The sequence below is a fragment of the Bradyrhizobium sp. LB11.1 genome (assembly GCF_040549385.1).
Taxonomy (GTDB): Bacteria; Pseudomonadota; Alphaproteobacteria; order Rhizobiales; family Xanthobacteraceae; genus Bradyrhizobium.
The window spans coordinates 1-115,343 of the sequence record NZ_JBEPTH010000013.1 but is presented as its reverse complement, the minus strand read 5'-3'; the positions used below and the strand labels follow the sequence as shown (position 1 = coordinate 115,343).

Annotated in this window: 97 protein-coding genes, 2 pseudogenes and 2 riboswitches (1 of these 101 running past the window's edge); of the genes and pseudogenes, 59 read left to right on the top strand and 40 right to left on the bottom strand. The window is 64.5% G+C overall.

The features are described 5' to 3' along the window. The 9 genes from ABIA96_RS28415 to ABIA96_RS28375 all read left to right on the top strand — a co-directional run. Positions 1–1,517 carry the 3' portion of an FGGY-family carbohydrate kinase gene (locus ABIA96_RS28415; RefSeq protein WP_354140346.1) on the top strand. Its footprint begins 130 nt before the window's first position, so only the last 1,517 of its 1,647 coding nucleotides appear in the window; its start codon lies off the left edge, out of view; the stop codon is at positions 1,515–1,517. Between the two features lie 17 nt (positions 1,518–1,534). After that, entirely contained in the window at positions 1,535–2,470 is a 936-nt protein-coding gene (locus tag ABIA96_RS28410; protein WP_354140345.1) for a carbohydrate kinase family protein, read from the top strand. 101 nt (positions 2,471–2,571) lie between these two features. Then, the gene (locus ABIA96_RS28405; RefSeq protein WP_354140344.1) at positions 2,572–3,993 is read left to right on the top strand and encodes an amidase; all 1,422 of its coding nucleotides are present in this window, start codon (positions 2,572–2,574) and stop codon (positions 3,991–3,993) included. A gap of 85 nt (positions 3,994–4,078) precedes the next feature. Next, on the top strand, positions 4,079–5,029 hold the full coding sequence (locus tag ABIA96_RS28400; protein WP_354140343.1) for an ABC transporter permease: 951 nt from the start codon (positions 4,079–4,081) through the stop codon (positions 5,027–5,029). Next, positions 5,026–5,919: an ABC transporter permease gene (locus ABIA96_RS28395; protein ID WP_354140342.1), complete on the top strand. Its 894-nt coding sequence runs from the start codon at positions 5,026–5,028 to the stop codon at positions 5,917–5,919. Before ABIA96_RS28400 ends, ABIA96_RS28395 begins: the two co-directional genes overlap by 4 nt. A 2-nt stretch (positions 5,920–5,921) precedes the next feature. Next, on the top strand, positions 5,922–6,935 hold the full coding sequence (locus ABIA96_RS28390; protein WP_354140341.1) for an ABC transporter ATP-binding protein: 1,014 nt from the start codon (positions 5,922–5,924) through the stop codon (positions 6,933–6,935). Continuing rightward, entirely contained in the window at positions 6,932–7,936 is a 1,005-nt protein-coding gene (locus ABIA96_RS28385; protein ID WP_354140340.1) for an ABC transporter ATP-binding protein, read from the top strand. The genes ABIA96_RS28390 and ABIA96_RS28385 overlap by 4 nt, the downstream gene beginning before the upstream one ends. Positions 7,937–7,991: 55 nt before the next feature. Beyond that, positions 7,992–9,485: an ABC transporter substrate-binding protein gene (locus ABIA96_RS28380; protein WP_354140339.1), complete on the top strand. Its 1,494-nt coding sequence runs from the start codon at positions 7,992–7,994 to the stop codon at positions 9,483–9,485. Between the two features lie 342 nt (positions 9,486–9,827). Beyond that, positions 9,828–10,802, top strand: a complete 975-nt coding sequence (locus ABIA96_RS28375; RefSeq protein WP_354140338.1) for a magnesium transporter CorA family protein — start codon at positions 9,828–9,830, stop codon at positions 10,800–10,802. 45 nt (positions 10,803–10,847) lie between these two features. Here the strand turns inward: ABIA96_RS28375 and ABIA96_RS28370 are convergent, their stop codons facing one another. Then, positions 10,848–11,468, bottom strand: coding sequence for an alpha/beta hydrolase (locus ABIA96_RS28370; protein WP_354140337.1), 621 nt, complete (start codon positions 11,466–11,468; stop codon positions 10,848–10,850). Next, positions 11,465–12,403, bottom strand: a complete 939-nt coding sequence (locus tag ABIA96_RS28365) for a ring-cleaving dioxygenase (RefSeq protein WP_354140336.1) — start codon at positions 12,401–12,403, stop codon at positions 11,465–11,467. Before ABIA96_RS28365 ends, ABIA96_RS28370 begins: the two co-directional genes overlap by 4 nt. Positions 12,404–12,532: 129 nt before the next feature. Here ABIA96_RS28365 and ABIA96_RS28360 point away from each other — a divergent pair, with 129 nt between their 5' ends. Continuing rightward, the gene (locus ABIA96_RS28360; protein ID WP_354140335.1) at positions 12,533–13,444 is read left to right on the top strand and encodes a LysR family transcriptional regulator; all 912 of its coding nucleotides are present in this window, start codon (positions 12,533–12,535) and stop codon (positions 13,442–13,444) included. A 108-nt stretch (positions 13,445–13,552) separates the two neighbouring features. Here the strand turns inward: ABIA96_RS28360 and ABIA96_RS28355 are convergent, their stop codons facing one another. Both ABIA96_RS28355 and ABIA96_RS28350 read right to left on the bottom strand, forming a co-directional pair. Continuing rightward, complete coding sequence (locus tag ABIA96_RS28355) at positions 13,553–14,074, bottom strand: hypothetical protein (RefSeq protein WP_354140334.1); 522 nt, start codon at positions 14,072–14,074, stop codon at positions 13,553–13,555. Between the two features lie 823 nt (positions 14,075–14,897). Continuing rightward, positions 14,898–15,776, bottom strand: a complete 879-nt coding sequence (locus tag ABIA96_RS28350) for an alpha/beta fold hydrolase (protein ID WP_354140422.1) — start codon at positions 15,774–15,776, stop codon at positions 14,898–14,900. Positions 15,777–15,909: 133 nt separating this feature from the next. On the opposite strand from ABIA96_RS28350, the gene ABIA96_RS28345 reads away from it, so the two are divergent. After that, positions 15,910–16,530, top strand: a complete 621-nt coding sequence (locus ABIA96_RS28345) for a TetR/AcrR family transcriptional regulator (RefSeq protein ID WP_354140333.1) — start codon at positions 15,910–15,912, stop codon at positions 16,528–16,530. A 1-nt stretch (position 16,531) separates the two neighbouring features. Here ABIA96_RS28345 and ABIA96_RS28340 read toward each other — a convergent pair whose 3' ends face one another. Continuing rightward, a complete protein-coding gene (locus ABIA96_RS28340) occupies positions 16,532–19,216 on the bottom strand; it encodes a hybrid sensor histidine kinase/response regulator (RefSeq protein WP_354140332.1) in 2,685 nt (894 codons plus the stop codon). Next, positions 19,213–20,256, bottom strand: a complete 1,044-nt coding sequence (locus ABIA96_RS28335) for an ABC transporter substrate-binding protein (protein WP_354140331.1) — start codon at positions 20,254–20,256, stop codon at positions 19,213–19,215. Before ABIA96_RS28335 ends, ABIA96_RS28340 begins: the two co-directional genes overlap by 4 nt. Before the next feature lie 275 nt (positions 20,257–20,531). Between ABIA96_RS28335 and ABIA96_RS28330 the strand changes: the two genes are divergently transcribed. Further along, on the top strand, positions 20,532–21,965 hold the full coding sequence (locus ABIA96_RS28330; RefSeq protein ID WP_354140330.1) for a translocation/assembly module TamB domain-containing protein: 1,434 nt from the start codon (positions 20,532–20,534) through the stop codon (positions 21,963–21,965). 6 nt (positions 21,966–21,971) lie between these two features. Further along, positions 21,972–22,949: a POTRA domain-containing protein gene (locus ABIA96_RS28325; protein ID WP_354140329.1), complete on the top strand. Its 978-nt coding sequence runs from the start codon at positions 21,972–21,974 to the stop codon at positions 22,947–22,949. Here the strand turns inward: ABIA96_RS28325 and bluB are convergent. Genes bluB through cobU form a run of 3 tightly spaced genes read right to left on the bottom strand, consistent with a single transcriptional unit; the run spans position 22,933 to position 24,854 of the window. Then, positions 22,933–23,565, bottom strand: coding sequence for a 5,6-dimethylbenzimidazole synthase (bluB, locus tag ABIA96_RS28320; RefSeq protein ID WP_354140328.1), 633 nt, complete (start codon positions 23,563–23,565; stop codon positions 22,933–22,935). The two genes, ABIA96_RS28325 and bluB, sit on opposite strands and share 17 nt — an antisense overlap. A 3-nt stretch (positions 23,566–23,568) precedes the next feature. Next, the gene (gene cobS / locus ABIA96_RS28315) at positions 23,569–24,354 is read right to left on the bottom strand and encodes an adenosylcobinamide-GDP ribazoletransferase (RefSeq protein ID WP_354140327.1); all 786 of its coding nucleotides are present in this window, start codon (positions 24,352–24,354) and stop codon (positions 23,569–23,571) included. Then, entirely contained in the window at positions 24,351–24,854 is a 504-nt protein-coding gene (gene cobU, locus ABIA96_RS28310; protein ID WP_354140326.1) for a bifunctional adenosylcobinamide kinase/adenosylcobinamide-phosphate guanylyltransferase, read from the bottom strand. The genes cobS and cobU overlap by 4 nt, the downstream gene beginning before the upstream one ends. 121 nt (positions 24,855–24,975) lie before the next feature. On the opposite strand from cobU, the gene cbiB reads away from it, so the two are divergent. Beyond that, positions 24,976–25,917, top strand: coding sequence for an adenosylcobinamide-phosphate synthase CbiB (gene cbiB, locus ABIA96_RS28305; protein WP_354140325.1), 942 nt, complete (start codon positions 24,976–24,978; stop codon positions 25,915–25,917). Positions 25,918–25,928: 11 nt separating this feature from the next. Continuing rightward, positions 25,929–26,894 (top strand): threonine-phosphate decarboxylase CobD, encoded by a 966-nt coding sequence (cobD, locus tag ABIA96_RS28300; protein WP_354140324.1) that lies wholly within the window; start codon positions 25,929–25,931, stop codon positions 26,892–26,894. Here cobD and ABIA96_RS28295 read toward each other — a convergent pair. Both ABIA96_RS28295 and cobO read right to left on the bottom strand, forming a co-directional pair. Continuing rightward, complete coding sequence (locus tag ABIA96_RS28295) at positions 26,883–28,331, bottom strand: cobyric acid synthase (protein ID WP_354140323.1); 1,449 nt, start codon at positions 28,329–28,331, stop codon at positions 26,883–26,885. The genes cobD and ABIA96_RS28295 overlap by 12 nt on opposite strands. A 23-nt stretch (positions 28,332–28,354) precedes the next feature. After that, the gene (gene cobO, locus ABIA96_RS28290; protein WP_354140322.1) at positions 28,355–28,990 is read right to left on the bottom strand and encodes a cob(I)yrinic acid a,c-diamide adenosyltransferase; all 636 of its coding nucleotides are present in this window, start codon (positions 28,988–28,990) and stop codon (positions 28,355–28,357) included. 40 nt (positions 28,991–29,030) lie between these two features. Further along, positions 29,031–29,249, top strand: a riboswitch (cobalamin riboswitch). 96 nt (positions 29,250–29,345) lie between these two features. Here cobO and ABIA96_RS28285 point away from each other — a divergent pair. The 7 genes from ABIA96_RS28285 to cobJ are packed head-to-tail and all read left to right on the top strand — an operon-like array spanning position 29,346 to position 37,253. Then, entirely contained in the window at positions 29,346–29,720 is a 375-nt protein-coding gene (locus tag ABIA96_RS28285; RefSeq protein ID WP_354140321.1) for a DUF1636 family protein, read from the top strand. Beyond that, a complete protein-coding gene (gene cobW, locus ABIA96_RS28280; protein ID WP_354140320.1) occupies positions 29,717–30,751 on the top strand; it encodes a cobalamin biosynthesis protein CobW in 1,035 nt (344 codons plus the stop codon). The genes ABIA96_RS28285 and cobW overlap by 4 nt, the downstream gene beginning before the upstream one ends. Beyond that, a complete protein-coding gene (cobN, locus tag ABIA96_RS28275) occupies positions 30,751–33,999 on the top strand; it encodes a cobaltochelatase subunit CobN (RefSeq protein WP_354140319.1) in 3,249 nt (1,082 codons plus the stop codon). The genes cobW and cobN overlap by 1 nt, the downstream gene beginning before the upstream one ends. Then, positions 33,996–35,159, top strand: coding sequence for a precorrin-3B synthase (gene cobG / locus ABIA96_RS28270; protein ID WP_354140318.1), 1,164 nt, complete (start codon positions 33,996–33,998; stop codon positions 35,157–35,159). The genes cobN and cobG overlap by 4 nt, the downstream gene beginning before the upstream one ends. Continuing rightward, positions 35,159–35,788 carry a precorrin-8X methylmutase gene (locus ABIA96_RS28265; protein WP_354140317.1) on the top strand — a complete coding sequence of 210 codons (630 nt, stop codon included), beginning with the start codon at positions 35,159–35,161 and terminating at the stop codon, positions 35,786–35,788. Before cobG ends, ABIA96_RS28265 begins: the two co-directional genes overlap by 1 nt. Before the next feature lie 2 nt (positions 35,789–35,790). Next, positions 35,791–36,522 carry a precorrin-2 C(20)-methyltransferase gene (locus tag ABIA96_RS28260; RefSeq protein ID WP_354140316.1) on the top strand — a complete coding sequence of 244 codons (732 nt, stop codon included), beginning with the start codon at positions 35,791–35,793 and terminating at the stop codon, positions 36,520–36,522. Further along, entirely contained in the window at positions 36,519–37,253 is a 735-nt protein-coding gene (cobJ, locus tag ABIA96_RS28255; RefSeq protein ID WP_354140315.1) for a precorrin-3B C(17)-methyltransferase, read from the top strand. The genes ABIA96_RS28260 and cobJ overlap by 4 nt, the downstream gene beginning before the upstream one ends. Here cobJ and ABIA96_RS28250 read toward each other — a convergent pair. Then, entirely contained in the window at positions 37,229–37,975 is a 747-nt protein-coding gene (locus tag ABIA96_RS28250; protein WP_354140314.1) for a cobalt-precorrin-6A reductase, read from the bottom strand. The two genes, cobJ and ABIA96_RS28250, sit on opposite strands and share 25 nt — an antisense overlap. On the opposite strand from ABIA96_RS28250, the gene cbiE reads away from it, so the two are divergent. Genes cbiE through cobT form a run of 7 tightly spaced genes read left to right on the top strand, consistent with a single transcriptional unit; the run spans position 37,974 to position 44,146 of the window. Beyond that, positions 37,974–39,155, top strand: coding sequence for a precorrin-6y C5,15-methyltransferase (decarboxylating) subunit CbiE (cbiE, locus tag ABIA96_RS28245; protein WP_354140313.1), 1,182 nt, complete (start codon positions 37,974–37,976; stop codon positions 39,153–39,155). The two genes, ABIA96_RS28250 and cbiE, sit on opposite strands and share 2 nt — an antisense overlap. Next, positions 39,152–39,520, top strand: a complete 369-nt coding sequence (locus ABIA96_RS28240; protein ID WP_354140312.1) for a cobalamin biosynthesis protein — start codon at positions 39,152–39,154, stop codon at positions 39,518–39,520. The genes cbiE and ABIA96_RS28240 overlap by 4 nt, the downstream gene beginning before the upstream one ends. Next, on the top strand, positions 39,517–40,299 hold the full coding sequence (cobM, locus tag ABIA96_RS28235) for a precorrin-4 C(11)-methyltransferase (RefSeq protein ID WP_354140311.1): 783 nt from the start codon (positions 39,517–39,519) through the stop codon (positions 40,297–40,299). Before ABIA96_RS28240 ends, cobM begins: the two co-directional genes overlap by 4 nt. Then, positions 40,299–41,609, top strand: coding sequence for a cobyrinic acid a,c-diamide synthase CobB (locus ABIA96_RS28230; RefSeq protein ID WP_354140310.1), 1,311 nt, complete (start codon positions 40,299–40,301; stop codon positions 41,607–41,609). Before cobM ends, ABIA96_RS28230 begins: the two co-directional genes overlap by 1 nt. Next, on the top strand, positions 41,606–42,337 hold the full coding sequence (gene cobA, locus ABIA96_RS28225) for a uroporphyrinogen-III C-methyltransferase (protein WP_354140309.1): 732 nt from the start codon (positions 41,606–41,608) through the stop codon (positions 42,335–42,337). The genes ABIA96_RS28230 and cobA overlap by 4 nt, the downstream gene beginning before the upstream one ends. Continuing rightward, on the top strand, positions 42,334–43,083 hold the full coding sequence (gene cobF / locus ABIA96_RS28220) for a precorrin-6A synthase (deacetylating) (RefSeq protein WP_354140308.1): 750 nt from the start codon (positions 42,334–42,336) through the stop codon (positions 43,081–43,083). Before cobA ends, cobF begins: the two co-directional genes overlap by 4 nt. Before the next feature lie 10 nt (positions 43,084–43,093). Further along, positions 43,094–44,146: a nicotinate-nucleotide--dimethylbenzimidazole phosphoribosyltransferase gene (gene cobT, locus ABIA96_RS28215; protein WP_354140307.1), complete on the top strand. Its 1,053-nt coding sequence runs from the start codon at positions 43,094–43,096 to the stop codon at positions 44,144–44,146. Here cobT and ABIA96_RS28210 read toward each other — a convergent pair. Then, a complete protein-coding gene (locus tag ABIA96_RS28210; protein ID WP_354140306.1) occupies positions 44,143–44,715 on the bottom strand; it encodes a histidine phosphatase family protein in 573 nt (190 codons plus the stop codon). The two genes, cobT and ABIA96_RS28210, sit on opposite strands and share 4 nt — an antisense overlap. 73 nt (positions 44,716–44,788) lie before the next feature. Beyond that, positions 44,789–44,990, top strand: a riboswitch (cobalamin riboswitch). A 116-nt stretch (positions 44,991–45,106) separates the two neighbouring features. On the opposite strand from ABIA96_RS28210, the pseudogene ABIA96_RS28205 reads away from it, so the two are divergent. The 4 genes and pseudogenes from ABIA96_RS28205 (at position 45,107) to ABIA96_RS28190 (ending at position 51,417) form a co-directional block, all read left to right on the top strand. Beyond that, positions 45,107–47,455 (top strand): annotated as a pseudogene (locus ABIA96_RS28205) (TonB-dependent receptor). A 12-nt stretch (positions 47,456–47,467) separates the two neighbouring features. Beyond that, complete coding sequence (locus ABIA96_RS28200) at positions 47,468–48,901, top strand: PepSY domain-containing protein (RefSeq protein WP_354140305.1); 1,434 nt, start codon at positions 47,468–47,470, stop codon at positions 48,899–48,901. A 119-nt stretch (positions 48,902–49,020) separates the two neighbouring features. Further along, positions 49,021–49,818, top strand: a complete 798-nt coding sequence (locus ABIA96_RS28195) for a maleate cis-trans isomerase family protein (protein WP_354140304.1) — start codon at positions 49,021–49,023, stop codon at positions 49,816–49,818. Between the two features lie 165 nt (positions 49,819–49,983). Beyond that, a complete protein-coding gene (locus ABIA96_RS28190) occupies positions 49,984–51,417 on the top strand; it encodes an NAD-dependent succinate-semialdehyde dehydrogenase (protein ID WP_354140303.1) in 1,434 nt (477 codons plus the stop codon). A 54-nt stretch (positions 51,418–51,471) separates the two neighbouring features. Here ABIA96_RS28190 and ABIA96_RS28185 read toward each other — a convergent pair whose 3' ends face one another. After that, the gene (locus ABIA96_RS28185) at positions 51,472–52,605 is read right to left on the bottom strand and encodes an MFS transporter (protein ID WP_354140302.1); all 1,134 of its coding nucleotides are present in this window, start codon (positions 52,603–52,605) and stop codon (positions 51,472–51,474) included. Between the two features lie 182 nt (positions 52,606–52,787). Between ABIA96_RS28185 and ABIA96_RS28180 the strand changes: the two are divergent. Further along, a pseudogene (locus ABIA96_RS28180) lies at positions 52,788–52,979 on the top strand (oligopeptide/dipeptide ABC transporter ATP-binding protein); the annotation flags it as partial. A gap of 76 nt (positions 52,980–53,055) precedes the next feature. Here ABIA96_RS28180 and ABIA96_RS28175 read toward each other — a convergent pair. Continuing rightward, positions 53,056–54,402 carry a glycosyltransferase gene (locus ABIA96_RS28175; protein ID WP_354140301.1) on the bottom strand — a complete coding sequence of 449 codons (1,347 nt, stop codon included), beginning with the start codon at positions 54,400–54,402 and terminating at the stop codon, positions 53,056–53,058. A gap of 496 nt (positions 54,403–54,898) precedes the next feature. Between ABIA96_RS28175 and ABIA96_RS28170 the strand changes: the two genes are divergently transcribed. The 6 genes from ABIA96_RS28170 (at position 54,899) to ABIA96_RS28145 (ending at position 61,810) form a co-directional block, all read left to right on the top strand. Continuing rightward, positions 54,899–55,717, top strand: a complete 819-nt coding sequence (locus ABIA96_RS28170) for a c-type cytochrome (protein ID WP_354140300.1) — start codon at positions 54,899–54,901, stop codon at positions 55,715–55,717. Between the two features lie 399 nt (positions 55,718–56,116). Continuing rightward, positions 56,117–56,842 carry a response regulator gene (locus ABIA96_RS28165; RefSeq protein WP_354140299.1) on the top strand — a complete coding sequence of 242 codons (726 nt, stop codon included), beginning with the start codon at positions 56,117–56,119 and terminating at the stop codon, positions 56,840–56,842. Positions 56,843–57,042: 200 nt separating this feature from the next. Then, positions 57,043–57,675, top strand: a complete 633-nt coding sequence (locus tag ABIA96_RS28160) for a DUF1127 domain-containing protein (protein ID WP_354140298.1) — start codon at positions 57,043–57,045, stop codon at positions 57,673–57,675. A gap of 292 nt (positions 57,676–57,967) precedes the next feature. After that, positions 57,968–58,909, top strand: a complete 942-nt coding sequence (locus ABIA96_RS28155; protein WP_354140297.1) for a cytochrome-c peroxidase — start codon at positions 57,968–57,970, stop codon at positions 58,907–58,909. Then, positions 58,906–61,407: a two-component system VirA-like sensor kinase gene (locus ABIA96_RS28150; protein WP_354140296.1), complete on the top strand. Its 2,502-nt coding sequence runs from the start codon at positions 58,906–58,908 to the stop codon at positions 61,405–61,407. Before ABIA96_RS28155 ends, ABIA96_RS28150 begins: the two co-directional genes overlap by 4 nt. A 145-nt stretch (positions 61,408–61,552) precedes the next feature. Beyond that, the gene (locus ABIA96_RS28145; protein WP_354140295.1) at positions 61,553–61,810 is read left to right on the top strand and encodes a hypothetical protein; all 258 of its coding nucleotides are present in this window, start codon (positions 61,553–61,555) and stop codon (positions 61,808–61,810) included. A 5-nt stretch (positions 61,811–61,815) separates the two neighbouring features. Here the strand turns inward: ABIA96_RS28145 and ABIA96_RS28140 are convergent, their stop codons facing one another. The 3 genes from ABIA96_RS28140 to ABIA96_RS28130 all read right to left on the bottom strand — a co-directional run bounded on the left by ABIA96_RS28140 (position 61,816) and on the right by ABIA96_RS28130 (position 66,682). Continuing rightward, positions 61,816–62,820, bottom strand: a complete 1,005-nt coding sequence (locus ABIA96_RS28140) for a helix-turn-helix domain-containing protein (RefSeq protein ID WP_354140294.1) — start codon at positions 62,818–62,820, stop codon at positions 61,816–61,818. A gap of 198 nt (positions 62,821–63,018) precedes the next feature. Beyond that, positions 63,019–63,726, bottom strand: a complete 708-nt coding sequence (locus ABIA96_RS28135) for a hypothetical protein (RefSeq protein WP_354140293.1) — start codon at positions 63,724–63,726, stop codon at positions 63,019–63,021. 118 nt (positions 63,727–63,844) lie between these two features. Continuing rightward, positions 63,845–66,682 (bottom strand): ATP-binding protein, encoded by a 2,838-nt coding sequence (locus ABIA96_RS28130; RefSeq protein WP_354140292.1) that lies wholly within the window; start codon positions 66,680–66,682, stop codon positions 63,845–63,847. Positions 66,683–67,027: 345 nt separating this feature from the next. On the opposite strand from ABIA96_RS28130, the gene ABIA96_RS28125 reads away from it, so the two are divergent. From ABIA96_RS28125 to msrA, 7 genes are all read left to right on the top strand, one after another. Continuing rightward, the gene (locus ABIA96_RS28125) at positions 67,028–67,699 is read left to right on the top strand and encodes a sensor histidine kinase (protein ID WP_354140291.1); all 672 of its coding nucleotides are present in this window, start codon (positions 67,028–67,030) and stop codon (positions 67,697–67,699) included. A gap of 134 nt (positions 67,700–67,833) precedes the next feature. After that, positions 67,834–68,523, top strand: coding sequence for a VOC family protein (locus ABIA96_RS28120; RefSeq protein ID WP_354140290.1), 690 nt, complete (start codon positions 67,834–67,836; stop codon positions 68,521–68,523). A gap of 264 nt (positions 68,524–68,787) precedes the next feature. After that, positions 68,788–70,101, top strand: coding sequence for an epoxide hydrolase family protein (locus tag ABIA96_RS28115; protein ID WP_354140289.1), 1,314 nt, complete (start codon positions 68,788–68,790; stop codon positions 70,099–70,101). 60 nt (positions 70,102–70,161) lie between these two features. Further along, on the top strand, positions 70,162–71,010 hold the full coding sequence (locus ABIA96_RS28110; RefSeq protein ID WP_354140288.1) for an enoyl-CoA hydratase/isomerase family protein: 849 nt from the start codon (positions 70,162–70,164) through the stop codon (positions 71,008–71,010). A gap of 114 nt (positions 71,011–71,124) precedes the next feature. After that, positions 71,125–71,547 carry an OsmC family protein gene (locus ABIA96_RS28105; RefSeq protein WP_148755477.1) on the top strand — a complete coding sequence of 141 codons (423 nt, stop codon included), beginning with the start codon at positions 71,125–71,127 and terminating at the stop codon, positions 71,545–71,547. Between the two features lie 20 nt (positions 71,548–71,567). Beyond that, a complete protein-coding gene (locus tag ABIA96_RS28100) occupies positions 71,568–72,002 on the top strand; it encodes a cupin domain-containing protein (protein WP_354140287.1) in 435 nt (144 codons plus the stop codon). Between the two features lie 36 nt (positions 72,003–72,038). Next, positions 72,039–72,554 carry a peptide-methionine (S)-S-oxide reductase MsrA gene (msrA, locus tag ABIA96_RS28095; RefSeq protein ID WP_354140286.1) on the top strand — a complete coding sequence of 172 codons (516 nt, stop codon included), beginning with the start codon at positions 72,039–72,041 and terminating at the stop codon, positions 72,552–72,554. 76 nt (positions 72,555–72,630) lie between these two features. Here the strand turns inward: msrA and ABIA96_RS28090 are convergent, their stop codons facing one another. Beyond that, on the bottom strand, positions 72,631–75,471 hold the full coding sequence (locus ABIA96_RS28090; protein WP_354140285.1) for an ATP-binding protein: 2,841 nt from the start codon (positions 75,469–75,471) through the stop codon (positions 72,631–72,633). A 363-nt stretch (positions 75,472–75,834) separates the two neighbouring features. On the opposite strand from ABIA96_RS28090, the gene ABIA96_RS28085 reads away from it, so the two are divergent. Then, complete coding sequence (locus ABIA96_RS28085) at positions 75,835–76,824, top strand: Bug family tripartite tricarboxylate transporter substrate binding protein (protein ID WP_354140284.1); 990 nt, start codon at positions 75,835–75,837, stop codon at positions 76,822–76,824. An 865-nt stretch (positions 76,825–77,689) separates the two neighbouring features. On the opposite strand, the gene ABIA96_RS28080 is transcribed toward ABIA96_RS28085, so the two are convergent. The 20 genes from ABIA96_RS28080 to ABIA96_RS27985 form a co-directional block, all read right to left on the bottom strand. After that, positions 77,690–78,316: an FMN-dependent NADH-azoreductase gene (locus tag ABIA96_RS28080; RefSeq protein ID WP_354140283.1), complete on the bottom strand. Its 627-nt coding sequence runs from the start codon at positions 78,314–78,316 to the stop codon at positions 77,690–77,692. Positions 78,317–78,319: 3 nt separating this feature from the next. After that, positions 78,320–79,897: an isochorismatase family protein gene (locus ABIA96_RS28075; protein ID WP_354140282.1), complete on the bottom strand. Its 1,578-nt coding sequence runs from the start codon at positions 79,895–79,897 to the stop codon at positions 78,320–78,322. A 21-nt stretch (positions 79,898–79,918) separates the two neighbouring features. Then, entirely contained in the window at positions 79,919–80,767 is an 849-nt protein-coding gene (locus ABIA96_RS28070; protein WP_354140281.1) for an MBL fold metallo-hydrolase, read from the bottom strand. 31 nt (positions 80,768–80,798) lie between these two features. After that, positions 80,799–81,683, bottom strand: coding sequence for an amidohydrolase family protein (locus tag ABIA96_RS28065; RefSeq protein ID WP_354140280.1), 885 nt, complete (start codon positions 81,681–81,683; stop codon positions 80,799–80,801). Continuing rightward, the gene (locus ABIA96_RS28060) at positions 81,680–82,801 is read right to left on the bottom strand and encodes a vWA domain-containing protein (protein ID WP_354140279.1); all 1,122 of its coding nucleotides are present in this window, start codon (positions 82,799–82,801) and stop codon (positions 81,680–81,682) included. The genes ABIA96_RS28065 and ABIA96_RS28060 overlap by 4 nt, the downstream gene beginning before the upstream one ends. Further along, a complete protein-coding gene (locus tag ABIA96_RS28055) occupies positions 82,798–83,679 on the bottom strand; it encodes an AAA family ATPase (RefSeq protein WP_354140278.1) in 882 nt (293 codons plus the stop codon). The genes ABIA96_RS28060 and ABIA96_RS28055 overlap by 4 nt, the downstream gene beginning before the upstream one ends. A 13-nt stretch (positions 83,680–83,692) precedes the next feature. Next, on the bottom strand, positions 83,693–84,715 hold the full coding sequence (locus ABIA96_RS28050; protein WP_148773314.1) for a xanthine dehydrogenase family protein molybdopterin-binding subunit: 1,023 nt from the start codon (positions 84,713–84,715) through the stop codon (positions 83,693–83,695). Continuing rightward, entirely contained in the window at positions 84,716–86,311 is a 1,596-nt protein-coding gene (locus ABIA96_RS28045) for a xanthine dehydrogenase family protein molybdopterin-binding subunit (protein ID WP_354140277.1), read from the bottom strand. A 12-nt stretch (positions 86,312–86,323) separates the two neighbouring features. After that, positions 86,324–86,800, bottom strand: a complete 477-nt coding sequence (locus ABIA96_RS28040) for a (2Fe-2S)-binding protein (protein ID WP_234681052.1) — start codon at positions 86,798–86,800, stop codon at positions 86,324–86,326. Positions 86,801–86,806: 6 nt separating this feature from the next. Then, a complete protein-coding gene (locus tag ABIA96_RS28035; RefSeq protein WP_354140276.1) occupies positions 86,807–87,625 on the bottom strand; it encodes an FAD binding domain-containing protein in 819 nt (272 codons plus the stop codon). Beyond that, positions 87,626–88,069, bottom strand: coding sequence for an SRPBCC family protein (locus ABIA96_RS28030; RefSeq protein ID WP_354140275.1), 444 nt, complete (start codon positions 88,067–88,069; stop codon positions 87,626–87,628). A gap of 5 nt (positions 88,070–88,074) precedes the next feature. Next, positions 88,075–88,512, bottom strand: coding sequence for an SRPBCC family protein (locus ABIA96_RS28025; RefSeq protein ID WP_354140274.1), 438 nt, complete (start codon positions 88,510–88,512; stop codon positions 88,075–88,077). Between the two features lie 10 nt (positions 88,513–88,522). Beyond that, positions 88,523–91,426, bottom strand: a complete 2,904-nt coding sequence (locus ABIA96_RS28020; protein WP_354140273.1) for a flotillin family protein — start codon at positions 91,424–91,426, stop codon at positions 88,523–88,525. Between the two features lie 26 nt (positions 91,427–91,452). Further along, positions 91,453–92,286, bottom strand: coding sequence for a phosphoenolpyruvate hydrolase family protein (locus tag ABIA96_RS28015; RefSeq protein WP_354140272.1), 834 nt, complete (start codon positions 92,284–92,286; stop codon positions 91,453–91,455). 3 nt (positions 92,287–92,289) lie between these two features. Next, on the bottom strand, positions 92,290–94,506 hold the full coding sequence (locus ABIA96_RS28010; RefSeq protein ID WP_354140271.1) for an ABC transporter permease: 2,217 nt from the start codon (positions 94,504–94,506) through the stop codon (positions 92,290–92,292). Further along, positions 94,499–95,281 carry an ABC transporter ATP-binding protein gene (locus tag ABIA96_RS28005; RefSeq protein WP_354140270.1) on the bottom strand — a complete coding sequence of 261 codons (783 nt, stop codon included), beginning with the start codon at positions 95,279–95,281 and terminating at the stop codon, positions 94,499–94,501. Before ABIA96_RS28005 ends, ABIA96_RS28010 begins: the two co-directional genes overlap by 8 nt. After that, positions 95,274–96,362 (bottom strand): branched-chain amino acid ABC transporter permease, encoded by a 1,089-nt coding sequence (locus ABIA96_RS28000; protein ID WP_354140269.1) that lies wholly within the window; start codon positions 96,360–96,362, stop codon positions 95,274–95,276. Before ABIA96_RS28000 ends, ABIA96_RS28005 begins: the two co-directional genes overlap by 8 nt. 1 nt (position 96,363) lies before the next feature. Then, complete coding sequence (locus ABIA96_RS27995) at positions 96,364–97,374, bottom strand: branched-chain amino acid ABC transporter permease (RefSeq protein WP_354140268.1); 1,011 nt, start codon at positions 97,372–97,374, stop codon at positions 96,364–96,366. A 194-nt stretch (positions 97,375–97,568) separates the two neighbouring features. Continuing rightward, positions 97,569–98,396: an AraC family transcriptional regulator gene (locus ABIA96_RS27990; RefSeq protein ID WP_354140267.1), complete on the bottom strand. Its 828-nt coding sequence runs from the start codon at positions 98,394–98,396 to the stop codon at positions 97,569–97,571. Between the two features lie 129 nt (positions 98,397–98,525). Further along, positions 98,526–99,776 (bottom strand): ABC transporter substrate-binding protein, encoded by a 1,251-nt coding sequence (locus ABIA96_RS27985; RefSeq protein WP_354140266.1) that lies wholly within the window; start codon positions 99,774–99,776, stop codon positions 98,526–98,528. Between the two features lie 647 nt (positions 99,777–100,423). Here ABIA96_RS27985 and ABIA96_RS27980 point away from each other — a divergent pair. The 3 genes from ABIA96_RS27980 to ABIA96_RS27970 all read left to right on the top strand — a co-directional run bounded on the left by ABIA96_RS27980 (position 100,424) and on the right by ABIA96_RS27970 (position 104,248). Further along, entirely contained in the window at positions 100,424–102,004 is a 1,581-nt protein-coding gene (locus ABIA96_RS27980; RefSeq protein WP_354140265.1) for a sugar ABC transporter ATP-binding protein, read from the top strand. Next, entirely contained in the window at positions 102,001–102,993 is a 993-nt protein-coding gene (locus ABIA96_RS27975) for an ABC transporter permease (protein ID WP_354140264.1), read from the top strand. The genes ABIA96_RS27980 and ABIA96_RS27975 overlap by 4 nt, the downstream gene beginning before the upstream one ends. Before the next feature lie 103 nt (positions 102,994–103,096). Beyond that, complete coding sequence (locus tag ABIA96_RS27970; RefSeq protein ID WP_354140263.1) at positions 103,097–104,248, top strand: substrate-binding domain-containing protein; 1,152 nt, start codon at positions 103,097–103,099, stop codon at positions 104,246–104,248. A 134-nt stretch (positions 104,249–104,382) separates the two neighbouring features. Here ABIA96_RS27970 and ABIA96_RS27965 read toward each other — a convergent pair whose 3' ends face one another. Then, a complete protein-coding gene (locus ABIA96_RS27965; RefSeq protein ID WP_354140262.1) occupies positions 104,383–105,177 on the bottom strand; it encodes a DeoR/GlpR family DNA-binding transcription regulator in 795 nt (264 codons plus the stop codon). A gap of 229 nt (positions 105,178–105,406) precedes the next feature. Between ABIA96_RS27965 and deoC the strand changes: the two genes are divergently transcribed. From deoC to ABIA96_RS27925, 8 genes are all read left to right on the top strand, one after another. After that, positions 105,407–106,435 carry a deoxyribose-phosphate aldolase gene (deoC, locus tag ABIA96_RS27960; protein WP_502918855.1) on the top strand — a complete coding sequence of 343 codons (1,029 nt, stop codon included), beginning with the start codon at positions 105,407–105,409 and terminating at the stop codon, positions 106,433–106,435. A 2-nt stretch (positions 106,436–106,437) separates the two neighbouring features. Further along, positions 106,438–108,825, top strand: a complete 2,388-nt coding sequence (locus tag ABIA96_RS27955; protein ID WP_354140261.1) for an aldehyde dehydrogenase family protein — start codon at positions 106,438–106,440, stop codon at positions 108,823–108,825. Between the two features lie 82 nt (positions 108,826–108,907). After that, positions 108,908–109,363: an RbsD/FucU family protein gene (locus tag ABIA96_RS27950; protein ID WP_354140260.1), complete on the top strand. Its 456-nt coding sequence runs from the start codon at positions 108,908–108,910 to the stop codon at positions 109,361–109,363. 5 nt (positions 109,364–109,368) lie between these two features. Further along, complete coding sequence (locus ABIA96_RS27945; protein ID WP_354140259.1) at positions 109,369–110,292, top strand: ribokinase; 924 nt, start codon at positions 109,369–109,371, stop codon at positions 110,290–110,292. A gap of 7 nt (positions 110,293–110,299) precedes the next feature. Beyond that, a complete protein-coding gene (locus ABIA96_RS27940; protein WP_354140258.1) occupies positions 110,300–111,175 on the top strand; it encodes a carbohydrate ABC transporter permease in 876 nt (291 codons plus the stop codon). After that, positions 111,172–112,209 (top strand): carbohydrate ABC transporter permease, encoded by a 1,038-nt coding sequence (locus ABIA96_RS27935; protein ID WP_354140257.1) that lies wholly within the window; start codon positions 111,172–111,174, stop codon positions 112,207–112,209. The genes ABIA96_RS27940 and ABIA96_RS27935 overlap by 4 nt, the downstream gene beginning before the upstream one ends. Before the next feature lie 49 nt (positions 112,210–112,258). Beyond that, the gene (locus tag ABIA96_RS27930) at positions 112,259–113,698 is read left to right on the top strand and encodes an extracellular solute-binding protein (protein ID WP_354140420.1); all 1,440 of its coding nucleotides are present in this window, start codon (positions 112,259–112,261) and stop codon (positions 113,696–113,698) included. 87 nt (positions 113,699–113,785) lie between these two features. After that, positions 113,786–114,877, top strand: a complete 1,092-nt coding sequence (locus ABIA96_RS27925; RefSeq protein WP_354140256.1) for an ABC transporter ATP-binding protein — start codon at positions 113,786–113,788, stop codon at positions 114,875–114,877. Positions 114,878–115,343: the final 466 nt, after the last annotated feature.

The window sequence follows — 115,343 nt, the reverse complement described above, 5'->3', positions numbered from 1 at the left end:
TCGAGCAGTCGTCCCGGGACATCTGGGAGGCCTGCGTCAAATCGGTACGGGCGGCGATGGCGGAAGCGGCCATCGCACCCGACAGCGTCGGCGGCATCGGCTTCGACGCGACATGTTCCCTGGTGGTGCTCGACCGCCAGGGCGAGCCGGTCACGGTGAGCGGCTCCGGCGACAAGCAGCGCAACGTCATCGTCTGGATGGATCATCGCGCCATCGCGGAAGCGCGGCTGATCAACGAGACCGGCGACGCAGTGCTGCGCTATGTCGGCGGCTCGATCTCGCCCGAGATGGAGATGCCAAAGCTGTTGTGGCTGAAGCGACATCTGCGCGCGAGCTTTGACGCCGCCGGGCATTTTTTCGATCTGGCCGACTATCTGACCTGGCGTGCGACCGGTTCGCTGCAGCGCTCGACCTGCACCGTCACCTGCAAATGGAACTACCTCGCCCATGACGGCGGCGGCTGGAGCGCGCCGTTCTTTCAGCGCATAGGCCTGTCTGATTTCGTCAGCGAGAAATACGCCCGCATCGGCACCGAGATCGTCGCGCCAGGCACACGGCTCGGTGCCGGTCTCACCGGCGCGGCCGCCGTCGATCTCGGGCTGTCCGCGGGCACGCCGGTCGGCGCCTCCTTGATCGACGCCCATGCCGGCGGCATCGGCGCGATCGGCGGGCGTGACGGATCGGGCGGAACCATGGATGTCAGCGATCGTCTGGCCTACATCATGGGAACGTCAGCCTGCATCATGGCGACGACGAAGGAACCGTGCTTCGTGCCCGGCGTCTGGGGTCCCTATTATTCGGGCATGGTGCCGAACTTCTGGCTCAACGAAGGCGGCCAGTCGGCCGCGGGCGCCGCGATCGACCATCTCCTCAAGTCGCATCCGGGACACGCCGAGGCGAGCGCGGCGGCGAAGAGCGAGGGCGTCGATCTCATCGAGTTCCTCGAGCGCCGCATCATCGCGCGTGCCGGCGATGCCAGCCGTGCCGCGCTGCTCGCCCGCAACGTTCATGTGCTCCCTGAGTTCATCGGCAACCGTTCGCCTTATGCCGATCCGGATACGCGCGCGGTGATCGCGGGCCTCGATCTCGACACGGATGTCGGTTCGATGGAGCGGCTGTTCATCGCCGGACTGTGCGGATTGGCCTACGGGCTCGCCGAGGTGATCGAGGCCTTTGCCGCGCACGGCGTCCATGCCGGCATCATGATCATGGGCGGAGGCGCTAGCCGCAGTCCGCTGGTGCGACAGATCATGGCCGATACGACCGGTCTCGCCGTCGCGCTGCCGCAAACCAAGGAGCCGGTGCTTCTCGGCGCCGCGATGCTGGGTGCCGTCGCCGGCGGCGCCTACGCCTCGATCGGTGAGACCATGGCAAAGATGTCGGCGCTCGGACGCAAGAGCGAGCCGACCGCGCCCGACATGTCCGCGTTTCATACGAAGAAGCGCGAGGTCTACAAGCTGCTGCGCGAGGTCGATCGCGGCAGCCGGGCCGCGATGCGCGACATCGCCAAGGGTTAAGAGACAGGTTAAGAGGCATGCTGATTTCCTGTGGCGATGCGCTGATCGATTTCGTGCCGACGAAGAACGCCGATGGGCGCGAAACGGTGATGCCGGTGGTCGGCGGCTCCTGCCTCAACGTCGCGATCGGCATCGCGCGGCTCGGCGCGCCGACTGGTTTTGTCGGCGGCATTTCGAACGACATGTTCGGGCGCATGATAGCTGATCACGCCGCAGCGTCGAATGTCGAGCTGGGGTTCTCTACCCGCAGCGATCACCAGACCACGCTCGCCTTCGTCCGCATCGTCGCCGGCGAGTCGCATTACGCTTTCTATGACGCCGAGACCGCGACGCGTAATTGGATCTACCGGCGCGGGGCCATTCCCTTCGATACAATCGAGGCTGTCCACATCGGCTCGACCACGCTGGTCAACGACCAGGGCGCGGCCGAGACCAAGGACCTGATCGCGGACGCGCGGACGTCGTCGACAATCTCCTTCGATCCGAACTGCCGGCCCAATCTGGTCAAGGACAAGCCAGCCTATCTTGCACGCATGGCCGAGTTCGCCGCCGGTACCGATCTCATCAAGATGTCGGACGTCGACTTCGCCTATCTCTTTGGCGAGGAGCCATATCAGCGGCGGGCGAGTGCGCTGCTGGGGCAAGGGACAAGTCTCGTCGTCATCACCCGAGGCAACAATGGCGCCATCGCCTGGCATGCGAAGGCCGGGCAGATCGAGGTTGAGGCGCCGAAGGTCGAGGTCGCCGACACCATCGGCGCCGGCGATAGCTTTCAGGCCGCGTTGCTGTTCGCCCTGCACAAGCAGGGGGGGCTCGCCCGGCCGCAATTGATGGACATCGGCGCCGACGGGCTCCGTCACGCGCTGTCCTTTGCTGCCAATTGCGCTGGCCTCACCTGCACCCGCCCTGGCGCCGATCCGCCCTGGCGCCATGAGATCAGCTGGAGCTGGTAGGCGTCGCGATGCCCAGGCGGACTGCGGCCATGCGCCAGCCGAAATGGACAGGGCAAGTCCACGCTGGCAAGGTCCGCGCGTCCTGACGCGAGCCTGTCCTGATGACCAATGATCTCTGTTTCCTCTCCGCCACCGAGCTGCGCGCACGTATCGGCCGCAAGGAGGTCTCCCCCGTTGAGGTCACGCGCGCAGTGCTCGTGCGCGCCGAGGCGCTCCAGCCTAAGCTGAACTGCTTCATCACGCTCTGCGGCGAAGAGGCAATGGAAGCGGCGCGTGAGGCCGAGCGCAAAATGATGGCGGGTGAGCCGCTCGGTCTGCTGCATGGGCTTCCCGTCACCGTCAAGGACATCGTGAACACCAGGGGCGTGAAGACCACTTTCGGCGCCGTGCCGTATAAGGACAACGTCCCCACCGAGGATGCCGTCGCGGTTGCAAAGCTGCGCAGCGAAGGCGCGATCCTGATCGGCAAGACCACTACGCCGGAATTAGGTAGCAAATGCCTGACCGATTCACCGTTGTTCGGCCGTACCCGCAACGCATGGAGTGCGGAGCGCTCCTCCGGCGGGTCCAGCGGCGGCGCGGCGGTGGCGGTGGCGAGCGGCATTGCGCCGCTGGCGATCGCAACCGATGGTGGCGGCTCGACGCGGATTCCGGCCGCCTGCAACGGCGTCGTTGGCTTGAAGCAAAGCAACGGCTTGATCGCACACAGCCAGGCGCTCGATGCGTTCGGCAACCAGACCTATGTCACGCCGATCACACGCACCGTCGCCGATACCGCGCTGATGATGCAGGCGATGGCCGGCGAGGATGCCTGCGATCCCTGGTCGATCGGCGTGCCCGTGCCTGATTTCATCGGCACCGCCGCCCCGCGCGGTGATCTGCGCGGGCAGAAAGTCCTGTTCTGTGCCTCTCCGCCCGGACGTCCTGTGTCATCAGACGTTGCTGCGGCCTTCAAGGCCAGCCTCGATCACCTCGCGAGCCTCGGCGCCGAGCTCGAAGAATTTCCCGGCGAGGGCTACGACGTCGAGCCGATCTGGCGCGCTATCAACCACACCGTCTGGCGCTCGCGTTTTTCGAAGCTGGTGGCGGAGCATCGCGATGCCCTCAGCGAGGCTTTCGTCAAGCAGATCGCGCTGGCAACCAATGTCAGTGGTGTCGACTACCAGGAGGCGATGTTCGCGCGCACGGCGTTGTTCCGTCGTGTGCAATCCCTGCTTGCGCGCGGACACCTTCTGGCGATGCCGACCATCACCCGCACCGCGCTGCCGATCGACCAGGATCTGTTCGGCACGATCGAGATCGACGGCCAGCATTTCGACAGCGTCCGGCCGCACTGGTTCCCGTGGACCATGCCGTTCAACATGACCGGCCACCCCGCGATCAGTCTGCCCTGCGGCTTTGGTCGCGACGGCCTGCCGATCGGGCTCCAGCTCGTCGGCCGCTTTCGGGCCGACGCGGAATTGCTGCGCGTCAGCGCGCTGTTCGAGGCCTCGTCCGGGTTTCTGTCTCGCCGGCCCGGCTGAGATGGGGGCGCACGCCGCAAAGGGCTTGCGTCCGGCGTCCGGACATGTTGATCGTGCCGCGGGTAAGCCCTGAAGCTGAGCGCGCATGAGCGTATTTGTCCTTCGACGTGTCCTGACATTGCTGGCGACGCTGGTCGGCGCATCCGTGATCATTTTCCTGGTGCTGGACGCGCTGCCGGGCAATGCCGCGCAGATGCTGATGGGCGCCGACGCGTCGGCGGACGCGGTGCGCGCGCTCACCGTCAAGCTCGGACTCGATCAGCCGCTCGCGGTCCGCTATCTGCATTGGATCGAGGGGCTGCTCGTTGGCGATCTCGGCAACTCCTATGTCTACGGCACCTCGGTCGCCAGCCTGATCGCGGAGCGGCTGGTGCTGACCATTCCGCTCGCGATCATGTCGATGTTGATCACGGTGACGCTGGCGCTTTCGGCCGGCATCTACACCGCGGCCAACCACAACAAGCTCGGTGATGTCGGTGTGATGTCGTTGACGCAAATCGGCATCGCGCTGCCGAATTTCTGGTTCGCCATTCTCCTGGTGCTCTTGTTCGCCGTGCGGCTGCAATGGCTCTCCGCGGGCGGCTTTGCCGGTTGGGACGATGGCATCTGGCTCGGCATCAGATCGCTGCTGCTGCCGTCGATCTCGCTTGCGGTGGTGCAGGCGGCGATCCTCGCCCGCGTCACGCGGTCGGCCGTGCTCGAAGTGCTGCGCGAAGATTTTGTCCGCACCGCACGCGCGAAGGGGCTCGGCAAGCGCGAGGTGCTGTGGAGCCACGTGCTGCGCAACGCCATGATCCCTGTGATGACGGTGATGGGCCTGCAATTCGCCAATCTGCTCGCCGGCACCATCGTGATCGAGAACGTGTTCTATCTCCCGGGCCTCGGCCGGCTGATCTTCCAGTCGATTGCCAACCGCGACCTGATCGTGGTGCGCAATTGCGTGATGCTACTGGCGGCCATGGTCGTGATCGTCAATTTCGTGGTCGACGTGCTCTATGCCTTCATCGATCCCCGCATCAAGGTTCACGACCTGTGAGCGCGCAGCTTTCCACGCCGGTAGACGCACCGGTCGCAACGCGCCCCTTACCGGCCAGGACGTTCTGGGGCCGCGCGTTGCGCCATCGCAGCTTTGTGGTGGGCGGCGTGCTCAGCCTGCTGGTGATCGCCTCGGCGCTGCTCTCGTTGGTATGGACGCCGTGGTCGCCCTACGAGATCGACATCGCATCGAAACTCCATGCGCCGTCGGCGACGCACTGGCTCGGCACCGATTCTTTCGGCCGCGACATCGTATCGTTGCTGCTCGCCGGCGCCCGCTCCACCATCCTGGTCGGTGTCATCGCCGTCAGCATCGGTCTCACCTTCGGCGTCTGCCTCGGCCTGATCGCATCGGCCAAGCGCGGCTGGACCGAAGAGATCATCATGCGCTTCTCCGACTTCACCTTCGCCTTTCCGGCCGTGCTCTCGGCGATCATGCTGGCAGCGGTCGTCGGCCCGGGCATGGTAACCTCGATCACCGCGATCGGCATTTTCCAGATTCCGACATTGACGCGGCTGACGCGCGGCTCGGCCAACGCAATCTGGGCCCGCGAATTCGTGCTGGCGGCGCGCGCCTCGGGAAAGGGGGCCTTCCGCATTACCATCGAGCACGTCCTGCCGAACATCCTGTCGATCCTGATCGTGCAGGCGACCATCCAGTTTGCGCTGGCGATCCTCGCCGAGGCTGCGCTGTCCTATCTCGGCCTTGGCACGCAGCCGCCGCAACCGTCCTGGGGCCGCATGCTGAACGACGCACAGACGCTCCTTTTCCAGTCGCCGATGCTCGCGGTCTATCCGGGTGCGTCGATCGCGATCGCCGTGCTCGGCCTCAACCTGCTCGGCGACGGATTGCGCGACCTGTTTGATCCCAGACTGGCGCGGGAGCGGTGATGATGGCTGATCCCGCAACCCTACCGCTGATCGCGGTCGACAATCTCGGTGTCCGCCTTAACACCAGCCGCGGCCCGGCGCAGGCCGTGCGCGGCGTCAGCTTCGCGTTGAAACGCGGCGAGACGCTCGGGATCGTCGGCGAATCCGGTTGCGGCAAGTCGGTCACGGCGCTGTCGCTGATGGGGTTGCTGCCGGACAGCGCGGTCGTCACCGGTAGCATCAAGCTTGATGGCAGCGAGCTCGCGCGACTCCCGGATGCGGACTACTGCAAACTGCGCGGCAACCGCATCAGCATGATCTTCCAGGAGCCGATGACGGCGCTGAATCCGATGCACACGATCGGTGATCAGGTCGCCGAGCCGCTGCGGCGTCACAAGAAATATTCCGCGGCGCAAGCGCGGCGCGAAGCAATCGCCTTGCTCGACCGCGTCGGACTGCCCGATCCGGCAAAACGCATCGATGCCTATCCGCACCAGTTCTCCGGCGGTCAGCGCCAGCGCGTCACCATCGCGATGGCGCTCGCCTGCGAGCCGGACCTGCTGATCGCGGACGAGCCCACCACCGCGCTGGACGTCACCATCCAGGGCCAGATCCTCGATCTCATCGCCGACCTCGTCGAGGAGCGCGGCATGTCGATGATTTTGATCTCGCACGATCTCGGCGTCATCGCCGAGAACGTGCAGCGCATGATGGTGATGTATGGCGGCACGATCGTCGAGAGCGGGCCGACCGACGAAGTGTTCCGCCGCATGGGGCATCCCTACACGCAGGGCCTGTTCCGCGCCCGTCCGCGGCTCGGCGCGCGCAAGGGCACGCGGCTGACGACGATCTCGGGCACCGTGCCGGAGCTCGCCGATTTGCCGGTGGGCTGCGCCTTCGGCGAGCGCTGTCCGCTGGTCGGGGACAAATGTCGCGCGGCGTTGCCGCCGATGGTCGAGGTCGGTCCCGGCCACGTCGTACGTTGCGTGCGAACCGACGTTTCGATGGCCACCAATGTCGGGGCGCTGTCCGCATGACCGTAGTTCCTCTTCTCGACGTCAGGGATATCGAGCAGCGCTACACGCTGCCGCGCGAAAGCCTGTTCCGTCCGCCCGGCCAGGTGCGTGCGCTCAACGGCGTCAGCGTGCAGGTTGCCGCCGGCAAGAGCCTCGGCATCGTCGGCGAATCCGGCTCCGGCAAATCCACTTTTGCGCGCGTCGTGATGGCGCTGGAGCGGCCGACCGCGGGGCAGGTCGCGCTGCACGGACGCGATCTCAACCGCATCTCGCCGGATGAACTGCGCCGCGCACGGCGCGATTTCCAGATGGTGTTCCAGGATCCCTACGGTTCGCTCGACCCGCGCCAGACCATTGCGCGCATCGTCGCCGAGCCGCTCACCGTGCTTGACGATGTCGACCGCACTACGTTCCGCGCCCGCGTCGTCGCGGTGCTGAAGCAGGTCGGCTTGCGCGAAGCGGATATGGACAAATATCCGCACGAGTTCTCCGGAGGGCAGCGCCAGCGTATTGCGATTGCGCGTGCGCTGATCACGCAACCAAAACTGATCGTCGCAGACGAGCCCGTCTCCGCGCTCGACGTCTCCGTGCAGGCCCAGGTCCTCAACCTGATGCAGGATCTGCAGGAGCAGTTCGGCCTCAGCTACATCTTGATCAGCCATGACCTCGCTGTGGTCGATTATCTCTGCGACGAGGTTGCGGTGATGTATCTCGGCCGGGTCGTCGAGCAGGGCCGGCCGGAGGATCTGTTCGAGCGCTGCGCCCATCCCTATACGCGGGCGCTGCTGGACGCCGTGCCGCGCGCCCGTGCCGGCGGGGGTCGGCGCCGGCGCGGAGCCCAGGCGATCGCCTCGCAATCGGCGACCGCTGCCGGATGTCCCTACGTCGCGCGCTGCCCACTAGCCGACCAGCATTGCCGTGAGGTTCCGCCCTTGCTACGCAGGGTGGGCGAGGGACACCTTGCCGCCTGCCACAAGGCGGAGGCCGTGATGGCATTGCCGCAGGCGGCCATGGAAGGTTAGTGTCGGCTACAGAATTGGCGTAGCCTCAAAAGAGAAGAAGGCCGGGGAGTTAGGCATGTTGAAGAAGCTAACGATCGTCGCTTTTGCCGCAGCATTGGCCGCGGCACCGCTGCCGGTGCTGGCGCAGAGCAAGAAGGACAGCGTCGTCATGGGCATGACGCTGGAGCCGCCGGGGCTCGATCCCACCAACGCCGCCGCCGCCGCGATCGCCGAAGTCACGCTCTACAACATCTACGAGACCCTGACCAAGATCAACGAGGACGGCTCGGTCTCGCCGCTGCTCGCCGACAGCTGGACCGCGTCGCCCGACCTGAAGACCTATACGTTCAAGCTGCACAAGGGCGTCAAATTCCAGAACGGCGAGGCCTTCGATTCCGCGGCGGTAAAATTCTCGTTCGAGCGCAACGCGGCCGCAAACAGCACCAACAAGGACAAGAGCCTGTTCCAGGCTTTCGAGAAAGTCGACGCGCCCGACGCCGACACGATCGTGCTCACCCTGAAATATCCCGAGCCGAACCTGCCGTTCCTGCTCGGGCAGGCGAGCGGTTCGATCGTCGAGCCGAAGAGTGCTGCGACCAACGTGACGCAGCCAATCGGCACCGGGCCGTACCAGCTCGGCGCCTGGGTCAAGGGCTCCTCGCTCACGCTCAACAAATGGGCCGAGTATCGCAACGCCTCCGCGATCAAGCTGTCGAAGGTGACGATCCGTTTCATCGGCGATCCCGCGGCGCAGATTGCCTCGCTGCTGTCCGGTGACGTCGATGCGTTCCCGCGTGTCACGACCCGCGGCGTCGTGCAGTTCAAGAGCGATCCGCGCTTCACCGTGCTGGTCGGCGGCTCCAAGGCCAAGACCATCGTCGCCATCAACGAAAAGAAGAAGCCGCTCGACGACGTGCGGGTGCGCCGCGCGATCCTCGCCGCCATCGACCGCAAGTCGATGATCGACGGCGCGGTCGAAGGTTTCGGCACGCCGATCGGCAGCTTCTACACGCCGGGCTCGCTCGGCTATGTCGACACCACCGCCGTCAATCCCTACGACCCGGAGAAGGCGAAGAAGCTGCTCAGCGAGGCCGGCGTCACCACGCCGCTCGAACTCAGCCTGAAGCTGCCGCCGCCGCCCTACGCGCGGCAGGGCGGCGAGATCCTCGCGGCCCAGCTCGCCAAGGTCGGCATCCACGCCAAGATCGAGAACGTCGAGTGGGCGCAGTGGCTGTCGCAGGCCTTCGCTCCCAACGGGCCGCATAATTACGACCTCACCATCGTCTCCCATGTCGAGCCGTTCGATCTCGTCAAGCTGACCGAGCCCGATTTCTATCTCGGTTACAATAGCGAGGCCTTCAACGCGCTCTACAAGCAGATCGTGTCGACGCCGGACGAAGCCGGTCGCGCCAAACTGCTCGGCGATGCCCAGAAAATGTTGGCGACCGACGCGGTGGCCGGCTTCCTGTTCCAGCCGCAATGGCCCACGGTCATCAACAAGAAGCTGAAGGGGGTCTGGAAGGAAGTCCCGCAGTTCGAGAACGATTTCTCGGCCTGGTCCTGGGAATAAACCCGGTCACCCAAGTCAAATCCGGCATCTCGATTTTGACCTCTCCCCATCGGGGAGAGGTCAATTGTTTGGCCGCATCAAAACAAAAATCCGCAAAACAACCCCATGCACAGTAGAAGCGCTTACAGAATTTCTCGTTTCGGTGAATCAGAATAATATTTGACACGTCGGGCAAAACAGGGGCATGATGGGATCATCGAAGAAGGCCGCCGCCCACTCCCATTCGAGAGGGCCGCTTCTGTTGATCCCCGACGTTGAACGATCGGAACCCTCGCGCGTTAGCCCGGCGCAGGATGGCCGCATGGCGTGCGAGCCGGCGCGGGGGCAAACGGAGTTCGGTCATTGCTGAAACTGCACAGGTGGCCGTCCGATGATTGGCAAGGCATCGGCGCGGAAATGCCCTCGGAGATCATCTGGGCTGATCTCCTCGACGCGACCGCAGAGGAAAAGCAATTCCTCGAGCGATTGCTCAAGATACGAATTCCCTCCGAGGAATCGCTCAGCGAGATCGAGGCGTCGAGCCGCCTGATCCTGGAGCACGGCACGCTCTATCTCAGCTCGCCGGCGGTCCGGCTCAACGAGGATAACGAGGCCGAGATCACGCCGGTCGGGTTCGTCATCGGTCCGCATGTGCTGGTGACGGTGCGCTTTGCAGAGCTGCCGATCTTCGACCAGATCAGCAAGCGCGTCGGCTCCGACGATAGCCTCGAGAACGGCATGTGCGTGTTCACCAGCCTGCTCGAGGCCATGATCGACCGCGGCGCCGATGCGCTGGAACACCTCGGCGCGAAGGTCGACCAGCTCTCGCGCGGTGTCTTCAAGGGAGGTCTCATCCGCACCAAGCGGCCGGTTCGCTCCAGCCGCAGGATGCGCGAAGCGCTGGAGAATGTCGGCGAGCTGGCGGATCGTCTTGCCAAGTCGCGCGATGTCCTGCTCGGCGTCGGGCGTATCGCGTCCTATGCCGACAATGTCGGGAGCGATTGGATTACGGCGGCGTCGAAGAAGCGCCTCGAGGCTGTCTCGAAGGATGTCGCTTCGCTCAGCGATTACGAGACGCGACTGTCCGACAAGATCCAGCTTCTGCTCGATGCCGTGCTCGGATTCATCAACATCCAGCAGAACGAGATTTTCAAGGTCCTCACGATCGTGTCCGTGGTCGGCGTGCCGCCCACGATCCTGGTCGGTGTCTGGGGCATGAACTTCAAGAACATGCCGGAGCTGAGCTGGACGTTCGGTTATCCGTTGTCCCTGCTCGCAATCATCGCCAGCGGTGTGTTGCCTCTGATCTGGTTCAAGCGGCGCGGCTGGTTCGAGTGAATGCGACGCGGCGCACCGTTCGCGAACGATGCGCCGTTTGTTCGTTCATGCCGCTTTCGCGTCGACGTTACCGATCCAGTTGCGGGCGAGCGTCACGTCGGCTTGCGATAATTGATGGCCTGCCGGCAGGACCGTGTGGTCGACACGCGCTCCCGCTTCCGACAACAGCGCTGCAAGCTTTGCCGAATTGCTCGCCGGCACGATCGGATCGCTTTGCCCGGACAGTAATAGCACAGGCTTGCCTGCAAGCTCCGCCTTGGGCGGATCAGATAACGGCACCATGGCGCGCAGCAGGATCGCGCCTGCAAGCACGTCAGGCTTCAGCAGCAACAGCGCGGCCGCGATATTGGCGCCGTTCGAGAAGCCGACCGCAACCGGCGCGGCGATGCCGTATTGCTTCCGCGCGTCGGCGACGAACTCGCCGAGTTCGAGCGCGCGCCGGCGCAAATCCTCCTCGTCGAACACGCCCTCCGCAAGGCGGCGAAAAAAGCGCGGCATGCCGTGTTCGAGCACGCGGCCGCGCGGCGAGAGCATGGCGGAGCCGGGCGAGATCATTTTGCCAAGCCCAAGCAGATCGTTCTCGTCGCCGCCGGTGCCGTGCAGCAGCAGGAGCGGAGGGGAGCCCGCGCTGGTCGCGGGCTCGAAGCGATGAATGAAGTCGGTCATGACACGCTCTCTTCCAAATTCGGCAGCACGCCCTCGATCTGCTTGCGATGCTGTTCGAGGAAGCCCGGCAGCTTCAAATCGCGCCCGAGCGTCGCGACGGGTTCGTCGACGGCGAAGCCGGGGATATCGGTCGCGATCTCGAACAACACGCCGCCGGGCTCACGGAAATAGATCGAGCGGAAGTAGTTGCGGTCCCTCTGTTCGGTCGGATGCAGGCCGTGATCGCTCACGAGCTTTTGCGCCATCTTGCCCTGCTCGGCATCGTCAGCCGCGCGGAACGCGATGTGGTGCACCGAGCCGCCACCCTGATGTCCGCGCAAGAAGCCTTTGGCCTCGTAGATGTCGACGACGCTGCCTTCGGCATCGCCCGCCGCCTTGAAGCGGATCACCGAACCTTCGCGGCCCGCTTCCTTGAAGCCGAACACGTCGGTGAGGACGGCGGCCGTCTTGGCCGCGCTGTCGAGCAACAAGGTCACGCCGTGGAAGCCGCGGATCGCATGCTCGGCCGGCACGTCGCCATTGCTCCAGCCCGGTTCGTTCTCGGCGCCGGGAATGCCGACGAGCGCGAGCGCCATGCCATCAGGATCGGTGAATGGCAGCACGGACTCGCTGAACCGCTTCTCAAGCGCCTCAAAGGCGATGCCCTTCTCGATGAAGCGCTGGGTCCAGTAGCCGAGCGAGCGCTGCGGTACACGGAAGGCGGTCTGATGGGTCTCGCCGACGCCGCGGCGGCCGGGCGCCGCGCCGGCCCACGGGAAGAAGGTCAGGATGGTGCCGGGGCGGCCGGTCTCATCGCCATAATAGAAGTGATAGGTGCCGGGATCGTCGAAGTTGACCGTCTTCTTGACGAAGCGCAGGCCGAGATCCCGGGTGTAGAAGCCGAAATTGCGGATGGGGTCGCCGGCGATCGCGGTGACATGGTGCAGTCCAGACATTGTCGTTCTCCAGAAATTTGGGAGCCGTCTTGCTCTGGGACCAAATATCGTTCCGCTTTGGATTGGAGACAATCCATGCAAATATGACGTCTATGTCTACGATTTGGAAACAATCGATGGGGCCGGCCCTTGGATAAGGTCGCCAGCCTCCGGGCCTTCGTCAAAGTGGTCGAAAGCGGCAGCTTCGCCGAGGCCGGCCGGCAGCTACGGCTGTCGCGGTCGGCGATCAGCAAATACATCGCCGACCTCGAGGAAAGCCTTGGCGTCCAGCTTTTGAACCGGACCACCCGCCACGCCAGCCCGACCGAGAACGGCCAGCGCTATTTCGAGCGTGCGGTGGTGATCCTCTCGGAGATCGAGGCCGCCGATCAGGCGGTGGCGCAGGCTCAGTCTGCGCCGCGCGGACTGTTGCGCGTCAACGCGCCGATGTCGTTCGGCACGATGCGGTTAGGTCCCGTGCTCGCTGACTTCATGAAGCAATACCCTGAGCTTCAGCTCCAGATCGTGCTCAGCGACGATCTGCTCGATCCCGTCCAGGACGGCTTTGACGTGACGCTGCGGATCGCCGAGCTGGAGTCGTCGAGCTTGATCGCTCGAAAAATCGTGCCGGTGCCCCGCATGATCTGCGCCTCGCCGGATTATCTCGCGCGTCATGGCACGCCCAGACATCCGCAGGATCTGCGCGAACATACATCGCTCACCTACGGCTTCCTGCTCACCGGCAATCAGTGGAAGCTCACAGGCCGCGACGGCGATCACTGGATCCAGCCGGCCTGGTCGCTCTGCGTCAACAATGCCGAAGTGCTGCGCGACGTCGCGATCAAGGGCAGGGGGCTCGCGCTGCTGCCCGAGTTCATTGTCGCGGATGCTTTGCGGAAAGGCGAGCTGCGAACGGTGCTGGACGACTATTTTGCGCCGCCGCTCGCGCTCTATGCGGTCTATCCGCCGACGCGGCATTTGTCGGTGAAGGTGCGGCTGTTCATTGATTTTCTGGTGGAACGGTTTGGACGTGAGGAGGAGGCGGACGTGGGGACGCGTTGAGGCTAGGGGCGTGGACTCATCAAGCGGCCAGCCGGCCGATATCTGCTTGGCCGCGAGCAGCGGCCGAGGTGGGGCGTGCGGCGCCTGCGCCTTTGAGCCAAGTGCAGACTACCAATCGCCTGTCGGTGGTAGCAAAGTTTCTGCCTCCTCGACGAGTTCGACATCTGGTGCGGGGTGATGAGACCGAGCGAAAACGAAGCGAGTTGCCGCTGGAACTTCCGCGCCGGCTCTCCCGTCTTGGCCGATTAGGATCAGTCCGGCTCCGCCATTTGCCACATTGAGAATGATGAGCTCGCCACCCCACGTCTTGATTGGCTCCATTCCGATGGTGAGAAATTCGCCCATGGGCTGGTCCAAATACTGGATACGCAACTGCGGGCCGACCTCAGCCGCAGCAAGTTCAAAGCCGAGCTGTCGAGCGCGTGCGTAAATGTTAGCCAAGGTCACGGTATTGGACGTGAGTCCGAGCTGGGCTGGTGACACGTTGACAAGCTCTACATCCATCTTTTGAGAGCTGACGGTGAACGCCGGCCGAGCGATGATTTCGGCGGCCTGCCCACCGACATTGCAGCCCATACCATCCAGCGCACTGCGTAGCTTTATCGAGTCAGCGAAAGGTGCCGATTGCAATCGTCTTCCATGGGGCAATATCGCGAGCGGACTTGACAGGCTGTTGGGACGCTTGGGCCGAGCGAGGTCTGAACTTTAGCTGGTTCTTCAATACATCGCGGGCGGTGCATTGAGCCGACGCAATGCTCGCGAATTGAACAATGCAAATCGCACATATCAGGGAAGCCAGGACGTAATGGTATACTCGTCCGGTACTCGAACGATCGTTACCTGCTCTGCGATCATAACCTGCCCTGCAATGGGCTCCGCCTATCGGAACAGACATGGCGAGAACGCCTTTTCGCGGCGTTTGACAGAAAGAGCCCGCCTCCGAGTCAAGGGGAAGAACGGAGGGAAATAATGTCCATGAACATTTCCCGGCCGACTTTGAAAAGCGTCCGGAGGCGGAGCCGAAGGCTGCAAGTATTCCAATTTCGAAATGGTGGGCGGCAGTCCGTAAGCCTGGTCGCCCGCCCCATCAGTCCTCACAGGAATGATGTAGTTGGAAACGTAACACCCCAGCCATCTTAGCCCAACATCGAACGTCCGCTTTTGGCACGATACGAAGAGCTTAACCGGAGTATATCAACCGGAGTATATCTAGCCTGTAGGATGGGTTGAGCCCTTGCGAAATCCATCGCCAACCTGACGCCCCTCGCCATATCGAAGACCAGCCCCGGACTGATCGCCCGCCATTGGTCAACAACGATCGTCGTCGCTCCGCCAGATTGACGGTGGAGGAAAAGCATCCACCCGAAACGAGTTGCGACGGTACGCAGTCATGACGGAATGCATCACGAAACGAGAGCGATGGGTTTCGCAAGGGCTCAACCCATCCTACAGGCTATTTCTTGCCGTCGAGGAACTGGCGCACCGCCTTGATGGTTGCCACCGGATCCTCCTCCATCAGCCAGTGGCCGGCGCCGGGAATCACGATTTCGGTGACATCGGTCGCGGCATTTCGCATCACGACAGCCTCCATCTTGCCGAATGATTTCTCGCCGCCGATGGCGAGCACGGGAATGGTCAGCTTGTTTGCGATCGCCTTCTTGTTGTCCTCGGCGTCGGTGCGGATCGCCCTGAATTGGGCGAAGGCGGAATGCATGGCGCCCGGCCGCGCATAGAGTTCTGCGTAATGACGGCGCGTCGCCTCGTCGACCTTGGAAGGCGTGCCCGCGAATTCATTCCAGAAGCGGTCGAGATAGATGCGCTCGCGGCCCTTGACCAGCCGTTCCATGTCGGGGCCGCCGAAGTCGAAGTGCCAGAGCTGCGGGCTGCGGACGATTTCGTCCCACGGCGGCACGCCGGGCACCGGAGCATCCATGACGACCAGTTTTTCGGTGAGGTCGCGATACCGCGCCGCGTAGGCGTAGGCCACCATGGTGCCGATGTCGTGTCCGACGACGAAAGCCTTCTCGATGCCGAGCGACTGCAAAACGGCGCGCATATCCGCGGCCTGGGTCCATTTGTCGTAGCCATTATCGGGCTTGCCCGAGAGGCCCATGCCGCGCAGATCGGGCACGACCACGGTGTGATCGCGTGCGAGATCCGCCGCAAGCCTCGCCCACATATCGCCGGTGTCGCCGAAGCCGTGGATCAGGATCACGGCAGGCCCCTTGCCGCCGACGCGCAGGTGGATCTGCGTGCCGTTGGCCGGAATGGTCTTGGTCTGGAAGGTGGACGGGAACGGCTCCTCGGCGCGGGCGGCGGGCGCGAGCAGCATGAGAAGAATGGCGAAGTATCTTGCGCGCACCGGCGCCCCCTATCATCTTGTATGTCGGTCAGCAAAGCCTATTGTAGATCGATCGATCTACAATAGGCAAGCAGAACGTCATCGACGCGAACGAGGGTGGATCATGAGCGCAGGACGACCTCGCGAATTCGACCTGGATCAGGCGGTCGAGCGCGCGCTCGGCCTGTTCTGGCAGCGCGGCTATGAGGGGACTTCGATGTCCGATCTGACCGACGCCCTCGGCATCACGCGCGCGAGCCTCTATGCGGCGTTCGGCAGCAAAGAGGGTCTGTTCCAGCGGGTGATGGATCGTTATGAAGCAGAGGCCGGCGGCTACAGGATCGCGGCCGATCAGGCGCCGACATCTCTGGAAGCGGTGCGGCTCTGGCTGACCGGACCGGTCGAGCTTCACGGCAACAAGAAGAATCCGCCCGGCTGCCTCGGCGTTCAGGGCGCGTTGGCCTGCGGAGTCGAATCGGAAGCGATACAGAACGATCTGGCGTCGCGCCGTCATCAAGGTGAGGTCGCGATCCGCCGTCGCCTTCAGCGCGCAGCGAAAGAGCATGACCTGCCGGAGGATGATGACCCCGCCGACCTCGCGCGGTATGTCTCTGCGTTGATCTACGGCATGGCGGTGCTGGCGGCAGGCGGGGCTTCGCGCGGCGAGCTGAAGGGCGTCGCGGACGTCGCTTTTCGCCATTGGCCGAAGCCGAAGCGCGCGAGCCGGCGTTCCGGGGCTAGCTGACCTAACGCTGCTCGGCGGGCGCGAGCAGATCGTCGAGCGCGCTCATCGACGCTTCGCGAAGTGCGGCCAGCTCGCGCACTGCATCCTGGCACGCGGTTGATGACATTGACGGCGCCGCCTCCTCGATGTCACGGCAGCGCTCGAACAGGCGGACGAGGCCGAGCGCGCTCGCCGCGCTGCCGAGCTGGTGCGCGGATCGCGCAAGCTGCCTGTGGTCCCCGGCCGCGGCCGCCGCAGTGATATCGTCGATCAGCTTTTCGCTGGTCTCGTCCAGCAGATGATGAAGTTTCGTGATCTGCGAGGCGCCGAGCAGCTCCCTCTGGTCGTCGAGAAAGTGCCGGTCGATCAATGCGCCGGTTTCGAGCGGCGCGTCGGTCGCACCATGCTCGGGCTCATCCTCGATCGCTTCGCGAAGCGCGCTGATCAGGATCGGCTTGCTGACGACCTTGGTGATCCCGGCGCCTGCGAGCCGCTCTCGGGTGCTGCGCGACTCATCGGCAGTCACGACGATGATGCGGGGCATGGGCCGGAGGGGCAGCTGTCGAATGCGCGCGGCCGCCTCCACGCCATCCATGTCGGGCATATGCAGATCCATCAGGATGACGTCGAACGCCTGGTTCCCGGCGAGCGCGACCGCTTCTGCACCGTTCCTTGCGGTCACGGAACGGTGGCCGAGCCGGTTCAAAATCGCTTCGCCGACCTCGCAATTTACAGGGTCGTCGTCGACCAGCAGCACGCGGCGCTGCCGTGATGGCGGTGTAGGCCCGCCTTGCGCGATGCCGCTGGCAGCGTGGCCGAGTGGAACGAGAAGCGTGAACACGCTGCCGGCGCCCGGCGTGCTCTCTAGCGTCAGCTCGCCGCGCATCAGCCGGGTGAGGCGGCGTGCGATCGCAAGTCCGAGGCCGGTGCCGCCGAACCGCCGCGCGATGCTGTCGTCGGCCTGCACGAAATCCTCGAAAATCCGCTCGTGCATGTCGGGTGCGATGCCGATGCCGGTATCACGAACGACGACGCGAAGCAGCGCAACGTCATCACGCCGCTCGGCCGTCGCGTTCAGAGAGATGCCACCGCTCGGGGTAAATTTGATGGCGTTGCCGATCAAATTGAGCAGGATGCGATTGAGCCTGACGGGATCGCCGTGCACGGAGGTCCTGACCGACGCGTCGCAGGTCAGGTCGAAGGTCAGTCCCTTGCCGAAAGCCTGCGGCCGCATCAGATCGGAAGCGGTCTCGATCAGCTGGTCGAGACGGAAGTCCCGCGTCTCCAGCGCCTCAGTGCTGGCCTCGAGGCGGGCATATTCGAGAATGGCATCGACCAGCGCGATCAGCGTTTCGCCCGAGGCGGCGGCGGTTGCGAGGTGGCGTCGCTGGATCTCGCCGAGACGGCCATCGTCCAGCAGCTGCAGCACGCCCATGACGCCGTTGAGGGGCGTCCGCAACTCGTGGCTGACCACGGCAAGGAAGCGCGATTTGGTTTCGTTGGCCGTAACCGCAATGCTGCGCGCCCGCTCGGCCGCGTCATGCTCGGCAAGGGCGTGATCGCGCGCCTTCTCGAGCTCCGAGGTCCGCTCGATGACCTTGCGCTCCAGGGTTGCGTAGGATTCGCGCAAATGCGCGGCCATCCGGTTGAACTGGTCGCCGAGCGCCTCGAGTTCGTCACCGGTTTTGATGGCGAGCCGCAATCCGAGATCGCCGCTCTCGATCCGCCGCGCCCCCTGCGTCAGCATCTGGATGGGCACGGTCATGCGTCGACTGAGCCAGAGCGAGACCAGGGTGGCGAAGGCCAGCAGGACGATCAGCAGGAACGTCGACCGTCCGATCGAGGCGTAGATCGGCGCGTAGGCTTCGCTGAGCGGAAGCTCGACGAACACCAGCCAGCCAAGCGAGGGGACGGTGGCATAGGTCGACAGCACGCGTTGCCCCGAGAAGTCCTCCTTGATCAGGCCGCCGGAGGGCGGGCCGACGCCATCGAGCGCGGCGCGTACGTCCGGATGCCCGGAGAGATCGCTGCGGCGGAGCGCGGGCCACAGATCGGGATGCGCGATCAACACGCCCATGCGATCGACCACATAGGCCTTGCCGGTGTTGCCGACCCTGATCCCGGCGACGAGGTCCCAGATGAAGCGCAGATTGACCTCGGCGACGACCACGTTGGGCTCGTGGCCTGTGCCGCGGATGGCGATCGTCATGAAAGGCTCGGTGTCGCCGAAGAAGTAGACCGGCCCGTAATAGGCCCGGCTTTCATTGGCACCGCGGAAGGCCGGCGAAGTGGAAAGGTCGGCGTTGCTGCCGATCCTGTCCGCGACACGGCGCGACACGCGCACCTGCTCGCGGCCCTTTGCATCGAGCTCGGTCAATTCGGCGATCGCCGGCGAGAGGCGCAGCAAGCGGATGGCGTTCAGGCGCTCGTCTTCATTGGTCGAAAGCTCCGCGGGCAGGCGGGAGAGCCATCTGATTTGACTCTCGATCTGACCGATGAACTGGCCGATCTGAATGGCCGCGCTTGCTGCCTGCTCGCGCTGGCTCGCGGCGAGAAGCTGCTTCTGCTCGCGATAGGAGAACCAGACGTCGAAGCCGGTGTTGATGGCGAGCGCGGCAAAGGCGAGGGCGACGATCGAGTAAAGATACTTGCGAAACAGCCGACCGGGAGGCGTCCGCGAATGTCCCTGGTCGACCGCCTCGTTCACTCGCGAATCTCGTCGGCGCGCGCGAGCAGCGTGAACGGGATCGTCAGCCCGAGCGCCTTGGCAACGGTGCGGCTGATCAACAGCTCGTATTTCCGCGGCGATTGCACCGGGAGATCGCCGGCCTTGGTGCCGCGCAGGATGAGATCGACATAATCGGCCGAGCGCACCTCCAGGGTCGGCCCGTAGCTCATCAGCCCGCCAGCATCCGTGAAGTAGTGGAACGGATAGATCATCGGCACGCGATATTTCGCGGCCGTCGCGACGATCGCCTGCCGGTTCACCACCAGAAAGCTGTCGACGAGCGAGATCATCGCCGCCTTGGGCGGCTCGGCGAAGCGGCCGATCGCGCCGTCGATCTCGGCTGCCGTGCTGATCGGCGCGAGGACCACGGTCACTCCCGAGGCCGCGGCCTCCTGCTCGACGGAGTCGAGGTAGAAGCGCCCGGCGCGAGGCGTGGTCGCCGGATTGAACAGGACGCCGACGCGTCGGATGTCCGGCACGGCCTCCTTGATCAGCTGAAGCCATTTGCCACCCATCTCGGCGGTGCTGCTGGTGAAGCCCGTGACGTTGCCGCCGGGATGAGCGAGGCTTTCAACGAAGCCATTGCCGATGGGGTCGTTGGATGTCGCGAAAACGATCGGTATGGTCTTGGTGGCCGCCATGACGGCGGCGGTTTCGACGGTCGAGCCGGTGAGGATGACATCCGGTCTGAGGTGGATGAGCTCCGCGACCGCGGTCTTCATCTTGTCCGGTCCGCCGAAACTGGAGCGCACCTCGAAATGGTAGTTGACCCCTTCGACCCAGCCGCGCTGCCTCAGGCCCGCGATCAGCGCTCCGAGGCGAGTGGTCGAGCTTTCGCTGATGTTTCGTCTGGTCAGCTCGTCGTCCAATGACAGGCTGGTGATCGTGGCGACGATTCGCATGCGATCCGACGCTGCGCCAAATGCGAAGAATCCCGCGGCAGTTGCGCCCGCAAGGCGAATGAAATCGCGGCGGGCGACCGCCGGCACGACGCGGGCAGGAGCAGGCCGTTCAGTCATGAAATGTTTCGCAAAAGTTGTCCCGGAGCTTGTGCTTAACGCGAAATCCTGACGGCGACAATTGGTGAAAAAATGCGCTTATGAACGTTCATTCGCAGCCACGGGCAGCCCAATACCGTATTGCTGCATGAATCGCTGTTTCGGTTGATGTCTGCTCCGTGACGCTTGGTAACGCCTTCTGGCATTGCAGCATCGCAACATTTCCGTCCCGGTTGAGGCGGCGGTTCGGGGAAGCCGATCTCGTAACTGCCGATTTTTGAGCTGTCGTTTCAGGTTTGTTTCGAAGGTTTTACAATGCGCTGGGCGCGGCCGCGGGCCAGGGCAGCATCGCCTTCCAGACCGCGCTGAGCGGAGGCACGCAGACGATCCACGCCCAGGACAACGTAACCTTCAACGCGCTGACGGCGACGGGCATCAATGGCGACGCCGGAAGCATCAACGTCGATGCGGACAACGGTTTCATCCTGGCGCAGACGGTGATGTCGGGCGGCGTGCCGACGCTGGGCTCGGTCTCGGCCAACGGCTCGGCGAAGCTGATCGCCGCGGGCACCAATTTCGGCCATAACCTCACGGCCTCGACCGGCAACGCGCTTCTGCAGGGCACTGTCGTCAAGTGGGACAACCTCAATGTCGCCGGCACCCTCGGCATCACTGCGACGGCGGGAGGGATCATCCTCGGCACCGCCATCAGTGGCGGTACGCAGACCCTGCATGCCCGCGACGACATCGTCTTCAGCCAGCTCACCACGACCGGCATCCCGGGCGATGGCGGTGGCATCGATGTCAAGTCCGACACCGGCAAGCTCCGCGGCGGATCGATCTCCGCCAATGGCGACACGCGTTTCGATGTGGCCGGTGGGGTCTCGTTCGACCGGATCAGCGGCGAAGTGGTCAAGCTGACTTCGTCGGGTGACCTGACCATCGACTGGGTCAGCGTGGGCAAGGAGCTCGACCTCGCCGCCGACACCATCACCGTCAGGGGTGAGCAGGTCCGCTCGAACCCACCGGTCCCGCTGATCCTGAACATCACCGGCTACAATGGCGGCGTCGCGAAATATGCCGACATCTCGATCGATCCGGACACGATCGTCGTCAACAACTTCAGGGTGGTGGACGCGAACTTCATGACCGACGCGCACTCCGTGACGATCCTGAACGGCTACGTGCCGGGCCAGCTCCTGCTCACCACGGCGACCGAGCAGGTGCTGCTGAACAACCGGACGCCGGCGCCGAGCAATGGGCCCACGCTCCAGCTCTACCAGCCGGACGGCGTCTTCACGATGAGCCAGGTCGGCAATGCCAATGTCACCAACGCCTATGTGGTGTTCTACACCGGCGATATCTCGGCGAGCGTCTCCAATTATGGTTCGAGCCACGCCTGCTGCAGCGGCTACACCGGTGCCAGCATGGCCCGCAACATCTCCGTCGACGGCGAAGGCTATGAGAGCATCGACACCTGGCTGGCGCAGAAGAACGGGGGAGGAATGTTCTACCAGCTCGGTCTCTCCGGTCATGCACGGCTCGACGCTTTGCTCTCGCCGCGTCCGGTCGAGACCGTCGGGTCCGGTCCTGCCGTGAACGTCGAAGGGCTCAGCGACATGCGCAAGCTGCGCCGCCATGGGCAGCGCGCGGGTCGTCCGGGCTGGAAGGATGCAGCAATGGGTGCGCTTACGAAACCGGCGGTGAGTCGCCTCGCGGAGGCGTGGTAAGTCGAGATGCAGGTTCTGGGGGCAGCACTGGGGATCGGGCTTGCGGCGTCAAGCATCGTGGCCGCGCGCGCGCAGGTGCCCTCGATCAATCCTGGCGCGATCCAGAACGACATCGACCGGCAACGCCGCCAATTCGAACAGCAGAGCGAGCCACCCAAGCTGAACGGTCCTGCCGTGATCGGCGGCGCACGTGAGAAGTCGCCGCTGCTGAAGCCGGGCGGCCCGAAATTCCGCCTGCGCAAGCTCGAATTCGACGGGTCCAAATTCATCACGCCGGCCGAACTCGACGCGGTCGCGAAGAGGTATGTCGGCAAGAACGTCGACATCGCGGCGCTGCTGCAGATTGTCGCCGATATCAACGCGATCTACACCGAGCGCGGCATCGTGACCGGCATCGCGACGCTGCCGGATCAGGATCCCAAGGACGGGGTGGTCAAGATCAAGTTGACCGAAGGCCGGCTCCAGAACACGACCATCGCGGGCAACAAGCAGACCCGCACCGACTACATCCTCCAGCGTGTCAAGGAGCCGGAAGGCGAGGTCCTCGACGTTCCAAAACTCAATCGCGACGTGACCTGGTTCAACCGGACCAACGACGTGCAGATCAAGGCGCTGCTCCAGCCCGGCGCGAGCTTCGGACTGACCGATCTGCAGTTTGCGGTGATCGAGCCGCCGGTCGACACCTTGCAGCTCTTTACCGACAACCAGGGCGCCGAGAACACCGGGCGGTGGGAAGGCGGAGCCTTCTACAGGCGCCACGGCCTGTTCGGCGTCGACGACCGTCTGACCTTTGCAGCCGGCCACCACGCCTGTGGCGGCCGTTGCCGGCAAGAGCAAGTCGTAGCGGCGGACTGCGTTCTCTCCGTCGTCATTGCGAGCGCAGCGAAGCAATCCAGACTGCCTCCCCGGAAAGACTCTGGATTGCTTCGCTGCGCTCGCAATGACGGAGGATGGTGCGGCGACCTGACTACCGCCGCAACGTGAATTCGTCAGCGCCCCGCCGGTGTTCCCACTTCGCCCGCTCGAGCTCGGGCTGATCGCACTCCGCCTCGGGATGGCCGATGCAGAGATAGGCGATGAATTTCCAGGAGGCGGGCACGTCGAGCACGCCGTGGATGCGTTCCGGATTGAGGATCGAGACCCAGCCGAGCCCGATCCCCTCGGCGCGCGCGGCGAGCCACATCGCGGTGATCGCCGCGACCACGGAATATTCGGTGGTCTCCGGCATGGTCGCACGTCCGAGGCCGTAGCCGATGTCGCTGGCCTTGTCGGCGAAAACTGCGAGGTGGGCGGGCGCCTGTTCGAGGCCCGAAAGCTTGAGCGCGGCATAGCGGCCAGCGCGCTCGCCGGAATAGCAATTCAGCGCGTGGGCATTGCAAACTTTGAAATCGTCGATCACGGCGCGGCGCCTTGCCGCATCATCGACGGTGACGAAGCGCCACGGCTGGCTCAGGCCGACCGACGGCGATAGACAGGCCGTCTCGATCAGCCGCTCCACGGCCCCGTCGGGCAACGCATCGGTGCGAAAGCGGCGCACATCGCGGCGCCACACGAACAATTCGTGAAGCCGGCGGCGGAAGGTGTCATCGAACTCGACCAAGACTCATCCTCCCGTGTGAAGGACGGCTGCGGCGACCAGCAGGATCAGGATCTCACCGACTTGCTCGAAAGCGCCGAGGATGTCGCCGGTCTGCCCGCCGATCTGACGAATGGCAAGCCGCGCCAGCATCAACCCGGCGAGCGACAGCAGGACCAGGCCCACCAGCGCCTTGCCCGGTCCGAGTGCAAGCGCAAGACAGAGAGTGCCGAGGCCGAAGGCCGCGGCCACGCTGCGGCCCGGCGGCGATCCAGCGCGTGCGGAGAGCCCGTCCGGGCGTGCCGGTGGCACCAGCGACATGAAGGCCGGTACGCCGGCGCGGGCCGCGGCATGGGCTGAGACCAGCGCAAGCATCACCATCCATGGATTTGCGATCGCCGCGAGTGCACTCCAGCGCAGGCCGAACGACAGGATCAGCGCGCAGACGCCATAGCTGCCGATCCGGCTGTCGCGCATGATCTCGAGCTTGCGCTCGCGCGTCCGTCCGCCGCCGAGGCCGTCGGCGGTATCTGCGAGCCCATCCTCATGCAGCGCGCCGGTGATGAGGGTGGTTGTCGCGAGCGCGAGCAGGGCGGCCGTGCCTGGCGCGAGTCCCAGCTTGCTCGCGAGCGTATAGGTTGCTGCGCCTGCAAGGCCCACCGCCAAACCCGCGATCGGCAGCGCCCAGGTCGCGCGCGCGATGGCGCCGTCGCCGGCCGGCTTCGACGATGCCACCGGCACGATCGTGACGAAGGACGCCGCGATCCTGAGATCGGCGACGACGTCTTTCAGGATTTCAGCGCGCAGCATCATTTCAGTTTCATCGGCAGGCCGGCGACGACGAACTCGACCTCGTCAGCGGCCGCCGCAATGATCTGGTTCATGATCCCCGCGGCGTCGCGAAAGGTGCGCGCCAATGCATTGTCGGGCACGATGCCGAGACCGACTTCATTTGTGACGAAGACCACGGGGCTCTTCAGACCGGGCAGGGCGGTGGCGAGCTCGGTCATCTCGTGGTCCCAGTCGCGCTCCGCATGCATCAGATTGGAGAGCCACAGCGTGAGGCAATCGACGAGGCGTGCGCCGCCGCCGTCAGTTGCGACCAACGCGGGCACGAGATCGAGCGGCACCTCGCGCTCAATCCAGTCGGTTCCGCGGCGCGCGCGGTGTTTTGCGATGCGCGCTTCCATTTCCGTATCGAGCGCCTCGGCGGTCGCGACATAGACGGGCTGTCCGGGAAAGGCGCGCGTGCGCGTTTCCGCACGCTTGCTCTTGCCCGATCGCGCTCCGCCCGTGATCAAGATGACGGCCATCAAGGTCTCCTGTAGGCCTGACTAATCACCAATCGCGGCCAAAGACAAAGCCGAAATCAGGCACCCGGGGGCTTGCGCTCGCCCCTCGCTTTGCGCAACAGGGGCGGGACAGGAGGCTGGTGTGGGTTTTGCGGGCGCGATGGTGGTGGCGATGGCGGTGGATGCCCTGCTGGGCTGGCCGTCAAGAATGTTTGCGTGGATCGGCCACCCCGTGACCTGGCTCGGCAAGCTTATCGCCGCCATCGATACCGGCTGGAATCGCGCGTCCGACCCGCCGGCGCTCCGCCGCGCTGCCGGCGTCGCCGGCGCGCTTCTGGTGATTGCGCTCGCGGTTGCGCTCGGTTGGATGCTTCAATCCTTGCTTCCCTCAGGCTGGACCCAGATCGCGCTCGTCGGCATCTTCGCCTGGCCGCTGGTGGCGCTACGCTCGCTGCATGATCATGTCGCGGCTGTTGCAAATCCTATGCTGGGTGGCGACATCGCCGCCGCGCGTGAAGCGGTCTCGCGCATCGTTGGCCGCGATCCCGACGCGCTCGACGAGGCCGGCATCGCGCGCGCCGCCATCGAGAGCCTCGCGGAGAACGCGTCCGACGGCATTGTCGCACCGGTGTTCTGGGGCGCGCTGTTCGGCTTGCCCGGCATCCTTGGCTACAAGGCGATCAACACGCTAGACTCCATGATCGGCCATCGCAGCGAGCGGTACGAAGCCTTCGGCTGGGCCGCGGCGCGCATCGACGATGTCGCGAACTTCGTTCCCGCGCGCCTGACCGGATTTGTGTTCGTGCTGCTCGCACAGCGACGATCCGAGGCGCTGTCGTGCATGACGCGCGATGCGCGCCGCCATCGGTCGCCCAATGCCGGCTGGCCCGAGGCGGCGATGGCCGGCGCGCTTGGCGTGCGGCTCAGCGGCCCTCGCATCTATCACGGCAGCATCACGAACGAGCCCTGGCTCAATGAAGGCGCGCGCGATCCGCTTGCGGCCGACATCGGCGAGGGACTGACCGTCTACCGCCGCGCCATGCTGCTGCTCGCAGGCGTCCTTGCGATCCTGGCCTTCGCGTGAAAGAACAGGGCATGCGCGAGCACGGTGGAAATCTCGATCACGCCCAGCAGCGTTTTGGCGGACGCGCGGAAGCCTGGATCGATCTGTCGACCGGGATCAACCGGCTGCCTTATCCCGTAGGCGAGATCGACGCGCATCATTGGCAGGCGTTGCCGTCGCGATCCGAGATCGAGGCTCTGCATCAGGCGGCCCGGCATGCCTATCGCACCAGCGCGCCGATTGTTGCGATGGGTGGCGCACAGGCGGCCATTCAATTGCTGCCGCAACTCGCGCCGCGCGGCCGGGCGCGCATCCTCGCGCCGACCTACAACGAATATGCTCCTATTCTGTCGGCCGCAGGATGGGAGGTCGAGGAGGTGGGGGCGCTCGATGCGCTGGCAGGGGCGAACCTCGCCATCGTCGTCAATCCCAACAATCCCGATGGCCGCCGTCATGCGCCGAAGGATTTGCTCGCGCTGTTGCCGCACGTCGGTTACCTCGTCATCGACGAGAGCTTTGTTGATGCCGTTCCGGACGTCTCGCTCGCTTCGGAAGCAGGCGAGCGGGGGCTGCTGATCCTGCGCTCGTTCGGAAAGTTTTATGGTCTTGCCGGTCTGCGGCTCGGCTTCGCGATCGGCCATGCGGATGACATCGGCAAAATCGCGGCGGCATCAGGTCCATGGCCGGTGTCGGGCGCGGCGATCGCGATCGGTTGCCGCGCCTTGCGTGACGATGCCTGGGCCAAGGCGACGTCGGCGCGGCTTGCGCGGGACTGCGTCCGCCTCGACGACATGGTGCAGCCGCGAGGCTGGACATTGGTCGGAGGCGCGCCACTGTTTCGCCTGTACGAGACGGCGGACGCGCTTGCCGCGCAGGAGAAGTTTGCGCGCGGCCAGATCTGGTCGCGTGTCTTCGCGCAAAAGCCGACGTGGCTACGCCTGGGGCTTCCGGGCAGTGAACCCGAGTGGTTGCGCCTTGCCGAGGTCCTAGCGCGCTAGCGCGAGCAGGCCTTCGACGTCGAGATGCTTTTCGATGTGATCGGCGAGGGCATCGAGCGCGCTGTCGACCCTTGCGTGATACGGCTCTTCACCTGCCGGAATATCGAGCTTTGCCAGGTATGCCCTGCGGAACTCATCCGACGTGAACAGGCCGTGCAAATAGCTGCCTTGCACGCGCCCATCGCGCGAGCTCGCGCCTTCCGGCTCGCCATTCAGTTTCGCGAAGGGCCGTGCGCGATCCGACCCGTCGGTGCGACCGATGTGAATTTCGTAGGCCTGGATCGGCTGATCCGTCGCCGCATGCACCGCCGTAACACGCGTCAGCGTCTTCTGCGGGCTCATCACTGTCTCCACATCCAGAAGGCCAAGGCCCGGCGTGTCACCCGCGGGGCCTTCGATGCCATCAGGATCCGCGACGCTGTGCCCGAGCATCTGGTAGCCGCCGCAGAGGCCGAGCACATGGCCGCCCCTGCGGTGGTGCGCCAGCAGATCGATGTCCCAGCCCTGGGCGCGGAGGAAGGCGAGATCGCCGCGGGTTGATTTGGAGCCGGGGATGATGACAAGCCTTACATCGCCGGGAATCGCTTCGCCTTGCCGCACCATCACAAGATCGATGCCCGTCTCGAGTTTCAATGGATCGAGATCGTCGAAGTTGGCGATCCGCGACAGCGCAAGACAGGCGATCTTGCACTGGCCCGGCTTGCGTGCATCGCTCAGGCCCAGCGCATCCTCGGCCGGCAGCTCGCCGGCGCGGGCGAACCAGGGCAGCACGCCAAGGCCGCGCCATGCGGTCTTTTGCTCGATCAGCTTGTAGCCGTCGTCGAACAGCGTGGGATCGCCGCGGAACTTGTTGATGACGAAACCCTGGATCATTACGGCATCATCAGGATCGATCACCGTCTTGATGCCGACGAGCTGGGCGATGACACCACCACGATCGATGTCGCCGACCAGCACGACGGGGACATCGGCCTTGCGCGCAAAGCCCATATTGGCGATGTCGGCCTTGCGCAGATTGACCTCGGCGGGGCTGCCGGCACCTTCGACCAGTACCAGATCAGAGCGCGCCTTCAACCGCTCAAAACTCTCCAGCACTGCGCCCATCAGCGAAGGCTTCATCGCCGCATATTCACGCGCCCGCGCGGTCGCGATACGTTTTCCCTGCACGATCACCTGCGCGCCGACATCGGTTTCGGGCTTGAGCAGCACCGGGTTCATGTCGGTGTGCGGCTCGACGCCGGCCGCCAGCGCCTGAAGCGCCTGAGCGCGCCCGATCTCGCCGCCATCGACGGTGACGGCCGCATTGTTCGACATGTTCTGCGGCTTGAACGGGAGCACACGCAGTCCACGTCGCGTAAACGCGCGCGCGAGGCCGGCGACGATGAGCGATTTGCCCACGTCCGAGCCGGCTCCCTGGATCATCAATGCGCGCGCCATGTTTTTTCAGAGCTTGGCGTCGTTCAGAACTCGACGCCGGCTTGCGCCTTGATTCCGGAGCGGAACGGATGCTTCACCAGCGTCATCTCGGTGACGAGATCGGCGATCTCGATCAGCTCGTCCTTGGCGTTGCGCCCGGTGAGTACGACATGTGTCATCGGGGGCTTCGAGGTCTTCAGGAAGTCTACGACCTCCGAGATGTCCAGATAGTCGTAGCGCAGCGCGATGTTGATCTCGTCGAGCACGACCATGCGCAGGTTCTCATCGAGGATCAGCTCCTTCGCCTTTTCCCAGCCGGCGCGCGCCGCCGCGATGTCGCGGGCGCGATCCTGCGTCTCCCAGGTAAAGCCTTCGCCCATGGCGTGGAACTGGCAGAGCTCGGCGAAATGACCGGTGAGCAGGCGTCGCTCGCCGGTATCCCAGGCGCCCTTGATGAACTGCACGACGGCGCAGGGGAAGCCATGGGCCACGCACCGCACGATCATGCCGAAGGCGGAGGACGACTTGCCCTTGCCGGCGCCGGTGTGGACGATGATGAGGCCCTTTTCGCCGCTCTTGGTCGCCATGATCTTGTCGCGGGCGACCTTGATTTTCGCCATCTTCGCGGCGTGCCTGGCGTCGGTTTCCTCGACCGTTTTTGTATCCGGTTCAGGGGTCATCGTACCCGGTCCTTCGGCTTGACAAGAGGCGGCCGGGGGCAAATGGTGGCCCGGCGTTGGTTCCTGTCCTATGACAGGCGAAGAGGGAATGCGATAGGGTCCGAATCGGCAAGATTTGGGTCCAAAATGCAGCCGCCCCCGCGACCGTGACCGGAGAGATGCCCGAAGCCACTGGTCCCCCACGGGATCGGGAAGGCGGGGATCGAAGGGGAAACCCTGCTCCGCAAGCCGGGAGACCTGCCAGCGCGGACGATTTTTGGACCGGCGGACGGGGTGTTCCGCGACGGGGAAACGGGCCTTCGCAAGAACGGTTCGTGGGCCTCTTCGCCTCCCGCTGATACTTCTGGAAGAGGCGATGACCGTCACACTTCACGTCTGCATCACCTGCCGCGCCGGCGAGACGCCCGGCGAAGGCGAGGTCACGCCCGGCAAGCGCTTGCATGGCGCGATCCTCGAGGCCGGCGTGCCCGACGGCGTCAATGTGATTCCCGTCGAATGCCTGTCTGCATGCAGCCAGGGCTGCTCGGTTGCGCTCAGTGCGCCCGGCCGCTGGTCCTATGTCTACGGCCGTCTCTCGGACGCCAACGCGCAGGATGTGGTTGCGGGCGCTGCCGCCTATGCCGCCACGCCCGACGGCCTCGTGCCCTGGCGCAGCCGTCCCGAAATCTTCCGTAAGCAATCGCTTGCCCGCATTCCCCCCATTGCTGTGTTGCCAGAGGCCGCCGAATGAACTCGCTCGCAAAAGTCCCTGTCACGGTGGTCACCGGTTTTCTCGGCTCCGGCAAGACGACGCTGATCCAGCATCTCCTCGCCAATCCCAACGGCAAGAAGCTCGCCGTGCTCGTCAACGAGTTCGGCAGCGAGGGCGTCGACGGCGAGATCTTGAAGTCCTGCGCGGATGCGAACTGCCCGGAAGAGAACATCGTCGAGCTTGCCAATGGCTGCATCTGCTGCACCGTCGCCGACGATTTCATTCCGACCATGGAGAAGTTGTTGTCGCGTCCGGTGAGGCCCGATCACATCCTGATCGAGACCTCGGGGCTGGCGCTGCCGAAGCCGCTGCTCAAGGCATTTGACTGGCCGGAGATCCGTTCGCGCATCACCGTCGATGGTGTTATTGCGCTCGCCGATGCGGAGGCCGTCGCCGCGGGCCGCTTTGCGCCCGATCCGGATGCGGTCGAAGCGCAGCGCGCGGCCGACGAAAATCTCGATCACGAAACGCCGTTGTCGGAAGTGTTCGAGGACCAGATCGCCTGCGCCGACATCGTGCTGCTGACCAAGGCCGATCTCGCCGGCACTGCGGGCATCGAAGCCGCCAAGGCAGTGATCACTGCCGAGATGCCGCGCCGCGTGCCGATGCTGCCCATCACCGACGGTGCCATCGATGCGCGCGTCATCCTCGGCCTCGGCGCCGCCGCTGAGAACGATCTCGCCGCGCGCCCCTCGCATCACGACGGCGAGGAGGATCATGAGCACGACGACTTTGCCTCCGTCGTGATCGATCTTCCTGAGGTGACCGACATCGAAGCGCTGGTCGCATCCGTCCAGCGTCTGGCGCGCGAGCAGAACGTGCTGCGCGTCAAGGGCTATATCGCGGTGGCGGGCAAGCCGATGCGCCTGCTGTTGCAAGCGGTCGGCGAGCGCGTGCGCCACCAGTTCGACAAGCCCTGGGGCGCGGGCAACAGGCAGTCAAAACTCGTCGTGATCGGCGAGCATGGCGATATCGACGATGCCGCGATCAAGGCGGGATTGGGAGTCTGATGCACGTCGTCTTCCGCGAGAGCCGCGGTCTGGAGGAGACCGCGACGCCTAGGGACATCGGCCAGGACCCGGCCGATCTCGTGGTGCTCTCGTATTCGGACTCCGATCTCGCCGCATTCGCGGCGGGCTGGCGGCGCGGCCGCAACAGTCTGCCGTCGCTGCGGCTGGCGAACCTCGCGGAGCTCCGTCATCCGCTCTCGGTCGATACCTATATCGAACGCACGCTGACGCAGGCGCGCGGCATTCTGGTGCGTCTGATCGGCGGTGAGTCCTATTGGCCGTATGGCCTTGCGGCGCTCCAGCAACTCGCGAAGGATCGCAACATCGTGCTCGCCGTGCTGCCGGCCGATGGTCATGACGACACGCGGCTCGATGCGTATTCCACCTTGCCGGTCTCGACGTTGCGCCGGCTGAAAGTGCTCTGCGACACCGGTGGTCCCGTTGCGGCGCAAGCCGCGATCGCGCAGCTCGCACTGGCGTCGGGCCTCTATGCCGGACCGGTCGTCGGTGAGATGACCGTGCCTGAGATGGGTTTTTACGATCCCGCACGCGATGTGATTGCGGCGCCGGTACTGAGCGAGGGGAAGCCGCAAGCGCTGGTGGCGTTCTATCGTTCCTATCTCACTGCAGCTGACACCGGCCCGGTCGATGCGTTGATCGCGGCGCTGCGCGAGCAGGGCTTTGACGCGCATGGCGTGTTCGTGACCTCGCTGAAGGCTGCGGGCGTCGCGGGTTGGCTGAGGACGTATTTCGCGAAAAACCCTCCGGCGACGATCGTCAATGCGACGGCGTTCTCGGCGATGGGCGATGACGGCACGACGCCGTTCGATACTGCACCATGCCCCGTCTTTCAGGTAGCACTCTCATCGGCGCGGCGCGAGGATTGGACGGAGTCGCTGCGCGGCCTGTCGCCCGGCGACCTCGCAATGCATGTGGTTCTACCCGAGGTCGACGGTCGGCTGTTTGCCGGCGTGGTGAGCTTCAAATCGGCTGCGGAGCGCGACCCGGATCTACAGTTTTCGCATCTGGCTCACAGGCCGGATGAGGAGCGTGTGGAAGCCATCGCCGCCCGCGTTGCGGCGTGGCGGCAGCTTGCGGAGACACCGGCCGCCGACAAGCGGTTGGCCATCGTGCTCTCGAACTATCCGGGCCGTCCGCACCAGATCGCGCATGCGGTCGGTCTCGACGCGCTCGCCTCGGTCGAGGCGCTGGTATCCGATTTGGCGGAGGCTGGCTTCGATGTTTCGCCAGTTGAAGCGCTTGGCGAGACGCTGCTCAGGCAGCGCCTGACCTGGAGCGTCGCCGACTACCACGCCGCACTTTCACGTCTTCCGCAAATCCTGCAAGACGATCTCGCACAAGCCTGGGGCGCGCCGGAGAACGATCCAAACTGCCGCGACGGCGCGATCCACTTCGCGGCGATTGCCAGCGGCCGCTCGATCATCGCGGTCCAGCCCGAGCGCGGCGATGTGACCACGCGCGATTCCGACTACCACGATCTCGCCCGCACGCCACGCCATGCCTATGTCGCGTTCTATCTCTGGCTCCGCGGGCAGGGGATTGATGCCGTCGTGCACATGGGCGCGCATGGCACGCTGGAATGGCTGCCTGGAAAATCCGTGGCGCTGTCGTCGGCGTGTTGGCCCGAAGCCCTGATCGGCAATCTCCCGGTCATCTATCCCTTCATCGTCAACGACCCCGGCGAGGCCGCGCAGGCCAAGCGGCGCATCGGTGCCGTCACCATCGGCCATCTGCCGCCGCCGCTTGAACAATCCACGGTACCCGAAGGGCTGCGCCGGCTCGAACGTCTGCTCGATGAATATTCGACTGCCGACGGTCTTGATCCCGCCCGCCGCCAGCGCCTGATCGTCGCGATCCGCGATGAGGCGCGTGCGGCAGGTCTCGAAGACGATCTCGGTCTCGATGCTTCGGCCGCACCGGCCGAAGTGATCCCGCGGATCGATCGCTTCGTCTGCGACCTCAAGGAAAGTCAGTTCGGCGATGGCCTCCATGTGTTCGGCCGAGGCGCCTGTGGTGACGCGGAGCGGGACGCGCTGCGCGCCGCGCTTACGGGTCAGCGCGTGGCGCCGGGCCCGTCGGGCTCGCCCTATCGCGGACGCCAGGACGTGCTGCCCACGGGACGCAATCTCTTCGCCGTCGACCCGCGTGCGGTGCCGACGCCGTCGGCCCATGCACAGGGGATAAAACTCGCCGAAGAGCTGCTGCGCCGTCACTTGCAGGATCACGGCGATTGGCCGAGGGGCCTCGTTGTCGATCTCTGGGGCTCCGCGACCATGCGCACCGCGGGCGAGGAGTTTGCCATGGCGCTGCATCTCGCAGGTCTCGCGCCGCGCTGGGACCACGCCTCCGGCCGCGTCACCGGCTATGACATCATCGCGCCGGCCGAGCTCGGCCGTCCCCGCATCGATGTGACGCTGCGCGTGTCGGGCCTGTTCCGCGATGTCTTCTCAGGCCTTGCGCAATTGTTCGAGGCCGCAGTCGAGGCGCTCGCAACGCGCGAAGACGAGGGTGACGAAAATCCCTATCGCCACCGCGCCTCGCGCGTGTTCGCCCCGCGCCCCGGACACTACGGCGTCGGCCTCTCGGCAATCCCGGATGCATTCACGCCCGAAACGCGCGATGCCGCGGGCGAGGCCTGGCTATCGGCATCGTCCTGGGCGTTCTCCGCCGACGGAGAGATCAAGCCGAATCGCGCAGGCATCGAGCAGCGGCTCGCGTCCGCTGACGTCTTCGTCCACGTCCACGATCTGCCGGAAACCGATCTGCTGCTCGCCGCCGACTATGCTGCGCATGAAGCCGGTGTAGCGGCGGCTGCGGCCCATCTCGGTGCTGCCGGGCCATCGCTCTATCACCTCGACACGACCCGCCCCGACGAGCCGCACGTGCGCACGCTGACCGAGGAGATTTCGCGCGTCGTCCGGGCCCGCGCCGCCAATCCGGCCTGGATCGCCGGCATGATGCGCCACGGCTTTCGCGGCGCTGCCGAGATCACCGCGACGCTGGAGCACATGGCTGCCTTCGCGCATCTCGCCGGCGTCGTGCCGCCACATCTGTTCGATCTCTATTATGACGCGACGCTCGGCAATGACGATGTCCGCGGCTTCATGGCCAGTGAAAATCCGGCGGCGCTCGCCGGGATGGAAGTTTGCTTCGCCCGCCTGCACGAGGCCTCGCTCTGGCGGACGCGCCGCAATTCGATTGCGGCTGCGCTGAAGGAGGCGTCATGAGCGCGGCTTCGGTGAAGGGCTGGTGTCCCGGCGCGCTGCGGCCGATGCAGTCGGGCGACGGGCTGGTGGTCCGCGTCCGCCCGTTTGGCGGGCGGCTCGATGCGGCCCAGACCGCGGGGCTCGCGCATCTTGCGGAGCGCCACGGCAATGGTCTGATCGACGTGACCAGCCGCGCCAATCTCCAGATCAGGGGCGTCAGCGAGAGCAGCCACCGGCCGCTGCTTGACGGGCTTGCGCAACTTGCGTTGCTCGACCCGGATGCCGGCACCGAATCCCGCCGCAACATCCTGGTCACACCGTTCTGGCGCGATGACGACGAGACCCAGGCGCTTGCGGCCGAACTCGAAGAGGCGCTTGCGGACAGTGCGTTGGAACTCCCCACGAAATTCGGCTTCGCCATCGACGACGGCAAGTCGCGCGTGCTCGCCGGCAATTCCGCCGACGTGCGGATCGAGCGTGACGCTGTCGGCGGTTTGTTGGTGCGCGCGGACGGCACCAAGTTCGGCGTTGCCGCCGCGCGCGGCGAGGCCGTGACCACCGCACTCGCTTTTGCCGACTGGTTCGTCGCCTCCGGCGGCGTCAGGGATGGGCGAGGGCGCATGGCAACGCACCTTGCGGCTGGCGCAGAATTGCCTCTGCCGCTGCGCGGCGAGGCGGAGCCGGCACCTGTCATGGCCGCCGCGCGTCCCGGCCTTTATCCGCAAGGGGCCATGGTCGGCGTCGCCTTCGGCCAGATGCCGCACGCGACGCTCAGCCAGTTATCCGATTGCGGGCGTGCGCTGCGGATGACGCCGTGGCGGATGGTCTTGAGCGAGGGCAAGCGGACGATGCCGACCGCTTCCGGCCTGATCACCGAGGCCTACGACCCGGCGCTGCGTGTCATCGCCTGTAGCGGCGCGCCGCGCTGCCGTGAGGCCCATGCCGACACCCGCGCGCTGGCCGCGGCGCTTGCGCCGAACATCGGCGCGGCTTCGTGGCTTCACGTCTCGGGCTGCGCCAAGGGCTGCGCCCATTCCGGCGCGGCCGCGATCACGCTGGTTGCGACGGGCGCGGGATTCGATCTCGTGCGCGGCGGCTCGACCCGCGATGAGCCCATCCTGCGCGGGCTCGACCGCGACGATATCGTTCGCGATCCCTCCATCCTGATGGGAGGGCACTGATGCCGCACATCTACGAGACCGATGGTGCTGCGATCTACCGGCAGTCTTTCGCGACCATCAGGGCCGAGGCGGATCTTGCGCGCTTCACGCCGGACGAAGAGCAGGTCGTGGTGCGGATGATCCATGCGGCCGGCATGGTGGGCCTCGAGGCGCATATTCGCTTCACACCCGGCATGGCGACCACCGCGCGGGCGGCGTTGCAGAGGGGCGCACCGATCCTGTGCGATGCACGCATGGTGTCGGAAGGAATTACGCGCGCGCGATTGCCCGCGGCCAACGCCGTGATCTGCACGCTCGGCGACGAGACTGTTCCAGCGCTGGCGCAATCCATGCGCAACACGCGATCGGCTGCGGCGCTGGAGCTGTGGCGGCCGCATCTCGACGGTGCGATCGTTGCGATCGGCAACGCGCCAACGGCGCTGTTTCATCTGCTCAACATGCTGGAGGACCGCGATTGCCCGCGGCCCGCGGCGATCATCGGCTGCCCGGTCGGCTTCGTCGGTGCGGCCGAGTCCAAGGCCGCATTGATGGCCGATCCGAAGATCGCCGCGCTGACGGTCGAAGGCCGCCTCGGCGGCTCCGCGATCACGGTCGCCGCCGTGAATGCGCTCGCGAGCCGGAGAGAATAGCGATGGGACGCATCATCTGCTGCGGTCTCGGCCCCGGCGATCCAGATCTCATGAGCGTGCGTGCCGATCGTACCGTGCGCGGCGCAAAGCACGTCGCCTATTTCCGCAAGAAGGGCCGGCCCGGCCAGGCGCGCCGCATCGTCGGGGGCATGCTCGGAAGCGACGTCACCGAATATCCCATGGAATATCCGGTCACCACCGAGATCGCTTTCGACAGCTCGGACTATGTCCAGCTACTGGCGGGCTTCTACGACGAATGGGCCGAGCGCCTCGCGCGGCTGGCACGCGCCGTCGATGTCGTCGTGCTCTGCGAGGGCGATCCCTATTTCTACGGCTCCTTCATGCATCTGCACACGCGCCTGCAAGGCCGCGTCGAGATCGAGGTGATCGCGGGCATTCCCGGCATGGTCGGCTGCTGGAACGGCGTTGGTCAACCGATCGCGCTCGGCGACGACGTGACGACCGTGCTGATGGGCACGCTGCCTGAAGCCGAACTCGAACGCCGCATGCGCGATTCCGATGCACTCGTCATCATGAAAACCGGCCGCAATCTCGCAAAGGTGCACCGTGCGCTCGCGTCCGCCGGCCGGCTCGGCGACGCCTGGTTGGTCGAGCGCGGCACCATGCCGAGCGAGCGCGTCGTGCGGCTCGCCGAAATCGATGCCGCCGATTGTCCTTACTTTGCGATCGTGCTGGTACACGGCAAGGGCCGGCATCCGGACAGCGCCGAATGACGGGCATGCTCACCATCGCGGGCCTCGGACCGGGCAGTGATGCGCTGGTGACGCCGGAGGTTTCCGCCGCGCTTGCCGCCGCGACCGATATTCTGGGTTATGCCCCCTATGTCGCGCGCGTCCCGCCTCGCGCCGGTCTCACACTGCATCCGTCCGACAACCGCGAAGAGTTGCAGCGCGCGAATGAGGCTCTACGGCTCGCCGCCGAAGGTGGGCAAGTTGTCGTCGTCTCCTCCGGCGATCCCGGCGTCTTCGCGATGGCGTCGGCCGTGTTCGAAGTGCTCGAGCAGGCGCCGCACTATCAGGAGCTGCCGATCCGCGTGCTGCCGGGTATCACGGCGATGCTGGCCGCGGCCGCGCGCGCGGGCGCGCCGCTCGGCCATGATTTCTGTGCGATCAATCTCTCCGACAATCTCAAGCCCTGGGCGGTCATCGAAAAACGCCTGCGGCTGGCTGCGGAAGCGGATTTTTCGATTGCGCTGTACAATCCGCGCTCGGCGAGCCGGCCGGAAGGATTTGGCCGCGCGCTCGCGGTGCTGAAGCAAGCCGGTTGTGGTGACCGTCTCGTGATTTTTGCGCGCGCCGTCAGCGCAGCCGATGAGAAGATCGAAACCGTCGCGCTGAACGACGCGACACCCGAGATGGCCGACATGCGCACGCTCGTCATCATCGGAAACTCGCAGACGCGCCGCGTCGGCCGCTGGGTTTATGCGCCGAGGCAGGTCCGATGACCGAGCCACTGCATCACTTTAGCGATGCTCTCGACCCGCTTGCGCTCGGGCAATTGCGGTCGCGTGATCATGATCACGGGCAGGCCGAGCAGGCGAGCGGCGTCGATCTTGGCGCGCGCGCCATCGCCACCGGAATTGCGCGCCACGATCCACGCGATGCCTTGCTTGCGCAGCATCTCCAGCTCGCCATCAAGGGTGAACGGTCCGCGCGATACGATCAGATCGGCTGCGAAGGGCAAGGGCGTTTCGGGCGGATCGACGAAGCGCAGCGTGTAGTTGTGCTGCGGCCGTACCGCGAACGGCGCGATGTGCTGGCGGCCGATGGCAAGGAATACGCGCGCGGGCGCTTCGGGCAGCGCGGCCGCGGCGGCGTCGACATCACCGATTTCAACCCAGTTGTCGCCGAGCGCTTTGGTCCAGGGCGTACGTTCCAGGGCAATCAGTGGCGTGCCGGTTTCCGCGCACGCTTCAACGGCATTGCGGCTCATCTCGGCGGCAAAAGGATGCGTCGCGTCGATTACATGCGTGATGCCTTCGCGGCGGATGTAATCGGCAAGTCCGCCCACGCCGCCGAAACCACCGATGCGTGTCCGCAACGGCTGATCGGCAGGCGCGCGAGTGCGGCCGCCGTAGGAATACACGGCATCAATCCCCGCGCGCGCGATCTCCGTCGCGAGCAGGCCCGCATCGGCAATTCCGCCCAGAATGAGGGCGCGCATCATGGCTGATCCCTGGCTGACCATCATCGGTATCGGCGAAGATGGCCTTGCCGGGCTGTCCGATGCAAGTCGAAAGGCGCTTGCCAACGCGGAAACCGTGTTCGGCGGCGAGCGTCATCTTGCGCTGGCGGATGTCGGAAGCCGAGGCCGCGCGTGGCCGGTGCCGTTCGACGCTGACATTGTGCTGGGCTGCCGCGGCCGACCGACGGCGGTGCTGGCCTCCGGCGATCCGTTCTGGTATGGCGCCGGCGCAGGCCTTACCGAGAGGCTCGATGCGAGAGAATGGATCGCGCATTCGGCGCCATCGACCTTCTCGCTCGCGGCCGCGCGGCTAGGTTGGCGGCTCGAATCCGCCGTCTGCATCGGGCTTCATGCCGCGCCATTCGAGCGTCTCGTGCCGCATCTTACATCGGGCGCGCGGATCATTTGTCTCGTGCGCGACGGCAAGGCCGCCGTTGATCTTGCAAGATGGCTGAGCGAACGCGGATGGGGCGCGTCGGCATTCCGGACTCTCGCTGCGCTCGGCGGACCACATGAACGAATCGGTGAGTATCGCGCTGAGAGCTATATACGCGCTTCCACGGGAAACCTGGTCGCGGTGGCGCTCGAGGCGAAGGGGGCGCAGGGCCTGCCCCGCAGTTCGGGCCTGCCAGACGTTCTCTTCGCTCACGACGGCCAGATCACCAAGCGGCCGTTACGCGCGCTGGCGCTCTCGGCGCTGCTGCCGTGCCCTGGCAGAACACTATGGGACATCGGCGCCGGGTCGGGTTCGATCTCGGTAGAATGGGCGCTGTGCGGCGGGACGGCGATCGCCGTCGAGGCGCGCGGGAACCGCGCAGCGAACATCCGTAGCAATGCAGCCGCGTTCGGATTGGCGCATCAGATCACTGTGGTGACGGGAAAGGCGCCTGAGGCTCTTGTCGGACTTGTAGCACCGGATGCCGTCTTCATCGGCGGCGGTCTCGAACGCGCGATGTTCGATGCCGTCTGGTCGCAACTTGGGCCTGGTACGCGGCTGGTCGCGCATGCCGTGACGCTGGAGACGGGGGCGCTGCTCGGCGAACTGCACCAGCAGCATGACGGTGAGCTGATGCGGGTCGAGATTGCGCATGCCGCTCCGCTCGGCCGCTACCGGTCCTGGAAGGCGGCGCGCCCGGTGGTGCAGTGGAGTACGGTGCGATGAAGGTCGCCGGGCTCGGATTCAAAAAAGATGTCACGCTGGACTCGTTGCGCGAAGCGCTCGCGGCTGCTGGCGGTTCCGATGGCCTCGCGGCCGTGGCAACGGTCAGCGACAAGGCTGACGCGGAGGCGTTGAAACTGCTCGCGCGCGAGTGTGGCGTCCCGATCAAGGCCGTCCCCGCCGAAACTCTGGCCGGTATCGCGACGCCGACGCAATCAAAACTCATCACAGAAAAATTCGGCACGGGATCCGTCGCCGAAGCGGCCGCGCTGGCAGCCGCCGGTCCTCGCGCGCGGCTCATCGCAATGCGGGCTGTCTCGCGGGATCGCACTGCGACCGCGGCGATCGCTGAAGGAGACGGCGCATGACGGTGCACTTCATCGGTGCCGGACCGGGCGCCGCCGATCTACTTACCCTGCGCGGGCGCGATTTGATCGCGGCCTGCCCAGTCTGCCTCTATGCGGGCTCGCTGGTGCCCGAGGGCGTGCTGGCGCATTGCCCGCCCGGCGCGCGCATCGTCAACACCGCGCCGCTGTCGCTCGACGAGATCGTCGCGGAGATCACAACCGCGCATGCGGATGGCAAGGACGTTGCACGGTTGCATTCCGGCGATCTCTCGATCTGGTCGGCGATGGGCGAGCAGCTGCGCCGCCTGCGCGCGCTTGGCATTCCCTTCACGGTCACGCCCGGCGTGCCGTCGTTCGCGGCGGCCGCGGCTGCCCTCGAGGCCGAGCTGACACTGCCAGGTCTTGCCCAGACGGTCGTGCTGACGCGTACGCTCGGCCGCGCCAGCGCGATGCCCGAGGGCGAGAAGCTCGCTGCGTTCGCCGCGACCGGCGCGGTGCTCGCGATCCATCTGTCGATCCATCTGCTCGACAAGGTCATCGCCGAGCTGACGCCGCATTGCGGCGCGGACTGCCCGGTCGCCATCGTCTGGCGCGCGAGCTGGCCGGATCAGCGCATCGTCCGTGCCACCCTGGCAACGCTGGATACGGCTATTGGCGGCCAGATGGAGCGCACCGCGCTGATCCTGGTCGGCAAGACGCTCGGTGCGGCGGATTTCGACGAGAGCCGGCTCTATGCTGCCGACTATGACCGCCGCTATCGGCCCGTCGGCGTCGAGCCGCGTTTTCCGGAGGCGCCGTGATGCCGGCGGGGCTCGTCATCTCCGCGCCGGCCTCCGGCGTCGGCAAGACCACGCTGACGCTGGCGCTCGCGCGCGCCTGGCGCAATCGCGGATTGAACGTGCAGTGCTTCAAGAGCGGGCCCGACTATATCGATCCCGCTTTCCATGCCGTCGCCACGGGCCGCGCCTCCGTCAATGTCGATAGCTGGGCGATGGACCGCGCCACCATCGCGCATCTCGTCGGCCGGGGCACTGATGCCGATATCGTGCTCGCCGAGGGCTCGATGGGCCTGTTCGACGGCGTTGCCGCGCGCGGTGTCTCCGGCACCGGCGCCACCGCCGACATCGCGGAGATGCTGGGCTGGCCGGTGGTGCTGGTGATCGACCCCTCCGGACAGGCGCAGACCGCAGCGGCGATCGCCGCTGGCCTGCGCGACTACCGCCCCGGCGTGCGCCTCTCCGGCGTCGTGCTCAACCGCGTCGCGAGCCCCCGTCACGAGGACCTCGTGCGTCGCGCGCTGAACGACATTGGTATTGCCGTGTTCGGCGCGCTGCCGCGCCATGCCGAGATCAGCCTGCCGAAGCGGCATCTCGGCCTGGTGCAGGCCGAGGAGCAGGCCGAGATCGGAAAACTGATCGACGAGGCGGCGCGCTTCGTCGCCGAGCATGTCGATCTCGATGCCGTGCTGCGATCCGCAGCCGCGTGGTCAGTACAACCAGCGGCGAACGGCCTGAACGTGACGCCGCCGGGCCAGCGCATTGCACTCGCCCGCGATGCCGCGTTCTCCTTCGTCTATCCGCATATGCTGGAAGCCTGGCGCGCGGCCGGCGCGGAGATCACGACGTTCTCGCCGCTCGCGGACGAAGCGCCCGACGCGAACGCCGACGTGTGCTGGCTGCCCGGCGGCTATCCCGAGCTCCATGCCGGCAAGATCGCCGCCAATGCGCGCTTCCGCAGCGGCCTGCGCGCCTTCGCCGAGACGCGGCCCGTGCACGGCGAATGCGGGGGGTATATGGTGCTGGGAACTGCTCTGACCGATGCCGACGGTATCAGTCACGAGATGACGGGCCTGCTCGGACTGGAGACGAGCTTTGCCAAGCGCCGCATGCATCTGGGCTATCGCCTTGCCGCGCTCGGTGCTCCCATGCCGGGGCATCAGGCCGGTGCGCGCCTGCGCGGGCATGAGTTTCACTATTCGACCATCGTCGCCCAGCCTGACACGCCGCTGGCGGTCGTGCACGACGCAACCGGCGCCGTCATCGCCGAAACCGGCTCGCGGCGCGGCCACGCCACCGGCACGTTCTTCCATCTGATCGCGGAGGACCGGTGAGCGGTTTTGTCACTTTCATCTCCGCCGGCCCCGGCGATTCTGAGCTTCTCACGCTCAAGGGCGCCGCGCGGCTGCGCGAGGCGGATGTGGTGCTCTATGACGATCTCGCCTCCGGCGCGATCCTCGATCTGGCGCGCCCAGGCGCCAATCTCGTCGCGGTGGGGAAGCGGGCGGGGCGGCCGTCAACAAAGCAGCACCACGTCAATCGCCTTCTGGTCGACTATGCCGCCACGGGCGTCCGCGTCGTGCGGCTGAAGTCCGGCGATGCCGGCATCTTCGGCCGGCTCGAAGAGGAGCTCGAGACGCTGCGCGAAGCCGGCATCCGTTATGAAATCATTCCTGGGGTCACCTCCGCCTGCGTCGCTGCTGCACAAGCCGGCATTCCCCTGACCCGGCGCCACACCTCGCGCCGGGTGCAGTTCGTCACCGGGGCCGACGTCACCGGTGAGCTGCCGCAGAATTTGAACTGGGCGGCGCTGGCCGATCCTGATGCGACGACCGTGGTCTATATGGGCCGGCGCACGTTTCCGGCCATGGTCGCGAAATTGATCGAGCACGGCCTCTCACCGAGCACTCCGGCGCTGTTCGCCGAATCTCTTGGTCGTACCGATGAGCGGCTGGTGCGCACCACCATTGCCGAGCTCGCCGAGCAGCTCGCGCGCGGCGGTGCTGCGTCCACGGCGGCCGTGATCATGTTCGGCGCGCTGGCGGAGGGCAATTCGTCATGATGACGCTCGCCCTGATCGGCATCGGTTGCGGCGATCCCGGGCAGCTCACGCGCGCTGCGATCAGCGCGATCAATGCCGCCGATCTCGTTCTGATCCCACGGAAGGGGACGGCAAAATCCGATCTTGCTGATCTCAGGCGGACGATCTGCGCGGACGTGCTTACCAACGGCACGACGCGCATCGCCGAGTTCGATCTTCCCGTGCGTGACGCCGATGAAGCCGACTACCGCAAGGGCGTGGACGATTGGCACGACGCGGTTGCCGCCACCTGGTCGCAGACGATCGAAAGTCAACTCGGCGGCGAGGGCAAGGTCGCGCTGCTGATCTGGGGCGATCCTTCGCTCTATGATTCCTCGCTGCGCATCGCGCGGCGGCTCAATCCGTTGCCCGACATCGAGGTCGTGCCCGGCATCACCTCGATCCAGGTGCTGTGTGCCGTGCATGCGCTGCCGCTCAACGACATCGGCGAGCCGTTTCTGGTCACGACGGGACGCCGCCTGCGCGAAGGCGGCTGGCCGGGGGGCGTTGATACAGTCGTTGTGATGCTCGACGGAGGTACGGCGTTTCAGTCGCTCGATCCGGCGGGGCTTTACATCTGGTGGGGCGCCTATCTCGGCATGGCCGATCAGATCATCATGTCCGGTCGGCTTGCCGAGGTGGGCGCGCGCATCGTCGGTGCGCGGCAGGCCGCGCGTGAACGGCACGGCTGGATCATGGACAGTTACATTCTCAAGCGCAGGCCGTAAGCGAGGCAGCATGCTCCCTGATTGGGTTACTCAGAAATGCCCCGAGATCTCCGCGGCTCATCGCGAGGCCGCGATCGCGCGGCAGGCGCAATTGACAAAACCGACCGGCGCGCTCGGCCGGCTCGAGCAGCTCGCGATCGAGCTGGCCGGCCTGCAGGCGACTGAACGCCCTCGAGCCGCACGCGTGCCGATCATCATCTTCGCCGGCGATCACGGCATCGTCGCGCAAGGTGTGTCAGCCTATCCGCAGGCGGTGACGATCGCGATGATGGCGAATTTTGCCTCCGGCGGCGCCGCGATCTCGGTGCTGGCACGTGAGCTCGGCTCGACCCTCGAGGTCGTCGATGTCGGCACGCTGGCCGAGGCGGCGATGCCGGGCATCGTCACGGACAAGCCGCGCCTTGGCACCGGCGATTTCAGCGTCGACGCTGCAATCACGCCGGCGGAGCTGGCATTCGCCTTTGAAGCCGGCCAGCGCGCAGTGGCGCGGGCGAAGGCCCATCAGCCCGATCTCCTGATCTTCGGCGAGATGGGCATCGGCAACACCACGACCTCGGCGGCGATCGCCGCGAGCCTTCTCGGCATCAGCGCCGAGGACATCGCGGGCACGGGGACCGGTGTCGATGCGGCGGGCCGTGCGCACAAGGCGCGCGTGATCGATGCGGCGATCGCGCGTCATGGCGTTGCGGGTGCAGCGCCCGAAAAGATCTTGTGCGCCGTGGGTGGGCTCGAGATCGCGGCGATCTCCGGCGCGATCATCGCGGCGGCGCAGGCGCGCATCCCCGTGCTGATCGACGGTTTTATCGTATCGGTTGCGGCGCTCGCGGCGGTGCGGCTGAATCCATCGTGCCAGCCGTTCCAGCTCGCCTCGCATCAATCGGCAGAGCAGGGGCACCGGCTGGTGCTGCGCGCGCTGAACGTGCAGCCGCTGATCAGCCTCGATCTCAGGCTTGGCGAAGGATCAGGCGCCGCCATCGCGCTGCCGCTGGTGCGATCGGCCTGCAGCCTCCACAACGATATGGCGACGTTCGCGCAGGCCAATGTGCCGGATCGGCCGTCCTAGGCCATGCGCTGATTGACCGACACAACCCGCCAGCCGGTCGCGAGCCGGTCGATCCGGGTCAGCGACAGCGGATCGATCACGAAGCGCAAGGCGGCTTGCGGTGTCAGGTCGAGCGCGATGCACAGCACGGCGCGGATGGTGCCGGAATGGACGACCAGCGTTGCGGACCCGATGCTGATCCGCGCGAGACCCTGCCTCACGCGTGCGACCTGTTCTTCAAAGCTTTCCCCGCCTGGCGGCCGGCCACGCGCCGGATCGCTCCAGAATCGTGCATAGGCCTCGCCTCCATCAGCCCCGAGTTCGTCATGCCGCCGGCCGGTCCAGTCGCCAAAATCCTGCTCGCCGAATTCGGGTAGCAATTCAGGTTCAAGCCCCAGCGCGCGTGCCGTCTCGACCGTGCGCCGCGCCGGGCTGGCATAGCTCGCCGCTCCCCGCGGCAGACACCGGCGCAGCGCCTCGAGCCGCCCGCGATCGCCAAGGTCCGCCGGCGCATCATTCGCATGGATAGCCCCTTTGACGCCGTCGACGGGCGCATGCCGTATCAGCCAGAGGAAGGTTTCGCCTTCCATGCAGATCTCCCAGGGAAGTTGGCCGCTGTGGCACCATCGCCGCAACAGGCACATTGACTCCGTCTACGCCGTAATCCTAGATGGTGGTGACGGTTTCCCCGAGAGGGGATGAAAAGGGAATGCGGTGCGGGGACATTGTCCCCAATGCCGTAGCTGCCCCCGCAACTGTAAGCGGTGAATCCTTCGTCACAAGCCACTGGGTCCTCGGTCCCGGGAAGGCGACGAAGCGGTCACGACCCGCGAGCCAGGAGACCTGCCGTCAGCCGTGGTCACACGCGAAGATGTCGGTCGGGGAGTACAGACATTCGGCTTCATCGGAAGGCTAAAAGCCGGAAGATGGGACCTTGGTTCGCAGTGACGTGCCACTGACGTCACACCGAGGTCCAAGACCGTGTCTTCCATCCGTATTGTACGACCACGCCGTTTGCTGCTCGCCTCCGCCGCGCTTGCGCCGCTTGTTGCCGCCGACATGCATGCCGCTCACGCGCAGCAGGCTCGCGAGTCCTTGCCTCCGATCGAGGTGTCGCCCCCCCAATCCCGCAAGCAGGCCAAGCCGGCTGGCCGGGATACAGCAAGCGCACGCCGAGCGGCGGCGCGCAGGCCTGCTGCGGTAACGGCGGCGCCAAAGCCCGTCGTGCCGAACGCTGCGGCGCCGACGCCGCTCAACAGCAATGCGGTCGCCGAGAGCGCCTCGCGCCTCGGCCTGACCGTGCGCGAGACGCCCGCGACCGTCGAGGTGATCTCCGCCGAGACCATGCGCGAGCAGGGCTATCGCACCGTCTCCGACGTGGCCCAGGGCGCGGTCGGCGTCACCGCCGGCGACAATCCGGCCGAGCCCTCGGCCTTCTCGATGCGCGGCTTCACCAACAGCCAGATCAACACGCTCTACAACGGCATCAAAATCGGCCCGCAGAACATGACCTCGCGGATCATGGACACCGCCAATCTCGAAGCGGTTGAATTTCTGAAGGGGCCGGCCTCACTGATCTCGGGCGAAGGCGCCGCCGGTGGTGCGATCAATTTCGTCACCAAGCAGCCGCACACCGGGGCGATCCGGAACGAAGCCGACTTTTCATATGACTCCCTGAATTCCTTCCGTGCGCATTATGGCTCCGGTGGCAGCACCAACGTCCAGGGACTGGACTACCGTTTCGATATCAGCCGCTCCACGCTCAACGGCTTTGCCGACGACACCAACACCAAGACGCTGGACATCTCCGGCCAGCTCAACTACCGCATCTCCGACAGCCTCAAGGTCTGGGGCGCGATCGAGTATCGCGAAGACCGCTCAAAAGCCTATTGGGGGGCGCCGCTGGTGTCGGCGGCCTTCAGCGGCTCGCATGCGACGAGCGGCATTGTCTCCGGTAGCTACTTCAACAGGACTGATCTCGGGGCCATCACGATCGACGACCGCACTTTCAACACCAACTACAACGTTCTCGACAACCGAAATGTCGCGCAAGAAGTGTGGTTGCGCGGCGGCTTTGAGCTGAAGCTGGCGCCTGACCTGACGCTGAAGAGCCAGGCCTACGGTTATGGCGCGGAGCGCACCTGGTTCAACAACGAGATCGAGGCGTTCGATTCGATCAAGAACGAGGTGTATCGCGAGCGCTTCTATGTCGCGCACAGCCAGCGCCTCGTCGGCAACATCACCGATCTGGTCTGGGATGCCAATATCGCGGGCTTCGACAACCGCATGGTCACGACGCTGTCGTCGAGCTACCTCGACTTCGTCAGGCCGAGTGCCGCAAATTTTCCGAATGATTATGTCCCGCTGGTCGATTTCGACCGCGGCTTTTACGGCTCGCTCACCACAAAGCAGCAGACCGCGCGTATCGACAACGAGGCGCTGTCGTTCGAGGATCGGCTGAAGCTCACGCGGACCTTTGCGCTGATCGGCGGCCTGCGCGTCGAACATATCGGGCTCGACCGCAACTCCACCGACGTCAACGGTCTGGAGAACGCGAATTTCCCGTTCTCGAAATCCTGGGCACCGGTCACCGGCCGCATCGGTTACACGTGGGAGGCCGTTCCGGGCCTGACCTTCTTCAGCCAGTACGCCACCGGCGCCGACATCTCGGCCAACAACATCTTCCTGCTCGCGCCGACCCAGCCGCTCGACCTGACCACCGCGCGCACGTACGAGACCGGCGTTAAGCACGTGTTTTGGGACAACAGGGCGGAGTGGTCGTTTTCGGCCTATGACATCCTGCGCAAGAACGTCTACGCGGCGGCGGGCGGCATGCAGCTCAACATCGCGGGACGTCAGGAGTCCAAGGGCGTCGAACTCGCCGGATCGATCCGCCCGATCGAGCCTTTGCGTCTCTGGGGCAACATCGCCTATGTCGACGCGCGCTATGCCGATTATGATTTCGTCGGCGGCTCGTTCTCGGGCAATACGCCGCCGAACGTGCCGCGCATCGTTGCCAATGCCGGCGCGTCCTAGCGCTTCTTTACGCCATGGCCGGTGGAGGTCGGCATCACCGGCCGTCATGTCGGCGACCGCTACAACACCGACGCCAACACTGTGACCATGAATGCCTACACCGTCGGCGATCTCTACGCCTTCGTCGACATCCCCAAAACGGTGTTCAATGCGGTCGACCATGCCCGCCTGACCTTCCGGGTGCGGAACTTCGCCGACAAGCGCTACGCGATCTGGGGCGACCCGTTCTATCCCGACCAGATCCTGCTGGGCGTGCCGCGGACCTATGAGATCTCCGCGGCGTTCAAATGGTAGGGCGTTGATCACATGATGGGCGCGATCGTCCTCTCGCACCGCTGGCTCGGGATCGCGTTCTGCCTCCTGTTCGCGATGTGGTTCGCGAGCGGAATCGTGATGCACTTCGTTCCGTTTCCGTCGCTGACGGAAGCGGAACGCTTTGCCGGGCTCGCGCCGATAGCGCGCGGAGATGCGATTACGGCGGCTATCGACGCAGTCGCCGTCAGTGGGATCAAGGACGCCACGCGCGTTCGCCTGATCCAGCGCGGCGACGGGCCGGTCTATGTGGTGTCGGGACCATCAGGCGTGCGAGCGGTCCATGCTTCGGATGGGGCCGATGCGTCGGTGGAATTTCCCGATGTCGCGCTCGCCATCGCGCGAGCATATGCCGATCGCCGCGGGCTCGATGCCGCGCACGCAATGATCGCTGCACACGCGGACTACGATCAATGGAGCGTCCCAAACGGTTTTGATCGCCATCGGCCTCTGTTTCGCATAGCTCTCGGCAATGCGCCGGGGACAGAGATCTACGTCTCGTCGCGTACCGGCGAAATTGTCCTGGATACCGCCCGCAGCGAGCGGGGATGGAATTGGGTCGGTAGCGTCGTGCACTGGATCTATCCGACCGTTCTCAGGAGCAGCTGGTCGCTGTGGGACCAGATCGTCTCGACACTGTCGCTGGTGGCCTTGATCGCGGCGGTGCTGGGGGCGGTGCTCGGTGTCGTCAGGATCAGGATCCGGGGGGGCCTTATCTCGACGCCTTATCGCGGCTGGCACGCCCTGCATCACATCATCGGGCTCGCTTCGACCGTTTTCGTGCTGACCTGGATTTTCAGCGGCTGGCTCTCCATGGATCACGGCCGGCTGTTCTCGCGCGGGCAATTGACTTCGACGGAGTCTGGCGTGACGAACGCTGTGCCGGACTGGAGTACGGCTCCATCCGTTGATCAGCGGCCCTTGTCGTCGTCGGTCCGAGAAGTCGAATGGTTCGCCTTCAATGGCAGTGTCTACCGGCGAGATCGGACTGGCCTTGGCAGTCAGACTTTGATCAAAGCGGGTGAGACGGCCCGCAATCAGGAAGCGGCGTTCCTGGATGGGCAGGACGTCCTTGGCTTGACGACACGTCTTGCGGCGGGCTGCGGCGCGGCGTCCATCGTTTCCGACAACGACGACTATGCTGCTCAGACCACCGTCCCCGGCGCGCCGGTCTACCGCTCCCGTTGCGGCGATCTCTGGTTCGACATCGACGGCGCCGACGGCAGCGTGCTGCAACGGCTGGATGCCTCGCGGCGGGCCTATCGCTGGTTCTACAGCGCGCTGCACACGCTGGATTTCCCTGTCCTGATGGCGCGTCCATTTCTGCGCGATGTCCTGATCGTCGGGCTTTGCGCGCTGGGCCTGGTATTCTCCGTCACCGGCATCGTCATCGGCTGGCGGCGGTTGCGGGCGACCTTTGCAGCCTGAATTGCCCGTCGAACAAATGATATGCAGTCTGCAAATTGCCGGTTGCGCAGGCGCCGGCGGGCGAGGATGATCCTTTGAAGGGCGCGTAGCGCGCCTTCGCAATGGAGCATCCGTGATCGATGTCAATCTTGCGCAAACGCCTCGGCATGATCACGCCGTCCTCCAATTCGGTGCTGGAGCCCGTCACCAGCGCCATGCTGCATGGCGTAGATGGCGTTACCGCCCATTTCTCGCGCTTCCGCGTCACCGAGATTGCGCTCGATGCCGCCGCGCTGAGCCAGTTCGATGCCTCGGTGATGTTGCCGGCGGCGGATCTGCTGGCCGATGCCAAGGTCGACGCCATCGCCTGGAACGGCACGTCGGGGAGTTGGCTCGGGATCGCTCGCGACAGGAGCCTTTGCGAGGCCATCACGAAACGCACAAGCGTGCCGGCGACCACCTCGACACTCGCCTGCATCGAGGCTGCCCGTGCGCTCGACGCCAGACGCGTCGCTCTCGTCTCGCCCTATACCGATGACGTGCAGCGGCGGATCGGCAAGGTCTGGGCCGGGGAGGGGATCGTCCCGCATGCGGAACGGCATTTGGGCTTGCGCGACAATTTCTCCTTTGGCGAGGTCGCGCCCGCGACGATTGCCGACATGATCCGCGCGGTGGCAGCGGAGGGGGCCGATGGCGTTGTCATCCTCTGCACCAATCTTGATGGTGCCGGGCTCGCGGCCTCGCTCGAACGGGAGCTCGATATCGCCGTGCTCGACTCCGTCGCGGTCACGCTGTGGCGAACCCTCAGTCTCGCCGGCGGCGACGTAGCCGCCCTTGCGTCGTGGGGCCGGATATTCCAGACATCGGCAGTTCGGCGACAAAGGTGCGGGCGAGGTGCTGAGCCGGGGCAAATCGAGCCTGGTGTGAGGGGAAGATGATGCATCACGACGACGTTGTGTCGCCCCTTGCGCATACCTTCCGCGCGCGGCTGCGACCTCATTGATCCCTTTCCGCGGCCCGCCTTTCGGTGTAGCTCTGCGCCCACTTATTGGGCGGCGGGCGCTAAACCTGTCGCCGCGGAAATCATGCAGGAGACGCCAAGGATGTACCCCAAAGTTCAGATGTTCATTGCCGGTGAGTGGACCGACGGCACCTCCGGCAAGTCGGAGGACATCCTCAATCCCGCAACCGGCCAGCCGATCGGCAAGACACCGCACGCCTCGCGCGCGGACCTTGACCGTGCGCTGGAGGCCGCCAAGGCCGGTTTTGAGGTTTGGCGCAAGACCTCGCCGTTCGACCGCTACAAGCTGATGCGTAAGGCCGCCGACATCATCCGCTCGCGCGCCGCCGAGATCGCCCCGGTCATGACCATGGAGCAAGGCAAGCCGGTGGTGGAAGCGCAGGGCGAGACCATGCTGGCCGGCGACCTCATCGACTGGTTCTCGGAAGAGGCTCGCCGCGCCTATGGCCGCATCGTGCCGCCGCGGATGGGCAACGTCTCCCAGCTCGTGACCAAGGAGCCGGTCGGTCCGGTCGCGGCGTTCACGCCCTGGAATTTCCCGATCAACCAGGCCGTGCGCAAGATCTCGGCCGCGCTCGCCGCGGGCTGCTCGATCATCGTCAAGGGTCCGGAAGAAACCCCGGCGAGCTGCATGGAGCTGGTGCGCGCTTATGCGGATGCCGGCATTCCGGCCGGCGTCGTCCAACTGGTGTTCGGCGTGCCGTCGGACGTGTCGGAATATCTCATTCCGCATCCGATCATCCGCAAGATCAGCTTCACCGGTTCGACCGCGGTCGGCAAGCATCTCGCCGCGCTCGCCGGCCTGCACATGAAGCGTGTCACCATGGAGCTCGGCGGCCATGCGCCGGCGATCGTGTTCGCGGATGCCGATCTCGACAACGCCGCGAAGATTCTCTCGGCGAACAAGTTCCGCAACGCCGGACAGGTCTGCGTCTCGCCGACGCGCTTCCTGGTGCACGAGAGCGTCTATCAGCCCTTCGTCGAGAAGTTCGTCGCGGCAGCGAAGAGCCTCAAGGTCGGTAACGGCCTCGACAAGGACACCCGCATGGGTCCGCTGGCCAACCCGCGCCGTGTCGATGCCATGGAAGGTCTGGTCTCCGATGCGGTTCAGCGCGGCGCAAAGATCCAGGCCGGCGGCAAGCGCATCGGCAATGAAGGCTTCTTCTTCGAGCCGACGGTCATCACCGACGTGCCGCGTGATGCCCGCATCATGAACGAGGAGCCGTTCGGCCCGCTGGCACCGATCACGTCCTTCCGCAGTTATGATGAAGTCGTTGCCGAGGCGAACCGTCTGCCTTATGGCTTGGCGGCCTATGCCTACACCACTTCGACCAAGACGATGCAGGCGATCGGCGCCGACATCGAGAGCGGCATGGTCTCGATCAACCATCACGGCCTCGCGCTGCCGGAAGTGCCGTTCGGCGGCGTCAAGGATTCCGGTTACGGCTCCGAAGGCGGCCTCGAGGCGATCGAGGGCTATCTCAACACGAAGTTCGTCACCCAGGCCAGCGCGTAAAGTTCGCGCGACATCCATTGCAAGGCGCGTCACGGCATGCCGTGATGCGCCTTTCTATTTTGCGGTCACGGCGCGCGCGGACAGCGTGACGAGGCACATCAGCGCGGCGAGCATCCAGAATGCCGTCGGCAGCCCGACGGCGTGGGCGATAAAGCCGATGCCGGCGGGACCAACCAGAACGCCTGCATAGCCGGCAGTGGTGATCGACGCCACCGCGAGCCCCGTAGGCATTGCGGTCTGCATGGCGGCGCGGCGGAACAGCACCGGCACGAGGTTCGAAGCACCGAGGCCGATGAGCAGGAAGCCGGCGATGGCAGTGGCCGCGCTGGGCGCGAGCAACAGCACCGCAAGGCCTGCGACAGCAAGCAGGCTTCCCCCGACCAGCGTTGCGCGATCACCGACGCGCGCCACGACGGCATCGCCGCCGAGCCGGCCGGCGGTCATCGCGATCGAGAACACGATGTAACCGATCCCGCCTTGGGCCTCGCTGACGAGGCCCGTGCCGATGACGAGCAGCGCGCCCCAATCGAGCATCGCACCTTCGATCAGAAATGTGACAGCCGCCAGCAGCGCCAGCAACAGCACGATGCCATGCGGCAGCACGAACAGCGGTCCGTCCTGCGCTTGCGCCGAACGCAGCAGCCGCGGCCAGGCGAGCGCCATCGTGATCAGCATGAGTACGGAGCAGATCAATGCGCATGCGAGCGGTGCGAGATGAAATGACAGCAGCGCCGTCATCACTGCGGATCCGGCGAAACCGCCAATGCTGAAGAGCGCATGAAAGCCCGACATCAGCGGCTTTCTCGCCGCGCGCTCCACCTCGACGGCATGGATGTTCATGGCGACATCGATGGAGCCGAGCGCGGCCCCGAAAGCGAGCAAGGCAATCGCCAATGTCACGGGCGTACCCGCGATGACCAGCAGGGGCAGAACCAATGCGAGGCCGATCCCGCCTGCAATGATGATCGGCTTGCTGCCGTGCCTTGCGATCAAGATACCGGTTGCGAGCATCGCGACGACCGAGCCGATCCCGAGGCTGAGCAGCAGCAGGCCGAGGACGGCGTCATCGACCGAGAGCCGCTCCTTCGCGAACGGGACCAGCGGTGCCCAGCAGGCCATGCCGAAGCCGGCGACCAGGAACGAGAGACGCGTGGCGAGCCGCGTCGCCGGCCGGTCGGCTGAAATCATTCGTGAAGCTCCGGAGGGGGATTGGGACAGAGGAGGGGGCGCGGTTATAAACCGAAGCGAGGAGAGAGGTTCCGCATGCTTGTAGCCCGGATGGAGCGACTTGTCCGCCGAACGGGCCGGACGGCATGAAGGCTTGGCTGGAAAAACGGCGCGACGCTGCGTTATGCCGCGCGCGGCCCTGAAGCCGGGTTCCACTGCCGGAGCCCGGGGCCAAGCGCGATCCCATCATCCTCTGCGGCGACGTGCCGAGCCCGATCCATCCTCCGGAGCGGTTGCCGCTTCCACACCCGCTGCCCTTTCGTGTTCGATCGCTGCCGGACCGAAGAGCCGCAGCGTCGTTCGACCGAAGGCGAGCATGGGCGGCCTGCCACCTCACGGCGAGGTCGTTCGAATGTGCTCGGTTGCTTCAGAGGGGAGCAGCGCTCCCCTCCAGAGTCGGGCCATGCAACTTTACCGGGCGACGCGGCGGCTGCGGCCGGTTTCGAGCTTGCCGGCACCCTGCAACGCCTTGCGATCGTCGGCGAGGCGGCCGATGATCCGGAGAACCTCAGACCGCGTATCGATGTCGGCGAATTCGTCGGCCATTCGCGAGGCGCGCATGCGGTAGGCAGGGCGATCGAGCACGGTGCGCACCGCCTCGCGGATCGCGTCGGGCGTCGGCTCGTTGGTCGCGAGATTGATGCCGACGCCGGACCACGCCACGCGTGCATTGACGTCGGCCTTGTCCTCGGTCGTGCCCGCGGTGACCAGCGGAATTCCAAAGCTCATGGCCTGGTTGACGCTGCCATAGCCGCCGTTGGTGACCAGCACGTCGGCGCGAGGCAGCAGCCATTCGAACGGCAGGTAGGTGGCAAGCCGTGCGTTTGACGGGACGGCAGCTGGGATCGCCTCGACCGGGCGGCCGCCGGTCGTCGCCACGACCAGCACGTCCGGCTCGTCGGCAAGCGCTGTGAGCGTCGGGGCGATCACGAGCCCTAGATTGTGATTGGCCACGGTGCCCTGTGTCACCAGCACGACCTTCCTGGACCCATCGAGCTCTTGCGCCCACGGCGGCAGGGGCGCCTGGCGCGGAATGATCGGCGGCGTTCCGACGAAGTGCACATTGGGCGGAAATGCCCGCGGAAATTCGAAGCTCGGCACCGACAATTGCATGTAGGCATCGGCGAGTTCGATGACTGAATGGAACATCGGCTTCGATACAGGCCCGACGCCGAAGCCCTTCAGCACCCTGTTCAGGTTGCGCAGGACCGGCTGATCGACGTTCGCGTCATATTCTCCGGCGAGCACAGCATATTGCTGGCGCTGCTCCTCTGTGGTCGCAGGCTGCAGCCCGAGAAAGTTCGGCGCGCCGTCATCGCGTTCCCAGTGCAGAAACGACGTCCCGCACAACACGACCGGCGGCCGCATCTCGCTTGGCCCGAGCAGCGTCGGCAGGATGCCGAACAGCATGTCGTCGCCGACGATGACGTCAGCCTGAAAGTGCTCCAACGCCTCGTACAGGCCCTGGTTCTGTGCCGGGATGGAGTCGACGAAGATGCGCTCGCAAGCAGTGCGGAGCCAATCCGGCCCCGGAGGAAGGCTCTTCAATTCGGGGACCACCGAGAGAATGTCCCGCAGGTCGAAATCCGCGCCTGGCGGAAGCGGGAAGAACCGCGCGCCGCTGGCTTCGATACGGGCCCGAAATGCGGTCCCGGTCAGGAAGGCAATCTCGTGGTTCTCCGCGACGAGAATGCGCGCAATGGCGAGCAGTGGATTGAGATGGCCCGTCGCAGGCGTCGAAGCAATGAGAATTTTCATGGAGTAGGTCCTCTGATTGTCGAGCGTCGACCGTGGGCGGTCGATGAGCAGAGGGAGAGTGCTGGGATGGCCGTTACGACAGAACTTCTGCACTGCGCCAAATTGGTTACGGCGGCAACGCATTATGGCGTTGTGGCGGCGGTGGATATCGGTGCGACGATCAGTGCGGGCCCGCGTCGTGTTACAATGGTAACTCACACTGCCGACGCTGAAACAGCGCGGTAGTCTCGCCCTCATAGTTACGAAAAGCGCCCCTTTCGAGTGCAGGCGGCAAGGTCTCGACTGGCCGCCGGCCTACGAGATGACTGCGAGCGAATCCTGTCTATGTGCAGGGCCGGTCGCGCTCACGCTCAATGCGTTGAGGACGAACATGGCGAATATTGTCAGTCTCATTCTATTGGTGGCTCTTGCGGCATTCATGAGCTGGATCGGCTGGCGTGCCTCGCAGGTCCGGTCTCGCGTCTTGAGGTGGAGCGGTGTCGGGCTCGCAGCCGTATTGACGATCCTGGTGTCGTCAGTCAGCGCGCTGACTGCGACGGGTCTCGTCAAGCAGCACGCGCGCTCCGCGCCTCTCCCTAGCGTCAGGGTCGAACTCACGCCTGAACGAGTCGCACGCGGCAAGGCCGTGACCGACAGCTTTTGCAGCGGATGCCATAAGGCGGCGTTGACCGGCGGAGGCGATCTCGCCGAGGATCTTCCGATCAATATTGGCTCGTTCGTGCCCGCCAATCTCACGCCCGCCGGGCCACTGAAACGGTGGTCGGACGGCGAGATTTTTCGCGCCATTCGCAACGGCGTCGATGCGGGCGGAGGGTGGCTCACGATCATGTCCTTCACCAACGCGAGCCGACTGAGCGACGACGACACCATTGCGGTGGTCGCCTATCTTCGCAGTCTCCCGGCCGCGGGCGCACCAACGTCGGGGCAGCTCGATCGATTTAATCTCCTTGGCCTGGCGATGCTGGGGGCCGGGATGTTGCGGGACGCGAAGCCAGTGATTGTTGCAAGCATTTCTGCGCCGCCAAGGGGGCCGACGGCCAAATACGGCGAATACCTCCTGTCCTATCAGGACTGCCGCGAATGCCACGGCAAGGATCTCAGTGGCGGTGTACCCGGTCAGTTGCCGCCGCTCGGTCCAGATCTCGGTATTGTCGCGCAGTGGACCCGCGAGGAATTTATCGCCACCATGCGCTCCGGCGTCGATCCGAATGGGCATCAGATCGGGGAGAAAATGCCGTGGCGTCCGATCGGGCGGATGGACAACGACGAGCTCGCCGCCATGTATCAATATCTGACTCTGTCGCGACACCCGTGACGGACACACGGCATCCACAAGCCCGCGAATAACTTCGACCCACGATCAAGCAATGTCACGTTGGTAGCTACGCCGATGCGCCGCCAGTTTAGAATCCTTCTGAGCTGACTGAACAACGCCCGCTCGGCCGGCCCGTCGAAACGACGTTCGCTTGGGTAGCAAACTATCCCGATCACAATTCATCACGTATCGGAGATTCTGCCGAATATGACGGCAGAATGACCTATTCGGCAGGCACCACAGCGAACATCTATATTGGTCGTTCGTACATAAGAAGGCGCGTCGTCGGCACACGACAGCGGATTTCAACCGAGTGCCGTCGGCTTCAGAGGAACTCATTTTCGCATCAGCCGAAGCCGGCACATCCAAGTCGGCGACGGCAAGTTTGAGAGATCAAATATGTTGGCAGACGCCGGCCATGTCATCGTTGTCGATGACGATCCTACCTTGCGGCAAATGGTGATCAAATATCTGGAAGAGCATAATGTACCGGGGAGGGCTGCATCCAACCGCGCCGAATTGCATCGTCATCTCGAGGGAGCACAGCCCTGCCTGATCATTCTCGACCTTCGCCTTGGTCAGGAAGATGGGCTGGATCTGCTGCGGGAGATTCGTTCTCACTCCGACGTGCCCGTGATCATCACGACCGGGCACCGGCCCGACGAAATCGACCGCATCGTCGGCCTGGAGCTCGGTGCCGACGATTACATCATCAAACCATTCAGCCTGCGGGAGCTGCTGGCGCGCGTCCGCGCGGTGCTACGGCGTCAGGAGATAGGACGGGCCGCGCGCGCCAGGGATCCCGAGCGCGGCGGTTATCGGTTCAACGGCTGGAAGCTCGAACGCCGTGGCCGCAAGCTGGTCGATGCCGGCAACGCGCCAGTTCCCCTGAGCAAGGGCGAATATGCCCTGCTGCTGGCCTTCCTCGAGGCGCCCGAGCGTCCGCTGAGTCGCGAGCACCTGCTCCAGGCAACCCGCATCCACGAAGACATCTTCGACCGCAGCATTGACGTCCAGGTCTTGCGCCTGCGACGCAAGCTGGAGAACGATCCGAGCGCGCCGCGCATCATACAAACCGAGCGTGGCGTCGGCTACGTGTTCACCGTGGCGGTCGAACCGTTCTAGGCCGGCACAATGCAATTCAATGCCACGTTGCGGGCGGATCGCACCGGGCTTGGGCGGGGCGCGGCAACGTCTCTTCGTGATGTTGAAAGCATGGCGGCGGCTGGCTGCAATCGTAACCGTTTTCCCTCCGGCGGTGACGTCGGCGTAACAGCCGAAGCTCAGGGTGTCTCCTGTGAACATCGCGCTGGAGAACGTCTCGCATGTTGGAACGGCACTTCTCTTCAAACGTCAATCGGGTGGTCTGGCCCATCAGATCGACACTCGGCCGCATCCCGGACTTCGATCTCTCGGACAACCATCGCGGCGGTCGTCAGGCTCGCGCGATGCGGCCCGACGCGCCGGCGGACGTCTCTGGGCCGGTGGACCCGTCGGTGGAGGCAGATAGCTCGACCGGTTGGTGGTCGGCGGTCATACGGTTCGTGATGGAAGGCTTTGCCCTTTATGGTGCGGCGCTCCATCCAAATGCGGCGTTCCTTGCTGAGACGATGCAGCGTGGCTCGGCTTCGCCGCCGTCATGCCCGGCTGACGGTTGGCCGCACGATGGAACGTCGGCGCAGCGTGGCTTTCAATCGCCGACAAGCGGCAGCGTTGTCGCGCCAGAAATCGCTGCGTGGACTCATCTGCGGCCTCGGTCTCGGCTTCGGCGTCGCTGGAGCTGGTGGGCCGCACTCGGCGAAACGGTTGCAGTGCTGGTGGCGCATTGGCGGCAGGAGCGGGAGATCAATCGCGCCGTCGCGGCCCTGTCGAGCTACGACGATCGCACCCTGCGCGATCTTGGCATCGACGGCCGGGCGGACATCGAGCGGGTGGTGAGGTATTGCCGTGATTGCTGACGCTGTCTTCCTCGCATTTGCAGGACTTGGCTTCTATCGCGCAACCGTCCGCTCCATCGTCTCGCGTAGCCTCAGGAGCGGTCTGATCGGCCAGATTCGGCATAGCTGGTTCTGAGGGGATGATCAGTCCGGCAGCGAAAGGCTGCCGTATCGATCAATAAGACTTGAAGGGTGACGGCCCAATCCGTCGTGGCCCCGCATTGCCGATACGTAATGCGAAACCTATGTGCAAGGCTTGTCCGGAATCGCCCATACCAGGATCTTCCGTGCGTTGAAGCGTTGTCGCTCTGTCGTGGCGATCGGCGCACTGCTCCTGATCTGTCTGCACCCGTCTCAAGCACCGTCTCTCGCCCCGTTCCAGTTGCCGCCGCAGGCGCCGGCGGCGCGCAGTGCGGAAGAGCCCATCACGCCTATGCCGCCGGCTCCCGAGATCGATCCTCTCAAGGTCGCACTCGGTGAGCGCCTGTTCAACGACGTGCGGTTGTCGGCGGACAATTCACGGACGTGTTCGTCGTGTCATGACCTCCGTACCAACGGCGCAAGCACGAGGCGGCACGACCTCGGCCGCAATGGCGCTGAGCTGCCGCTGAACACGACCACCGTCTTCAACTCGACGCTCAATTTTCGCTTCGGTTGGGAAGGAAAATATCGCTCGGTGGAATCTGATGTCTCCGCGTCGCTGGTCAGTCCCCAGATTATGGGAAGCAGTCTCGCAGGTACCGCCGAAAAGCTCAATCTTGATCCCGCTATGCGGACTGCCTTCATCGCTGCCTATGGTCATCGACCTGATCCCGGCAATATTGTCGACGCTATCGCAAGCTTTCAGCGGACCCTGGTCACGCCCGGCAGCCGGTTCGATCGCTGGCTCGCCGGAGAGAGGTCTGCGCTGTCGGACAAGGAGCTGGACGGATACAGGCTGTTCAAATCCCTGGGATGCGCGTCATGCCATCAGGGCGTGAACGTCGGCGGTAATCTGTTTCAGCGTCACGGTATCTTTCACCCGCTGGCTTCGCGAGATCCGGAGATCCTGCGGGTGCCGAGCCTGCGCAACGTCGCGACGACTGCTCCGTATTTTCATGATGGCAGCGCGCCCACGCTCGACGATGCAGTCCGCAAAATGGGATTCGCGCAATTGAACGCGACATTGACCGATCAGCAGGTGGAGGCGCTGGTCGCCTATCTCAACAGCCTGACCGGACAATATCGCGGCGTGCCTGTCGGAGGTGGACCATGAAAGTCGCTCCTGGTGTGGTCGGCGTATCCTTTTTGCTGGTGCTGTTGACCTGGCTGCTCTTCAGCGGTCTCAACCTGAATTCGGACCGTTATGATCGCCAGACGCAGGCTCTCGCAGATTTCACCCGGTTCGAGCGCGGTATTAGCCGCGAGGTCCTGACGTCGCGGGCGGGTCTCTCGCGGAACTATGACGCCCTCGTGCGGATGGTCGAGGCCTATGACGCCGCGGTGGTCCGGTTGCGCGAAGCCGCGGGCTCGGACAGAGAAGAGAACGCAGCGATCGACATACTGGCCGAGCGCGCCCGTCGCCAGGAGGAGCTGATCGAGCAGTTCAAGAGCCAAAATGCGCTGCTGCAAAACTCCTTTGCCTATTTTGGCATGTTCAGCGCCCGTCTTTCCGCCTCGGATGACAAGCTGCTGGTCGCCGGCGTCTCCGCGCTTGCGGCCGCCATGCTGCAGTTGACGATCGATACGTCGAGCGCTGGCGCGGGCGAGGTGCAGGTCGAGCTTGATAAACTAGCGCATCTGCAGGCGCCACCGGGCGAGGCGGCGTCGATACACGCGGTCATTGCTCACGGCCAGCTGCTGCATGATCTGCTTCCGGCCGTGGATGGCATTCTGAAGGCTGTGGTCGCCGAAGCCAGCAACCGCGAACAGGACGCTGTTCATGCCCTGATCATCAAGCGCCAGCTCGGCGCGCGGGCGGCCGCGCGCAAGAATCGTCTTTTGCAATACCTCACATCGCTGCTGTTGCTCGGTGGTCTGGTGTATTTCGGCCTGTTGTTACGCGCGCGTGCCAGGGCGCTGCGACGCCGCGCGGCCTTCGAGCATGTGATCGCAAATATCTCGATGCGCTTCATCTATTCCCACGGCGACGAACTCAGGGATCATGTCGAGCACGCGCTGGAGGAACTGGCGGGGTGCATCGGTGCAGACAGGGCTTATTTCGCCTGGCGGGCGGCGACGAACGGGGATGTCTACCGGTGGTCCCGCGACGGCGTCCGCCTTGACGAGAGTTGGCCGGAGCGGGCGCTGGGCCTGGCTCAGCGGTTTGACGGCGGTGAGGACGTGATCATTTATATTCCCAGGGTGAGACCATCACACCCCCACGATCTGATGAACCTTCTCGAAGAAGCCGGTATCCGCGGTTGGCTTTGCATCAAGACCCTGTCCGGACAACAGCATGGAGCCATTCTCGGCTTCGAAGCGGTGCAGGCCTCCGCGCTGAGCCAATGGGCCGAGTTTGCGCTGTTTCGCATGGCTTTCGACGCCATCCGCAATGCGGTGCGGCGCGTGAAGCTGGAGCAGGAGCAGGAGCGGCTCGAGGCGAGCCTGCAACACGCGCGGCGGATGGAAACGATCGGTACGTTCGCAAGCGGCATCGCGCACAATTTCAACAACATCGTCGGCGCCATCCTCGGCTATGTCGAAATGGCCGACAGCGGGATCAAGCCGGGAAGCCGGCCTGCGGCGAGCCTGGCGGAAATCCGCAGAGCCGGCGAGCGGGCACGCGAACTGGTCGGGCAGATCTTGACCTTCGGACGGCGTAGCAGGGGCAGGCAGGAACGCATACGCGTCGAGGGTCTGGTTGCGGAGACTGCGGCTCTTCTCGCCGCATCCTTGCCATCGCACGTCAAGCTCACAGTCAGCCGGGGCGTGGAGACCGCGACCGTATCGGGTGAGCCCGAACAGTTGCAGCAGGTCATTCTCAATCTCTGCAACAATGCGGCGCAGGCATTGGAGGAGCCGGGCTTCGTTGACCTGCGCATCGCCGAGCGCGAAGTCATCCATCCGCTGCGGATCGGACGGACCGATCTGGGATCAGGCCGTTTCGTCGTTATTTCAGTCTCCGACCCCGGGCCCGGGATGGACGATGCTACGCTGGAGCGAATCTTCGAGCCGTTTTTCACAACGCGTATCGATGGCACCGGTCTTGGGTTGGCAACGGTTCGCGAGATCGTCGAACTGCACGGCGGCGCAGTCGCCGTGCAGAGCGCGCCGGGTGCCGGGACCCGCTTCGACGTATGGCTGCCGTCCGACGGTTCGCGTGAACCGGTATCGCTGCAGCAGGCACCGCCTCTCGCGTTTCGCGGTGCGGGCGAAACGATCCTGGTGCTTGAGACCGATCGCAGGCGCTTGCTGCGCCACGAGGAGATCCTGGCGGCACTCGGCTACGAGCCGGTCGGTTTCACAGGGCTTACCGATGCTGAAGCGGCCTGCCGGTCGGGCCACGGGCGTTTCGATGCGGCACTGGTGTGTCACTTGCCGGGTGGTTCTTCGCTCGATCTTGCGGCATCGCTACACAGGGCGGCGCCGGGCTTGCCGATCATCCTCGCAAGCCCGTCGACGCACGATCTTGCGGCGCATCTTCTGGCTGCGTCCGGAATCACCGGCATGGTTCATCACCCGCTAATGTCGTCCGAGCTCGCCATGACACTTGCACGATGTCTGGCCACGACGCCGGCCGGCGGATTGCGGCAGATCGCGTCTGCCCGCTAGCGCGATTTCCGGCTCGCGATCGCGCCGTTTCACCGGTAACGCGATCTCGCATACACGAAGTCACCATGTAGCGCGCAGCTTCTATCGATTGCACTCGGTTGTTCGTCTGAGAACGACCGATCGTGACAGCGATAGGAGAAGGATGATGTCGAAACGACTTGGCTTGGCCATGTTGGCTACTTCGCTTCTGTTGGGCTCGGCGCCAGTCTTCGCTGGCAGCGCCGACGTGACGAACGAGACCCATCGCTTCGCGTTCAGCTTGCCAGGGCAGGCTCCGATCGGCCACCGCCAGCCGCGCCTGAGCGACACGTCCGGAGCGACTCAATCATCGCCGTCGGATCTGGAACTGCAACGGCTCGACGCGGAGATTGATCGCAAGCTGATCATCTGCCGCGGCTGTTGAACGCCTCATAGCGCATTGGTGTAGGGTCCATTGACGGCCCAATCCGTGTTTGGCGAAGGCCGGCGTCGCGGAGGACTTTCGAACTCGGGCCGGTCGTTCTTGGCGGTCGCGCGCCATCGCGCCGGCGTCTCGCTGCTGATGCGCTTGAAAACGGTAGAGAAATGCGCCTGGGTGCTGAACCCGACGGCAAGTGCGATCTCGGCCAGCGGCCGCTGGGTCGTCGTCAGCAGCGATTTTGCGTGCTCGATCCGATGATTGAGCAGGTATTCGCGAGGACGGTATCCGGTCGCTGCGCGGAACTGTGCGGCGAAATGCATCCTCGAAAGACCTGCAACATTCGCGATCTCGGACAGGCTGATACTGCGTTCGAAATGAGCGGCGATATGTTGCTCGACACGCCGCAGGCGCCATTTCGGCAAGGCATTGACCTTGGCACGCGGCAATTCGGGCCGGCCCAGATGCATCGCAAGAATCTGGCCGATGCAACGGGCAAATTGGTGGCCGGCGGCATCGCCTTGCTCGGCGAGTGCCTTGGCCAGTCCCGCGGTGAGCGGATCGCGCAACAGAACAAGGTCGTCGAGGCCTTCCGCAGCGCCCTGCGCCCATCGCGTCGGGAAACGCTCCGTAGAGATGTGGAAGTGCAGGAAGGAACAGGGCGCCTGGAATTGGGCGCTGAGCTGCCTCGTCGGCGCGCTGACATACAGGGTCCCTGACGGCATTGCGCCGTCGAAGATGATCCGGCGCTCCCTGGTCAGGATGGCGCGCGTTGTCTTCAACGCAATGCCAACGAAATATCGGTCGGGCGGCGTCGTGGCTGCGTGCCATGAAGCCTCCCGCGAGTCGTCCCACCGCGAGATCGTGATGTCGTCCAGCGCGGCCTCCGGGCTGCAAACGATCTGACGCCATCTGGCTTCCCGGGCGATCGCGCGCGCGGCGTGCGGAGCTTCGTGATCTCTCGGGCCGGCCGGAAGATCGATCCGGGCGTGGGTCCCCTGCAATTCGGTCAGCATCGCTTATTCCTTCTAAGCTCCGCGGTCGTTCGCTATGACCGGTGAACTCGCATCCTCGGCATGCTGACAGGATAGGCGTGAGCAGGCTTGGAAGCCCGTTAGGGGTGATTAGGATCTGTTAGATTATGTGGGCGCGGACGGGGTGCGGCGGCTGGTCGCGGGAGTTCGAACTTTAGCCAAATTCTTGCTGGCATCGCGTCACTCGAACACGGCGTCGAAAATCTCGACGTCGATCAGCACGGGCTTGGCGACCACGGTGCCGTCGGACTGCAACGTCAGCGTACGCCGAAGAGTTGGAACCACGATATCGCCGAACTTCTCGTGGGCCCACGAATAATGAGCGACACGTGCGCCCAGGAGATCATGATCGGTCCGTCGCTGCAAAGCGTTCCCGTCGAAGTAGAACACTTGCTCGGACGCGAGGCTGATCAGGCCCGGCGGGAATTGCGCCCGAAGGCGTCGCCAAGTCTCACTGTTCTCCTGCCACGGCGACAGTTCTTCCACCACGACGTCGGGATGGGCGAGGAGGAACGGGGTGGTGAGATAGTTCCAGATCTGGACGCCGCAGAAGAAGATCAGATGCAGTTCGTCCGCCAGCGCGTGCGCGCCATTGGTTGGAAAGGCGAGGCTCGGGTTGCGCCACGTCCGCAGCACCTGGCCATCCAGGCTTTCGATCGTGATCGCGTCCGGCGCAAATGCACCGGACCGCTCGCCGCCGGTGATGCCGGTGAAGCGGACCGATTGTGTCCGGGTCGACCCCTCCGCGGTGACGTCCTTGAATTCGCGGGCATGTCCGGCATCGGAGAACAGGGCCCCGCCAACGGAAAGATGCAGCGTGAACCGGCTCAAGCTGTTCCAGCGGGCCAAGCCCCCGCAGGCGTCGATCGCATCGTCAAGAAGTGCCATGTCTCACTGCATCCACCATGAATTGCGATCACCATGGCGGGACGGATGCGGCTTGGCGTGTTAGAAGTTGTTAGGAGTTGCAAGAGCGCAATGGGGCGGTATCCCGTTGAAGATGCTCTTAATTCAGCGCGCTCAGGATTCCCTTGGCGGCGACCAAGTCGCGGCTCGACAGGCCTTCCTGATATTGCCCAACCAGCGGCGCCAGCAGGGCCTGCGCATCGCCCTTCCGTCCGGCCCGCTGCCAGACGCGGGCGAGGCTCATCGCCCCCCGCAGCTCCCAGCCACGCGCACATTGCCGGCGCGACAAGGCAAGCGATTGCTGGAGACAGGTTTCGGCCTCCGTCGGCCTGGCGGATTGGATCAAAATGTCCGCCTTGACCCGGAGCATTTCCGGCATGTCGAAGGATTCGCCGTGATCGCCGATCTGGGCGATGGCTTCGTCGATCGTGCGCAAGGCCTCATCGGCCTCGTTTTGGGCCGCCAACCCTTCCGCGAGCGCCGTTGCAAACACTGTCGTCATGATCCGGTGCCGGCTGGCGTACAAGGTCGCCTGGCTGCGGCGAAGATGCTCGATGCCGCCGGCGATGTCGCCGCGGCGGAGCAGAAGCTCGCCCTTCTGGCCAATGCCGACCGCATGATAGGGGCCGAGGAAATGCCGCGCGGAGTGGTCGATCAGCCGCTCGATCAGGCTTTCGGCGCTGGCCCAGTCGCCGACCCACAGAAACACGTAGATGGTCCAGATCAGGGCAATGCCGAGCGTCAGGGGCTGCTCGAGCTGCTCGGCCTCATGCACCGTGTATCTGGCCGCCTCGATTGCACGATCGGGCCGGCCGCTGAGCCAGAGCCCGCGTGCCAAGGCGACCAGCGCGACGATGCGGTCGTCATAGCCGAGATGGCCGATATTCAGCCGCTGCGAGCCCGGATTATGCACCATCGCACTCCCGCAGAACTCGACGGCCTTGTCCTGGTTGCCGATCAGATGATGCGCCACGCCCAGCATCCACTCCACGTTCAGCGTGCTGGTGGGATCGTTCAGCTTCCTGGCGACGCTTTCGCCCTGTACGCCGGTGCCGAGCGCGCCGTGAAAGTCTCCGACCCGGGTCAGGTAGATGTGCAGCCCGCGCAACAGCCAGAGCTGCCAGTGCAGGTCGTCGAGCTCCCGGGCCAGTTGCAGACTTCGCGTGAACGCCGACCGGACCCCGTCCGTGTTGCCTTGCGTGAACATCACGGAGACGCCGAGAGCCGCCTGCAATGTCATTTCCTTGCGGCTGTCGACCTTATCGGCAAAGGCGAGCGCCTGCTGGGTCCAGCTATGGCACTCCGTCAGCAATGTCAGCTCAAGGAAGAACTGTGCAGCCGCTGCCGCCAAGTCCACGCCGACCGCGCGGTCACCGGCCTCCGAGAAGGTCCAAGTCAGGGCGGCCCGCACATTCGACAGATGGTCGGCATAGGGCAGGAAGCCGCCCGCGCTCTGCATGCCCGTGGATTTGATGGAAATGTCGTGCAGGAAATCGCGGAAATATTCGGCGTGGGCGCGCGCAACGCGAACCGCTTCACCGCACTCGACGAGCTTGTCGCCCGCGAAGGCACGGGTCGTATCGAGCAGACGGTATCTCAGCCGACGTTCTGCAGGCGATGTCGCGATCAGCGATTTCGACAGGAGATTCGAGATCGCTTCGACCGCCTCCGCCTCGTCGATGCCCAGACATGTGGCGACCGCGAGCGCAGCTTCCAACGTGAACGGTCCGACGAAGACCGACAGGCCGCGCAAGGTCGCGCTCTCGGCCTGCGGCAGGAGGTCGTAGCTCCAGCTCAGCGCCGCACTCAGCGTCTGGTGCCGGGGTATAGCGGTGCGGCGTCCGCGCCACAGAAGCGAGAAACGGCTGTCGAGCAGCGAGGCCGTTCCGGCGATCCCGTAGGCGTTGACCCGTCCGGCGGCAAGCTCGATTGCGAGCGCAATGCCGTCCAGACGCCGGCAGATATCGGCGACGAGAGGCGCATCCTCTTCACTGAGTTCGAATTCGCTCAGGCTTTCTGCAATCCGCTCGACGAAAAGCTGGCTCGCCGGATAGGCGAGGATGTCGGCCATGCTGAGCCCGTCGCGTTGCGGCGGGCAATCCAGCGGAAATAACCGGTACACGCGCTCGCCCTCGGTGCGAAAGGATTCGCGGCTGGTGGCGAGAACATGCAACGTGGGGGCTTCCCGCACGATGCGCTCTGCCAAGGGAGCAAGGGCGTCGATGATATGCTCGCAGCTGTCCAGCACCAGCAGCGTCCGGCGATTGCGCAGTGACTGCAGCAGCCCCGGAAGCGGGTCGTCGGAATTGACGGTCAGGCCAAGTGCCGCGGCAATCGTGCCGGGAACGAGTCGCGGCTCCGTTAGTGCGCCAAAATCGACGAAGCAGACCTGACCCTCGAATTCCGCATGCTGACCATGCGCTACGGCAAGTGCGACCGAGGTCTTGCCAATGCCGCCGGGGCCGACGATGGTGACGAACCGATGCAGCGAAAGTTCAGTCGCGATCTTCTCGACGGCGTCGTCTCGGCCAATCATCTTCGCAAGCGGGGCGGGAAGGGCCCGGAGCGAGGACACGGTCGTGCCTGGCCGGCTCTCCGCAGCCGCGGCGCGGAGCAGCGGTGCGGCGAAACAATAGCCGCGGCCAGGTACGTTGACGACATACCGAGAGCCTTCGCCGGCCTCGCCCAAGGCCTTGCGCAGGGACGTGATGTGAAAGCGCAGGCTGCCCTCGTCGACATTCACGTCGGCCCAGATCCGCTTGACCAATTCCCGCTTATCGACCACCTCGCCGGCACGTTCGGCGAGAAAGACGAGGATGTCGAGCGCACGGCCGCCGAGATGAAGCGGGACGCCGTCCTTCTCAAGCAGCCGCGACCTGGGGAATAGCCGGAAGGCCCCGAAAGAGATGACTGAGTTCTGGTCGTTAGTGTCTGGCACGCGCCATGATTCCAGCGAAAGGAAAAGTGCTGCTGTCTGTTTTGATCTACCAGAACGAGACTGTGAGTAAATCGGCTGAAAGCGGCAAAATCGAGCAACGGGTACGGGATCGGGTCGAAAGAGCAAGGGGCGAAACGCAGCGAATTTTGTTTAAACGCGAACGGCTTACGCGGAAAGCGTGAAAGTTCAGCAGCACGCTTCAGAACTGATGCATCGGTGTCGTCATGCACGTATCACGCGCCTTCCGATCATAACAAAATCTTGCAACGTCTAACGAGCGTGAGCCGCGGGTCTGCATCAGTATAGCGATCGAGTTAGACCTATTTTCCAACGGGGGAGGCTATTATGCCCGAAATCAGCTCTCGGCCGAACGACAGGGGTGTTCGATCTCACTTTGTCGCCAATCTTGACGATGTCTCGCGTGACTGGGAACTCGTGCTGCGCGAGTCGCACCATCGCATGAAGAACACCCTGACGCTCTTGGGTGCGTCAGTCCGCCGCGACTTCACGCGGGCCGGGACCAAGGACATGTCGGTTGCGGTGGACCGGCTGGAGCGGCGCATCGTCGCTTTTGGCAGGCTCTATCAACTTTTGTCTGACAATGACGACCTTGCAATGATTTCTGTCGAGGCCTTCTTTGAAGGCCTTTGTGGCGCATTGTCCGAGGCGGTGCTGGAACCAGCCGGCATCCGCTGCGAGGCATCGATCGAAAGCGGCACGCTGCCGGCATGGCAGTGCCACCGGCTTGCTCTCATGCTGACGGAGCTGGTCACGAATGCGGCAAAGCATGCCTTTCCGAACAGGAAAGGCGCGCTGATCCGCATCGAGGTCGCGAACCACGAGGGCAGCTGGCTCTGCACGGTGACTGACAATGGTGTCGGCGCGACCGGACCGCTTCAGGGCGCCGGCAGCCGGATCCTGGAAGGCTTGGCACGCAGCATCAGCGCCCGGATGCAGGGCGAGGCCGGGAAAGACGGTACACGCGTGACAATAGCAATGCCGCTCGCGGTCGCCTGAGGAGATGGCCGCGCTCGCAATCGCTAACGAGCCATAACATCCGATAACGAGCAATATTCCCCAGTCTGCGCGAAAGTCGTGGTGTCAGAAGCGGGCTCAGTGGCGATCCCGTACCTCAAACCAGGGAGTTCGACATGACCACCACCGCGATGAATCATCCGGCCGACACCAAGCCAGCGACGTCGCGTGCAGTCGATCACAAGCTCGAGGTCGTTGTGATCCCCGTTTCGGATGTGGATCGCGCCAAGGCATTTTATGCGAGCCTCGGCTGGAGACTGGACGCTGATTTCGCCTCCAGTGACGGTTGGCGCGTCATCCAGTTCACGCCGCCGGGTTCGGCCTGTTCCGTGATTTTTGGCAAGAACGTCACGCCAGCGTCCGCTGGCTCGGCGCAGGGCCTTTATCTTGTTGTCTCCGACCTCGAAGCAGCACGGAAGGATTTGCTCGCGCGTGGCGTCAAGGTGAGCGAAGCCTTCCACGGTGGCGGCGACGTTCACGCCGGGGCGGACGAGCCGTATCTCTTCGGAAATGTCCGGCTCAACGGCGCTGATCCAAAACGCGGTAGCTACAGCACATTTGCCTCCTTCAGGGATCCCGACGGCAACGGTTGGCTATTCCAGGAAATCACCGCGCGGCTGCCCGGCCGTATCGATGCGACGGATACGATTTTCACCTCGTCAGGTGAACTCGCACGTGCGTTGCGCCGTGCAGCGGCGGCGCATGGCGAGCACGAGAAGCGCATCGGCGCGCACGACGAAAGCTGGCAGGACTGGTACGCCGATTACATCGTGCGCGAGCAGGCCGGTCAGCCGCTGCCGACCTGAACAGCGGGCGTAGATCGTCGGATCAATGTTCACGGCGCGCGATAGCTGATCGCGCGCCGTGATGCGTTTGCATGACGTCTCTTGCGAAGATCATCTCTCGTCAGGCTCCGAGCCTGCGTTACGACGGCTCGCAACGGCTAACGCAGCCTAACAATCCATAACGAGCTGATGACCGGTGTCTGAGCCATTCTACTTTCAGGACGCACCGATCTGTCGATTTCGACTTTCGGTCAACGTCACAGACCAAAGCCAGGGAGATTCAAAATGACGACGCAGACACGAGCCGACATGATGAACCCAGATCGCCGCCAACTACTGGGCCAGGCCGCAATGATGGCTGTTGCCGCAGGCACGGCGAGCCTGTTTCCGGCAGGTCGAGCAAAGGCTGCCGCACGTGGCGCAATCCGTCCGTTCCACGTCAACGTGCCCGAGGAAGATCTGCTCGATCTGCGCCGCCGTCTCGCAACGACGCGCTGGCCGGATCGCGAGATCGTCACCGATCAATCGCAGGGCGTGCAACTCACGACGGTCCAGCAGCTCGTTCGCTACTGGCAGACCGACTATGACTGGCGCAAGATGGAAGCGCGGCTGAACGCGCTGCCGCAATTCGTCACCGAGATCGACGGCGTCGACATTCACTTCATTCACGTGCGTTCCAGGCACGAGAATGCCTTGCCGATGATCGTCACCCATGGTTGGCCGGGCTCGATCATCGAGCAGATGAAGATCGTCGGCCCGCTGACAGATCCGACCGCACACGGCGCAAAGGCAGCTGATGCATTCGACCTCGTGATCCCTTCACTCCCGGGCCACGGCTTCTCCGGCAAACCGACGGACCTCGGCTGGGATCCGCAGCGCGTTGCGCGCGCCTGGATTCTGCTCATGAAGCGTCTTGGCTACAATCGTTACGTCGCCCAGGGCGGCGATTGGGGTAACGCGATCACGGAGCAGATGGCGCTGCTGGCGCCGCCGGAACTGCTCGGCATCCATACCAACATGCCCGCGACCGTTCCCGACGATATCGCCAAGGCGCTGCAGCCCGGTGGGTCGAAGCCATCCGGTCTTTCAGCCGACGAGACGTATGCTTACGACCAGCTCGACGATTTCTACAAGCATGGCCTCGGTTATGCGATCGAAATGTCGAACCGGCCGCAGACGCTTTATGGCCTCGTGGATTCGCCGGCGGGCCTGGCATCCTGGATGCTCGATCACGACGCGCGCAGCACCGCGATGATCGCACGGGTCTTCGACGGCAAGACTGAAGGGTTGTCGCGGGACGATATCATCGACAACATCTCGCTCTACTGGCTCACCAACACGGCGGTGTCTTCGGCGCGTCTGTATTGGGAGAACAAGCTGGAATTCTTCGCGCCCAAGCATGTGAAGATTCCGGTCGCCGTCAGCGTGTTCCCGGACGAGATTTACGCGGCGCCGCACAGTTGGACCGAGAAGGCCTATCCGAGGCTGATCCACTACAACCGGCTCGACAAGGGCGGCCACTTCGCGGCCTGGGAGCAGCCCGCGTTGTTCAGCGCCGAAATGCGCGCCGCGTTCCGCCCACTGCGTCAGTCGATCTGAGTCAAGACGCGCGGGACCACGCGTGTCCTCCCTTCAAGGCCAACATCAGGAGTGCAAACAATGAACCGTCCCGAACGCAATTTCACGACAGAGCAAATCCGGCTGGAGCAGCGCCTGCCGACATACTGGCGTGTCACCTTCGACATGCCGCCAGTGAACATCTTTGGCCCAAAGCAGCTTCCGCTGCTCAACGACATCATCACCGCGATCGAAACCGATCCGCATGTGAAGGTCGTGGTGTTCGACAGCGCCGTCGAAGGCTTCTTCATCACGCACTACGACTTCCTCGCGCCACTCGAGGAGTCCCTGAATATCCCGCCCGGGCCGACTGGCCTCGAGGCGCTGCCCGACATGCTGGTGCGCCTGAGCCGGGCACCGGTGGTGTCGATCGCCTCGATCAGGGGCCGTGCGACCGGTGTCGGCAGTGAGCTCGCGCTCGCAAGCGACATGCGTTTTGCCAGCCGCGAGAAAGCGATCCTGTCGCAATGGGAGGTCGGTGCGGGTCTGGTGCCTGGCGGCGGGCCAATGGCGCGGCTGCCGCGCCTGATGGGCCGGGGCCGCGCGCTCGAAGTGCTGCTCGGTGCGGATGATATTCGCGGCGATCTCGCTGAGCGGTACGGCTATGTGAACCGGTCGCTGCCGGATATCGAGCTGGACGGCTTCGTCGAGGCGCTCGCCATGCGTATCGCCACCTTCGACAAGGACGCGATTGCCGAGACCAAGCGTCTCGTCGATGTCGCAAGCCTGCCGCCGGATGAGGAGATCAAGCCGGAGTGGGACGCATTCCTCGCGTCCCTTGGTCGTCCCGCGAGCCAGACCAGGATCAAGGCGCTCATGGCACGTGGTTTCCACCGCGCGGGCGACGTTGAAAACCGGCTGGGCTTCCACGTCGGACAGATCGGCATCTGATGGAACCGCTGCGGCGCTCGACCGGTTGGAGGGCGACACGGCGGTGACGCCGGGATAGCCTTCCACCGGTGCGGAGCGCCGCCAAATGACCACAAGCAAACAAGGAGAAAAGAGATGATCCGCAAGGCAAAAGCAGTATGGCAGGGCACCGGCCGCGATGGTACCGGCCATCTGTCGAGCGAATCCGGCGTGCTCGCCGAGACGCCCTACTCGTTCAAGACACGCTTCGAGAACGAGAAGGGCACCAATCCCGAGGAATTGATCGCAGCGGCCCACGCCGGCTGCTTCACGATGGCGCTGGCCTTCGGTCTCCAGCTCGCCGGCTTCACGCCGACTGAGTTGTCCACCGAGGCAGCAGTGACCCTCGATCCCGAAGGGAAGGGTTTCAAGATCAGCAAGTCGGCGCTGACCTTGCGCGCCAAGGTGCCCAATCTCGATGACGCCGGCTTTGCCCGTATCGCCGGCGAGGCCGAGAAGAACTGTCCGGTGTCGAAAGTGCTCAACGCGACGATCACGCTCGACGCCAAATTGACTTAAGCTGGATCGAGGAGGCGACTATGCCGCGCCAACATCAACCAGACGAAGACAGGTTCCGGGCGATCTTGCCTGAGGATATCGACTGGAAACCGTTTCCGGCATTTCCGCCTGGGGCGCGGCTTGCCGTGATGGTCGGTCATCCCACCGAACCCGGACCCTATGTGGTCCGGGTGAAGGTGCCTGGCGGCACGAAGTTGATGCCGCACAAGCACCCGGAGGACCGGATCTATACGGTCATGTCGGGCGTCTTTTACATTGGTCTCGGTGAGACCTTCGATGGCGATCGTGTGAAGGCCTATCCTCCGGGCAGCGTGATTGTTCTACCGGGCGAGACCTGGCATTTTCATTGGGCGAAGTCCGGCGAATACGTTACGCAGGTGTCGGCTATCGGACCGCTCGGCCTCGAGTATCACGACGATCATGATGACCCGCGTCTGTACACGGTCACGCAGTAAGGCGAGGTCATCCGAATTGACCAGATGGAGCACCAAATGACGACAGAGCGCGCAGTTTTGGCTGGAGGCTGCTTCTGGGGCATGCAGGATCTCATCCGCAAGCAGCTTGGGGTGATCTCGACGCGGGTCGGCTACACCGGCGGTCGGGTGAAGAACGCCACCTATCGCAATCACGAAGGTCATGCCGAAGCGATCGAGATCATTTTCGATCCTGCAAAGACCAGTTTTCGGACCATGCTGGAGTTCTTCTTTCAGATCCACGATCCTTCGACGCTGAATCGCCAGGGCAATGATCTGGGCACGAGCTATCGTTCGGCAATTTTCTACACGTCAGACGAGCAGAAGCGCATTGCCGAAGACACCATTGCCGATGTCGAAGCATCGCGGCTGTGGCCCGGCAAGGTGGTGACGGAAGTCGCTCCCGCCGGGGAGTTCTGGGAAGCCGAGCCCGAGCATCAGGATTATCTCGAACGCTATCCCGACGGCTACACCTGTCATTTCATCCGGCCCGACTGGAAGCTGCCGCGACGCGCGACCGTTGCGGGAGGGTAGAGCTGACTAAGGGCACGGCGGCGCCCGAGGCGCGGCCGTGACCGATCTGGTCTGTACTCCCGGGGTAAAACTCGGGTCACGCGTGAAGTTGCGCGATCAGGTCTCGCGCGATCCGCAGATCGGCGATGTCGGATGCTTCGGTCCGCGCGCCGCAAGCCTTCTCGAGAATGGCGAGTGCCTCTGCGGGCTGGCCCTGTCCGATCCTGAACTGTGCGATGCTGATGGTGCATCGCAACTGCCAGAACTCCGCACCCTGCTGTATGGCAAGGTCCATGGCTTCGCGGAAGCAGGCGTCAGCAGCTTCCGATTGGGATGACTCTCTCAGCATCAGCTCACCCTTGATGCGGAGCAGCTCCGGCAGATACCAGCGTTCCTGCCTGTCGTTGCAACGCGCCAACGCGTTCTCGATCGTGTCGAAGCCGTGGTGGATCTGGTTGGCCTGTCCGAAACAGGCCGCAAGTTCGCCGAGCAGGGGAAGAAACCGCGGCAGGAAGCGCGCATCGCCGGCGCGATTGAGCTCGTCACGCAGCAACGGCAAGCCTGTCTCGAGGTCCGTGCGCTTGGCGATGACGAGCGCGTTGAACGCGCGTGCCCATAGACCCCAAAGTCGTATGGCGTGGCGATCGGTATGCTCGAGCAATTCGATCCCGTAGCGCTCGGCGGCATCGTAATCCCCGGCCAGAAAGGCAATCGGGCAGGCGGCTTGTCCGAGCACGCTGCAGAAGGTCAGCGCGTGGCCGTTGGCCCGGCCCTCATGGATGTTTTTCTCGGCGAGTGCCAGGGCCTGATCCGCATGGCCCTGGAGCCACAAGATGCGCGCGCGGAAATACTGCGTCGACAGCCTGACATCGAGCGGAAAGATCTTTGGTTTCTCGGCCAGCACGTGCAGGGAGGCATTCACCCGGTCGATGCGAATCCGGGCCTCGTGCTGGTCGCCGAGATAATGCAGCGCCACGGCGGTGAGCCGGTCGGCCAGCATGAGATCGGTCTTGTCGGGTGAACTCGAAGCGGCCTCGGCGAAGCGATCGGCGAGCGCGCGCGCCTTGCCGAACGCGCCGTTGTTGAACTGGTCGATGCACAAGCCCCAGAGCGCCCGCAGCCGAAAATCCTTGTCGTCGAGCCTGTCGGCCAGCTCGAGCGTGGCCTCGAGGATCGGGCGAGCCTCGCGCGCCCGTCCTTCGCCATACATCAGCGACCAGCCGAGCGCCGCCAGGAGCTGCATGCGCACCCGCTCGTCGCCGTGGTCTCCGAGCGCGGCGAGTGCGGTTCTGGCGCGCTCGCGACACTCGGAGAACAATGAAAGACGGACCCAGAGCGTGACCGCCACCGCCGTCAGCGCGATGCCGAGCTGTGCATCGCCGTCGGGCGAAAAGGCCCAATCCAGCGCGGCGCGCAAATTGTCCAGCTCCGCGCCATAGACGCCAAGCCAGTCCGACAGCGGAGCGGAGGTCTCGGCTTCAGCGCGCTCGAACAGGTCGCGAAAATATTCGGCGTGCCGCTGCGCAATCCGCTTCGCTTCGCCGGCCTCGTTCAGCTTGCCGAGCGCGTAAGTGCGCGTGGTGTCGAGCAGGCGATAACGCAGCGTTCGCGCACCGGACGGTGCGATCAGAGATTTCGTGACGAGATTGTCGATCGCCTCCATGGTCGCCGCTGCACTGAGCCCGTCGCCCGACGCGACGGCGGCAGCCGCTTCCGGCGTGAACGGGCCGACGAACACCGACAATCTCCGCAAGATCGCGCTCTCGGATGCAGGTAGGAGGTCGTAGCTCCAATCGAGAGCGGCGCTGAGCGTCTGGTGTCGCGGGATGGCCGTGCGTCGCCCGCGCCATTGCAGCGAGAAACGGCTGTCGAGCAGGGATGCCGTGCCGGCGATGCCATAGGCATTGACGCGCCCCGCCGCGAGCTCGATCGCGAGCGCGATGCCGTCAAGGCGGCGGCAGATGTCTGCCACCAGCGGTGCTTCTTCCGCGCTGAGCTGAAATGGCCCGGAGCTCTGCGCGATACGTTCGATAAAGAGCTGGGCTGCGGGATAGGCGAGGATTTCGGCCACGGCGAGGTCGTCGCGCCGGGGCGGACAATCCAGCGGGAAGAGTCGAAAGATCCGTTCGCCTTCGCTGCGAAAGGATTCGCGGCTGGTCGCGAGCACATGCAATCGCGGTGCCTCGCGAACCAGGCGTTCGACGAGTGGCGCGAGGGTTTCCAGCACGTGCTCGCAACTGTCGAAGATCAGCAGCGTCGGTTTCGCCTGGAGATGGGTCAACAGCGCCGGGACCGGATCCTCCGCATTGATGGACAGCCCGAGCGTCGATGCGATGGTGATGGCGGCGAGTTCGGGCTTCCGCACTGGTCCGAAGTCGACGAAGAAGACGTTGCCGTCGAAATGGGCCAGCCGGCGATGACCCACGGTCACGGCCACTGCGGTCTTGCCGATGCCACCGGGACCGACCACGGTGACGAAACGATGCAGCGCGAGCCCGGTCGAAATCTTCTCGATGACGTCGTCTCGCCCGATCACCCGGGCGAGCGGAGCGGGAAGCGACCGGGTAAGGGGGACATCAATCGCGGGAGCAGGAAGCGTGGGAGCAACCTGGGCGAGTGATGCGACGAAGCAATAGCCGCGTCCGGGCACGTTAACGACGTAGCGGGCCGACTTGCCCGTGTCGCCGAGCGCCTTGCGTAGCGCGGCGATATGGAAGCGAAGGCTGCCGTCGTCCACATTCACGTCGGCCCAGACGCGTTTGACCAGCTCGCGCTTGTCGACAACGTCGCCGGGCCGTTCGGCCAGGAAGATCAGGATATCGAGCGCGCGGCCTCCGACGTGAAGATGCGCGCCGTCCTTCTCCAGGAGGCGAGACTTCGGAAACAGTCGAAATGGCCCAAAAGAAATGGCCGAGTCATGGTTGTTGTTGTCTGGCACGCGCCATCGCCCCCTCGGCGGGGAGTCAAAAGTGTTTGATCCGGTCTAGCAGATCAAAGCGGTGAGTAAACTAAACGAAAGCAGCGGGGCCGGTTTGCAGTCGCTGCGCTCGATCGCCGGGAGCGAAAATATCGCTTTTAGATGAATGGCTTAATCCGGGGATCAGGCTGAGCCGTTCAGGCCGTTGCCAGTCCTGCGGAGCGGCCATGCGGGAAAACGTGGTGGAAATCGCTGTCTTGCTCGTCAGCGGCTGGTCATTGTGCCAGTCGTGCTGGCATTGACGATGGCGGCATCGTGCTGCGAATGGAGCTTTGGGAGCCGGTCCCGCCTTCTGATCAAAGCTCACAACGTTCGGAATAGGACATGCCTTCCCTCTCGCGGCGAGAATTCGTCAATGCGGCCACGTTTGCAGCTGCGCTCGCCGGAACGTCACGCAGCGGAAGCGCTGCCGATTATCCATCGCGTCCCATTCGGCTCGTGATTCCCTACTCTGCCGGCGGCTCAGGCGATCAAATCGGGCGTCCCTGGGGCGAGAAGATGTCATCGCAGCTCGGTCCGACGTTTGTCGACAACATCGGCGGTGCTGGCGGAGCAATCGGGACGACCGCGGTTGCGCGCGAGAAGCCCGATGGCTATTCGCTGCTGTTGGGAAACGGCAGCACGCAGGTGATCATTCCGCTGACGACGCCAAATCCCGCTTATGCGATTGGTGACTTCCGGGCGATCTATCGTCTGATCAGCAGTGCCCTGGTTTTCGCTATCCATCCGTCACTGCCTGCCACGGATATGCAAGGCCTGATTGCGTACGCCAGAGCCAATCCCGGCAAATTGTCCTATGGGACACCGGGCATCGGTACTGGAAATCACTTGGTTGGTGAACAATTCAAGCAGCAGGCCGGCGCGTTGGATATCGTCCACGTTCCCTATCGGGGGATCGCGCAAGCCACCAACGACCTCGTCAGCGGCCAGATTTCTCTCATCGTTGCGGTCATGTCAGTTCATTTGCAGCAACTGAGCCGGGCCGGCAAGATAAGGCTGCTCGCGGTCACGACCGACGCGCGCTTGAGCGGCGCACCGGACATTCCGACCGCCATTGAATCGGGCATGCCGGATCTCAGCTATGAGGGATGGTTCGGACTGTTCGCACCGAGACGGACGGATGATGCGATCATCGACCGCATCGCGCAGGCAACCCGTTTGGCAATGGCCGATCCTGCACTCCAGGCGAACTATCGCGCACAGGGCATGGAGCCCGACAGCGACTCGAGCCCGGACAAATTCCAGCGAACCGTCGACGCCACGACGGCAAGTCTTGCTCCAGTCATCAAGTCGATCGGGCTTAAGTCGCTGTAAGTGCGATGCGGTGCCGTCGGGCAAAACACCTGCGAAGGGTGTCAATCGGCGCTCGCAAAAATATTTCACTTTACCGAAATTCGGAAATAGCGTATGTGTTGCCCATCCCGGCTCATCCTTGAGGGGCGATCTCGAGTCGTCTTGTTCGCGAGCCGGGGATGCGGTGGACGCGGCAGCGTTGGGCGCGAGAGGTGCGGGCAGGGCGGGTAGTCCCTGTGAGCCCGAAACCGCGTGTCGATGAGCGGCGCTGCTAGGCTTCGCCTCGCCAGCATTCTCTAGGCAATGTCGACAACGCCTGGAGATAATGCGGCGAACAAGCGGGCCGTGCGTACGGCAAAACCGTGTGGTCCAGGCCGTCGTTGCTACGGTCAAGCTTTCGCGGAGGTGTGGAGCGTCCAACCGGATCAACCACATCGTCAATTCGTGAGGCGAGGGAGGCCAGAAGGAACTCGGCTCCCGGGAGAGCACGGCATAAGCCGTCAAACCACTGCGCAGGGAAGGCCGAGTGATTGGCATCACCTGTATGCTGCTGTGCGGTTTTCCTGCGCTACCTTTCGCGCAGCGGACCGCGGGTGCGAGGTCAGCACCCGGCCTTCCCTGCGCCCTCTTGGATAAGAGGGCGGAGTGACCAAGCAAAGCTCGGGCGAATTACGCCGCGAGGACGCGAAGGCGTGTCTGACCGTCATCCTGAGGTGCCGGAGCGAAGCGGAGGCCTCGAAGGATGGACGGCCCGGCTGTAGCTCGGCCGTCCATCCTTCGAGGCTCTCCATGGGCCGCGTTGCGTCCCATGGCTCGCACCTCAGGATGACGGAACTATCGGCGTCGTCATTGCTGTGCACTTATATCTTCGTTCCCCGCGCGCAGCTCAGAACCGCTTCGCCATCTCGGCAAGGCGGCGGTGGGCGGTGTCGCGGGCGTCGCGAATCGGTTCGGCCGGGCCTGTCGTCGGGCCGATCGGCACGAAGCGCACGTCGCTGATACCGATGAAGCGAAGCGCCTCGCGCAAATAGGGTGTCGCCATGTCGATGCGGCCGCGGTTCATGCCGGTGGCAAAGTCGCTGCCGGAGGCCAGGATCACGATGGTCGGGCGGTCCTTCAACAGCGGAAGATAACCCCGCGCCGGGTCGAAGCGGAAGGTGAGCCCGGGCTGGATGATGATGTCGAACCACTGCTTCAGCTTGTAGGGGATGCCGAAATTCCACATCGGCGTCGAGATCAGAACACGATCGGCCAGCGAGAAGCGCAGCGCCATCCGCTCGGCCTCGGCAAAACTGTCGCGCTGCGCGTCGTTGAAGGCCTGCGCCTTCATCCGCGCATATTTGGCCTCAACGATGGAGGCGGCAAATTCCGGCATCCGCTCGCGCCAGAGATCGACGACGTCGATGTCCCAGTCCGGCCGCGCCTGACGAAAGCCGTCGAGGAGGACGTGCGCACCGGCGCTCGACTCGGAATCGGGGCGCGGCGAGCAGGAGAGGTGCAAAAGCTTTGCCACCGCTCATCCCAGCGCTTTGATGACAGCATCCGCGCGGGTGACCACGGCCACGTTCTGCATCGCAAAATTGATCGAGGCAGAGTGCCAGTCGGCATTCATGGTCGAGCAGCAATCCTCCGGCACGATCATGAAATAGCCCTTGTCGGCGCCGGTGCGCGCGGTGTGCTCGACCGACATGTTGGTCCATGCGCCGGTGTTGATGATCATGTCGCGTCCGGTGGCTTTGAGGATCGTCTCGAGCCGCGTGCCTTCCCAGGCGCTCATCCGCATCTTCTCGACCACGAAATCGCCGGGCCGCGGCTCGAGGCCGGAGACGGGCGCTGCGCCCCAACTGCCGCGCACCATCGCCTTGCTGTCGACGAGGCCCTCGAACAGCGGCGCGTTCAGCGTCACGCCGGGCGCGCCGGGCTCGACCACGAACCAGACATGGATGATGGTGACGCCGCGGGCCCGCGCTGTCTCCGCCAAGCGCCGAACATTCTCGACGACATGCTGCTGCCTCGCGTGACCGGGCGCGCCGGAGTCAGCAAACGCGCCGCCATCCATGATGACGTCGTTCTGGAGATCCTGGATGATCATGGCGCAGCGGTTGGGATCAAGCTTCAGCTCGCCATCGGCCAGGATCGGCGCCGCGGCCGCGGGGCCTGCGCTCGTGGCGCCGCCGCTGCTGCGCCTGCCACTCATATAGGGCTCATGGCGCGGCCCGGCCTTGGTCGGAATGGCGTAGACCGAATGCGTCGAGGTCAGGTACAGCGTGCGGAAGTCCGGGCCGCCCCAGGCGAGGTTGGCGACGAGTTCGGGCACGTGAACTTTTCCGAGCAGATCGCCGTGCGGCGAATAGACCCAGACGCCGCCGGGCGCGGTGACCCAGACATTGCCGTGCTGGTCGCACTTCATGCCGTCTGGCAGGCCGGGCTCCAGCTCGGACCGAATGCCGTTCGCGAACACACGCGCGTTCGACAGCGTGCCGTCGGCGTTGACGTCGAACACGCGGATCAGCGCTTGCACGGTGTCGTTGACATAGAGCAGCTTTTCGTCGGGCGAGAAGCACAGCCCGTTCGGCTGGTCGAACAGATTGCGCTCGACCACGAGCTTCGGCTCGCTGCCGGGCACGACGCGATAGACGCCCTGGAAGCCGAGCTGGCGCGGTCGTTCGACGCCATAGACCGGCATGCGGCCATACCAGGGATCCGAAAAATAGATCGCGCCGGAGGAGTGCACGCAGACGTCGTTCGGGCTGTTGAGCTCCTGTCCGCCAAAGTGCGAGGCCAGCACCTCGCGCCGCCCGTCCGGTCGTTCACGGATCAGCGACGAGGTCGCGTGCTCGCAGACAATCAGGTTGAGCTCGGCGTCGTAGGTCATGCCGTTGCATTTGTTCGAGGGACGCTTGACCTCGGCGAGGCCGCGCCGCGCATCCCAGCGCCGGCGCACGTCGCCCGGCATGTCCGAGAACAGCAGATAATGATCGACCGGATGCCAGATCGGCCCTTCGGTGAAGTCAAAGCCTGTTCCGACCTGTGCAACGGGTGCGTAAGGATCGATCAGGGTTTCGAATTCGGAGCGCAAGGTAACGTGTGTCATCGGTCGTTCCCCAAGATCATCTCAGGCCGGAAACCAGTTGCGAGCGGGCAGGGACTGCACGATCGGCCCTGGGACCTGGTCGTGGAGCCGGCCCACGACATTGCCGCCTTCGATCTTGGCAGGGCGGTCGTGCACCGGCAGCAGATAGCGGGAATTGCTGAGCAGCTTTTTGATCGAGGCTTTCTCGGCGCGTTTGCTGGTACCGTGATTGCCGGTGGTGCGCGGCTCCGCGTCGTGGATCTCGTTGAAGGGTGTGACAATCTGGTCGTTGAAGTCGTAGATCACGTCGCCACAGATCGTGGCGATGCCGTCGGCAGTCTCGACGATGATGTTCATCGAACCCTCGGTGTGGGCGTTGGCCGCGTCGCAATAGACGCCGGGCATCAGCTCGACGGGGCCGGTGATTTCGAGATCGAGGAAGCGTAGCGCGCTCTTGGTATGCAGCCTGTCGATCAAATGTTTGATGTCAGGCGCCGGATATTGTGGATGCATCAGGCCGGAGACGGAATATTCCAGCTCCTTGCGGTTGAGGACGACAGTCGTGTTCATCGGGAACAGATCGTCCTTGCCGGCGTGGTCGATGTGCAGATGGGTATGGCAGACGAAGCGGACATCGCCCATGCGCACGCCGTGACGCGCGAGCTGGTTCTCGATCATGTTCTCGTGGTACTGCAAGCCGCGCATGCCCAGCGTCTCCATGATCTGGTTGGAGCGATAGCCGGTGTCGACCACGACCGGATATTTGCCGCCGAGGATCAAAAAGCCGAGCGTGAGGACGCGGCGGGTGCGGCCGCAATCGTGCCCGAGCACGAGGAAGCTCGATTCCAGTTCGATATCGCCGTAGTCCAGGATCTTGATCTCCAGCGCCATTCGTTTCCCTCCCTGTCTTGTTTCTTGTCTATCAAAGCCTGTAGACGCGCGTCGCGGTTCCCCTGAAGACCGCGTCCCGCTGCTCGGCACCTAGAGGTTCGGCCGCGGCGCGAAACGCGTCGACGAGATCGCGATAGCTGGTCCATAATTTCTCGATCGGGAAATTGGAGCCGAACAGGCAGCGCTCGGCGCCGAAGATCGCGACGGTGTCGGCGACCACTGCAGCGATATGCGCGGGGTCGTTGCGATGGATGAACGTGCCGAGGCCTGAAAGCTTTGAGACCACGTTCGGGCAGGTCGCGAGCCGGGCCATGCCGGCGCGCCAAGCAGCGCGACCCGCGGGCGAGAGATCTTCAAGCATGCCTGCATGCTGAAGGATGAAGGTCACTTTGGGACAGGACTCGGCGAGCTGCGCTGCATCCGGCATCTGCGGCGTGAACACTTGCAGATCAAAGCTCCAGTCGTAGTCGGCGAGGTGCGCGACGTTGCGTCGAACAATGGGATCGACGCAGAGATCAGGCTTTGCCGCGAAGCGATAAAGAGGATTCTCATGCCAGTGCAACTGCATACGAACGCCGCGCACCAGCTGATAGCGCTTGAGGCGGTCGAGCTGCGGACGTACGTCGTCGACCGCGAAATTGGCATAGGCGACGATGGCGTGCGGCCAGCCGTGCTCGTCGGCGGTCTTCTGCACCCAGGAGGCCTCGTCCTCGAAACGGTCGTTGTCCCAATTGGTTTGGACATAGACGGAGCGGGTGACGCTGGTACCCTTGAGGTCGTCGAGATATTCGGTGAGCGGATAGTCGCGGCGGATCGGCTCGTAGGGTCCGAAGATGCGGGGCTGCATCGGGCCGACCAGCCAGGGCAGGTCGGCCTGCCGCCAGATATGATGATGGCCGTCGACAATCTCGGTCACGCAACTCTCCTTCGTCCCAGTGCCAATACGTGTGAAACGATCGACGCGCTCGACCCGCCGTCGACGAGATCGTCGACGAAACGCTCGATGGCAACGAGCGCTTCGGTCTGCGGACGGAAGTTCGGGTCCGTCGCAAGTGGCGTCAGCCAGCTCACGCGCCAGGCCCGCCGCGACAGTTTTGCCACCGCGTCGCGCAGCGCATCGGGCTCGCCACGCTCCAGCCCGTCCGAGACGACAACGACCGCAGCCCCACGCGCGTAGCCACCGAAGCGGGGGACCGCGAGGAAGGCCTGCAACGCATCGCCAATGCGGGTGCCGCCATCCCAATCGCTGACGAGATGGGCAGCGGCGCTCAAGGCTTGCTCGCGGCGCTTCAGCCGCAGCGCACGGGTGACGCGGGTCAGCCGCGTGCCGAAAGTAAAGACCTCGACGTTGGGCGCGGCCTGCACCAGCGCGTGCGCCAGCTTCATGTTGTCCTCGGTGCGGCTCTTCATCGAGCCGGAGACATCGATCAGCAGCAGGAACTTTCGTGGGCGTTGGCGTCGCTTCATGTGGCCGAGGCGGATAATCTCGCCGTCGCTGCGAACGCTGTCGCGCAAGGTGCGGCGAAGATCGGCAAACGGCCCACGCCGGGCGCGCATGCGCCGGTGGCCGCGCCGCCGCGGCAGGCGCTGGGGAGCCTCGCGCGCCAGGCGGCGGAGTGCATCTGTGGCGGAAAGCTGGGCGAAGCGGCGCTCGACCAATGCCTCGGTGCGGGTCGCGGTCAGGCCGGAGTCGTTGGCCTCGTCGGAGAGCAGCGGCTCCTCGTCGCCGCGGCCCTCTTCCTGAAGCCGGACGGTCTCGTCGTCCTCGCCGTCATCGTCGCGCTCCAGCGCTTCGCCGCCGCGGAAGTGGAGATCGAATAGCCGGTTGAAGGTCGCGCGGCGTTCCGGCGGCGGAGCGAGGGTGGCCAGCGCGGCCTGTCTGATGTCCCCCAGGTCGTGCGGGCCGAGCAGCTCGATCGCTGTGAGGAATGCGGTGGTCTGTTCCGGGGCTATGGCAAAGCTGTTCGCGCGCAGTAGCCCGACGAAGGAGACGAACACGCGCGCCGCTTGTGGCAATTGGGGCTCGGTGCTCATGCGGTGGCCTCCGCGAGCATGGCGTCGAGCCGGGGTGAGATGAAGTGCAGATCCTCCTCATCCTTGAGCGCCACGCCGATCGAGCGCTTGAACGCGTCGGGCCAGCGCGCGCCGCCCTTGTGCAGGAGCGTTGCGGCCTCGGCCCAGTCGACGGCCTCGGCAATGCCGGGCACCTTGCTGAGCGGCTCGCGCCGGAGCTTCCCGACGGCCGCGACGACGGCCCGCGCGGTCGCTTCGGCGACACTGGAGGCGCGCAGCATGACGATGCGCGCCTCACGCTCTTCTGTGGGATAGTCGATCCAGTGGTAGACGCAGCGGCGGCGTAAGGCCTCGTGCAGGTCGCGCGTCCGGTTCGACGTCAGCACGACGACGGGACGCTCGGCGGCGCGCACCGTGCCGCGCTCGGGGATCGATATCTGGAAGTCGGACAGGAATTCGAGCAGGAAGGCCTCGAATTCCTGGTCGGCGCGGTCGATTTCGTCGATCAGCAGCACCGTCGAGTCCGGCGCACGCAGGGTCGCCAGCATTGGCCGCTCGATCAAAAACGTCTCGCCATAGATGTCGATGCTCTCATCGCCGGCCTGGCGGATTGCGAGCATTTGGCGGGGGTAGTTCCACTCGTAGAGTGCCGCGGAGGCGTCAATGCCCTCATAGCATTGCAGTCGGATCAGGCGACGACCGAGCACGGCGGCGATCGCCTTGGCGGCTTCGGTCTTGCCGACACCCGGTGCGCCCTCCAGCAGCAGCGGCTTGCCGAGCGCGAGGCCGAGATAGGCGGCGGTCGCAAGGCCCTCGTCGGCGAGGTAATAGGCCGCGCGCAGCGCTCTCTCCAGCGACTCCGGGCTATCGATGCCGACGATGTTGCTGCGGACCGCCATGAACCAAAAACCTCTAGCGCCGCGCCTGAGGCCGCGCGCCGCCCTGGGCCTTGATCGCGCGCAACACTTTTTCAGGCGTAATCGGCAGATCATCGATGCGCACGCCGACCGCGTTGAAGATGGCGTTCGCCACGGCGGGCAGCACCGGGTTCGCGCACATCTCGCCGGGACCCTTTGCTCCGAACGGACCGTCGGGAGCAGGGCGCTCGAGCACGGCGATATCGTGGGGACAGATGTCGCCGGGGCCGGGCATCAGATATTCGACGAAGTCGCGCGGGCCGTGCACCGGCTCGGGATAATATGGCTCCGGCGTTTCGTAGAGCGCATGGCTGACGCCCATCCAGGCGCCGCCGACGAGCTGCTGCTCGACCAGGCGCGGATTGAGCGCGCGGCCGAGCTCGTAGGCCGAATCCATCCGCACCATCGCGACCTCGCCGGTCTCATCGTCGACATCGACTTCGGCGACGAGGCAGGCATGGGCATAGCAAGTCGCGGGCGACATCTCGCCGGTCTCCGGATTGACTTCGGAGAGCGGCACCAGAAAGATGCCGCGGCCGGAGATGGTCTTGCCCTGCTTGAACTGCGCGGCGATCGCGACGTCCTTGGTCGAGATCGAACGGTGCGGCGCACCCTTGACGTGGATGTTGCCCCGCCCGTCGGTATCGAGATCGGCGGCGTTGACCTCCAGCTCCTCGGCGGCGGCCTCCATCATGACGCCGCGCGCTTCGCGGGCCGCGGCCATCACAGCATTGCCGACGCGGTGGGTGCCGCGCGAAGCGAACGAGCCCATGCAGTGCGGGCCGGTGTCGGAATCCGCGGTGTCGACATAGACGTCCTCGACCGGCACGCCCAACGTCTCCGCGCAGATCTGCCGCGTCACCGACTTCATGCCCTGGCCGAGGTCAATGGACGACAGCGCCACGGTGAACTTGCCGCTCGGGTTGGAATGCACCAGCGCCTGGCTGGGGTCGCCGCCGAGGTTCATGCCGATAGGATAGTTGATCGACGCGATGCCGCGTCCGCGATGCCGGGTCATCTAGCGCCTCCTGGTGCCAAAGACAGAGGAGAAACGGGTCGCGCCATGCGAAGGCGCGGCCGGTCGAGGCGAGGGCGGCGGAGGAGTTGGCGGTGGCGGCTCGCGCGGCGGTTCGCGAGTGACGGTGGGCGGCAGCCGGTCGTAGCTGGTGCGCTGTTGCACCGGCGCGGTAGGCCGTGCGCGCGATGAATCCGTCGGGGTCGGCGGGATGACGGCGCGGCTGCCGCCGCCGTCCTTGCGCGAGGACGCCCGCTTGAACTCCTCACGAAGCGGCCACTTGGCCTTCTCGGCCGCGACCTGCACGCATTCGATCAGCGCGGTATTCTTGGCCTCACGCCGGTGCGCCTTCATGTCGCCGTCGCGATAGGCGTTCAGGATCCGGAATTCCATCGGGTCCATGTTCACAAGGTGCGCCAGCTTGTCCATCTGACACTCGATCGCAAAGTCCATCGCGGTCACGCCGAAACCGCGCATGGCGGTCGCAGGCGTGCGATTGGTGAAGACGCAATAGACGTCGCCGTAGACGTTCGGGATGGTGTAGGGGCCCGGCAAATGCGCGGCGCACTTCACGGCGGCGTAGCTGGACAGCCGCGTATAGGCGCCGCTGTCGAAATAGCATCGGATCTTGCGCGCGACGACGCGGCCGTCGCGCATGACGCCGTCCTTGATGTAGATGCGCTCGGCGCCGCGCGGCGGGCCGTATTGCATCTCCTCCTCGCGCCCAAACACGTAGCGCACGGGTCGTCCGGTCAGCATCGCGCCGAGGATGGCGAGCGGCTCGGTCAGCGTGTCCACTTTGCCGCCAAAGCCGCCGCCGACTGTGCCGCCGATGAAGTGGAAGGTGTTGGACGGCACGTCCAGAATCTTGGCGCAGGTGTCGACCGAGAAGAACAGCGCCTGGGTCGAGGTGTAGACCACATAACGGCCGTTGGTGTCCGGCGCCGCGATCGCACCGTTGGTCTCGGTCGGAGCGTGCTCGATCGGCGACATCTGATAACGCTGTTCGAGCACGTGATCGGCGGTCGCGAGCGCCGCGTCGGCGTCGCCGAACCTCAGCCGCTGGTGGTCGTAGGTCTCATGATAGGTGAAGGTGTTTTTTGGATAGGTCTCGTTGACGACGGGCGCGCCGGGCTTCAGCGCGTCCTCGACGTCGAACACCGCCGCCAGCGGTTCGTAGTCGACCTTGACCTTTGCGACCGCCTCGAAGGCCTCGCGCTCGCTGTCGGCAACGATCGCGACGATCGGCTCGCCCTTGTAGCGGACCTTGTCGATCGCGAGCGACGGCTCGTCGTCCTTGCCGAAATTGATCAGGCTCAGAAGCGTGTTGAGATTCACCGGCACGTCGGCGCCGCGGATGATCCGGCGTACGCCGGCCGAGCGCTCAGCCTCGGTGGTGTCGATGCGGCGAATCCGTGCATGGGCCTGCGTCGAACGCACGACCTTCAGATGCAGCATGCCCTGCAGCTTGTGATCGTTGAAGTAGCTCGACGTGCCCGTGACATGGCCGAGCATGTCCTGGCGCTGGGTGCCCTTGCCGATTTCCTTCAGATTATCGTCGCGCTCGTCGGCGAAGATGTCCTTGCGCAGTTCCAGCATGGTCGCGTTCCCTTAGGCGCTGACCCGGCCGCCGGCGGCGGCGAGGATGGCATTGATGATCGGCTCGTAGCCGGTGCAGCGGCAGATGTTGCCGGAGATGGCTTCGATGACCTCGTCGCGGCTCGGCGACGGGTTGCGGTCGAGCAGGGCTTTTGCGGCCATCAACATGCCCGGCGTGCAATAGCCGCACTGAGCGGCAAACTGGTCGGCAAAGGCGCGCTGCAGCGGATGCAGGTTGGGACCCTGCTTCATGCCGTCGAGCGTCTCGATCGAACGGCCAGCCACGGTTTCCGCCAGCGTCAGGCAGGAGAGGTGAAGCTCACCGTCGATCAGCACGCTGCAGGTGCCGCAGCCGCCCTGGCCGCAGCCGAATTTCGGCGTCATGTCGCCGATCAGCTCGCGCAGCGCGACCAGAAGGTTAGTGCCGCCATCGACGAAGATCGCGACGTCGCGGCCATTGTGACGAAATTGCAGGGGGATTTTGGACATGACTGTTTATTCCTGGCCGGACAGCAGACGGCGCAGATGGACGCCGACGATCTCGCGGCGATACCAGGCGCTGCCGAGCGCATTGTCGGAGGGCGATGTTCCTTCAGTGGCCGCTGACGCGGCCGCCGCGATGGTCGCAGCGTCAAGCACGTGTCCTTCGAGTACCCGCTCGGCGGCGCGGGCGCGAATCTGGGTCGGCGCCATCGAGCCCAGTGCGATCCGCGCGCCTGCAATCCGGCCGCCGCTGATCGGCAGATGCGCGGCCAGTGTGATGACCGAGCCGCCCTTCGGTTTGATGCGGGCAATCTTGCGATAGCGGAACGCCTCATTGCTGGCCGGCCGGGTGCAGGAGACCGACAAGACCAGGGTCCCGGCCTGCCGGTCGCGCGCCTGCAAAAACTCCTCGATCGGGATATCGCGCGAGCCGAAGCCACCCGCGACGGCGACGGTGGCATCGAGTGCCAGCAACGCGACGGTGAAATCGCCATAGGGGTTTGGCGCAAAGAGATTGCCGCCGATAGTCCCCATATTGCGCACGGCGGGACCGCCGATCGAGCGTGCCGGGGCATGCAGGAAGGCAAGGTCGCGCTCGGCGAGGACGCGCGCGAAGGTGACGCCGGCGCCCAGCGTGACGCGCGGGCCGGAGGCATCGATCCGGGTCAGCGCCTGATCCTGGGCGCGAACCACGGTCGAGATCGACACATCGCCCTCGTTCAGCGCCCGCATCACCAGCGTGCCGCCGCCGAGATAGCGCGCGCTGCGGTCCGAGGACAGCGCCCCGGCCGCCTCACTGGCGCTGGTAAAAGTTCTCACTGTTACGGCCATCTAGGCGGCCTCCTTGAGATGCCGGCGGATTGCTTCGAACCCGGCCTGATAAATGTCTTCCGCGACCATGTGGGTGATGCGGTCCCTGTCTTCGAGCCTGGTCGTGAAGCGGGACTCCCAGTGCCAGAAGGTGCGATCGCCATCGGTGACCGGCAGCAGGCGGACATGGGCGACATAGTTGAACATCGGGACCGGGGTATCGAGCAGGCAATAGCTGAAACTTTGTTCGAGGTCCGACAGCGCCAGCAATTGCTCGCGCAGCTCGGCGCCGTCCTTCAGCTTGAAACGCCTGATACAGCCGATCTTGTCCGAAGAATGCGCGCGCTCGATCGAGGAGGTTGCGACCGCCGGGTGCCAGCGATCATGCCCATTGAAATCGCGCAGCATCGCCCACGCGGCGTCAGTCGGAGCGTCCAAAATCGTGCTCTTGATGATATGCGGCACGTCTCTCAGCCTCCGAACACGCGCTTCAACGCGTCAAAACCGCCCTGGAACACGCCGCCGCCGATGTTGCCGACGAGCTCGGTCTCGCGTTCCGGCGCGCAGTCGAACTCGGCGGTCCATTCCATAAAAGTCTGGTCGCCGTCGGTGACGGGTGTCAGCCGCAACGTTGCGACGTAGTTCTCGACGCCCATCGGAGATTCCAGGATCGAATAGGTGCAGAACATGTCGTAGTCGGAGAGTCCCAACAGTTTTTCGCGGATGCGGTCGCCATTGCGCAGGCGAAAATCGCGCACGCATCCGATCTTGTCGGAGGGCTCGCCGCCCTCGATGCGGCTTTCGGCGATCGCGGGGTGCCAGTTCGGCAGGCCGTTGAAGTCGCGCACACGCGCCCAGACGCGGTCGTTGCGCGCATTGACGACGGTGGAGATGTAGACGCGGGGCATGGGTCAGACCTCAGCTCTTCTTCCGCGGACCGCGCTCGGCCGGCGGTTCGCCGCCCTCAGCTGCAGGCGGGGACGCCGCCGGCTTGTCGCCGCCACCGCCCCCCTTGCGCGCGGACTCCTTGATGCCCTGCATGTCGCGGGCCTCGCGGATCAGGCCCGGCATTTTTGAGAGACTGCCGCCCTCGACGCCGATGTCCGCCAGGAGGGAATCGATCAGTGGCGCCTGCACGCGGTAGCGCAGTGCCGAGTCGATCACCTCGTCCGTGGCGCTCCGGCCGCCATTGCCACCGCCGCCATTGCCGTTGAGGCCGTCGACCTGGAGGATACGGATGCCCTCGATCTTCTCCATGGGCTTGACGCTCTCGCGCACGATGCCCTCGATACGGTCGAGCAGTTTTCTGCGGAACAGCGAGTAGCGCGCCTGGTCGGTGAGCACGTTCTCGGCCTCGTTGAGCATGCGCTGTGCCTCGGCCTCGACGGTGGCACGGACACGCTCTGCGTCCGCGGCAATCCGGGTCTCCTCGGCCTGCTTCTCGGCGAGCAGTACCTCGACCGTCTTGCGACGCTTGGCAATCTCGCTTTCGCGGGCGGTGATGACGCGCTCGGTCGCTTCGGTAGCCCGCATCCGGGCTTCCTCCGCCATCGCCTTGGCGGCGGACTCCTCCAGCGACTTCTGATGGATGGCGATTGCCTTCTCCATTAGGACGGTCTCGACCTCCTTCTCGCGATTGACCTCAAGCTTGCGCAACTCGCGCTCGCGGCCAACGCGGGCCTCATCCAGGCCACGGTCTGAGGCAATCCGGGCGCGCTCGACCTCCTCGCGGGAGGCGATCTCGGCCTCCTGCAGCGACTGGACGCGGGCGACCTCAAGCTGCTCGATCGAACGGCGGCGCTCGAGGCGAGCGGCTTCAAGCGCCTGCTCGCGCGAGACGTCGGTGGTCTCGACCTCCTTGCGGGCGACGATCTCGGCCTGCCGGACCTGACGGTCGGCGGCGATCCGCTCGGATTTCTTTGCGGAGAGGGCAATGACGCGGTCTTCGTCGGCGATCTCGATTGCCTTCTTCTGCTCGATATTGAGCACCTCGCGCTTCTTGGAGGAGTTGATCCGTTCGGCTTCCAGGGCAAGATCGACGACGATACGCTGGCGCTCGATGGCGTCGCGACGTTTCAGCTCGGCGGCTTCCAACACGCCGGTACGCTCGATTTCGAGAGAGCGGGTGTCGCGCTCGGCCTGGATACGTTCGGCGGCGACCGTCTTCTCCTGGGCGATGCGGGCCGCCTCGATCGCTTCGCGGGAGGCGATGTCGGCTTCCTCGACGGCGCGGTTGCGGGCGATCTCCAGCGAGCGCACCCGCTCTTCCTGGGCGATGCGCGAGGCCTCGGTGGTCTCGCGCGCAGCGATGCCGGCGACCTCCAGCGTCTGGTTGCGCTCGATTTCGAGCTGCCGCGTGTTCTGCTCCGCTGCAATGCGCTCGGCGGCGAGCGTCCGCTCGCGGGCGATGCGGGCCGCCTCGACGGCGCGCTGCGCCTCGATCTCGGCCTCCTGGATGGTGCGGACCTGCTGGATCTCCAGCGCACGGGTGCGCTCGTCGGAGGAGATGCGCTCGACATTGACGATCAGCGTTTGGGCGATACGGGCCTTTTCGGTGGCTTCGCGGGCAGCGATCTCGGCCTCGTCGACGGCGCGGGTGCGCTCAATCTCGCGCCGCCGCGTCTCCTCCTCGTTGGCGATGCGGGCGTCGGTGACGACGCGGTCCTGCTGGATCCGGGCCTTCTCGATCGCCTCGCGGGCCGCGATCTCGGCTTCCTCGACGGTGCGCATCCGCTCAATCTCACGTTGGCGCACCTCCCGTTCGGACGCAATACGTGTTGTGTCGATCGAGCGCTGGTTGGCGATCCGGGTCTTCTCGATCTCCTCGCGCGCCAGCAGCTCCTTTTCCTCGATGGTGCGGGTGCGCTCGATCTCCTTCTGACGGGTCTCGCGCTCGGAGGCGATGCGGGCCTCGGCAATCGCCTGCTCGTTGGCGATCCGCGCGCGCTCGATGGTTTCGCGCGCTGAGATCTGCGCCTGTTCGGCCTCGGTTTCGCGCAGGGCGCGTTCGCGGGCCACCTCTGTGCGCTGGAGTGCGCGGCGCATCTCGATGTCGCGCTCCTGCTCCAGTCGTGCGGTTTCGCTCTCGCGCTCGATTTCGAGTGCTTGACGCTCGGCCTCCAGATTGCGGGTGCGGATCTTGATCATCGAGTCCTGCTCGATGTCGTTGCGCAGCTTGCGCCGGGCTTCGATGTCCTCCATCAGCCGCGTCAAGCCTTCGGCGTCGAAGCGGTTCGAGGGGTTGAAGAATTCGAGGTCGGTCTGGTCGAGATCGGTGATGGCGACGGATTCCAGCTCGAGTCCGTTCTGGGCGAGGGCTTCGGCGGCATTGGTCTTGACGCGCGCGACGTAGTCGCCGCGGCGCTCATGCATCTCTTCCATGGTCATTTCGGAGGCCACGGAGCGGATCGCCGAGATGAACTTGCCGGCCAGCAGCGCGTGCAGCTGCTCCGGCTCCATGGTACGGCGGCCGAGGGTAGCAGCGGCGATCGAGACGGCTTCTCGGGTCGCCTGCACACGGACGTAGAAGTCGGCCTCGACGTCGACGCGCATGCGGTCGCGGGTGATCACGGCGTCTTGCCGCGAACGCACGATGCCCATCGGCAGCACGTTCATGTTGACCGGCGTGTAGGCGTGGATAAAGGGCAGCACGAACGCGCCGCCATTGATCACCACGCGTTCGCCGAGGAATCCGGTCCTGACGAACGACACCTCCTTGGAGGAGCGGTGATAGAGCCAGTTGACGATGTAGACGCCAACCACGATCACGATGATTGCGACGATCAGCCAGAGGATGAGCTCGCCGACCAGGATCCCTGACATGTTTCCCTCCCTCAATCTGACGGGCGTTATCGCGCGCCGATCGCCTTGAATTTGCGAACCTGTTCCGTCAACGCCCGCTCCACCGGCAGCCGCTCCATCGAGGACGCGCCGTAGAAGCCGTGGCAGTAGCGGGTGTTCTTCATGATGAAATCGGCATCCACGGGATCCGCGATCGGGCCGCCATGGGCGAGCACGAGGATGTCCGGATTGACGCTGAGCGCCGCGGATGCCCAGGTGTCGATGCGCGCCGGGCAGTCCTTCAGTTTTGGTGCAGTCTGCGCGCCGATCGTGCCGCCGGTCGTGAGCCCGAGATGGCAGACGATGATGTCGGCGCCGGCGATCGCCATCGCGGCGGCTTCCTTCTCGCTGAAGACGTAAGGCGTCGTCAGCAGATCCTTCTCGCGTGCCTTGGCGATCATATCGATCTCCAGCGCGTAGGACATGCCGGTTTCTTCGAGATTGGCGCGGAACACGCCGTCGATCAGGCCGACAGTCGGAAAGTTCTGCACGCCGGCGAAGCCGAGCGCCTTGATCTGGTCGAGGAATACATCCATGTCGCGGAACGGATCGGTGCCGTTGACGCCGGCAAGCACCGGCGTCTTGCTGACCACGGGCAGCACTTCGCCGGCCATCTCAAGTACGATGGCGTTGGCGTCGCCATAGGGCATCAGCCCGGCAAGCGAGCCGCGGCCGGCCATGCGGTAGCGGCCCGAATTGTAGATGACGATCAGATCGACGCCGCCGGCTTCCTCGCATTTGGCGGACAGGCCGGTGCCGGCACCGCCGCCGACGATGGGCTCGCCGCGCTTCGCCATCTCGCGAAACCGCTTCAGGAGTGCTGCGCGTTCAAACCGGGCCATCGGTCACCTCGCTAGTCTCCGGCGTGCCCCGGCGCGGCCGAACAGCGTTCGGAACGCAGCTGTGATGGTCGAGGCAAACTCGGGATCGTTGATGTTTTGCTTGACGCGGATCAGTTGGCGGTTGGCGGTTTGTCGAACCGTGCGCTCAAGCGTGCGGAACAGGCCGGCATCGGCCTCGCCATCCCAGAACGGCTGGCCGCGGGCATCGAGCGCGGAGACGCCACCTTCGGGCAGGAAGAAGCGCACCGGTCCGTCCATCTGGTTGAGCCGCTCGCCGATCCAGCGGCCCATGCGCTCATTCTCTTCCACTGTCGTCCGCATCAATGTCACCTGGGGATTGTGGACGTGAAATTTGCGGCCGCGATAGCGCTCGGGGACGGTGTCGGGCGCGCCGAAATTGACCATGTCGAGCGCGCCGACCGAGCCGATATAGGGCAGGCGGGTGCGGATGATCGCGCCGAAGCGATCCTCCGTCGCCGGAAACACCCCGCCCATCAGGAGGTCGCAGATCTCGGTGGTGGTGAGATCGATCACGCCGGCGATCTGGCCGGAGTCGACCAGCTTTTCCATCGAGCGGCCGCCGACGCCGGTGGCGTGGAAGACGAGACATTCGAAGTCGTCGCGAAGGTCGGCTGCAATCTTTTGCACCGCCGGCGTGGTGACGCCGAACATGGTGATGCCGATCGACGGCAGGCTGGTGCCCGCAGCTCGATCTTTGGCCTCGCGCTGATCGAGATTTGCCTTGACCATGCCGGCGATCGCGTTGGCGCCGTTCGACAGCACCACGCGTGAGATCGAGTTGAGGCCTTGCACGTCGGTGACCGAGTACATCATGGTGATGTCGGCGGGGCCGACATAGGGCGCGACGTCGCCAGAGGCGACCGAGGAGATAATCAGCTTGGGCAGGCCAACGGGGAGGGCGCGCATCCCGGGGGCGACCAGTGATGCCGCGCCTGAACCGCCCGCCGAGATCACGCCGGCGATATTGCCCTGGCGCTTGATCCAATTGACGAACGCATCCGCCATCGCACTGACTGCGGCACCGCGATCTGGGCCGAACACAGCTGAGCCGGCGCGGCCGTGGTTCAGTGCGATCTCCTGCGCGGAGACATCGCAGGTTGCGTTCTTGCCGCTGGTGGAGACATCGACCAGCCGCGTCCGCAGGCCGCTTTCGGTGATGATGTCGCGAATGAAGCGCAGCTCCGTTCCCTTGGTGTCGAGCGTACCGACGACCAACACCACCGGCGGCCCGGAGGTCTGTCCCGTCACCGGCTCGCGCTTGCGTCGGGCGGTCTCGTCGAGGCGGGCAACCTGCGTTGAAAGCGTGCGCGCGGCTGCCTCGATACGCCCGATCGGCACCGGCTGCGACCAGCGTGTCGGCGGCGTCGGGTTGGAGATGTAGATGCGGATCGGGCCGCTGGTCCGGGCCGGCTGCGCGGCCGGTTTTGCCCTACCTCCGACCGCGGGTGCATCGATCTCGGGTTCGAGACCCGCGTGCAATCCGACACCAAGCAGGCGCTGCTGTAGCTCGCGATCGGCGGCGAGCCGCGCCGAGTCGATGATGCGGTTGATGCGGCCGTTGACCATGATCGCGACATTGCGCGAGATCGCGGTGGCGACGCCGATGTTCTGCTCGATCACGAGCACGGCCATGTCGCCGTCGTCGCCGAGCTGCAGCAGCATTTCCTCGACCTGGGCGACGATGACGGGCGCAAGCCCCTCGGTCGGCTCGTCCATGATCAGGAGCTGCGGGTTGGTCAGGAGCGCGCGTGAGATCGCGAGCATCTGCTGTTCACCGCCGGAGAGCTGGCCGCCGCCATGGTCCTTGCGTTCGGCGAGCCGCGGAAAGGTGTCGTAGATGCGCTCGACGGTCCATGCGCCCGATCGCATCCCGCCCGCAAGTCGAAGATGCTCGTCGACGCTGAGCGAGCGCCAGAGGCGGCGGCCCTGCGGGACGTAGCCGACGCCGAGGCGCGCGATATGGGCGGGCGGCCGCCGCGTGATGTCCTCGCCGCGGACGCGGATCGAGCCGCCGCTGACCGGCACCAGGCCCATGATCGCCTTGCACAGCGTGGTCTTGCCCATGCCGTTGCGGCCGACGACGGAGAACACGCCCGAGTCGAGCGAGAGGTCCACGCCTTGCAGCGCGTGCGAGTGACCGTAATAGACGTCGAGGCCCCGGACCTCGAGCGCGGGCGCGGAGCGGCGGGTCTCACTCATGGCCGCCTCCGAGATAAAGCTCCTGCACCTCGGGGTCGGATTGAATTTCCTCCGGCGGGCCCTCCTTGAAGATGCGTCCGTTGTGCATCATCGTGACGCTTTCGACGACGCGCAGCGCTACGTCCATGTCGTGCTCGATGATGATGTAACCGATATGCGCCGGCAGCGAGGTCAGGATCTCGACCAGCTCGGCCCGCTCGGTCGGCGAGAGGCCGGCGGCCGGCTCATCGAACAGCACAAAGCGAGGCGCGCCTGCGAGCGCCAGCGCGATCTCGAGCTGGCGCTGCTGGCCGTGGGCGAGCTCGGCGACGCGTTGATCCTTCACCGCGCTCAAATGCACAGCCTGCACCAGACTGTCGGCGGCGTGCATCAGTGCGTCGTTCTGGCCAGGACGAAGGAACGAGAAGCGTCCGCGCGAGACGCCGCGGCAGGCAAGGTAGACATTGTCCTGCACGGTGAGGCCGGGGAACAGCGCCGAGATCTGATAGGTCCGCCGCAGTCCACGACGGATGCGCTCATAAGGCGGGAAATGCGTGACGTCCTCGCCGAAGAAGCGGATCGTGCCCGATGTCGGCGGGAAGTCGCCGGTGATGCAGTTGAACAGTGTGGTTTTGCCGGCGCCGTTGGAGCCAAGCACCGCGCGCCGCTCGCCTGGGCGCACAGTGATGGTGACATCGGTCAGCGCCGCCAGGGCGCCGAACAGCCGCGTCACACCGCGCAGCTCGAGCGCTGCGCCGGCACCGACGGCTGAAAGGCGCTGCGCGACACTATCCATGACCGCGCCCTCCGCCCGGACGATCCGTCCGGGGACGCCGGCCCTGGCGCCAGCGCTGCCACAGGCCGATCACGCCGTCCGACGACCAGAATACGATGGCGAGGAAGCCGAGGCCGATCAGCAGCCGGAACCGGTTGCCGTCGAGCCCGACCTTGACCAGGAAGTCGAGCGCAAACGTGCGCAGGAGAACGAAGACCAGCGCGCCGATATAGGGACCGATCGGGCGGGTAATGCCGCCGACGACGGCGATGATGAGAACGTCGATGCACGCGCCGACGCTGACCGAGCCCGGCGAAATCTGGCGATAGTTCCAGACCTGGAGCACGCCGGCGAGACCGGCGATGAACGAAGCCACCGCGTAGGCCGCGACGCGGTGCGCGTTGACGTTGAAGCCGAGCGCGGCCATGCGGCGCGGATTGTCGCGCACGCCCTGGAGCGCCAGGCCGAACGGAGTCCGAGAGATGTAGTCCACTGCGAAATAGCAGAGCGCGGCGACCGCGAGCACGACATAGTAGAAGGGAATATCCCAGCGCCAGTCGACGCCCCAGAAATGGGGCGTCGAGACATTGTTGATGCCGGTGTGGCCGTTGAAGATCGCCCAGTTCTGGTTGGTGAAATAGTAGAAGGCTGCGCCGATCGCGAGCGTGATCATGATGGTGTAGATGCCCTCGGTGCGCACCGCGAGCGCGCCGCCGAGCGTGCCGAAGATCGTTGCGAGCGTCAGCGCCATCGGCACTGCCAACCACCACGGCCAGCCCAGGCTGATATTGGCGTTGCCGCTGACGCCGAACACCGCGACCATGTAGGCGGCAAAGCCCGCGATGGTGAGCTGCATCAGGCTGACCATGCCGCCATAACCGGCGAGGAACATCAGGCTGAGTGCGATGGTGCCGAGGATCAGCGTGGTCGCAAATATCTCGATCAGGAAGAAGCCGTTGGCGATCAGCGGCATGATCAGGAGGATGGCCGCCACGATCCAGGCCGCGGGATTGTTGACGTCGGGCCAGCCGCGCGAGGCCGGCCGCTGTGCCGTGGTGGCGGGCTTGTGAACCTGGATGCGGGCATCGTGGGTGACGGACATGTCAACGCCTCGCCAGCAGGCCCTGCGGCCGAAGCGCCAGCACCAGCACCATGATCAGGAAGGTCACGACGATGGCGTAGGTCGGGATGTAGACCGAGCCGAGCTGTTCGGCGAGACCGATGATCAGCGCGCCGAGAGCGGCACCCGGTATCGAGCCCATGCCGCCGACGATCACGACGACGAGGGAGGCGAGCAGGAAACGGATGTCCTCGCCCGGCGATAGCGACTGGAAGGTACCACCCACGACGCCTGCGATGCCGGCGAGGCCGGCACCGAGCGCGAAGACCAGCACGAAGACGATCTGGATACGCACGCCGGTCGCAGCGAGCATGTCGCGATCGTCGACGCCGGCACGGATGATCATGCCGATCCGAGTGCGGTTGAGCGCGAGCCACATCGCGATGCCGATGATCACGGAGGCCAGGAAGATCACGAGCCGCACGAGCGGATAGCGCAAGTAAACCGGTTCGCCCGAGGATTTCACCGCGGTGATGAGCGGCAGGTCGATCGGGCCGATCAGCCAGTTCGGGGTCTGGATCTGGTAGAAGTCGCCGCCGCAGGCCCACAGCATGAGATCGGCGAACACGATCGAGAGTCCGATCGTGACCATGGTCTGGCGCAGATCCTGGCCCTCCATGCGACGAAAGACGAGCACCTGAAGCAGGACGCCGACCAGCGCCGTCAGAATGAAGGCGACGATAAACGAAAGGATCCAGGAGCCGGTCGAGGCGCTGACGGCGTAGCCGACATAGCCGCCGAACAAATACAGCGAGCCGTGCGCGAGGTTGACGTTGCGCATCAGGCCGAAGATCAGTGTGAAGCCGCTGGCGACGAGGAAATAGAGGCCGCCAAGCGTGATGCCGTTGAAGAGCGCGTTGAGGAACACCCGCTTGCGACCGATCGCCTCCTCCAGTCCTGGTGGCCACACCGCGAAGATCAGCCACAGCGCCACTGCGACCGCGATGATGACGATCAGCGCCCAGGCAGGATGACGCTCGACAAAGCGGGTCATGGCGTCACCTCGCTCCGCTTGCGACGGTCGCCATCACACTTCGGATGCAGGTCAGACAGCCCTGTGCAGGCTGCGTACCTCGTCATGGACGTGCGTCCTCCCCGGACTTGCGATCCTCTATCGGGATCGCATTCCGCACATCCTAATGGGGCTGCGAGGGAAGCGTTTGATCGTGAGTATCTTTTCGCGCGCTCTCAGCCGCGCAAAACCTTGGCCGCGCGGCGATAATCGGTCGGCGCCATGCCGACATTGGCGGCGAAGAAACGGGTGAAGCCGCTCTGCGACGAGAAGCCGAGATCGAAGCCGATGTCGGCAATCGGGGCTTCGCCGGCGACCAGCGCTTCCAATGCCTGCTCCATCATCAGCGTGTTGAGATAGAGATGGGGCGTGACGCCGGTCTGGGTGCGGAACAGTCGGTAGAAATGTGGTCGCGACAACCCGGATTCGCGCGCGATGGTGTCGAGCTCGATCTCGGCACCGGGGCTCTCCGACATCATCTTGATGCACTTGCGCACGCGAAAATCGGTAACGGACCCGTTCGCGCGTGGATGGCGCGCGGTCTCGGCCTGCTGCCAGCTTTCGTCGTAGCACACGTCGATCAGCCGTCTCAGCTCGCCATCGAGGCTATTGAGCGAGGGTGCGCCGCACACGAGGGCGGCTGCGTGCCTGATTTGCTTGTCCAGCGCGGCGAAGCGTGTGAACTGGGTCCGGCCGAAGCGCAGGCGGTTGGCGCCGGGCGCGTCGGGCGCGAACCATTCCGCATTGACATAGAGCACGAAGAAGACGGCGCCGCCGTCGAGGTCGGACGGCAGGAAATTATGCGGCTCCCATGGATTGACCGCGACGACGGACCCCTCGGTGAGTTCGTAACGTCCATCGTTGACATCGATGCATGCGGAACGTCCCCCGACATGGAAGATCAAATGACCTTCGCGATGTGCGTGGATGTTGAAAGGGCGATTCAACTGATAGACCGTCGCCCGGCCAAAGCGGCCGTGGAAGACGGCGAGCGCCCGGCTCATGCCTTCTCTCCCAGAAGCTCTTGTCGTTTTTTGATAGGGTTCAACAACCGGGGAGAGAATGCAAGGGCGCACGTGCCGCGCTCTTTGCAAATCTCTCCCCGTCAGTCGTTGCTTGCGAACGCGACTACGTCAGTACTTCTTACATTCCGGTACTGTGCGGCTTGGCAGGCCGATCTTGGCGAACACCGCGGGATCATAGCCTAACGTCTGGTTCACGTTCGGGATCACCTTCACGACCTTCGAGAACAGCGCGCCCTTGCCGTCGTCGACGACCTCAGTGACGAAGTTGGTGCCGATCGCCTGGCGGTTGGCGTCGAGCTTGATCTTGCCGTTCGGCGCATCGAGCTCGATCTTCGCGAGCGCAGCCTTGTACTTGGACTGGTTGTCGCTGAGGTCGCCATTGACCTGACGCAGTGCCAGGATCAACGCCATGGTCGAGCCGTAATAGTTGGTGGCGAGCAACGACGGGCTCGGGAAGCGCTTGTTCGGCGGGAAGGCGTCCTGATAGTCCTTCACGAACTTCTGCCAACCCGGATCTTCCCAGGTATCGGCCTGACCGCTCGCGGCCAGCGTGCCGACCAGCGCGTTCTTGGCATTGCCCTTGGACGACAGGATGGTCTGATCGATCATGATCGATCCGCCCATCAGATGCGCCTTGCCGCCGGCCTGCTGATACTGGTTGAGGAAGTTGACGGCATCGGCGCCGCCAAGACCGAGATAGATCGCGTCGACATCGTCGGGCAAGGCTGCGATGACCGAGGCAAAGTCCTTGGTGCCGAGCGGCACCCATTGCCGGTTGGTGACCTGTCCGCCGGCGCCGCAGAATTCGAGCACGAGGCCGAACACCTGGGTGTAGATGAAGGAATAGTCCTCGCCGACGGTCGCGATCTTGCGATACTTCTTCTCGTCATAAGCGTATTTGCCGAGGCCGACCTGCCACTGCGCGCCGTCCATATTGTAGCGGAAGAAGTTCGGGGCCGGATCGACATAGGTCGTTTCCTGGGCGCCGGAGGCCGCGTTGATGAAGGTCAGCTCGGGATGGGTCTTTGCAAAATTCTTGACCGCGATACCCTCGTCGCCTGATAGCGGCGACAGCAGGATCTGCACCTTGTCCTGCTCGATCAGTTTTCGCACGGCGCGGACAGCAGAGTCGGGCGTCGCGTCGGTCGAGGCGATGATGAATTCGAGTTCCTTGTCGCCGACCTTCTTGCCGAGCACATTGAGCGCGGTCTGGAAGCCGCGAATGCCGTCCTCGCCGAGCACGGTGTAGGTGCCTTCGAGCGTCGCGGTGACGCCGACCTTGATCTTCTCCTGCGCGAAGGCGGTGCCCGACAACAACAGGCTGCTCAACGCGATCAGTCCTAGACTGCCTTTCAACATTGCTTTCCTCCCTGGGGTGTTCTTGTCGCTGTTTTTCACCGCATCCTCGCGCCTCCGCCGCGCGGTGCGACGTTCTTGCAAGGCCAACAGTTCTTGGGATGGAAGCTAACCGAACTCGGATGCAGCGCATGCTTCGGAGCCATGTTCGGCTTAACGGGCAGTCTCATTTTGAATGGTGCGTCGCAAATCGTTCCGCGGTGCAACCTCGCGCACGTCTTGGACATTGAGATCAACAATGCCGCGGAGCTCGGCGCGTCATCGTAGCGCGTTGGCTTCTGTGACGCGCCGCGATCAACACTCTCCTCCATGTCGAGAGTCGGGCGATACGAGGCGGCGCAGCGGACCACAATCTAGAAGGCCTGCCGGAGCTAGTCGCTAATCCTGGCCAATTCGCTCGCTCGGGGTGCGCGCAACCAGCACCGGCATGATCAAGCCGGAAAACTGATCTCCACAGAGCGACGGCCGAGCGTTTGCCAGCCGGGACCGCCCGAAGCGCGATCGGGGCCAGCAGTCATTTCCGCCGGCTCTAACCCTCGATCTGCCATTGACAGGTCGCCCGAGGTGATAGAATTATAACAACATAAGTTGCAAAAATAACAAGATGTCACCATCGTAACCAACGTCTCGCGAGGCGATGGGAGGAAGGTTTGGAATTGTCCGGTTCGGGTACAGCAGAGCCTCGGCCGTCGACCTCGCTGGTGATGGTCAGCGGCATCAACAAGCGCTTTGGCGGCGTGCGGGCGCTACGCGACGTCAACCTCGAGGTCCGGGCCGGCGAGGTGCACGCGCTGCTGGGCGAGAACGGCGCGGGAAAATCCACGTTGATCAAGATCCTTAGTGGTGTTCACGCCCTCGACAGCGGCACGATCGAGATCGCCGGCAGGCCGGTGGAGTTCGACAGCCCGGCGAAGTCGCGCGAGGCTGGGATCGCCGTCGTCTATCAGGATCTCAGCCTCGTCGAATCCTTGAGCGTCGCGGACAATCTGTTGCTCGGCCGCGAGCCGCGCGCGCGTTTCGGCTTCGTCCGGCAGCGCGCGCTGATGGCCAGGGCCGAGGCGTTCCTGAACGAGCTCGGTATTCCCCTGGATACGAGAGCGACTGTCGGCTCACTGCCTTTCGCCTATCGCCAGATGACGGAGATCGCCAAGGCGCTGATGGGCGAGGTCCGGCTTCTGATCCTCGATGAGCCGACCTCCTCGCTGACGTCGGATGAGGTGCGGATCCTGTTCGACGCGATCGGGAAGGCGACGCGCCGCGGAGTCGGCGTGATCTATGTGACCCACCGGCTCAATGAGGTCTTCGAGATTTCGCAGCGCGTGACGGTGCTGCGCGATGGCGCCAACGCCGGCACGTTTGTCACCGCCGAAACCGACATGAAGCGGCTGGTGAACGCGATCGTCGGAACCGATCGATCGGCATCCACGGGTCCCCGCACCGAACCTGCCGCGAAGCGCGAAGTGGATCCGTCGCGGGTTCTGTCGCTCTCGGGTGTGTCCAACGACCGGCTCCGCGCCGTCGATCTGTCCGTGCTGAAGGGCGAGATCCACGGCCTCGCCGGCCTGATCGGCAGCGGTCGCACGGAAATTCTGGAGACGGTGTTTGGGCTCCGGCCGCTCGAGAGCGGCGCAATCGAGATCGAGGGCCGGCGATGGCGGCCGAGGGGGCCTGCCGATGCGATCGAGCAGGGCATCGCGCTGGTGCCGGAAGATCGGCACGTGCAGGGTCTGGTCCTTGACCATTCGATCGAACGAAACGTCACGTTGCCGCGGATTCCCCATTTCTCACGCTGGGGCTGGATGCAGCAACGCGCCGCCGCCAGGCGGGCGGAAACCGCGGTCGCGCGACTTTCGGTGAAAGCGCCGGGCGCGTTCAGCCTGGTCAGGACACTCTCCGGCGGCAACCAGCAAAAAGTCGTGTTCGGAAAATGGAATGATCCGCGGCCGCGCGTGCTGCTGCTGGACGAACCGACGGTCGGCGTCGACGTGGGCGCGCGCGAGGAGATCTATGCCGTGATCCGGAATGCCGTTCGCGACGGCAGCGGGGTCCTGGTCGTCTCGTCCGATCTCGTCGAACTGATCGAGCTCTGCGACCGCATCTCCGTGATCGTCAACGGCCGTGTGGCTCGTACACTTTCTCGCGGCGAGATCGATGATGCCGAAGAGCTGCATCATCTCCTCCAGATGTACCAGGCCTCCGGGCCAGGCCACTTGCAAGAGCTTCCCGCATGACCGAACTGACTGCTCCCAACGTGGTCGCCGCGCCGACCCGATCCGATCGCCGCCGCAAGATTCTGCAGAATCTGCTGCGGGGCGAGCGGCCGTACATGCTGTACATCGCCTTCGTGATCCTGCTGGTCGTGTTCAGCCTGTCCTCGCCCTGGTTCCTCTCGGTCGACAATTTCCTGAACATCGGGCGCCAGACCACGCTGGTGTCGATCATCGCGGTCGGTGTGACCTTCATTATCATCGCGCGTCAGATCGATCTGTCGGTTGCCTCGACGTTGGCGCTATCAGGCATGGCGGCCGCTCTCGCGATGAGCCAGATCAACAACAGCTGGATAGTGGGTGCCTTGGCCGGGCTCGGCACCGGCGCGCTGGTCGGGCTGCTTAATGGCATCCTGACCACGCAGCTATCGATCCCGTCGTTCCTGGTGACGCTGGGCTCGCTGAGCATGGCGCGGGGACTGGCGATGATGGTGACCAACACCAAGCCGGTGATCATCACCAACGAGACCTATTTCGCGATCTTTGGGGAAGGCACGTTTGTGGGCATACCGGTTCCGATCGCCTGGACGTTAGCGGCGATGATCGTCGGCATCCTGCTTCTGCACTACAACGTGTTCGGCCGGCGCATTTATGCGGTTGGCGGCAATCCGACCGCGGCGCTTTATTCCGGCATCAACACCAAACGGATCACAACCGCAGCCTTCGTCCTGACCGGCACCCTGGCAGGCCTCGCGGCGCTGGTGCTGTCCGCGCGTTCACATGCCGCGCGGCCAGATGTCGTGCAGGGAATGGAGCTCGACGTGATCGCCGCGGTGATCCTCGGTGGCTGCAGCCTGTTTGGCGGGCGCGGCTACATCCTGGGAACGCTGTTCGGCAGTCTGATCATCGGCACTCTCAACAACGGCCTTGTGCTGCTCGGCGTGAGCTCGCCGATGCAGCTCGTGATCAAGGGCGCGATCATCGTTGCCGCGGTTGCTTTCACGAAACGCTAGTCGAAGTCAGGCGCAGCGCATGAGCCACAAGTTCGTCGCGCTGCGTGGGTAGGGGCAAGGTCGCTGGCCCTCCGGTGAATCGGCGATCAAAATGGAGGAAACAATGAAGCCAATCTTGCGACAAACCTTGCCTTTGACCGTGCTGATGGCAGCTGCGACCCTCTCGATGATCCCCTCGGCACGCGCCGAAGTGCCCGCGACCTGTGTGAAGGGCGTCGATCTTGCGAAGCTTGGGCCGAAATCGATCGTCGGCCAGGGACCCCATGGCGAGAAGGCGGCTTCGCCCGAGGTGCTCGCGCTGTCCGAGGCCGACGCCGCGAAGGTCAAGGAGAAGCATTTCAAGGTTGGCATCTCCATGCAGACGGTCAACCTGGACTGGTCGCAGCTCCAGATCCAGGGCATCACCGATACGCTGAAGAAGTACGGCGTGACGGTGACGGGGGTCGCATCCGCCGAATATCAGGTGGATAAGCAGATCGCCGATATCGAGAACACCATCCAGCAGCATCCGGACGGCATCATCTCGATTCCGGTCGATTTCACCGCGACCGCGCCGACCTACAAGAAGATCGCCAAAGCGGGCATCAAGCTCGTGCTGATGGACAGCATCCCGACCGGCCTGAAGCATCCCGAGGAATATGCGACAATGGTCTCCGCGGATAGCCAGGGCAATGGCCAGATCGCGGCACAGATCCTGGCATCCTGCGTGGCGCAGGGCGGCACAATCGGTCTCGTCAATTTCGGCGTCGACTATTTCAGCACCAACGAACGCACGAAGGGCGTGCGGGAGTGGATGAAAGCAAACCGGCCCGACATCAAGATGAAGCAGGTCGATTTCACCGATCCGCCGAAAGTCTCGCAGATCGCCGGCGACTTCCTGACCGGCAATCCCGACGTCAAGGGACTGTACGCCGTGTGGGATCAACCGGCGCTGGACACGTTGAGCTCGATGCGGGCCCAGGGCATCGATATTCCCATGACGACGGTCGATCTCGGCCTGCAATCAGCCATCGAGATCGCCAAGGGCGGTCCGCTGAAGGCGACTGGCTCGCAGCGTCCCTACGACCAGGGCGTCGCCGAGGCGATGGCGATGATGAATGCGCTGCTGGGTAAGGAAACACCTGGCTGGATCGGCGTGCAGTCGCTGCCGGTGACGCAGTCGAATGTGCTGGAGTCCTACAAGACCGTGTTCAAGAAAGACCCGCCGGCCGAACTGGCGGATGCTTGCAACAAGGCGAAGCCCGCCTGCAACTGAGTCTGTGATACCGATGCGCGGTTCCACGGGACCGCGCATCGTCGTTGTTTGAGCACGATCTTTCCGGAAAACCGCTTTGCACTTTTCGGATCATGCTTCAGCAGACCATCCGGGCGAGCCATCCCCCGTCCGGATCAGGCTGTGCTGGTGACGTATTCGACGGGAAGGCTGCGGAAGTGCTTGCGCGTGTCCGCCGACACGGCGCCACCGACGATGATTCGCGAGAACGAGCTGACGTCGGAGAAGAACGCCGGCTTGAGGCTGCCGAGCTTGCTGGCATCGACCACCAGGATGCTCTCCATGGCGGTGGCAATGACGGCCTGCTTGATGGCGACTTCATGAAAATTCGAGCAGCTCGCGCCGCGGGTCCAGTGCAGGCCGCCAGCCGAGACGAACGCCTTGTTGATCCCAAGTCGCCGCAGATAAGACAGGCCGTCATCCGACGAGAACGACTGCGACGACGGATGGTAGAGCCCGCCCATCAGCATCACCTGCGTCGCCGGACGGTGGGTAACGATCGAGGCGGCATTCAGCGAATAGCAGATCACCGAGAGAGGCATGTCCTCAGGCAGGCAATCGGCTAGCGATTGCATCGTAGTGCCGCAGTCGATGAAGATGGTGTCGCCTTCCTTGATCGAGGCGGCTGCGGATCGGCAGGCGAGGAGCTTGTCCTGCGTATGCTGGTCGATTTCCTGCTCGAATGTGTACTTGATCCCGGTCGGTGACGCCGCGTTGACGACGTAGCCGCCGAGCAGGGCGAGTGCCGCCTCGGGTCCGGCAAGGTCGCGCCTGACCGTCATCTCCGACACCTTCAGCAGCTCGGCGGCGTCCTTCAGATGCAGTGCGCCGCTCGTCTCGACGGCGCGACGAAGCCTTTGCAGCCGCTGGACGCGCGTTTCGCTGGGTCGTGCAACCGGTGTTTCAGTCATTTTCGTCACCGAGCCTGCTTATCCGGTTGACAATGATCTTACAATGATGTGAGTTTAGCAACGTCAATTTGTTACAATAATAACATCTGGCCCGAAGGTCGTTTCGCTGTCCGCGATGGCAGGCAGCAGAAGCTCCAGCGGGCAAGGGATGGGAGGATCGCATGTTGCAATCGGCACATTCAGTCTATCTGCCGTCTCAGCCGATTCGCTAGCATCGCGCGGCGTACCGATGGCGCAGGGCGTCTTGATATCAAACCCATCCGCGGTGCCGGCGCAGCCCCATGCGCGGGATCACAATCATCCGCATCCGATCGCGCGCAACTGCGGACGCGCGCTCGAGATGGACTGGGTCGATGAGATCAGGATCAATCTGTCGGCCGCCGAGCGCCGCGTTGCGAGCCTGCCGGGCCGACGCACCGTCAAGAAGGACGCGCAGGCGGCGTGGTTGCTCAAGGCGATTACCTGCATCGACCTGACGACGCTCAACGGCGACGATACCGCCGAGCGGGTGAAACGCCTCTGCGCCAAAGCCAAGATGCCGCTGCGCGGCGACCTTGTCGATGCACTCGGCTTCTCCGGTCGCGGGCTGCACACGGGCGCGATCTGCGTCTATCACCGCTTCGTCGCAACCGCGGTCGAGGCGCTCGATGGGTCTGACATTCCGGTCGCTGCGGTCTCGACCGGATTTCCTGCGGGCCTCGTGCCGCACGATCTGAAGCTCAAGGAGATCGAGGCGTCCGTCAGGGACGGTGCGCAGGAGATCGACATCGTCATCACGCGCGAACATGTGCTGACCGGGGATTGGCGGGCGCTCTACGCCGAGGTCCGGGATTTCCGCGCGGCCTGCGGTAATGCGCATTTGAAGACCATCCTGGCAACCGGCGACCTCAAAACGCTGCGCAACGTCGCCAAGGCCTCGATGGTCTGCATGATGGCCGGCGCCGATTTCATCAAGACCTCCACCGGCAAGGAGGGCGTCAATGCCACGCTGCCGGTGACACTGGCGATGCAGCGCATGATCAGAATCTATGAGGAGCGCACCGGTTTCCAGATCGGCTTCAAGCCGGCCGGCGGAATCTCGACGGCGAAGGATGTGCTCAACTATCAGTTCCTGATGAAGGAGGAGTTGGGACGCGATTGGCTCGAGCCGGATCTGTTCCGCGTCGGCGCCTCCAGCCTGCTCGCCGACATCGAGCGCCAGCTTGAGCATCACGTTACTGGCCGCTACTCGGCCTTCAACCGTCATCCCGTGGGCTGAGCATGAGCATCGCACATTACTACGAGACCATGGATTATGGTCCCGCCCCCGAGGCGGACGGCGAGGCGCGCGCCTGGCTGAAGCGGCATGACGCGACGTTTGGGCATTTGATTGCCGGCAAATTCGCAAGCCCCGCTTCGGGCAAGCATCTGACGACGATCGAGCCGGCCACCGGAAAGACGCTGGCCAGACTCGCGCAAGGCATCGCTGCGGATGTCGAGGCTGCCGTCGGCGCCGCGCGATCGGCGCAGTCGTCGTGGGCAAAGCTCGGTGGTCACGGTCGTGCCCGTCATCTCTATGCGCTGGCGCGTATGCTGCAGCGTCATGCGCGATTATTCGCGGTGCTGGAAGCGATCGACAATGGCAAACCGATCAGGGAAACCCGCGATCTCGACGTGCCACTTGCTGCGCGCCACTTCCTGTATCACGCCGGCTGGGCGCAATTGCAGGAGAGCGAATTCGCCGACCACGTCCCGGTCGGTGTGATCGGCCAGATCGTCCCCTGGAACTTTCCGCTGCTGATGCTGGCCTGGAAGATCGCGCCGGCGCTGGCGACCGGCAATACTGTGGTGCTAAAGCCGGCCGAATTCACATCACTCACCGCGCTGCTGTTTGCCGAGTTCGCGGCGGAAGCGGGCCTGCCGCCCGGCGTGTTGAATGTGGTGACGGGTGACGGCGCCACCGGCGCGCTTCTCGTCGAAAATCCCGGTGTCGACAAGATCGCCTTCACCGGGTCGACCGAGGTCGGGCGGTTGATCCGTCAGTCGACCGCAGGGAGCGGCAAGTCGTTGACGCTCGAGCTCGGTGGCAAATCGCCGTTCATCGTGTTCGACGACGCTGATATCGATGGCGCCGTAGAAGGCGTGGTCGATGCGATCTGGTTCAACCAGGGCCAGGTCTGCTGCGCCGGATCGCGGCTGTTGCTGCAGGAAGGGATCGCAGAGACGTTCCGCAAGCGTCTGATCCGTCGCATGGAGACGCTGCGCGTTGGTCCTCCGCTCGACAAGTCAATCGACATGGGCGCGGTGGTCGCGCCGGTGCAACTCGAACGGATCAAGGCGCTGGTCGAGACTGGAGTCAAGGAGGGCGCCGAGAAGTATCAGGCGCCTGGGCCGATTCCCGCAGAGGGGTGCTTCTATCCCCCGACCTTGCTCTGGAACGTACATCCGTCATCGACCGTGGCGATCGAGGAGATCTTTGGTCCGGTGCTGGTTGCGATGACGTTCCGCACGCCGGACGAGGCGGTGATGCTCGCCAACAACACGCGCTATGGTCTTGCCGCCAGCGTGTGGAGCGAGACCATCGGCCTCGCGCTCGATATCGCGCCAAAACTTCAGGCCGGCGTGGTCTGGGTCAATGCGACCAATTTGTTTGATGCCAGCGTCGGCTTCGGCGGCTACCGCGAGTCCGGCTTTGGCCGCGAGGGCGGCCGGGAAGGCCTCTACGAATATCTCAAGCCGAAGGCATGGAGCGGGCGGAAAGTGCGGGCGAAGGCGCCGCCGCCTCCGACGGCCTCGGCCGACAGCGCCGGATTTGGCACGCCGCCGATCGATCGGACGGCAAAGCTGTTCGTCGGCGGCAAGCAGGTCCGTCCCGACGGAAATTATTCGCGCACGGTTCTGTCGCCGAAGGGGCGGCACCTCGGCGAAGCCGGGGAGGGCAATCGCAAGGATATCCGTAACGCCGTGGCTGCCGCGCGTTCGGCCGAGGGGTGGGCGCGGGCGACGACGCATAATCGTGCCCAAATTCTCTACTACCTTGCGGAGAATCTGTCCGCGCGCGGCGACGAGTTCGCTCGGCGTATTGGTGAAATGACCGGTGCTTCGGCCGCCAAGGCACGTGCGGAGGTCGAGGCGAGTATCGAGCGGCTGTTCAGCTATGGGGCCTGGGCCGACAAGTATGAGGGGACGATCCATGCACCGCCGTTGCGGGGCGTGGCGCTTGCCATGCACGAACCGATCGGCGTGGTCGGGGTGGCCTGTCCGGACGAGGCGCCGATGCTGGGCTTCATCAGCCTGGTGGCACCGTTGATCGCGATGGGCAACCGCGTCGTCGCCGTCCCGAGCGAGCGCCATCCGCTTGCAGCGACCGATTTCTATCAAGTGCTGGAGACGTCGGACGTGCCTGCGGGCGTCGTCAATATCGTCACCGGCGACCGCGATGCGCTGGCAAAGATCCTTGCCGAGCATGATGACGTCGATGCGCTGTGGGTGTTCGGCGCGCAGGAGGCCTCGACGGCCGCGGAGCGGCTGTCGGTCGGTAACCTCAAGCGCACGCTGGTCGACCATGGCCTGGCGCTCGATTGGTACGACCGGTCGGCGAGCGAAGGTCCGATCCTGCTCCGCCATGCGGTGCAGGTGAAGAACATCTGGATTCCCTACGGGGACTAATGACGTCACCTTGCGGTGATACTGATTGGCACCGGGACCATCAGAGTTCCGGCGACTGTTGAAGACAAGGGAGGGACGCAACATGCTCAAGGGCATCAATCCACTGCTCAATGCCGACGTGCTCTATGCCTTGCGCGCAATGGGGCACGGCGATCGCCTCGTGGTGTGCGATACCAATTTCCCCGCTGACTCGATCGCGCGCCAGACCGTATTCGGCGAGTTGCTTCGCATCGACAATGTCAGTACGGCAAAGGCGATCGAGGCCATTCTCTCGGTGCTGCCGCTCGATACCTTCGTCGATGATGCGGCGATGCGTATGGAGATCGTCGGTCAGCCCCAGGAGGTACCGCCGGTGCAGCGCGAGGCGCAGGCCGCGATCGACCGCGCCGAGGGCCGCTCCTGGCCACTGGTCGGGGTCGAGCGCCATGCTTTCTACGAGAAAGCCAAGACGGCCTATTGCGTGATCGCCACCGGCGAGCGGCGCTTCTATGGCTGCTTCCTGTTTTCCAAAGGCGTCATCGCGCCGGACGGAGAGTGACGACCATGAGCAAGAATGGCGTCGCAGTGCTCGGCATCTTCGTCGTCGATCTGGCCTTCCGGGCCGGCAACATGCCGGCAATCGGCGAAACGATCGCGGGCTCGGGATTTGCCATGGGACCAGGCGGCAAGGGATCGAACCAGGCCGTGGCCGCTGCGCGGGCGGGCGCGGACGTGACCTTCATCTCGCGTATCGGCCGCGACGCCTTCGGTGATCTAGCCATCAAGACGTGGGAGACGGAAGGAATTCGGCCGCGCGTCGCCAGGACTGCGGAAGCGCCGACTGGCGCCGCCTTCATCTATGTCCACGAGACACGCGGCGACAACGCCATCATCGTGGTGAGCGGAGCGGCCGACGGTCTCGGCCCCATCGACGTCGACGCGGCGGCGGATGCGATCCGCGCCAGCCGCGTCTTCGTGACCCAGCTCGAGCAACCGGTCGCGGCCGCACAGCGCGGGCTCGAGATCGCGCGCGCTGCGGGCAGCATCACCGTGTTCAACCCGGCACCCGCGGGCGCATTCGAGGACAGCCTGTTTGCCTTGTGCGACTACGTCGTTCCCAACGAGACCGAGGCGGAAGCGCTGACGGGGGTCGCGGTGAGCGATCTTGCCGGCGCCCGCCGCGCCGGAGACGCGCTGCTGGCCAAGGGAGCCGGCACCGCGCTGATCACGCTCGGCGAACGCGGTGCGCTGTTTCACGGGCGAGATCGCTCGTTGCACGTGCCGCCGTTCGCCGCCGGCAAGGTGATCGAAACCGCGGGTGCGGGCGATGCATTCGTCGGCGGATTCGCGGCAGCGCTTGCGGGCGGTGCCGATCCACTGGAAGCGGCGCGTTTCGGTTCGGCGACGGCCGGGATTTCCGTGACGCGCGCCGGGACTGCGCCTTCCATGCCGCGGCGAGCAGAGATCGAAGCCCTGTTGAAGGAATGATCTCCTCATGATGCGGAACGATCCGATCAAGCATGTCTTCATCTGGCCGGCGGTGCTCGTCGTGCTGGCGATCTCGATCTTTCCGCTCATCTATTCGTTCACCACAAGCTTCCTCAGCTATCGCCTGATTCCACCGATTCCGCCGCGCGTCGTGTGGCTCGGCAACTATGCTTCGCTCTTGCAGGAGCCGCGCTTTTGGAATGCAATCTTCACGACGACGCTGATCGCCTTCATCGCGGTCGGGGTGCAATACGTGATCGGGTTCAGCGTTGCGCTCGCGCTGAACGCGCGCGTTCCCGGCGAGCGGCTGTTTCGCGTCGCCTTGTTGCTGCCCATGCTACTGGCCCCGGTTGCCGTCGCGCTCGTTGCCCGCATGATCTTCAATCCGACCATGGGGCCGCTCAACCAGTTCCTGTCCATGTTCGGCCTGGCGAACCTTCCGTTCCTCACGAACGGACATTGGGCGCTCGCTTGCATCATCGCGGTGGAGATCTGGCAGTGGACACCGTTCATCATCCTGATGATGCTGGCTGGCCTGCAAACGCTCCCTGAGGATGTCTACGAGGCTGCCGAGCTCGAGAACGCAAGCGCCTGGCAGCAGTTCTGGGGCATCACGTTTCCGATGATGCTGCCGATCTCGGCCGCCGTCGTCTTCATCCGCCTGATCGAGAGCTACAAGATCATGGACACCGTTTTTGTGATGACGGGCGGTGGACCGGGCGTGGACACCGAGACCCTGACCTTGTTCGCCTATCAGGAGGGCTTCAAGAAGTTCAATCTCGGCTACACATCGGCGCTCAGCTTCCTGTTCCTGATCGCGATCACGATCATCGGTGTGACCTATCTGGCGCTGCTGCGGCCGCATCTGGAGAAGCGCCGATGAGCGGGCAGGGCCTTATCGGACTGTCGAGCTGGAGTCGCCGCCTGGTCGCGGCCGGCGTGCTCGTCTGGTGCCTGATCTCGGTGTTTCCGCTCTATTGGGTGGTGGTGACGGCTTTCAAGACCCCGCCGGGCGTGGTCGGCGGCCCGACCTATATTCCGTTCGTCGATTTCACGCCGACCCTGCAGCCCTTCATCGATCTCTACCAGGGTATCCGTGGTGAGTTCTTCCGAACCTTCCTGAACTCGACCATCATTGGACTGTCGGCGGCGGCGATCGCGACTGCGATCGGCGCGATGGCGGCCTATGCGCTGGTGCGGTTCGAATTCAAGGTGCGCTTTGGCGCGGGTCTGATCTTCTTCCTGCTCGCGCTCGGCGGCTATCTGCTGCTCAACAATACGCTTGGATATACCCGACCGCAGGCGCTGCTGCTGGCGTTCCCGATCGCGCTTGCCGCTGCAGTCTTGGCTAACCGCCTGCCGCTGCCAGGGCCGATCCTGGGCAATGAGGATATCCTGTTCTGGTTCGTCAGCCAGCGCATGTTTCCGCCGATCGTCACGGCTTTCGCGCTGTATCTGCTCTACAGCGAAATCGGCCGGCTCGGTTTCCAACTCATCGATAGCTATGTCGGCATGACGCTGTGCTACGTCGCGTTCTCGCTGCCGATCGTGGTCTGGCTGATGCGTGATTTCTTCGAGGCCATCCCGATCGAGGTCGAAGAAGCCGCGATGGTCGACAACGTGCCGAGCTGGCGCATCTTTCTCGGCATCGTTGTGCCGATGTCGATGAACGGACTGCTGGCGACTTTCATGATCACGCTCGCCTTCGTCTGGAACGAGTTCCTGTTCGCGCTGTTCCTCACCAATTCCAGGTGGCAGACGCTGCCTATCCTGGTGGCGGGACAGAACAGCCAGCGAGGCGACGAATGGTGGGCGATCTCGGCCGCAGCGCTCGTCGCCATTATTCCGATGATGATCATGGCAGGTCTGCTCAGCCGCATGATGCGGTCGGGCCTGCTGCTCGGAGCGATCAAATAGCAAAAACTTGTGTAGGGAGGACTGGACGATGTTGCGACGGACGTTTCTGATGCTGACCACCTCGCTTGCGATGGCCGCCACCGCGAGCCAGGCGAACGCTGCCTGTAGCCCGGATTACTCCGGTGTCACCCTGACGGTGGCATCGCAGACCGGACCGTATATCGCCTCCGCGCTCAAGCTCGGCGCGGATGAATGGACCAAGAAGACCTGCGGCAAGGTCAATGTCGTCGAGTTTCCGTGGTCGGAGCTCTACCCGAAGATCGTCACATCGCTCACCGGGGCGGATGCGACGTTCGATCTGGTCAGCTTTGCGCCGGCCTGGCTGCCGGACTTCGTGCCCTATCTCAGCGAGATGCCGAAGGAGATGCAGTCCGGCAAAGATTGGGATGATATCGAGCCGGCCTATCGCGAGCGACTGATGGTGTGGGAGGGCAAGATCTATTCGCAATCGATGGACGGCGACGTCCATACCTACACGTATCGTACCGATCTGTTCAGCGATCCCAAGGAGAAGGACGCCTTCAAGGTCAAATACGGTTACGATCTGGCGCCGCCGAAGACCTGGAAGCAATATCTCGACATCGCGGAGTTCTTCCAGCGCCCGGACAAGGCACTTTGGGGCACGGCGGAAGCCTTCCGTCGCGGTGGCCAGCAGTTCTGGTTCTTCTTCAGCCATGCGGCGGCCTATACCAACAACCCGAACTATCCGGGCGCGATGTTCTTCGACCCCGAGACGATGGACGCTCAGATCAACAATCCGGGTTGGGTGAAGGGATTGGAGGAATATATTCGCGCCTCCAAGCTCGGTCCGCCCAATGCGCTGAACTTCTCGTTCGGCGAGGTCAACGCAGCCGTGGCCGGTGGCCAGGTGGCTGAGTCGATCGGCTGGGGCGATACCGGGGTGATCGCCGCAGATCCCAAGCAGTCGAAGATTTCGGGCAAGGTCGGCTCGGCGATACTGCCTGGATCGGACGAGATCTGGAACGCCAAGACCAAGAAGTGGGACAAGTTTCCGAACGTATTGCCGACACCGTTTATGGCATTCGGCGGCTGGCAGATCGGGGTGCCGAAGGCCGGCAAGAACCAGCAGGCGGCATGGGACTTCGTCAAGACGCTCACGAGCCCCGAAGTGTCGGGGCAGGCGGCGATCACAGGCGGCAGCGGGGTCAATCCTTATCGCAAATCGCACACCGCCAATCTGCAATTGTGGAGCAAGAACTTCTCGCCGGAGGAGGCCAAGGAATATCTCGGCGCTCAAGCGGACTCGCTGAATGCCAAGAACGTCGCGCTCGACATGCGTCTGCCCGGCTATTTCTCCTACACCGAGGTCGTCGAGATCGAGCTCGGCAAGGCCCTGGCCGGCCAGACCACGCCGCAGGCCGCGCTGGACGCGGTCGCGAAGGAATGGAATCGCCTGACCGATGAGTTCGGGCGCGCCAAGCAACTCGCCGCTTATCGCGCGGCGATGGGCCTCCAGCCCAAGAACTAGCTTCCCGTCAAGACGTCCCCGGATGATGCGCGAGCGTCATCCGGGGTCTGATCGGCCGTCGACAAGAGGGGACGGAAAAAGGAATCCATGGCGCACGTCGAGATCGATAACGTCAGCAAGGCATATGGGCCCTACGAGATCATCGAGGGGCTCGATCTGAACGTCGCCGACGAGGAATTCGTCGTACTTGTCGGCCCGTCCGGCTGCGGCAAGACCACGACGTTACGCATGATTGCTGGGCTGGAGGCGGTCACCAGCGGAAACATCCGTATCGGCAACCGCGACGTGACGCAGCTGCGCCCGGGCTTGCGCAATTGTGCGATGGTGTTCCAGAACTATGCACTCTATCCACATATGACGGTCGGGGAGAACATCGGCTACGGCATGAAGGTGCGGGGCGATTCACGCGTCAGCATCGCGAAAGCAGTTCAGGACGTGGCACGGGTCCTCGAGCTCGAGCAATATCTGGACCGCCGGCCCAAGCAACTCTCCGGCGGCCAGCGCCAGCGCGTCGCGATCGGCCGTGCCATCGTGCGCAGCCCGGATGTGTTTCTGTTTGACGAGCCGCTGTCAAACCTCGACGCCAAGCTCCGCATCGAGATGCGGACCGAGATCAAGGCACTGCATCGTCGTCTTGCCAAGACGATCGTCTATGTCACGCACGACCAGGTCGAGGCCATGACCATGGCGGATCGCGTCGTGGTGATGAATCGCGGCCGGATCGAGCAAGCGGCCGATCCAATCACGATCTACGAGAAGCCCAGCAACCTCTTCGTCGCGGGCTTCATGGGTGCACCCAGCATGAATTTTATCCATGGCGAGATTGTCGCTCGCGACGGCGCGCTGGTCTTCACCGAGCCGTCGGGTACGGCGTTGAAATTGCCGAAGTCTCGCGAGGCGATCTATGCAGGGAGCGTCGGCAAGCCGGTTGTGCTCGGCGTGCGGCCCGACCATGTGCTCCGGCAGGATGCGCCGATCGGCTCTTCCGTCCGCTTGATGGTGAAAGACGTGGAGCCGCTCGGGCCGCATACCCTCGTGATTGGAACCGTGGGCGCATTTCCATTCACGGCTCAGATGCAGGTCGGTGTCGCTGCGGCGCCGGATCGCTTTATCGACGTCGCTCTTGATCTGGAGCGAACGCACCTTTTCGATAAGGTTTCGGGGAAGGCTATTTCTTAGCCTGCGATTTCGCGGGCGTCGAAGCTCATCCCCTATCTTCGAAATCCAAGCCACGCGCCATCTATGCGCTTGGTGCGCAATAAGGCGGCGTCCCGACGCGCGCACTGAGAATCCGAAGATGCGATTTCGCTTCCAATTCATCGTATATGGCCCTAGTAGAGCCAAGCTGCGAAAGCTTCGTCGAACCAGAGTTTCTCAATCAGCCCAGTCACATAAGGCGGCGATTGAGGCAAAAGACCTCAATAATATGAATGCCTTAAGCCGAAAATTTTCCATAGCGCCCATGATGGATTGGAGCGAGAGTTCAAGGTTTTCAATCGGTTAGAGAGTGCCGTGTGCGCGACGTGTGCACCGGGAGATCAAGAAAAATCGTAAGCGTCCGAATCCTGCACGACTTTCCGAGAGTGCGTAGTCGTTCCATATCGGGTTCCTTGCTGCATTGGAGGATCTCCGGTGGGTACGGAAT

Excerpts from the sequence above, each read along its gene's own strand:
- ABIA96_RS28410 (WP_354140345.1), top strand. The coding sequence starts at position 1,535 with ATGCTGATTTCCTGTGGCGATGCGCTGATCGATTTCGTGCCGACGAAG.
- ABIA96_RS28405 (WP_354140344.1), top strand. The coding sequence starts at position 2,572 with ATGACCAATGATCTCTGTTTCCTCTCCGCCACCGAGCTGCGCGCACGT.
- ABIA96_RS28400 (WP_354140343.1), top strand. The coding sequence starts at position 4,079 with ATGAGCGTATTTGTCCTTCGACGTGTCCTGACATTGCTGGCGACGCTG.
- ABIA96_RS28390 (WP_354140341.1), top strand. The coding sequence starts at position 5,922 with ATGGCTGATCCCGCAACCCTACCGCTGATCGCGGTCGACAATCTCGGT.
- ABIA96_RS28385 (WP_354140340.1), top strand. The coding sequence starts at position 6,932 with ATGACCGTAGTTCCTCTTCTCGACGTCAGGGATATCGAGCAGCGCTAC.
- ABIA96_RS28380 (WP_354140339.1), top strand. The coding sequence starts at position 7,992 with ATGTTGAAGAAGCTAACGATCGTCGCTTTTGCCGCAGCATTGGCCGCG.
- ABIA96_RS28370 (WP_354140337.1), bottom strand. The coding sequence starts at position 11,468 with ATGACCGACTTCATTCATCGCTTCGAGCCCGCGACCAGCGCGGGCTCC.
- ABIA96_RS28365 (WP_354140336.1), bottom strand. The coding sequence starts at position 12,403 with ATGTCTGGACTGCACCATGTCACCGCGATCGCCGGCGACCCCATCCGC.
- ABIA96_RS28350 (WP_354140422.1), bottom strand. The coding sequence starts at position 15,776 with ATGCTGCTCGCGCCCGCCGCCCGCGCCGAGGAGCCGTTCCCGTCCACC.
- ABIA96_RS28345 (WP_354140333.1), top strand. The coding sequence starts at position 15,910 with ATGAGCGCAGGACGACCTCGCGAATTCGACCTGGATCAGGCGGTCGAG.
- ABIA96_RS28335 (WP_354140331.1), bottom strand. The coding sequence starts at position 20,256 with ATGACTGAACGGCCTGCTCCTGCCCGCGTCGTGCCGGCGGTCGCCCGC.
- ABIA96_RS28325 (WP_354140329.1), top strand. The coding sequence starts at position 21,972 with ATGCAGGTTCTGGGGGCAGCACTGGGGATCGGGCTTGCGGCGTCAAGC.
- cobS (WP_354140327.1), bottom strand. The coding sequence starts at position 24,354 with ATGATGCTGCGCGCTGAAATCCTGAAAGACGTCGTCGCCGATCTCAGG.
- cobU (WP_354140326.1), bottom strand. The coding sequence starts at position 24,854 with ATGGCCGTCATCTTGATCACGGGCGGAGCGCGATCGGGCAAGAGCAAG.
- cobD (WP_354140324.1), top strand. The coding sequence starts at position 25,929 with ATGCGCGAGCACGGTGGAAATCTCGATCACGCCCAGCAGCGTTTTGGC.
- ABIA96_RS28295 (WP_354140323.1), bottom strand. The coding sequence starts at position 28,331 with ATGGCGCGCGCATTGATGATCCAGGGAGCCGGCTCGGACGTGGGCAAA.
- cobO (WP_354140322.1), bottom strand. The coding sequence starts at position 28,990 with ATGACCCCTGAACCGGATACAAAAACGGTCGAGGAAACCGACGCCAGG.
- ABIA96_RS28285 (WP_354140321.1), top strand. The coding sequence starts at position 29,346 with ATGACCGTCACACTTCACGTCTGCATCACCTGCCGCGCCGGCGAGACG.
- cobW (WP_354140320.1), top strand. The coding sequence starts at position 29,717 with ATGAACTCGCTCGCAAAAGTCCCTGTCACGGTGGTCACCGGTTTTCTC.
- cobN (WP_354140319.1), top strand. The coding sequence starts at position 30,751 with ATGCACGTCGTCTTCCGCGAGAGCCGCGGTCTGGAGGAGACCGCGACG.
- cobG (WP_354140318.1), top strand. The coding sequence starts at position 33,996 with ATGAGCGCGGCTTCGGTGAAGGGCTGGTGTCCCGGCGCGCTGCGGCCG.
- ABIA96_RS28265 (WP_354140317.1), top strand. The coding sequence starts at position 35,159 with ATGCCGCACATCTACGAGACCGATGGTGCTGCGATCTACCGGCAGTCT.
- ABIA96_RS28260 (WP_354140316.1), top strand. The coding sequence starts at position 35,791 with ATGGGACGCATCATCTGCTGCGGTCTCGGCCCCGGCGATCCAGATCTC.
- cobJ (WP_354140315.1), top strand. The coding sequence starts at position 36,519 with ATGACGGGCATGCTCACCATCGCGGGCCTCGGACCGGGCAGTGATGCG.
- cbiE (WP_354140313.1), top strand. The coding sequence starts at position 37,974 with ATGGCTGATCCCTGGCTGACCATCATCGGTATCGGCGAAGATGGCCTT.
- ABIA96_RS28250 (WP_354140314.1), bottom strand. The coding sequence starts at position 37,975 with ATGATGCGCGCCCTCATTCTGGGCGGAATTGCCGATGCGGGCCTGCTC.
- ABIA96_RS28240 (WP_354140312.1), top strand. The coding sequence starts at position 39,152 with ATGAAGGTCGCCGGGCTCGGATTCAAAAAAGATGTCACGCTGGACTCG.
- cobM (WP_354140311.1), top strand. The coding sequence starts at position 39,517 with ATGACGGTGCACTTCATCGGTGCCGGACCGGGCGCCGCCGATCTACTT.
- ABIA96_RS28230 (WP_354140310.1), top strand. The coding sequence starts at position 40,299 with ATGCCGGCGGGGCTCGTCATCTCCGCGCCGGCCTCCGGCGTCGGCAAG.
- cobF (WP_354140308.1), top strand. The coding sequence starts at position 42,334 with ATGATGACGCTCGCCCTGATCGGCATCGGTTGCGGCGATCCCGGGCAG.
- cobT (WP_354140307.1), top strand. The coding sequence starts at position 43,094 with ATGCTCCCTGATTGGGTTACTCAGAAATGCCCCGAGATCTCCGCGGCT.
- ABIA96_RS28210 (WP_354140306.1), bottom strand. The coding sequence starts at position 44,715 with ATGGAAGGCGAAACCTTCCTCTGGCTGATACGGCATGCGCCCGTCGAC.
- ABIA96_RS28200 (WP_354140305.1), top strand. The coding sequence starts at position 47,468 with ATGATGGGCGCGATCGTCCTCTCGCACCGCTGGCTCGGGATCGCGTTC.
- ABIA96_RS28195 (WP_354140304.1), top strand. The coding sequence starts at position 49,021 with ATGTCAATCTTGCGCAAACGCCTCGGCATGATCACGCCGTCCTCCAAT.
- ABIA96_RS28190 (WP_354140303.1), top strand. The coding sequence starts at position 49,984 with ATGTACCCCAAAGTTCAGATGTTCATTGCCGGTGAGTGGACCGACGGC.
- ABIA96_RS28185 (WP_354140302.1), bottom strand. The coding sequence starts at position 52,605 with ATGATTTCAGCCGACCGGCCGGCGACGCGGCTCGCCACGCGTCTCTCG.
- ABIA96_RS28175 (WP_354140301.1), bottom strand. The coding sequence starts at position 54,402 with ATGAAAATTCTCATTGCTTCGACGCCTGCGACGGGCCATCTCAATCCA.
- ABIA96_RS28165 (WP_354140299.1), top strand. The coding sequence starts at position 56,117 with ATGTTGGCAGACGCCGGCCATGTCATCGTTGTCGATGACGATCCTACC.
- ABIA96_RS28160 (WP_354140298.1), top strand. The coding sequence starts at position 57,043 with ATGTTGGAACGGCACTTCTCTTCAAACGTCAATCGGGTGGTCTGGCCC.
- ABIA96_RS28150 (WP_354140296.1), top strand. The coding sequence starts at position 58,906 with ATGAAAGTCGCTCCTGGTGTGGTCGGCGTATCCTTTTTGCTGGTGCTG.
- ABIA96_RS28145 (WP_354140295.1), top strand. The coding sequence starts at position 61,553 with ATGTCGAAACGACTTGGCTTGGCCATGTTGGCTACTTCGCTTCTGTTG.
- ABIA96_RS28140 (WP_354140294.1), bottom strand. The coding sequence starts at position 62,820 with ATGCTGACCGAATTGCAGGGGACCCACGCCCGGATCGATCTTCCGGCC.
- ABIA96_RS28135 (WP_354140293.1), bottom strand. The coding sequence starts at position 63,726 with ATGGCACTTCTTGACGATGCGATCGACGCCTGCGGGGGCTTGGCCCGC.
- ABIA96_RS28125 (WP_354140291.1), top strand. The coding sequence starts at position 67,028 with ATGCCCGAAATCAGCTCTCGGCCGAACGACAGGGGTGTTCGATCTCAC.
- ABIA96_RS28120 (WP_354140290.1), top strand. The coding sequence starts at position 67,834 with ATGACCACCACCGCGATGAATCATCCGGCCGACACCAAGCCAGCGACG.
- ABIA96_RS28115 (WP_354140289.1), top strand. The coding sequence starts at position 68,788 with ATGACGACGCAGACACGAGCCGACATGATGAACCCAGATCGCCGCCAA.
- ABIA96_RS28110 (WP_354140288.1), top strand. The coding sequence starts at position 70,162 with ATGAACCGTCCCGAACGCAATTTCACGACAGAGCAAATCCGGCTGGAG.
- ABIA96_RS28105 (WP_148755477.1), top strand. The coding sequence starts at position 71,125 with ATGATCCGCAAGGCAAAAGCAGTATGGCAGGGCACCGGCCGCGATGGT.
- ABIA96_RS28100 (WP_354140287.1), top strand. The coding sequence starts at position 71,568 with ATGCCGCGCCAACATCAACCAGACGAAGACAGGTTCCGGGCGATCTTG.
- msrA (WP_354140286.1), top strand. The coding sequence starts at position 72,039 with ATGACGACAGAGCGCGCAGTTTTGGCTGGAGGCTGCTTCTGGGGCATG.
- ABIA96_RS28085 (WP_354140284.1), top strand. The coding sequence starts at position 75,835 with ATGCCTTCCCTCTCGCGGCGAGAATTCGTCAATGCGGCCACGTTTGCA.
- ABIA96_RS28075 (WP_354140282.1), bottom strand. The coding sequence starts at position 79,897 with ATGACACACGTTACCTTGCGCTCCGAATTCGAAACCCTGATCGATCCT.
- ABIA96_RS28070 (WP_354140281.1), bottom strand. The coding sequence starts at position 80,767 with ATGGCGCTGGAGATCAAGATCCTGGACTACGGCGATATCGAACTGGAA.
- ABIA96_RS28060 (WP_354140279.1), bottom strand. The coding sequence starts at position 82,801 with ATGAGCACCGAGCCCCAATTGCCACAAGCGGCGCGCGTGTTCGTCTCC.
- ABIA96_RS28055 (WP_354140278.1), bottom strand. The coding sequence starts at position 83,679 with ATGGCGGTCCGCAGCAACATCGTCGGCATCGATAGCCCGGAGTCGCTG.
- ABIA96_RS28050 (WP_148773314.1), bottom strand. The coding sequence starts at position 84,715 with ATGACCCGGCATCGCGGACGCGGCATCGCGTCGATCAACTATCCTATC.
- ABIA96_RS28045 (WP_354140277.1), bottom strand. The coding sequence starts at position 86,311 with ATGCTGGAACTGCGCAAGGACATCTTCGCCGACGAGCGCGACGATAAT.
- ABIA96_RS28040 (WP_234681052.1), bottom strand. The coding sequence starts at position 86,800 with ATGTCCAAAATCCCCCTGCAATTTCGTCACAATGGCCGCGACGTCGCG.
- ABIA96_RS28035 (WP_354140276.1), bottom strand. The coding sequence starts at position 87,625 with ATGGCCGTAACAGTGAGAACTTTTACCAGCGCCAGTGAGGCGGCCGGG.
- ABIA96_RS28025 (WP_354140274.1), bottom strand. The coding sequence starts at position 88,512 with ATGCCCCGCGTCTACATCTCCACCGTCGTCAATGCGCGCAACGACCGC.
- ABIA96_RS28020 (WP_354140273.1), bottom strand. The coding sequence starts at position 91,426 with ATGTCAGGGATCCTGGTCGGCGAGCTCATCCTCTGGCTGATCGTCGCA.
- ABIA96_RS28015 (WP_354140272.1), bottom strand. The coding sequence starts at position 92,286 with ATGGCCCGGTTTGAACGCGCAGCACTCCTGAAGCGGTTTCGCGAGATG.
- ABIA96_RS28010 (WP_354140271.1), bottom strand. The coding sequence starts at position 94,506 with ATGAGTGAGACCCGCCGCTCCGCGCCCGCGCTCGAGGTCCGGGGCCTC.
- ABIA96_RS28005 (WP_354140270.1), bottom strand. The coding sequence starts at position 95,281 with ATGGATAGTGTCGCGCAGCGCCTTTCAGCCGTCGGTGCCGGCGCAGCG.
- ABIA96_RS28000 (WP_354140269.1), bottom strand. The coding sequence starts at position 96,362 with ATGTCCGTCACCCACGATGCCCGCATCCAGGTTCACAAGCCCGCCACC.
- ABIA96_RS27995 (WP_354140268.1), bottom strand. The coding sequence starts at position 97,374 with ATGACCCGCTTTGTCGAGCGTCATCCTGCCTGGGCGCTGATCGTCATC.
- ABIA96_RS27990 (WP_354140267.1), bottom strand. The coding sequence starts at position 98,396 with ATGAGCCGGGCGCTCGCCGTCTTCCACGGCCGCTTTGGCCGGGCGACG.
- ABIA96_RS27985 (WP_354140266.1), bottom strand. The coding sequence starts at position 99,776 with ATGTTGAAAGGCAGTCTAGGACTGATCGCGTTGAGCAGCCTGTTGTTG.
- ABIA96_RS27975 (WP_354140264.1), top strand. The coding sequence starts at position 102,001 with ATGACCGAACTGACTGCTCCCAACGTGGTCGCCGCGCCGACCCGATCC.
- ABIA96_RS27970 (WP_354140263.1), top strand. The coding sequence starts at position 103,097 with ATGAAGCCAATCTTGCGACAAACCTTGCCTTTGACCGTGCTGATGGCA.
- ABIA96_RS27965 (WP_354140262.1), bottom strand. The coding sequence starts at position 105,177 with ATGACTGAAACACCGGTTGCACGACCCAGCGAAACGCGCGTCCAGCGG.
- deoC (WP_502918855.1), top strand. The coding sequence starts at position 105,407 with ATGGCGCAGGGCGTCTTGATATCAAACCCATCCGCGGTGCCGGCGCAG.
- ABIA96_RS27955 (WP_354140261.1), top strand. The coding sequence starts at position 106,438 with ATGAGCATCGCACATTACTACGAGACCATGGATTATGGTCCCGCCCCC.
- ABIA96_RS27950 (WP_354140260.1), top strand. The coding sequence starts at position 108,908 with ATGCTCAAGGGCATCAATCCACTGCTCAATGCCGACGTGCTCTATGCC.
- ABIA96_RS27945 (WP_354140259.1), top strand. The coding sequence starts at position 109,369 with ATGAGCAAGAATGGCGTCGCAGTGCTCGGCATCTTCGTCGTCGATCTG.
- ABIA96_RS27940 (WP_354140258.1), top strand. The coding sequence starts at position 110,300 with ATGATGCGGAACGATCCGATCAAGCATGTCTTCATCTGGCCGGCGGTG.
- ABIA96_RS27935 (WP_354140257.1), top strand. The coding sequence starts at position 111,172 with ATGAGCGGGCAGGGCCTTATCGGACTGTCGAGCTGGAGTCGCCGCCTG.
- ABIA96_RS27930 (WP_354140420.1), top strand. The coding sequence starts at position 112,259 with ATGCTGACCACCTCGCTTGCGATGGCCGCCACCGCGAGCCAGGCGAAC.
- ABIA96_RS27925 (WP_354140256.1), top strand. The coding sequence starts at position 113,786 with ATGGCGCACGTCGAGATCGATAACGTCAGCAAGGCATATGGGCCCTAC.